The following is a 115,343-nucleotide window of genomic DNA, read 5'->3' on the forward strand; positions in this document are numbered from 1 at the left end:
GCATTGACCCCAAGCGATAGTGACTTGTATGTGAATGGTGCCTCTGTTTCCGCTCAACAACCATCACAAACCACATACACAGATAGTGTGAACGATGGCACATGGACCTTCAAGGGTTACGACGCAGACAATGCAGTCGTCAACAAGGCCAGTGTATCCTTCGTCGGTAAATGGACCTTTGAAGCTAACAAGTACCAAGCTACTTATCGCTTCGAGAGCGCAACGGCAGGTAAGCAACTTCCAGCAGGTATCACAGCCTTGACTCCAAGCGACAGTGCAACTTATGTGAACGGTGACTCTGTTTCCGCTCAACAACCATCACAAACCACATACACAGATAGTGTGAACGATGGCACTTGGACCTTCAAGGGTTACGACGCAGCTAGCGCCGTTGTCAACAAGGCTGATGTAGAGTTTGTAGGAAAATGGACCTTTGAAGCTAACAAGTATCAAGCAAGTTACCGCTTCGAGAGTGAGACAGCAGGTAAGCAACTTCCAGCAGCTATCGCAGCATTGACCCCAAGCGACAGTACAACATATGTGAATGGTGACTATGTTACCGCTCAACAACCATCACAAACCATATACACAGATAGTGTGAACGATGGCGTTTGGATCTTCAATGGTTACGACGCACCTAGCGCCGTTGTCAACAAGTCTGATGTAGAGTTTGTAGGAAAATGGGCCTTTGGAGCCAACAGGTATCTAGCTACTTACCGCTTCGAGAGTGAGACAGCAGGTAAGCAACTTCCAGCAGCCATCGCAGCATTGACCCCAAGCGATAGTGACTTGTATGTGAATGGTGCCTCTGTTTCCGCTCAACAACCATCACAAACCACATACACAGATAGTGTGAACGATGGCACATGGACCTTCAAGGGTTACGACGCAGCTAGCGCCGTTGTCAACAAGTCCAATGTATCCTTCGTCGGTAAATGGGTCTTTGAAGCTAAGCAAGCTCCTAGTCCTCAGCCAGAACCAGCACCACAACCGCAACCGCAGCCAGAACCAGCGCCACAGCCGCAGCCACAACCAGAACCAGCGCCGCAACCAAATCCAGTTCCACCAGTGAACCCAGGGGGAGAGCAGGGAGCTGATAATAACCAGGCAGATAGACATCAACCAGAACAACCAAGAAAACCTGAAGAGAATCCACCAGCTCAAAGTCCAGCAGGAGAAAAAGCAAAACAAGCTACATTGCCAAATACAGGTAGCACTGCACCGCTTTCACTCACTGGACTAATGACTAGCTCTCTTCTTGCAGGTCTAGCAGCGTTGCTTCTTGGTCGCAAGCGGAAAGATGATTAAGTACTGATTTTATCTAGGTATATCGACTTTTATAAGATTATTAAGCAGGTAGTTGACTGTTTGACAAATCTATCTGAGTCGCAAGCTTTAAGGCTGAGAGAAGACCAATTTGGTCTTCTCTTTTTGCATTTTGGATAGAAAGCAAATGTGTGATTTTTAGTATAAGAGAGGTATTTAGAGAAATTGAGAGCCTTGTGATAGGTCAGATGAGTTGGACTACTGAAAATGGTCAAAATATGGTATAAAGGTTAGATGAATAGAATCGAGGAAATTATGTCATTTACACAATTTAAATTTAAAAACTATATAGAAAAGGCTTTGGAGGAGTTGAATTTTACGACTCCTACCGAGGTTCAGGAAAAGTTGATTCCTATTGTCTTGGCAGGTCGTGACTTGGTTGGTGAATCCAAAACAGGTTCAGGGAAGACTCACACTTTCCTGTTGCCGATTTTCCAACAATTGGATGAGGAGAGCGATAGTGTACAGGCAGTTATCACAGCTCCGAGTCGTGAATTGGCAACGCAGATTTACCAAGCGGCTCGTCAGATTGCTGCCCACTCAGATGTGGAAGTTCGTGTGGTCAACTATGTCGGTGGTACGGATAAGGCTCGTCAGATTGAAAAACTTGCCAGCAACCAACCACATATCGTTATCGGAACACCAGGTCGCATCTATGACTTGGTCAAATCTGGTGATTTAGCTATTCACAAGGCCAAGATCTTTGTCGTCGATGAAGCCGATATGACCTTGGATATGGGATTCTTAGAGACAGTCGATAAGATTGCAGGGAGCCTTCCGAAAGACTTGCAGTTCATGGTCTTTTCAGCGACTATTCCACAAAAATTGTAACCGTTCTTGAAAAAATACTTGTCAAATCCTGTTATGGAAAAAATCAAGACCAAAACGATTATCTCAGACACCATTGATAACTGGTTGATTTCGACCAAGGGGCGTGATAAGAATGCTCAGATTTATGAATTGACTCAAGTCATGCAGCCTTATTTGGCAATGATCTTTGTTAACACAAAAACGCGTGCTGATGAGTTACATGCATACTTGACTGCTCAAGGATTGAAGGTAGCTAAGGTTCATGGAGATATTGCTCCTCGTGAGCGCAAGCGGATCATGAATCAGGTGAAAAATCTGGTTTTTGAGTACATTGTCGCAACGGACTTGACAGCGCGTGGGATTGACATTGAAGGTGTTAGTCATGTCATCAATGACGCCATTCCGCAAGACTTGTCCTTCTTTGTTCACCGTGTTGGACGAACTGGGCGCAACGGACTGCCTGGTACAGCTATCACCCTTTACCAGCCTAGTGATGACTCGGATATCCGTGAGTTGGAGAAATTAGGAATCAAGTTTACTCCTAAGATGGTCAAAGATGGAGAGTTTCAAGATACCTATGACCGTGATCGTCGTGCCAATCGTGAGAAGAAGCAGGAAAAACTGGATATCGAAATGATTGGCTTGGTTAAAAAGAAAAAGAAAAAAGTCAAACCAGGCTATAAGAAGAAGATTCAATGGGCGGTGGATGAAAAACGTCGGAAGACTAAGCGAGCAGAAAGTCGTGCCCGTGGACGTGCAGAACGTAAAGCTAAACGCCAAACATTTTAAAAATGAAACAGTAGGACCAAGTGGTTTTACTGTTTTTGTATAGTTCTAAATCGGGATTGTCAGAATTCATAAGTAGATGATGTTAAAAACTTAAAATTTAATCAGATCATTCTTTTAGTTTTCTGAAGTTTATAGTATACTTAAATTAAAAATAGATTGTAGGAGAAGTACAATGAAAGACTTTAAAGACTTTATTGCTGGGATTGGTGAAATAAATGTTATTGTTTATTTGATATATGTGTGTACTGGTCTCGCTCCTCTCTTTCATATATTGGTCATCGGTTCAGAATTAAGCACTGGAAAAATAGTTTTAACCATCTTAGGTATACTTTACGCTATCCTTTTAACGATTGCTAGAATTTATCGAAAGTTTTTCTGGTAAGAATCATCATGAAATATTAAAATCCCATCAGAAATTTGAACTGCACCCCAAAAGTTAGACAGAAAAAATCTAACTTTTGGGGTGTTTTATTATGAAATTGAATTATGAAGATAAAGTTCAGATTTATGAACTAAGAAAGCAAGGACAAAGCTTCAAACAGCTTTCGAAAAGATTTGGTGTGGATGTTTCTGGTCTAAAGTACATGATGAAATTTATTGACCGTTATGGCATAGATATCGTCAAGAAAGGGCTGAATCGTTATTATTCTTCAGAACTAAAACAACAAACGAATTAAAGTCAAACTAAAAGGACTTAGCCCTGTGCAATACAGAACTAAATCCTTGCAATAATTATTTGTCCAACTTTTAGGGGTCAGTACAGTTTTCCTTTTTGGTATAAAATATGTGCTTCCTATGATTAGGCAATTTTCTGAATCGAAAAATGACTAAATAGAAAGAGAGATTTCAAAGCCTTGCATCCATTCGGATTTTACTGTGATTTCGATTTTTAAAGCATCTGCTAATTGTTTGACAAGATAGAGACCCATGCCTGTTGATTTTTTCCTTGTCTCTCCTGAATCACCTGTAAATCCTTTTTCAAAGATATGAGGGAGGTCGCAAGCTTTAACTCCACACCCATTATCCCTAATAATCAGGGTTTTGCGCCCCTTGTCACTTGACATAGAAATCTTGAGTTCTGGTTTGTCAGAGCTATATTTAAGGGCGTTGGCTAGTATTTGAGACAGGATAAATCCAAAACTGCGTTGATCAGTGTAGCAGATTCCTTGTATGTTCTCTAACTTAATCGTAAAATTCTTTTCTTTGAGCAAGGGATCAAAGTTCTCCAAAAGATCTTGGATACACTCTTCTAGGTCAAGGTCTTCAAATAGAAAATCATTTTTCTCACTTTTCACCCTGTAGTAGAATAGGATCTGTGATACATTTCCTTGGATTTGATTTTTCACATAGTCCAATTTAAAAGCAGTATCCTCAGGTAGTTGGTCACTTTGATTGTCTAAAAGGAGGGAAAGAAGCGATAAAGGAAGTTTAATCTCATGCGCCCATTTTTCAACATAGTCCTCGTACTCGGCTAGTAATGAGTTGAGTTTTCCTATTTGAGCCTGCTTTTGATAAAGGGTATCTGCTATTTTTTCAATGCTTTCTTTCTCTGAGGCACTTGATAAATTCAATAATTCAAGCTCAGTATCGATCTTAGGGTTGGCTATGAAGGATTTATAAGCAGCGGATTTTTTTCTTTCTTTTCTTATAAGTAAGAATGATAGGATGAAAAAAAGCAGGACGGTGGCTAAAATATAGAGAAGGATGAGAGCTTGAAACATTCTCACATCTGAAAGCCAAAGCAGGACAGCTGTGAATAGATCAAATGCTAAGAGAACAAGTAACCAAGGCAGATAACTAGCTAGATATTTTAGGTTATGTTTCATCTGGACTTACCTCTTCTAGCTTGTAACCAATACCTCTGACGGACTTGACTTTAAGGGCAATGCCAGCCTGTTTCATCATCTTTTTCAGCCTTGCAATGTTTACTTGTAGGGCATTTTCATCGATGAACTCAGTTGTATTCCACAGTTTCATGCTTAGTTCTTCTTTTGTGACAACAGAATCAGTTGCCACTAATAAGGTTTCTAACAATTTTCCTTGATTTTGGGGGAGTAAAATCGAGTGTCCATTTATATAAAGGGTATAGGTATTTCGATCCAGTAGAAAATTATCTTTTTCAAGTAGATTTTGTCTACCTTCATAGCGTTTCAAGATATTTTCTATACGTGCCAAGAATCTTTCTTTCTTGAAAGGTTTTGTTAAGTACTCATCTGCCCCTAATTTCAGGGCGTAGATCTCATCTTTTAGTTGTTCACGGGAAGTGAGAACCAATATGGGCACAGAGCGTTTTGACTTGAGATTTTTACAAATTTGAAAACCTGTTTCTCCTGGCAAATTCAAATCTAGTATGATTAAATCCGTATCGTATTGCAATACTTGCTGGCTTGTATCTTTGAAGTCAGTCAACTTATCAACTTGATAACCCGCATTCTCTAACAAAATGACAATTTCATCTCGAATCAAGGCTTCATCTTCAATAACCAGAATATGCTTCATATCGGCTCCTCCTTTTCCTATTTTATTCTACCTTATTCATCTCTTTTGGGTTCCATTAAGGACAACAAGTACTTGTTGCTATTTTTCTTTACAATTTTTATATAGATGACTTCAAAGCCTGCTAAGAGCAGTACGATCAGCATGGCTGTGATAAATTTCTGCCCCATGACCATTCTTGCACTGGCTGGTACTATTCCTGTGAGGAGGGAGCCCACTCCAAAGCTACTACTGATAAGTGCAAGGGTTATTGGCAGACCGAAATACCAATTGATTTGCTTTTCTGAAGATTTACAAAGAGTTTCGTAGTTGGCTCCGAGATGGATCAAGGTTTGGTATCGTCTGTAGGATTGTCTTTGTCCCATCAAAAACTGAACGCCGATAATTGTATTTGCAACAACAAGGAAGATGATAGCCAGATAGATAGTGATATAGCTGGCAGAGATAATGTAAAATAATTGTCTTCCCATATTTTGTATATAGCTTTCATAGCCAAGAGAGGTTTGATTTAGCTTTTCATTCGTATCTGAGATAGCTCTCATCAAGCCTTTTTCTTTGACCAGCTCAGGAGCCAAGATACCGCTGACATAGTTCGAGTAGTGACCGTCTGTATAGTTCATAAAGGTCTCATCTGGGACTATGAGGGCTACAGAAATGGTTATTTCACGGTCCGTTACAATTGGTAAAGACTGTACTTCGCCAATCAATTTTACATCATTTCCCATGACTTTGATATGAGGATTTGCTTTCAGAACAGAGTTAACCAAGTTCTCATCAGGGAGAAAATCTTTCCCCATATACAAGTAGGCTTCCTTGCTAGTTAGTTCTAGAGGTAGCAGACCTGCAGCCCTTCTAAGCTCATTGTATTCAGAGAGTGGCAAAAGGTGGGAACTTATATATATTTGGAAATTATGGACTAAGATTTCCTTGTTCTTACTTTCTTTTTGCTCTTTCAATACCTTGATGAACTGTTCAAAGGACATTGACTTGTGTTCTTTAGGTTCGCCTACTTTGATTTGCAGAATCTTTGAAAACTGTGATGCCAGTCCAGCAGCTTCAAGCTCTTTTTTAACTGTATTTACATCAAGATTTTCATCTGTTTCCTGCTTGCTATCTCTAAATGTATAATCCAATACGTGGGTTTGATTGCCTGAATTGCCGCTTGCAATGGCCACACCTGCTCCAAAGAGGCACAAGGCAGAGAAGATTAAGAGGGAGCAGACAGCCAGTATAGTTGAGCGCTGGATAACTAATTCCTGAATCTGTCTAAAATTATAGGCATGAAGTTTTCGATTGTTTCCAAGCTTGACCAAAAAGTCTATAAATAAACGCATACCAAAGAAGAGGAGGATAGTTCCCAGAGTACCCAAGAGAACGGTGATGCCCATGGTTATGACACTCTCCCAAGCTCGTCCACTCATACCCATGTAATAGGCTGTTCCTAGAAGCAAAATTCCGAGGAAAGAAGCAAGAAGGTGAACCCCCTTGGGGAGTAGTTTCTTCATGCCAGAAGGAGAATAGGATAGCAGATCTCCGATTTCCTTATTGGCTGTTTTTGCACTTAAAAGGATAAAGACAGCTAATTTTACGGCTAGAAAACCGATGATTGTATAGAATAGAGCTGTAGTAGATAGAGAAAATTGATGTTCAATAATCCCTAGCCCAACAATTTTAGCGGTTATTAGGCTAATCAGTTCTGAAATTAAGATTGAAATTGGAAGACCTATTCCAAGAGCAAGGATACTGTTTCTCAAATCCTCGAGTAGGAGCAGCAAGAACAGTTTGCTTCTTCGCATTCCCAGTGTGAGATAGACACCAAATTCATGTTTTCTCCTTTCCATCTGCATACTGCTTGCGAAGTAGACTAGAAAAAAGAGAATAAAGAGGGTTGCTACGTAAAGAATAGGAATCATGCTAAAGAGTTTATTTACAGCGTCACTTTCTATTTGTTTTAGAAAGAGCATCACATCTTGATGGGACAAAGAAAGGATGATGTAAAAGGAGATAATAGAAAGAACCATAGAACTGAAGTACAAGCCATTATTCTTTCGATCCCTCTTGCTATTTCTTGAGACTAATTTAGAAAACATTGCCATCACCTCCAGCCAGGGCTGCCATGACCTTTAATATTCTGTGATAGAAGTCCTCTTGACTTTCTCTTGGATAGTCGCGTCGAATTTCATGGAATAGTTTTCCGTCTTGGATAAACAAGATGCGGTTGCAAAAGCTGGCTGCAACGGAGTCGTGGGTTACCATGAGAATGGTGGTTTCTTCCACTTGATTCATTTCGGATAATTTTTGCATCAAAATGGTCGCATTTTTTGAATCCAAAGCTCCTGTGGGCTCATCTGCAAATACAATCTTAGGGTCTAAAATCAAGGCACGCGCAGCAGCTACCCTTTGCCGTTGACCACCTGATAATTGAGATGGGAACTTATCCAGAAGTTCAGAAATATCCAGATATTGGGAAAGCAATTCTAACCGAACCTTGCTTTCGTTGGCATCGACCTTGTGCAAAGACAAGGGGAGTAAAATATTTTCTTTGGCTGTCAGATTGTCCAAAAGCTCAAAATTTTGAAAGAGGTAACCAATTTCCTTGCCACGATAATCAGCTAACTGACTACCTTTTAACTGACCTAAATCTTTTTCTTGCATTTGAATGGAGCCGTCAGTTGGTTTGATGATAGTAGCGAGACAGTTAAGAAGGGTTGTTTTCCCAGAACCACTGCTCCCCATAATCCCTAAGAACTCACCTTTGACAACTTGAAAAGATATACCGTTCAAGGCTTTGGTGATATTGGGCTCTTTCCCATAATGCTTTTTTAATGATTCTACTCGTAAAATTGTTTCCATGTGAAACACCTCCATCTTTTGTTACTTTCATTATAGTATGAATCAGAGGAGAATAACACTTACGGATGATGTAAGAAATCTTTATCATTAGGTTATTGGAGCTATACTTACTATATTATAGCATGGTTTCAAGGATTTAAAAAGAGGAGTTGAGAGTCGAGAAATTTTCCTAATATTGAAATTATAAAAAATAATACCACTGTATTCCATGCTACAGCAGTATTATTTTTTATTTTATAGGAAACTTTATTCCCACTCAACGGTTGCAGACTCCTTGAAAATCGCTATATAATAGGCTTTTTAAGGAGTTAGTAATTCTTTGGTGGGGTTTTTGGTGGGAATGTTATTTTGAAATTGATTGGTTCCCGTTGAAATGTACTAAGCTAGAAGATGGGAAAGAAACATTAATAATTCCGACCATTTCATTAGTGATAGCTTCATCAGCGCCATCCCATAGATGCGAGTAGTGTTTCAAGGTGATTTCAGGAGAAGAGTGTCCTAAACGTTTTGATAGAATAAGTACATCAGCATTTAATTCATTAATCAGCAGTGAGGCGTGGCTATGCCTAAGACCTTTCGCTTGGATAGGCTTTACGTGAGCAATCTTGGCGTACCTTTTAATAATCCTTGAGATTGTAGATTTTAGCATAGGTAAGCCATCGTATGAAAAGATAAAATCGTTCTCGTGTCCTAGTCCAATCTTTTTTTGAGCTTCACGCCATTTTTTTAACACATCAATAGTATCTTTATCTAAACTAATCATCCTTTTGCCGTCTTTAGTTTTCGTAAACGAATTACGAGTCCATTCTTTTTTGTTTTTAACAATAAGCATATGATGAACTCGTAGGCGTTGCTTATCAAAGTCAACATCATTCCATTGAAGGGCACAACCTTCATTTACACGTACGCCAGTCATGAAATATACCCAAATCATCACGAAGTTTAAATGTTCATATACATCTTCAATGTAAATTTGGGAAATAACAGCTTCAAATTCGCTCTTTGTCCAATATGGGACATTACTTTTCCCTTTAGGAATTGCATTAGATTGCTTAGAAATGTTTTTTTCCACATATCCCATTTGCAAAGCATAGTCCAATGATTTCCTAAACATGCCAAAGATGAGGCTAGCATATCCTTGTGAATATCCGGCACCATCCTCATCTTGACTAGTCAGTAACCATGTTCGAAACTTCTGGACTTGTTCGAGGGTAATCGAACGAAGTGTAGTGTCACCAAAACGATCACAAAGCTGCAAAAGATTTTTCTCTCGAACTGAAAATGTGCTGTGCTCAACTGTTGTTCTATAATATGGAATATAATGGTCTTCCATAAATTGCCGATATTTCATACGGTAGTTAGAATAACCTTGAGATTGATGATATTCATGTTTCAGCCGAGTTAATTCTTTATAAGCATCTGAGGCCGATTTAAATGGGTTCCCATGCTGATCTTTCCTAGATTTCTTTCGTACCCGTTTCCCAGTAACTCTATCTCGACTAAATTCGGTTTGAAGAAAATATTTTCCGTCTTTATCAGAATATACTCCAGGAAATTTTGTTTTCTGTTGATATTGTGGCATTATTCCTCCTTGTAAAGTGAAACACCCAAAATTTCTTCAACAGCACTGATTGGGACGTGCCCTAAACGTCGATTATTATAAAAGGCATAACCCTTTTGTACCATAATTAGCTTAGCTTGTCTAATAATTGAAATGGCAGTATAGGGATTGTAACCCATTTTAATTAAATCTTCTTTGTTCATTGTTTGTTTCATAATTAATAATCCTCTTGAAATTTCTAAATTTTATTGCGATAATAGAAGTAGGTAATAGATATTATTACTAGTATATTTTGAGTTTGTTTCTGACACCGACCAAAGTTTGGAAACAAGCTCTTTTTTATTTTTACTTAAAGTAACTTTCATATCCTTATCCTTTTGAAAATATTCGAATAGTAGTTGCGGTACATATTTATAAATGCACCTTGATATATCAACGTTTTTTGACATTGAAGAATATATTTGCTATTAAAATAACTGCTAAATTTTTATTCCATCTCTAAATCTTTTTAAGATTCGTTTCAACATTTTATCTTCAAGTTTTTCTTTTGTATTTTCTGTAATTGTTTCATTGAAAATTTTATTTCGTTTTTCTAAAGAGTATGTTTTTAGTGGAAAAGTTTTATAAAAAGTTGTTGAAGGGTTTCTACGAGTGCCTAAACCATATTTTTTGGATTCTTCTAGTGAATGGAACATTACTCTTATTATTTCTAGAACTAGCCAACTTGTCATTTTTCCTAATTCATGTTTTGTTCCAGTATTTGCTTCTTGGTATTGGAACCTTTTTAGGATTCTTCTTTTAGTCTCACCCTTATTTGTTTTTAAAAATCCTATTGGAAGAAATGCAATGATATCTTCATCAATTAAATCTGATACTGTGGTATTTGATAACTGATCATGAATAAATAATAAAAGTTCCGTTGTATAAAATTGTGGATTAGATTTCTTATAAATTTTCTTTAACATCTTTTCACATTTTATAGTTGCATTTATGATTATCTCTATATATCGAAAAACACCATCAGATATTAGAATCTCTAAATATTGAATAATCATTTCATCAGTTAATTGTGCTAAGTAATGGGAGTATAATTGCTCAGCTATCCTACTGCCAGTTAATTCGATTTCATATCTAAAGATCTCTAAATTCTTTAACGATGAATTTGTTTTACGGACTTGTTTGTTCTTTTTTGCTTTCTCAATTTTGTTATAAAAGATGTGTTTTTCTTTCTTATTAATCTCAATCGATACCATCGAAAACTTATCTGTATTTTTACTTGTTCTATGATTTTTTAAATCTATATTCTTTTCTTCTTCCGCAAGTGAACTTATTAATAATTGACGAGTTTGTAAAGATGGTAATTTATCAAAAGCAATTGTGAATGCTAATTCAATTTTCTTAAACCTAACAGAATTCGGATTATATTTGGTTTTAATCTTATAATCTCTTTCTAATTTATGTAATACCTCTTTTAATCTTAACTTAATCCCCTCAATGCCTGTAGTTTGAAAATTAGGAGAAGGACCGTTAAGTTGGATTGCAATATACCTCTTTCTGTAACCTACTTCTTTTAAGCTAATTGTCACTTTTCCTAAATCTACTGATTGAATTGTGATCTTAATTAATTCTCCTTGTGAGTTGTAATCTATAGATGCTGTGTCTTTAAATATTTGTTCATCAAAAACGTTAGGATCATAAGTTACTATTGGACTATGAATTGAGACTACACAGTTATCAATACCCCAATAAGCTGTGGTAACTGAGAAACAAGATTTTATAAAACTTTCGTTTTGTTTCTGTGATTCCAGTAATTCTTTCTTCCTAAGTTCTCTATCTTCCTTTTGTCTTTCCTTTTCTTCTATTTCTTCACGAGATAAGGGAGGTCTCTTGACTACTTTACCATCTCGTTTATTTCTTTTAGGTCTTCTTACCATGTATATTCCTCCTTGTTGTTAAATCTGTAATGAAGATGTACTTCTAAAATGTAATTTTCTTTAAAATTAAACCTCCTTCTTTCTTATATTGGTTAGTATGCCATAAATCATGCAAAAAACGTCCAAAAACAAAAAAAAATTGAATTTTTTTTTAAAAACAAAAAAACACTCAATTAAGAGTGCTTAAAAAACGCGTCGTAACAAGGTTTTGAAGAAAAAAGTAGGCTCTTACCTAATTTAATTTTTTTAGTTTAGAACAAGAATGTTAAGAAAGAAATCAATACTTTCAGTACGATATTTTATTGATGTGACAAGGTTTTGAAGGAAAAAGTAAGTTTTTATCTACTTTATTTATTTTTAAACAAAGTATAAATTTCTAATTATCTTTTTATATTTTCTTAAATGCTCGTAAAGCCTTATTCTATGTGCTTTCGAGTATTTTTACTGTAGGAAGATACTTCACGTTTCTTTGCATATTTCCTCATGTCTTAGCTGTCAGAAGTGGTAAATAAGTAGTAAATTCATTTGTACTACTAAGCAACAAGACGCTCCTGTTGCTTCTCTTTATTCAAGCGTTTCATTTCTGCCATTGCAGAATCGAATGTTGCATGTGCGTAATAGTTCAGCGTCATGGCTATATTAGCATGTCCCATAATGTACTGTAATGCCTTTGGATTCATTCCTGCATTTGCATAGTTGGTACAGAATGTATGTCGCAAACTATGTGGAGTGATGTGTGGCAATTTATCCTCGTTATACTTATTGTATTTCTTAACAAGACCTTTCATCATGCCGTTGTAATCACTTGCCACTTTTGGATAGTTCTTTCTATTAAGAAAGAGGAAATCACTATATCCATCAATCTCAACACGCTTATCATTCTTTCGATTCGCTAACACTCGCTTAAATGCTTGATAGGCTTCTTCAACCATAGGAACTTGACGTTCGCCACTTTTGGTCTTTGGTGTTTCAATGTAGTACCCAATTTCAGTATCTCTCAATAGCTGATGGTCTATATTGACAAGACGATTCTCAAAATCTAAATCTGGAAGTGTCAAACCACCAAACTCTGAAATACGAAGACCTGTTTTTAAGAGTATCAGAATTTCATCATAATTTTTGCTGTAGGTTTTATCAGCTTTTGCAAAGGCTAACAGTTTTTCTTCCTGTTCTTCTGTTAGTACGGTCTTAGGGACAGTATCATCATCAAGAACTGCTTTCAGTTGAAAGTCAAATGGATTCTTCCGAACACAATCATCTTGTATAGCAATATAGAATGAAGCCTTTAAAGAACGTTTGTAGTTATTGATGGTTTGATAAGCATAACCATTTTCACTCATTCTAATAGCCCATTCTTTAGCGTCTGATGGCTTAATACTGTCAATACTTCTTACACCTAACTTGTCTTTCTTCAAAATATCCATAAGATATTTGCGTCCAGTTTCAGTGTTTTTTCTAACCTTTGGTCTTTGAGCGTTCTGTTTTGCGTTAAGCTGGCAGAGTGTCATTTTCTTTCCTACAACATCAATACCATCATGAATGTCTTTCTGTAACTCTGCGATTTTCTCTCTAAGTGAGATACAATCACGCTTTCCTGCTGGTACTCGGTCTGTAGCCACAAGTTTCCACGAGTAAACAAATTGCGGTTCTCCAAATGAATCTATATATTTGTATAAGTATCTTCCGTCTTTTCGTTGGCTCTCTCCAGTCTTTAAGATTCGACCTTTATTGTCACGTCTTTTTTCTGACATGGCATTTGCTCCTTTCCTTTATGGAAAGAGCCTTGATACGACTTAATACTATTTTATCATATACAAGACCCTTTGGCGACGCTAGATTGCGTCCAATGTATCTATAATTTTTTCAAATTGTTTTCGTTTAATCTGAATACGATTGCCATTCATAATCAGCCAATTTGCATTTTTATTTTCCTCTGCCAAGCGTCGTAGCTTGTTTTCGCCAATACGAAAATATTTTGACGCTTCTTCAATGGTTAGGGTATAACGTTCCCAAATAGGAATGTCAGTCTGCTTCATAAAATCCTCCTTTCCAAATCACTTATTTGGATTTCATAAAAGTTGTTTTACCAGCAATCGAACAGCTTTAGCAAAGCTCACGGGAGTTCCACCCCTGCATGGTTCTCATGTAGCCATACTCATTGCCTGCGACGGTTTTATCACGCTCGGACTATTGACTGTATGGGAGTATCATTATCACGATAAGAATGTCGTTGCAGGCAATCCTGCTAAAGATTGCTTCTCGGATCACTAACATGAATCGCTCGCTATCTTTATAAGATAGGTCATGGCGGTTAGTTCCGTTGGCTCTTTTCTTATCGAAACGTATTCGATTACTTTTATTCAGTTTTCAAAGAACAATGGCTCGTTAGCCTATCAAAACACATTGAAAGCTCAATATGCTTTGGTGGAATAACAAACCTCCCTGTTCGGGAAGCGTGGAATGGTTTAGCACGCTTCCACGAAAGGAGAGAGGATATTACTTAATTTCAAATGACAAAATCTTTGTAATCAGTCTGGTTTCCATTCTTCCACGTAAGACTTCATCAACGACCATACTTTGATTGCCATATTCATCTTTCATAAGTCGTAGGGAACGCTTCGTTATGTACCCTCTGTAATGATGTAGAATCTGGTTAATCGCTTCGGTATCGCCATCTGTTGCCTTTACAATGAGAGGAAAGGGAATCATAGGATATTGTGTTTTCATTCTTCAAATTCCTCCATAAACTTTTTAATTAAGGCTAGTCCACTGGTTCTATGCCGATAGACAGTAGAACGGTTCAATTTCAACAGGTCTGCAATTTCTGAATCGCTCATGTCCATAAAGTAAAACAGCAGTAGAATTTCACGTTTCTTGTCTGGCAACTCACGTAATGCTTCACTCAACAAATCATTTTCAACGCCTACTGATAACCCATTGAGTGTAAAAATCTGAAAGTCAGTTGAATAGTTATCTGTTGTCGCAAACTGGCTAACAAGATAATCGCCAACATCCGAAAAGGACACCTCACGCTTTGCAATCCTTGAAAGATAAAGCATATAATTCTTTCGCTCGTCTTCCATAGCACGTTTACAGATATAGTCAAACTGATTTTCTATTGTGGTCTGAAAAGAAGATGGTTTCATGTTTCTCACCCCCTTTCTGTCTAGGAAAGGAAGTGAGCCTTGCTCGTTTATCTCCTTTCACTCTTAGTCCCAATGTGAAAGGGGGATTTGTTGCATTACTGATAAATAAACTTTGTAAAAAAGTTCTGAATAGCCAAAAAAGCATATAAACAGATTTATTTCTCTGTTTACATGCTTCTGTTATTCTATCTATATGATTTATAAAACCACATTGGTGGACGTACTTATCTATTGCAGATAGACGACTTTTTTTGACAAGAACCCAATGTAAGGAAATTTATTGTATATGATGTACTTCATGGCGACGTTGACCTCCAACAAACCGCCATTTGGAAGTAATATACAATATTTTAACAGCGTAAATAGCACTACCATATAACGGTTTTTTTTATTGGCGTTTAGTAGTGCTTTTTATTAAATATAAACCTATAAACCATATAACACGTTTTTCTATACCTGTTTTTAATTCAGTAGGAACAATAAAATGTATAGAGGTGGTCTACTATGCGTAAAAAAGAAGATAAATATGATTTTAGAGCCTTTGGTTTAGCCATTAAAGAAGCTCGATTGAAACGAGGTTTAACTCGTGAACAAGTGGGAGCATTGATTGAAATTGACCCACGGTACTTAACTAATATTGAAAATAAAGGGCAACACCCCAGCATACAAGTTCTTTATGACCTTGTATCGTTACTTCATGTTTCCGTTGATGAATTTTTCTTACCTGCTAATAACTTGGTAAAAAGCACCCGACGATTACAGATAGAGAAATACATGGATAGCTTTACAGACAAAGAACTATCCTTAATGGAATCTTTAGCCAGCGGTATCAACGAAGCAAGAAACATCGAAGACTAATTAAAAGAATCCATACATAACGGAAAGAGCCGATAAAATGAGATTGTATTAATCTCATTTTATCGGCTCTGCGTCTTTGCGTCTGGCTCTGTAATCACAGTTACTTTGAACTGCTTTATTTCAATTAAATTTTCTTGTCTGCATTTCGGACAATAGAGGGGGAATTTTTTTAATTCAGTATCTTCCCTTATCTTTAATCGTGTTTTATTTCCACATACAGGACATGTTGAGGCGGTAAGTTTGCTAGTCAAGGAGTAAAACGACGAAGATTAGCATTTACTTCCGCCCATGCGATAGCTGTCCGTGATTGACAAGTGCTAGCACGCAGACAGAACGGAGATAGCGAACCGCTGAGTGTGTCGCTCTGCTCGTAAAAGCTTAGAAACCTTTGAACGAAAGGGATAATGAAAGCCTTGATTGCAAGGCTTTTTGCTTTATGGTGGGTAAGTATCAGAGTGAGAAAATTTTTGGAATGAGTAGAAGTGATAGCTAGAAATTATCAGTTTCTATTTCCATTTACCCTGTGGGTACGTGTTTGTTTCCATTGACAAGGAGTTTGTGGGAATAGAAATGTACCCACCTTGTTTGAATCAAGTGAAGTGTAGTTGAAGGAAATCTGTTGAAAGCAATACTTCATTTTACCGAATAAGTAATAATTTAGGCAACTTCAAATCGATTAAAAAAAACTATTTTAAAGGTTAAGAGTAGACAAAAATTGTCCACTCTTTTTTGCAAACTCAATTTATCAATAAATGAAATGAGGGAATGTAAAATGAAATATTTTGAGGTTGAGTTAGAAAATCCTGATGAATTTTTAAAACTACAAACAGAAGATTTTGTGAAAGCTAATCGCTTGCTACTAAGGAAGATAATCCAGAGCGTTACAGTCTATGAAGAAAACTTCGTCATATCCTTTAAATCTGGCATCGAATTGGAAGTATGAGTCTCATTCCATAACTTTTATATTGAACATATCATCTTGTTGTGTTATACTATAAATTGATATAAACAAAGATGTAGGAGGAACCGAAACTATGACAGCCTCAATGCGTTTAAGATAAGCTGGCAATAAAAAAAGCAGAATCTATACCCGATGATAGGCTTTTTTGTTGTGCTTATTTATACGATATTGAGCATTCATTAGTTACGGTGAGGATATTGGTTATTTAACTATACCTTTATTTAACTATGTCTTTAATATGAATGTTTCCAAATTGTATGTATGCAGACCAAAAGCCACATTGTGGGGTTTGGCCTGCATTTTTTATTGCCTAGAATGCTATTCAAAATAGAAATTCAAGCAAAATAATATGCAGGAGATAATATAAATGGAAAAATACAACAATTGGAAACGAAAATTTTATGCAATATGGGCAGGGCAAGCAGTATCATTAATCACTAGTGCCATCCTGCAAATGGCGATTATTTTTTACCTTACAGAAAAAACAGGATCTGCGATGGTCTTGTCTATGGCTTCATTAGTAGGTTTTTTACCCTATGCGATTTTGGGACCTGCCATTGGTGTGCTAGTGGATCGTCATGATAGGAAGAAGATAATGATTGGTGCCGATTTAATTATCGCAGCAGCTGGTGCAGTGCTTGCTATTGTTGCATTCTGTATGGAGCTACCTGTCTGGATGATTATGATAGTATTGTTTATCCGTAGCATTGGAACAGCTTTTCATACCCCAGCACTCAATGCGGTTACACCACTTTTAGTACCAGAAGAACAGCTAACGAAATGCGCAGGCTATAGTCAGTCTTTGCAGTCTATAAGCTATATTGTTAGTCCGGCAGTTGCAGCACTCTTATACTCCGTTTGGGATTTAAATGCTATTATTGCCATCGACGTATTGGGTGCTGTGATTGCATCTATTACGGTAGCAATTGTACGTATACCTAAGCTGGGTAATCAAGTGCAAAGTTTAGAACCAAATTTCATAAGGGAGATGAAAGAAGGAGTTGTGGTTCTGAGACAAAACAAAGGATTGTTTGCCTTATTACTCTTAGGAACACTATATACTTTTGTTTATATGCCAATCAATGCACTATTTCCTTTAATAAGCATGGAACACTTTAATGGAACGCCTGTGCATATTTCTATTACGGAAATTTCCTTTGCATTTGGGATGCTAGCAGGAGGCTTATTATTAGGAAGATTAGGGGGCTTCGAAAAGCATGTATTACTAATAACAAGTTCATTTTTTATAATGGGGACCAGTTTAGCCGTTTCGGGAATACTTCCTCCAAATGGATTTGTAATATTCGTAGTTTGCTGTGCAATAATGGGGCTTTCGGTGCCATTTTATAGCGGTGTGCAAACAGCTCTTTTTCAGGAGAAAATTAAGCCTGAATATTTAGGACGTGTATTTTCTTTGATCGGAAGTATCATGTCACTTGCTATGCCAATTGGGTTAATTCTTTCTGGATTCTTTGCTGATAAAATCGGTGTAAATCATTGGTTTTTACTATCAGGTATTTTAATTATTGGCATTGCTATAGTTTGCCAAATGATAACTGAGGTTAGAAAATTAGATTTAAAATAAACAATATTGGAGGAATATTTATGTATCTTATTTTCATGTAACTCTTCCTGCTAAAATCGCAGGGTTTTCCCTGCATACAAGCAAATGAAAGCATGCGATTATAGACAGGAGGAAATGTTATGGAATTAATATTAAAAGCAAAAGACATTCGTGTGGAATTCAAAGGACGCGATGTTTTAGATATAAATGAATTAGAAGTATATGATTATGACCGTATTGGTTTAGTAGGAGCAAATGGTGCTGGAAAAAGCACTTTACTCAGGGTACTTTTAGGAGAATTAACTCCCCCAGGATGTAAAATGAATCGTCTGGGTGAACTTGCCTATATTCCCCAGTTGGACGAAGTAACTCTGCAGGAGGAAAAAGATTTTGCACTTGTAGGCAAGCTAGGTGTTGAGCAATTAAATATACAGACTATGAGCGGTGGTGAAGAAACAAGGCTTAAAATAGCACAGGCCTTATCGGCACAGGTTCATGGTATTTTAGCGGATGAACCTACGAGCCATTTAGACCGTGAAGGAATTGATTTTCTAATAGGACAGCTAAAATATTTTACAGGTGCACTGTTAGTTATTAGCCATGACCGCTATTTTCTTGATGAAATAGTAGATAAAATATGGGAACTGAAAGATGGCAAAATCACTGAGTATTGGGGAAACTATTCTGATTATCTTCGTCAGAAAGAGGAAGAACGTAAGAGCCAAGCTGCAGAATACGAACAATTTATTGCGGAACGTGCCCGATTGGAAAGGGCTGCGGAGGAAAAGCGAAAACAGGCTCGTAAAATAGAACAGAAGGCAAAAGGTTCTTCAAAGAAAAAAAGTACTGAAGACGGAGGGCGTTTAGCTCATCAAAAATCAATAGGAAGTAAGGAAAAAAAGATGTATAATGCTGCTAAAACCCTAGAGCACAGGATTGCGGCCTTAGGAAAAGTAGAAGCTCCGGAAGGCATTCGCAGAATTCGTTTCAGGCAAAGTAAAGCATTGGAGCTCCATAATCCATACCCTATAGTCGGTGCAGAAATTAATAAAGTATTTGGGGATAAGGCTCTGTTTGAAAATGCATCTTTTCAAATTCCGTTAGGAGCAAAAGTGGCGTTAACTGGTGGTAATGGAATCGGAAAAACAACTTTAATCCAAATGATCTTAAACCATGAAGAAGGAATTTCTATTTCGCCTAAGGCAAAAATAGGTTACTTTGCACAGAATGGTTACAAGTACAACAGTAATCAGAATGTTATGGAGTTTATGCAGAAGGATTGTGACTACAATATATCAGAAATTCGTTCAGTGCTAGCATCTATGGGGTTCAAACAGAACGATATTGGAAAAAGTTTATCTGTTTTAAGCGGTGGAGAAATTATAAAATTGTTGCTTGCTAAAATGCTCATGGGTAGATATAACATCCTAATAATGGATGAACCCAGTAACTTCCTTGACATACCAAGTTTAGAGGCTTTGGAAATACTAATGAAGGAGTACACCGGAACTATCGTGTTTATCACCCACGATAAACGATTACTCGAAAATGTAGCAGATGTAGTTTATGAAATTAGAGATAAGAAAATAAATCTGAAACATTAAATTTAAGGTAGTCGCTGGTCAGTATAGTCTGTTCTGGTTGGCGACTCCATTGTTAAAGAGTATAAAGACTTTAGATTTTATGAATATTAAAAATAGGAACAGTCAATTGAACTGCTCCTATTTTTCTGCTAAATATATTGTAGTTTTCTTATATGTATAATGATAGATTAGCGGATTCTCATCTACGGTACTTACTTCAAATATGAAGAAGTGATCGCGGTTATCTCTGGACTTTTCCTTATTGAGGACAAAGTAATTCTTACGTGAAGTCGCCATTGTTTTTAGGATATCATCAGTTAGGAAGGTCAATGGAATATTCATGTTAGAGTAGCGGTAGAAGTCACGTTCAAAATCTTGGTAGCTCTCGCTATAATAGTCCATTTGTAGGTGATTACGCTGAAACTCAAGCTGATTCATAGAGCACCTCCTCGACAAGTTCAATACTAATAATGTCTTTTAATTTCAAATTGATGTGACCTGTTGTAGTTTTTATCAAAATGAAATCTTTGGTCAGACTTGGTATTGTTCCAGTGTAGGAAACACGCTTGTTTTTTTCAATCACTTGAATGCGTGTGCGTAGCTGCCCGGCGTATACTTGACTGAGGAGTAATAATTTCTTCTCTAGTGATAAGTCAGACATGTACGTTACTTTGTTTGTATCATCAGAGAGTGCTGATGCATGTTCAGATAGGAAAAAGCCCATCCATTTTTGCATCTTTGTATCCTGGTACTCTCTTGCTGATTGAAATGGTAAATATGAACGGTCAATCATATCAAATCCTTTCTATGCAGAGGCAAGGGTATTTTTATCAAATTGAATCGTAAAACCTTGAATTCCCCCACCTGTGTAACATTCTTTAAAGCGATTGATTACCTCAGTATAGATTATCACAGATGAGCTTGTTGGCTTAATGCTAAATGTAAATTCCAATGGTAATCGGTTTTCAGATTTAGCATGTACTAGTCGTATCGATATTTCAGTTGTTTTGAGTTTTCTCTGACGAAGTTTTGAAGTTGCTGTTTCAACGATTCCATGTAAAAATCTTTCAAGCATTTCAATATCATTACATCCTTTGCTACGGATTTCTGAAAATTGTACTGTATTTTTTTCTTGTTTCATTTTAATCCCTCCAATCCACCCGCGGAATGACCACCGATAAGTTTACTGCGTTCAATATTTCTGGAACCTTCAGTTAGGACGGTTCCTTTTTGTATGGCTAAAAAACCAAACTGTTCTCTGACAACATCAATAGCTGTCTGAAGTCTATTATCTTTTTCAATTTGTTCTACATCATCAAAGAGTGATAGTAGAGTATAGCTTTCATCTACGAAGCCACTATAAGATACACCAATTTGTCTCACTGCACCAGAGGTGTATTTTTTCGGAATAATACAAGTACATGACTCACCATTGTTTTGGGGAGATTTGCGGGTTCAATTTTATTCTGAGCATTTATAGATTTTTTCATCTCAGTCCTAGAATAGCCAATATGAATAGAAACGACAGTAGTCAATACTAGGGCTACTGTTCCGTTCCACAGTATCATTTAAAAATCATTTTCACACCCTTTCGTCTATTAGTATAGAAGAAAGCTCTCAGCACACAATATCCACTTGTAGTTTATAATAACTATCTCCTCCTTTACACTTTAATTCAAATCTTTATTAAAAAATATTTCATCTTATTTAACAAGAAACCATATTTATATAACAACATAAAATACACTAAGTTATTTTATTGAACATATATCGTACTTTATCTATCCGACTATTTGGACGACGGGGCTGGCAAACAGGTTCACCGGTAGTAACATGGTACCCTTTTAACTCTGTTAAACAAACACTACGTCCATTTGTAAAGAAAGTTAAATCACTACGATATTCTTGAATACACCGAGCAGGGATTTCTCCACTAAGAATGACCTCATTATTTTTCAATTGAGTGTCTACGATGTTCGCACAATATTTAGGAGCATCGCTGTATGCTCGTGAAAGATATTCCTGTGGCGCATAAATTTTAAAACTAAGATATGGCTCTAACAATTCTGTTCCAGCTTTTTTTAAGACTTGTTCCAATACAATAGGAGCAAGCATCCGAAAATCTGCTGGGGTACTAACAGGGCTATAGTATAAGCCATACTTAAAACAGATTTTACAGTCCGTCACATTCCAACCATACAATCCTTGTTCACAGCCATAGCGTATCCCCTCCATAACTGCATTTTGAAACGATTGATTTAAGTATCCAAGAGAAACCGAGCTCTCATACTGTACTCCGCTCCCTAATGGAAGCTGTGCTACAGATAGACCAATGGAAGCCCAGAAAGGATTCGGTGGAACTTCGATGTGAATGGTATACTCTGCTTTTTTTAACGGTCTTTCCATATAAATGACTGTAGGCTCTTTTATTTCTATCTCCACATGATACTTTTCTTGCAGCAGAGCACAAGTCACTTCCATTTGTACTTTCCCTAAGAAAGAAAGTATGATTTCATGTGTCGCAGAATCCACATAATATCGCAGAAGCGGGTCACTGTCGGAGATTTCTAAAAGTGCATCAAGTAACATTTCCCTTTGTTGAGGTTTGCTCGGTTCAACAGTCGTTTGCAGCAGAGGGAGGGGATTTTCAATTCTCTCTCTCTGTGGCAATAGCTTTGTATCTCCAAGAACACTATTTAACTTCAAAAACTCATTCTGCAAAATAACAATTTCCCCGGAATAAGCCTTATCGATTTTACATAATTCACCATTTATTGAAGTATACATTTCTGTAATTTTTATTTTTTCCTTTTCCGATATTCTAACCGAATCTCGCAAATGCAGTACGCCACTATAAAGACGTATATATGCAAGACGCTGTCTTTTTTCCGAATACTCAATTTTGAAAACTTTTCCGCAAAGTTCAGACTGACCTCGATGTGTTGATGAATAAAATTTATTCGTAATAACTTCTATAAGGTTATCAATCCCTATATTACTTTTTGCACTTCCATGATAAAGAGGGAACAGAGAACAATTCTGAAATCTTATGCTTTCCTCTTGTTCGAGTTCCAATGCTTCTAATGATTTACCGGACATATATTTCTCTAAAAGGTCATCGTTTCCCTCTATTACCGTATCCCATTGTTCAGATTCGGTAAAGTTCGTCACACACATATTAGGATACAGTTCTACCTTCTGTTTGATTACAATTTCGGCAGAAAGTTTCTCTTTAATATCCTGATAAACCGTTGATAAATCAATTCCATTTTGGTCAATCTTATTGATAAAAAAGATTGTGGGAATCCCCATTTTCCTAAGTGCATGAAATAATATACGAGTTTGTGCTTGTACGCCATCTTTTGCAGAAATCAGTAGAATTGCCCCATCTAAAACTGATAATGAACGATATACTTCTGCTAAGAAATCCATATGTCCTGGCGTGTCTATGATGTTCACCTTCGTATTTTCCCACTGAAAAGAGGTTATTCCTGTCTGAATTGTAATTCCTCTCTGACGTTCTAAAAGCGTATTATCCGTCCTCGTTGTACCTTTGTCCACGCTTCCTAATTCTGTAATCGCTCCACTGTTATATAATAAGCTTTCTGTTAAGGTAGTTTTTCCTGCATCAACATGAGCTAAAACTCCAATATTAATAATTTTCATGTGATTTTCCTCCATTCAAAAACCCAAAAGGGCATAAAAATCCCAGTGATAAATACTTTTATCACTGGGATTTTTATGCATAACCATAGGTATACAAAGCATACAGATATTCTCTGGATACTTTAGAATCACATGATAAAGGTATTCTTAAACTGGGTACAAAAAACTAAGCCCTCCTAAAAAAGGACATCTAATTATTTGTTCCCGCTATCAAATTGACAGTTTATTTAAGAATACCTTGCCGCATATTTATTAACTCCTTTTAAATAGTCACTTAAATTATAGCACGTAAGAGCATATTTGTAAAGGAATCTCCAATTTTTTATCAAAAAGAGTACATGATTACAAAGTATCTGTAATCATGTACCAATATTTGTTATTTTACAATCTTCCAATTACTCCCGTTCTTTTCAAGTACCAAATCAAATTGAGATACCTGCGTTGCTTTGGTCTGCTGGTCGATATACTCCACTGTCAGCGATACCGTGACTTGATTATCCTTACGATTGTGAATAGGATTTACCAGTTCTTGAAAGATGTACTCTTTTCCGATTGGTTTTAATATCCCGTCATTCACATAGTAGGAAAGTTCACTGGCTGTCGCTGTAGGATAGAGCTTGAAGAACGTCGTTAAAAACTCATTGATTTCATTGGTTGTGATGGAATCAACCGTCCCCTCACTTTCAATGGCTTTTGGTTTATAACTTGATTTCTTAGGTATGTTGGTAATGGTCGGATTCTTAACCAGTACCATATTTCCAGAACCATCTACATAGACACTCACTATATAAGCAGAGTGGACGGTCTTTGTATTTTCTCCCTCTGTAATGAGCTGGTCTACACTGTAGGTTACATTAAACTCATTGTCGCCAGTTGGCTCTACCGTCCATATCTGAAATCCTCTTACAGAAGACGATACAGGAATATCTTTGCGTACTGTATCAACATTGAGAGCTTGAAGTTCATCTGTCAGATAGCCTTTTAGACTTTCCATTCGATTATCAATGGACTTATCGGATTGCTCCCATGAATAGTAGACTTTCGCAAAGTTCTCTACAAAATTTTCTACATGATGAGTATCAACGTATTCCTTTTCTATGATAGTTGTTTCGTGAATAGTATGAGTATCTATAGCTGTAAAGTGCTTGAATATCGCAAAGCTGAAACTAAGCCCTAAAAGTACCCACAAGGCAATCACAACCTTTTTATGAGGATTGACCTTATAGACACGAGGTTTCTTTTCCTTTGGTATCTGTTTTTCTTTATTCTGATTTTTTCTAAATTTCATCATTAAATCTTCCTTTCTCATTGTTTGATTCGTCCTGCTCCCACTAAATGCTGTTGCCAGTAGGGGCTTGTTAAGTCGGCATAACCGATTGGGTCGCCTGCATGAAACATACGGTTATTGCCAAGGTATATCCCAACATGAGTAATATAAGAGCCAGCGTTATAGGTAGAATGAAAGAAAACCAAATCGCCAGCTTGTGCTTCCGATAGTGGGATATGCTGGGTCACATCATATTGCTGTTGTGCGGTTCGTGGTAAGTTAATTCCAGCTTTTCCATACGTCCATTGTGTCAGTCCGCTACAATCAAAAGAAGTAGTCGGGGAAGCTCCACCGTAAACGTATCGCCAGCCCTCATATTTCAGTGCTTCGTCCATGATGGCTTGTACCGTATCATCATCAAACTCTGTTGTGACAAGATACTGCGTTACCAGTTGCACATAAAACATATTGCCATAGTTGTATCGCCAGCCCCCATTGATAGGTATGGCTATGGGATTGGGGTAAGACACTTTTTCGCCACCTGAATACTCTTTTGAGAAACTTTGAGCCAGTTCAAAGGTATATTTATTTCCACGATTAGCCACATACCCTAAGAAACCACCACCATAATTGTAGGACTGGATAACCGATTCTAAATCTACACTGAGCCTTTCGCTACTGGCTAATAATTCACTGAAATACTTCACACCTTGCTTAATGGATTCTTCTGTACTCAATGAATTAGGTGGAAGACCGAGGGATTCCGAGGACTGCATAACATCTTCCGCAGTACCGCCCGATTCCACCTGTATAATCGCAAGAAGTATGTTGACATATTCTTCAACGCCATATTCTTTGGCATATTTTTCTACCATAGGCTTATGAGCCAGCACTTCTGCGGAAACATTCACACCTCCATAATGAATATTGGAAATTCCGCTGTCCTGTTCATCTGAAAATAAAATGGCAACAAACAGAAGCAGTGAGAAGACCATCAAGAATAATCCAGAACCACCAATCACTAAAGTTTTCAACTTCATGGTTTCTTACCGACTTTCTTAATGGTGGCGGTTTTGATTGGTGGTCTACTTCTTGTATTTTGTAGTGGTACTCTTTGAACAGTAGACGGACGTTCTTTTGTGATTGGACGTTGTGAAGTTCTATCTGCTGTAGTGGTTGAAGTTGCTGGCTTTTGAACGGTTTTTTCTTGAACGGTATTGCCTTGGCGTTCCACTTTTGGACTTGAAAAATCGGACTTAACTGCTGGACGCTCTTGTTTGGCTTGTTGAGATTCCTTATATGAAGTCTGAATATTAGACTGTTTTGAGGTCTGTTCATCATGATATTGTTCTTGTCTTGTAGTCGGTCTTTCATGAACAGAAGAAGCAGGCTGTTTTTTCTGTTTGACCTGTTCCATTTCAGAGCGACGCTTCGCAATGGTTTTTCGCCTTTGTTCCTGCTGTTCCTTGCGTCCACTGGCTCTGTCCGCTTTGGTTTGAGAAATACTACTGGTTAAATCACGGACATTCTCTTTTACTTTGGATTTTCCTTGATATACTGCATATCTTGCATTGGTCGGCAAATCTTTAACCTGTTCTTTCAAACCACTAGCAGTGTCTACCATTCTGTCTTTGGTATCAGCTACTGTACCGATGGTTTGACCGATACGTTTTCCAAGTGTTGATTTTTCCTTTCCGTCTGGTCGGGAGTGATCTGCTTGTGTCCTTGCAGAACTCCCCGAACCCGACTGTCCTTTTTTACCTGTAACAATGGCAGACCCAGCCCCTAGAGTAGTCATGGAACGTCCAAGTTTCCGCTGTAGACGGTGCATGTGAGCGTGCATAAGCATACGAGGTTTTCTCATCACACGACTTCCCACACTTTGAGAATCGTTACTCTGTAGAGAAAACATACTCATTAAATCGCCCAGCTTGAAGTAGATTCCTGCAAAGGTCACAATCTGTAGAAAAGCAATCAAAAAGAACGGATAACCAGCCGATAAGGTATAGAGCATGGTTGAAATACTAAATGCTGTCGTAATAATCAATGTGATTCCAGCTCGTGTCAAAATGGTATTAAAGAGCTTTGTTATGGCTCGTTTTGACATACCATCAAATGATGGAATCATGCTTAAAATAAAGCTCACAGGCAGAAACATAGCATAGATGATAAAAAGTACCTGCGAGAAAATCATGATTCCTGTTAATAGGAATACAAATATGGAAATCCCAATATTGAAGACAAATAGGAAGAAGACTGTACCTAAACGGTTAATGGTCTTTGTAATGGTTAGATTGGTATTGCTTCTGTCTTCAATTTCTTCCGCAACAATTTTTTCTCTGTCTTCGCCATTGTTGGAATCTGGGCTGGTGGAGAGCAGGCTTTCCACACGGTCAATACCGATACTTTCAATGTCTGAACTGTTGTATTGAAGCAGTAGCCACGGTTGCTGAACCTGTATGGAAAACAGGCTATCTCTGATTAAGTCCACGCTGTCCTTGCCTTGACTATCGGAATGGGGCATGACAATCTTCGTGCCAAGTGATAAACTGGCATTACTGATGTCTGATGAAAAGTCATTGATTTTTTTAATGTAGTCGGGAGCGTAGGCAATAAAGGAAGCCGATAGGATAAACACCAGCACAAAATTCATAATGGCATGAATTGCCTTTGTGGTTTCTCTCTTTATCAGTCCCGTATAGGCAACATAAACCCCAAGAACCAAAATCAAGAGTAAGAGGAATCCAACATAGAAACCCTCTGTTGAAAATCCGTTTGCACTCACACCAGCTAAGGTCTGCATATTCTTACCAATGGAATCTGCTGTAGCGGAAATGAAGTCTAAGGAATAGGCTTCCTGTACTAAGTAACCTGTCGCATTGGAAACATACAAACTGATTGTCCAAATAAAATTGGTAATGGCATATAGTCCATACATGACCTGTTTTCCAATCCCGTCCGACCAGTTCCACGGAAGCCAGCCCCAGCTATTATCCACATAAAAATCCAGTTGATAGTTTTCAAGTGGGTATCGGCTGTATTCATTTGCCACATTGACCGTATCATCTACCAAGCCCGCAGCTTGAACCACCGTTCCCAGCATGGCTAAAAGAAAAATGGCAATCACAAGTGTGAAAGCCACTGTCATTGCCACTTTACCTAGACGTTTCAGCGTCCAGTTTGATTTTATTCTGTTTACTATTGATGGTTTCACATTTACACCTCTTTTCGCACAGGTGGTCTGGTATCAAAGGCATGGAGCAGTTCTTCAAATACAGGGTGGAACTGTATCACACCGACACGACCATATAAATCACTGATAAGGCATTGCCCGTTTTCCAAATCACGCAATCGCTTCTGATTGTTTTCGTCCTCTGGGTCTACACCAAAAAAGGCTAAGGTCTTTTTAATCTCGTTAAGGTCAGTGGAACGAAATGCAAATTTTAAGCCGAGGTTATTTTTCAGTTTTTCATCTAAGAGGTCGTCTGTATTTTGGGTCACGAAATATACCCCAGCGTTCATAGCACGACCAGCCCGAACCAGCTTCATAGATAGTGTTTTTCCTTGTGCTACCTGTAAAAAGCTCCATGCTTCGTCTAAATCTACAATCTTGAAAATGCTTCGGTCTGTATGGATAAAGTCTAAAGCAAAGGTACTAATGACAATCAGCATAGCAACGGATAAAAGCTCCATAGTGGTATATTCCTCAAAGGAAGTTTCCTTGTCGGGAAGTACCAAGTCCGCAACCTGTATAATGTTCAGTTGTTTTTCTAAGCTGATAGACTGCTCCACATAACCATTACTGAATAATAAATGTGCAAAGTCATAGTCTGTAAAACTTTCGATATGGTCGGCTATACTGGTACTTAGTGGCGTATTCTCAACCCGTAATTCCTCAATCACTTTCATCAACCCTCGTACTTCACTATTGGTTACTGCACGAATGGCTTTTCTAAGGATTGGGAAGCGTTCCCCATCACGAGAGGAAATCCCCGTAAGGAATGTCAGAATATCAATAGCCAGTGATTCAGAATCTTTGGGATTTTTCATAATCACATAAGGGTCAAGTAAGCCTTTGTTTTTCTCATCAGAAGTCAGAGTGACGATATTGATTTCATGGGAAATCTCTGGCAAGGTTTCTTTCCATCTGCCACGTTCTGCTTTTGGGTCTACAATCACTGCTTGTGCCCCATAAAGCACCGCATAATAGACGATAAGGTTATTCGCAAAGGATTTACCACCACCCAGCGAACCAACAAAAGCCGACGCTAACGCATTGGTTACTGAACCCTTAACCCCTTGACTGGCAAGAGCAGGTTTCAGATAGACATTGCGTCCAGTATCTAAGCTGTAGCCAACATAAATCCCCTCATTTTCCCCCAGCATTTGAGTAGCACCAAAACCTAAACCAGCGAGGAAATCAGAGGTCACGTATTGAATATAATCATTCATATAACGCTTGCTGGCAGGTAAAAATTCTTCATGTAAGCCGAGCATATCCCCAAATGGTCGTACCAGTTTTACGCTTAAATCGTCATAAAAATCTTTCACTTCATTACAACGACGTTTGAGTTCGTCAAGATCATTTGCTGATACCCTTACCACATAAGACAGCTTGTACATAGATTCCTTGCTTTGGTCTAAATTGGTTTCCAGCTCATTCACACTTTCCAGAGCTTCCGCCACATTGGAGCTGGTTTCATTATCACTTTGCCAAGCGTGGTTATCCAAGTCTTTCAGTTCTTTCTTTTTATTGCGGACAGTAGATAGGGCTTTACGATTCGCTACAATTTCCACATTCATTGACGTATCAATCGGGAATGTAAATTGCTGTTGCTGGTAGTAGAAGATTTCAGAGGACGGGAAGTCCAGTTCTCCGACAATGCTGTTAATGGTAAAGTAAGCTACATAGACGGTTTCATCTTCCTGCTGGATTTTCAAATATCGCTGTTTTTCTTCCACCAAACAGCGAGTAGGCTTAATCAAGTCATAGTATTTAATCAGCGTTTCATTATCCAGCTTTTTCTTTGATAGATGGTACTCATACTCTTCATAGGCAGTGCCTGTCTGTCCGTAAAGGTGTTCAATCAGATAGCCGAAGTCGTCCTTATCTAACCTGCGGATTTTGAAACGACGAGAGATTTTATTTTCTAAGAGCTTTTCCATCTTCTGAAAACGCAGGATTTCATCATTACTCATACTAACAAAATCGCCCATCAGCTTATGGTTCACATCATAGACAAAATCAGACAAAGCATTTTTTGCTTCAACGGTAAGACTTTTCATAGAAAACTCCTGATCGTTGAGAAGCAACTTAAAGCCGATAAAGAAACGGTAGTTCACTTGATTTTCGCCAATCATGGATATTAAAGCGTCTGTCTGTTGGTCGATTTTGTCATAGGCAACCGCTTTGAGCTTGCCAGTGACTTCATTTTTGGAACGCTCTTGTGCAGAACGTATGCTGGATTCTGTACTGATTTGTAAAGCATGAATTTTGCCATCACGATTTTGTGCGATAAGCTGTCTGAAAGAATCATGCACTTGTATTTTCTGTTCTGGACTTAGAAATGAGTAATTGTAAGGAACAAGCTCATAGTAAGCATAACATTCCCCGTCTTTATTCCAGACGAGATTGTTTTCAATGTATTTAATTGGATATGCCATAAAATTCACTCCTAACTGCTGTAATGGCTTCTTGTGGCTGGTTTCTGCCAAGCGTTACTTTTTTTCCTGCATAGGTCAGCTTTGGTCGCAGTGCATAAGCAATGACAGACTTCAAAAATCCATAAGGCTTTTTACCATCAAAAGTTTTTGTAGACATAAACCATGTGAAAGCCACAGGAATCCCAAAGTATTTGAGAAATGCTCCCTCTATCATGGAAAGAGGGGGCAAGTTGCCAAGTATCATCACTGCAAAGAGTGACACGACAAACCATGTCATTTGCGTAAAGGTTATGGGAAACGGAAGTCTAAAATCATTGATAGAATACAGTACCTTTTCCACAGACCAGATACTGGTATAGCTTCGTATTTTCTTCATGTAATCAATCCTTTCATAAAAAATAGGGGTAGCTGATTGAGCCACCCCGTAAAATAGAAAATCTGCCAGTAGTAATGTACCGACAGATTTAATAGACGATTTCAAAAATCCCATGATTGGTTGAGATAAACGTTCCTGAAAGGTCTAAATCCCGACCATAGGCTTGATAATCAATATAGTTTTGAAGACTAGCTGGTACTTCGCCTAAAGCACCCGTTTCTTCAATGTAGTAGCGTGCCACGTCATACATATCATCACAATCGGAATGAATGATAATATCCTCTTGATGTTCGCTTAGTTCTTCAATGCTTGAAAAATGAGTGAGCAGAGCAGATAGCTCCGATTGTAATTCTTCGGGTAATTCCGATACCATTTCCCATAGTCGATTGAGTTCGCCAATGGAAGTGTATTCGTCAACCGTAAAGGGTAACTCGTAGTCATGAATGGCGTATTCCTCATATTCATCATTCAAGCCGATTTTCTCTTTGACTTCCTCAAAGTCAATGGGAAAGGTAAACCACGCACCGACCAATTCGCCCTCATTGTATTTGCCTAAATTCGCAATATAGACTTGCATATCGTCCATATATTCACGTCCTTTCTTTGTAGAGATTCAAAAATCCCTACCGCACTTCGTTTGGTGTACCATTCCTTTGCGGAACATAAGAAAACCACTTATATTCCACAAAAGAACGGTTTTATTTAAGCACCAATAATGCGATTGAATAGCTCTAGTAAAATGTCTTTTACTCCAGCAGCGTTGAAGACTAAGCCAACCGCAATAATCGCAATAATTAAAAAGCCAATCAGTTTGCTAAACTCACGCTTGAAGCCAAGATACAAGCCAATCACAACGATTGCTAAAAGCACCAGTGATTGAGCGTTTGATAGAAACCAGTTATAAAGGTTTTGTCCAAAATTCATAAAAATGTTCTCCTCTCTATATTCAATGAATTTGTATTTGAGTTATTTTTTTGTTGTTATCACGTCCTGTTCTTTTACTGACTGTTGCTTCAAAATCTGCTTGTGTCGGTCTGTCAGTTTCGCATGGTCGAGAATGTCTTTTACAACCTGCGTCTGGTTGATTTCATCAAGTTTAATCGCAACCTTTAAGGTCGGGGCAACTTGATGAGATAGCCAGTTCAGCGTCCTTTGGAAGGAGTAAGGCTCTGGTTTTGTGGTTAGTTTTAATCGTTCACGATTGTTCCCAATAAACCAAGCCCATTCTTCATTCAGTTTCCAATCAGAACGAGGTTTGGAATCGTCTTTATCTACAAAACGGATATACCGATTGATAATTTTAAAGGCGGTATGCTCTGGATTGTCATAGACGAGTAAATCACGGACTGCATAATAGGCACGCTCATTTTTCAATCGAATCTCAAAACGGTTTTTTACTTCTGCGTCTTCAATGGGAATATCATTTTTCTTGTACTGCTCGTAGTCCTTTTCATAGATACAGAAATAAACTTCACTTTGTAATGAACCGATATAGAGGGTGTTTCCCATACATTCCTTTTCCTCTTTGCGTACCAGTTCGCCACTGCGATAGCTTTTAAAACTGCGGAAGACGGAGATACATTCTTCCTGTTGGCACTTTTCAGTGAGTACAGGGATATTTAAAATCCCTGTCTTATCGTTAATGGCAAGGTCAAGGCGTTTCATCACACCGCCAGCCACCAAAACGTCCATAAAGAACTCATACCAGCTTCTTTGTTGTGCCAGAAGATAGCTTTCAAATTGTCTGCACCCACGACCTTTCAATTCCACCAGAACTCCTTTGTCCAGTTCATGGGAGCAAAGGACGAATATGTCGCCTAAAGCATAATGCTCTGAATAAGAATAGAAACCATAGTCCTCATGAAGAAAATAGGACAGTTTCAGTTGTAAGATGTTTTCGACCACCTGCTGTACGTCTGTTGTCGGAAAGCGAATTCTTACATAATCAAACAGCATTTCAAGGGGAGCGTCGGGATTGAAGCGTTCCAGAGCTTCCCAAAGGGACTGCTGTAAATCCTCTGATGGCTTGACTTTTCCTGTTTCAATATCGCTTAGATACTGCCTTGTAATACCAGTCGCAACAGCTAAACGGTTTTGAGATAGTCCATAAGCCAAGCGTTTTTCTTTTAAATGCTGTAACCAAGTTTGTTCATTCAGTAAAAATCCCTCCAATCAAAAAGGCGTATGTCAACTTTTAAAGCCCATTTGACATACGCTGAAATTTTGTAAATCCCTTGTAACCAAAGGATTTTCTAATGTTTTTTTGACTGTTTCCTGTCGATTTGTACCCCCCTGTTAGAAATAGTGGGAAAAATTTAAAAAAAGCCCTTTAAAATAAGGCTTTTTAGATACTTTTATATCTTTTGGTAGCTCTTTTGGTAGCTAAGTAGATTTAATCAATAAAATCATTTGATATGAGATTGAGTTTATCAGTTAATTCGGTATCTGCGTTGGGGTATAAATGACTATAAATGCTAAGTGTTGTTTTGACATCAGAATGGCCTAATCGTCTTTGGATATATAGGGCATTTACATTATATTCATTAATAAGCAAAGATGCGTGGGAGTGTCTCAAACCTTTTGGTTGAATGTATTTAACACCAGCACGTTTAGAGTATTTTAAAATTTGGTCTCTAATACTACGTTTACGATATGGAACTCCGTCGGGCGACAGAATAAATGGTATTTTATCGACTTTTTCTTGTCTTTCTTTCCACTCCTTAAGAACCTTTAGAGTATTATCATCGAGTCCAATAGTACGCCGAGAGCTTTCGGTTTTTAGCTTGTTACGGCGCTCCCAATTTTCACGATTTATATACTGTAAGTTGTGATTGATTGCTAGTGTTTTCTTTTCAAAGTCCACATCCTCCCAATAAAGAGCAGTCGCCTCATTTACACGCATTCCCGTAAAATAATAAAGCCAAAGGAGTGTATAAATAAAATGCTCAAAATAACTTTCTTTATCAAGGGATTGTATTACTTTTTGAAATTCATCTTTTGTCCAAAAGTCGATATGTTTTTTTGTTATTGGAATAGGACTGATATTACTTGTAGGTATTTCATGGAAAATTAACCCATACTTTTTTGCGGTTTTCAAAACTTGATTAAGTAATGTCATTTTGTTTCTTGCGTATGAATTTGAATATTTTTCTAATAAACTATTTCTATAATTTATTACATCATAAGTTGTAATTTCTCTAGGCTTTTTCTTACCAAAATATTGAATAAATTCATCAAATATAATTTGACGTCTTCGTTCAATATCTGGACTTGTAGTAGCATAATAGTTTGGTATAAATACTTCGTCCATAAATTGTTTAAACGTCCACTGAGTGTGCTTAATTCCACCTTTTTGATGCACTTTATTTAAAGCTCTTGTTCGTGCCTCAAAGGCTTCTTTTGCGGTTTGAAAACCACGTCTGCGTTCCTGATATGGTTTACCAGTAGCTAGGTCAACTCCAGCTTTAAAATAATAAGTATATTTCCCAGTTTTATCGTCTCTAGTAACACCAGTATACCTAGTTTTTGACATGAAGTTCCTCCAATCCAAGAATTTCTGATACAACTGATACGGGAACAGTTCCGAGCCCTTTATTGTTATAGAAATCGAAACCACGTTCAACCATAATGTGTTTTGCTTGTCTTAAAATGTTATAAGCAGTCCATTTTGAGAACCCTAAGTCCATAATATCTTGTACTGTCATAGTGTGTTTATTGTTCATAAAATATCTTCTCCTTTACTAGTAAGTTCAATGAATTCACCAATTAATTGTTTTAATTCATTGTTTAATCGTGGTGTTTGTTTTTTAAGTGCATCTTGAAGCTCTAAAGAAAATGAGTTACTATCAAATGCTTTTAGGTGTTTTCTAAGCCTAGTTTTTTTGACTCTTATAGTGTTAGGTTTTAGATAGGGAAATAATTCGGGTAAAAGAGCTGGTGCATGGAGAAAGATATAAGCAAATGCTTTGCTATCATCTGGAACACTTGAGAGACTAAAAAAGCTAAAATTCTCCAATCGTTTAGAAATCTCTGAAATGGTTTCTTCATTTATAGCCTTTGTCCGAAGTTGAAACTCTAATCGCCACCAAAAAGGTTTGCTCGCTATATCTAATTTATCAGCTCTTTTATGACTTAATACCTCTATATTCTTATCATACAAACGTACTTGAACGTTGCTACCACTAGCACCCCAGTATTTACTTTCTATGTTTCCTCCTCTACCATAGAATACTTTATGACTAACTCCCCCTTTGATATGTTGTAAAAAGACTATTTCTGGCCTATTAAAGATATCAAAAGCAAGGTCTAATCGTGACAGTCTAATTTCTAATCGATTTAATCGAGCATAATTCATAATCTGCCTCCACACTTGTAACCCCTCAAATTCTTTTAGTGAGTTTGGGTTGAAGTCTAGACGTATGACTTGATAACCACCATACTCCGATAGTTGAAAGAAAATTAGATTTATACTATCTTCGTTTATCGTTTTATAAAGAGTAAAATAGTCTTCTTTTAGATTTTCTTGAATACTAAATTCCTGAATTATATTATCGAGTGATTTTCGTAATTCACGAAATATTCGTCTAAGTGATTGGTTCTCACTATCAAAGATTACTGTTAATCGGTCAATGCTGATATAAATAGATTTTTCTAGTTTTGATAAATCTACTTGACTTTGATATTCTCTTAGAGATTGAATGGTATTTTTCAACTGTAACGCCTCCTTTCTATGCTTAAAATATGCGTAATTCGTTGCTATTATTGATTTTTGCCAATGACTCGTTACTTAGGGCGTTGCCTTAAGTGTATCTGTTTGCTGGCTGTTAGAAACGCCAGCTTTTTATTAGAGATTGAGAGAACTGCGTGCTTCGGGCGCATTGCCTTCGGCTTGCGCCCTTGCTCTTGTCTCACAATCTCTAAACTAGGCGAATGGTAGAAGTAAGTAATGCCAATTTTTATGACTTTAACTGTGTAGAAGTCATAAGAACCTTAGCATAGCCATATTTCGCTTCATATAGACTTTTTATTACCATTTTGGTATAATCATATTGGTTTTAAACGAAAGCCTCAGAATGCTTTGCAGAGCTTTCTGGGGTGTTTTTTCATATTCATAAGTGGACTAATATTGCCTACAAAGTATACTTTTTACTTCTATAACCAAAATGGTTATATAACCATAATACAACCATTTTGGTTATAGGTCAATAGAAAAGCGAAAGGAATTTTAAAATGTTGAAAGACAATCTAAAAAAAGCCCGACTAGATGCAGGACTTACTCAATTAGAAGTTGCTGAAAAGTTAGGTGTAGCTCAAGCTCAATATGCCAGATGGGAAAATGGAGGGAGAAACCCAAAAGATGAAACAGTAGAAAAACTAGCTGATATTTTTGGGACATCTTTTGAAATTTTAAAAGGACGTGATGATGGCCTCGAGGATATTGTTAGTTTGTTAAAACGATATAATCTTTCTGATAAACAAAAGGAAGAAATAAAATATTTGATTGAAGAATATATGAAAAAAGATTAGCTATGTTAGGAGGAGAATATGGTTCAAGATAATGGTGGAGCGATAGCTCAAAAAGGTTTTAATTATCAAAATCATGTCATTTCACTAACAGCGATTAGGAATTATACTAAGAATAATTTTGAGATTTTTGTTGAATCTGACGATGACTTTGAAGTATTATATGATGATAATTATCATGCTTACATACAGGTGAAAGGTAAGAAGAGGATAGGTCTAAAGAGTTTATTACAAAAACATGAAGGTAAGTGTTCTATTCTTGAGAAACACTTAACCCCGGGAGATGGACATTCAAAATATAAAATTGTTGTTTTCCATTTTACAGAAAGTGAATTATCAAAAATGCAAGAGAATACTTCTGAGGAGTTGTTTGAGCATTCATTGAAATTAAGCACAGAACAAACAGATTACATTCTTGAACAACTAGATGAGAGCTTTAGCACAAAACTAACTAATTTTTCTTTAGTGAAGACAAGCTTTAAGAATGATTATTTAGAAGCAAGAACATATTTAAAAGGTGAACTGATTAATCAAGGCATCTCAGTAGATGGAAGAGACGATTTAATTTTAGATGAGTTAGATAGACTTATTAAACAGAAATCAGAATATATAATAGAAAACAAAGATGATAAAAAATTAAAAAGAATCTCAGCAATTGAACTTCAACCTATATTGCAAAAAATTTCTTCAAAGGCTTTGTTTGAAAGTGAACTAGATAAATTTCCTTTTTCATCCTATACAAAAGCAAAAATAAAAAAAGAAGAGGTAAAAATTATACAACAATATATGTATAAAAAAAGACAAGTCATAGGATTGTTGGAGAGTGATATACATAGACTTGAGACTAAAGAATTGACTGAAATTGCTGAGGAAATAAAATTTTGTGACATTTTAAAATCCTTAGAATCTGATACGAAATATGCAATCATTATCTCTGCATATTGTGATATTGTAGAAGGAGTTGCCAATGAACCAATTAATCATTAACAAAATAAGTATAGTTGACTATGAAAATAAAAAGGCCAATAGTTTTGAATTTAATGAAGGTCCTAATTTGATAATTAGTGAACAAAATGGCCAGGGGAAATCTAGCTTAGTTAAATCTATCTATTATGGACTTGGTTGTCAGTTGACCTCCTTTCCTAAAGGTTGGAAACCACAAAAATACATTATTCAACTTTATGTGCTCATTAATGGAGAATCGTATATCATTAAAAGACACAACAAAGTAATAAGTATAAAAAGTAGTGAAGCCTCGTTTATTTTTAAAAATTTTAGAGATTATTCAGAGTGGTTACAGATTAAATTAGGCATGTCTTTAAAATTAACTTCTAAAGCACAATATGAACCAAAATATGTCTATGTCGATGCTCTTATGAGTCCGTTTTATGTAGACCAAGATAAAGGTTGGAATGGAACATTGTATAAAGAAACTTTTGATGGTCTAGGTCAGTATCCGGCAAGTGTCTTCCCTAAAGATTTAATTGATTATTATTTAGGAATATCAAATGAAGAGCTAAATAATAAGAAAAGTCAAAAAGAGGATTTTAGCATCAAGAGCAGGTCGCTTTCGCAGAAAATTAGTCAAATTGAAGCGGTTTATAATTCTTATCAAGAACAAAATGAAATAGTAGAATCTTTACCTAAAGATGTTAAAGAGTTAAAAATAGAGATTGACTACTATATTAAGAAAACAAATGAAATTTCTTTGGAAATTCAAAAAGTAACAAAGGGTATAGAAAAAACGAAGCTCGAATTAGATATACATAGACAAGATAAAAATGAATTAGAACTCCTATTGCAAGATACAAGTAATCGTTTTGAAGATATTAAATATGAATGCTCATATTGTCATTCACATTTAACCAGAGAGCAATCATTAACAAGACTCGAACTAGAGGATAATAGATTAGCTATCAATTCTCTTAAGGAATCATTAGTCCAGAGAATTTCTCAGTTAGAAGAATCACTAATAGACAAACAGAGTAAATTATATGAATTAAGCGACAAAGTGGCTGCATATCAAAGAAAAATTGATGAAATAAAGGAAATAAAAGATATAGAAAACTATATTAGTCAATCTGTCTTAGTTGAATTAGGAAAACTAGCCCGTAAAGAATCAATTGCCAAAGAAATACTAGATAAAGAAATTGACCAACTAAATAACGATATTAGAGATTTGCAGAGTGAGTTAAGACATCATATCAATAGTCTTGAAGGCGATTATGAAGATTTGAAAAATAATTTATCTTCTTTACTTGAGTCCAATGGATTATCTGACAGAAGGTTTAGAGACTATAAAAAATTAAAAGGAAGTGGAACTAACTTAAATAAGGACTTGCTAGCAATATACCTAATTTATATGAATTTAATAGCAAATAACAGTGAATTTAAGATTCCATTTGCTATTGACTCTTTCGTAAAGAATGAAATTGATACAATATCACAAGAGAGAATGTTTAAAGCTATAGGTTCATATTTTTTGACATTAAAGACTCAGACTTTCTTTTCAGTAATCAGAGAAAATTTATATAAAATTGATGGAGATTATTGTAAGATTAGAGTTGAATCCCCTCTTTTAAAAGAAGATAGATATGAAGAAATATCAAGAGAAATCATTGAATTTGGCGTTTAAGATGAAAGACTTTCTTAAATTTGTGGGACTTATTGGTAGCTAAACAGTCAAATCGCACAATTTTGTTCAAAAATAACATAAAAAGAATGTTGATTTATCAGCATTCTTTTTTATTTCAAATGTATTCTCGGAATTAAAGGATGGGAACACCTGCTTTTTTCTCGTCTTTTGACCATGATGGGCATTTTGAAGAAAGTATCGTTGATGAGGGATTTGATGTAGATAAGATTGTTCAGACACAAATGATGATAGAGGCAGTAAGAGATGCACTATCAAAATTAAATGATGAAGAAAGAGAAATCATTGATAGGCTATATTTCAATGATGAAACCATTCGTTCAGTAGCTGAAACTAAAAAAATATCTTATCCAGCTCTCATAAAGAGAAGAAATAAGATATTAGACAAGCTAAGAGAATTGCTGAAAGACTTTAAATAGTATTGAGAATAAGCAGGCAGATTGGAATTTGCCTGCTTATTTTTGAAAAAATATTTTTCCTTATAAAATCCTTAAACTTGTTTTTTATACTGTTATCAGAAGAAAAAGGAGGAACAAAATATGAGCAAATATATTTTGGAAACAAATGAGCTAACAAAAGTTTTTGGAAAACAAAAAGCTGTAAATAATGTGTCATTAAAAATTGAGGAAAATTCAGTATATGGATTACTAGGACCTAATGGTGCAGGTAAATCTACGACATTAAAGATGATTACAGGTATGTTACACAAGACGTCAGGTGAAATTATGTTTGAAGGACATGAATGGAGTAGAAATGATTTATCAGATATTGGTGCTTTAATAGAGATGCCACCCTTATACGAAAATTTAAGTGCAAGAGAAAATCTAAAAGTTAGAACATTATTACTTGGATTGCCTGATGCAAGAATTGATGAAGTTTTAGAAATTGTAGATTTAAAAAATACCGGAAAAAAGAAAAGCGGTCAATTTTCTTTGGGGATGAAACAAAGATTAGGTATTGCAATTGCTTTATTAAATAATCCTAAACTATTGATACTAGATGAACCGACAAACGGATTAGACCCATTAGGAATTCAAGAATTACGAGATTTAATACGAAACTTTCCAAAAAAAGGAATAACAGTAATTCTGTCTAGTCATATTTTAGCAGAAGTGGAACAAACTGCTGAACATATAGGAATTATACATGAAGGAGAATTAAAATATCAAAACACAATTAATCATAATGAAAATTTAGAAGAACTTTTTATGAATGTTGTAAAGAATGGAAAGAGGGTGTAGCTTAATGAAAAATTATATTTTTGCAGAAAATTTGAAACACAAACATAGCTTTTTGTTGAAGATATTACTCATTGCCCCGATTATAGCTTTACTAAATGCATTTGTATTAATGCCATCATATTTTAGCATAAACGCATACAATTGGTGGTATGTGATTTTAATGCCGGCAACTTTCGCTTTAATACCTGCAATGATGCATAGAAAAGAAGAGAGAAAATTAAACTACCGAGCAATTTTTCCACTCAATATTGATTTAAAAAAGATATGGATTTCAAAAATATTAACAGCTTCAATTTATCTATGTATAACTGCTATTTTGCATATGCTAGGAGTATTTGTTTTTCAATTTTTCATTGGAGAACAATTAACAGGAAACTATGCATTCACGACATTATTATTCGCAAGTGTATTATTGGTTATAACTAACATATGGCAAGTTCCATTTTGTTTTTTCCTGGCTAAAAAGTTTGGGTTTATAGTAAGCATTGTAGTAAATGCTGTATTAGGAATTGTGTTAGGAATTTTGTTAGCTGACGGTTCTATGTGGATTTATTGCCCTTATTCTTGGGGGATTAGATTGATGGTACCCGTTATGCGTATTTTACCGAACGGTATCCCAACAGAAGTATCAAATCCAATGATTTTAAACACATCCTTACTTGTTCCTTGTATTTTGTCCATATGTTTGTTTACATTATTGACTTTCATTACTGCAAAATGGTTTTCTAAGCAAGAGGTGAAGTAATGATGAATATATTAAAATCAGAGTTTTATAAATTGAAGCATACTTGGATTCCATGGGCTCACTTTATCTTACCTGTTTTATATGCTCTAATATTTTATTGGGCAGCAACATTTACAAGTCTAAAAAATTTTTCTGATATGGATATCATACTGAATTATTTTGTGCTTTTAGGTGCTATCTTACCAATAATATTTGGTGCTATCACATCTAAGGTTGTTGACATGGAAGCAAGTGCTGGACGATTTCAAGTGATTCTATCAACTACAAAATCCAGAAGTAAGGCTTATGGTGGAAAACTTATAATGCTCTTATTGAGTTTCCTATTTTCTATAAGTTTAGCAGTTTTTATATTTGCAATGCTATTTGGTAATCAAGGGACTATGGCTTGGTTAATTGAATTATTATTAGTTTTTATAGGATGTTTATCTACATATATGATTCATTTATGGGTATCACTTATGTTAGGTGGTGGTGCATCTATTGGATTGGGATTTGTGGAAACATTGATAGCCTTACTTTCAATAACAAGTTTAGGTGAAAATATCTGGTATTTTTTACCTTGTACTTGGGCATCGAGATTATCTGCAACATATATTGTTGGAAGTGAATTGGCTGATAGCTCATATTTAATTAAAGAGTTTACCATGTGGGGCTATGTAGCAATACCTATTACAGTAGTCATTTTTACTGGCTCTTTATTATGGTTCAATAGGTGGGGTGGAAAGTCAATCAGTGAATAATAGCTCTAAATGTATTTGTAAATGGAATATGGTATAATAATAAAATATTTATAAATATGGAGGTGGTTTGGTATGGCAAGAATTCTTGCTATAGATGATGAATTAGATATGCTGACTCTAATCAAGAATATTTTAATAAAAGGAGAGCATATTGTTGATATTTACCAAACCACGGTAGATATTGATGAAAATAGTTTGGGGAAATATGACTTAATATTACTTGATGTAATGATGCCAGAGGTTGATGGAATCAGCTATTGTAAAAATATACGTAGCAAAGTGGATTGTCCGATTATCTTTTTAACTGCAAAAGCAATGGAAACGGATATAGTAGATGGCTTATTAAGTGGAGGAGATGACTATATTACCAAACCATTTGGTGTTGGTGAATTGTTAGCAAGGGTAGAAGCTCATCTGAGAAGAGAACAAAGAGAAAAACATTCGAATTTAAACTTAGGGAATATAAGATTTGATTTATCCTCCAATCAAGTATTTGTGAAGGAGGAAGAAATTCATCTGACAAAGTCTGAATATCAAATTTCGAAGCTTTTAGCAAAGAGAAAGGGACAAGTTTTTTCAAGAGAACAAATATATGAAATGATTTTTGGATTTGATGGGATTGGTGATTCTTCTGCCATATCAGAACATGTAAAAAATATTAGAGCAAAGTTCTTAAAATTTGGTGAAAATCCAATTTCTACAGTTTGGGGGATTGGTTATAAATGGAATTAATTAGAAAAGGACAGTCGCTCAAAATAGTATTTCTTAAATACTTAATGACTGTTGGAGTTGGTTTAGGATGTGCCATCGTACTAGCTTTATTAACTTTTACAGCGTTTTATAGTGTTGGTTTGATTCTTCCGGCTAACCATACAGAAAATTTATTACAAGAAAATAAATATAAAATTTTAAATAAAATAGACTTTGATGAAGCATTGATACCTAAAGGAGCTAGCTATATGTTTTTATCGCCAGATGGTGAAGTGATAAAAACTAATATGGATGAAGCTATTCAACTGAAAGCTAAGAATTTTCACAATCATGAGGGATTTTCAACTCCATATTCTTCATTTATAGAATTTAAAAGGAATGATGGATATGTATTAATCCATTATTCACTAGAGCCACACTACAATAATGATTGGATGGGAAAATATTTCCCTAGTGTAGATTTACTATTAATATTTTTATTAATCATTTTCTTTTTAATGAGTGCATTTGTGGCTACTCTAATCTGGGCAAAACGAATAACAAGGCAATTATCGCCAATGCTAGAGGCATCAGATAAAATCGCCAACCAAGAATTAGACTTTGAAATAGGAAGTTCAAATATCAAAGAATTTAATGATGTCTTAAATAGCCTTGATATAATGAAAAAAGCCTTAAGTGATTCATTAAGAGAAAATTGGATTAAAGAAGAGAATAAGAGAAGTCAGATATCGGCATTAATGCATGACTTAAAAACTCCGGTTTCTATTGTCCAAGGTAATGCTGAATTGTTAAAGGTAACTGAACTAACTGATGAACAAAAGGATTATGTAGCGTACATTTTAAAAAATTCAACACGTATATCAGATTATACAAAAGCTCTGATGGAGATGAATCAGTCAATTAAATTAAACTCGTTGAATTTACAAAAAGTAAAAGTGTCAGAAATAATCGAAAGAGTTAGTGAAATAGCGAGAGAGATTACACTAATACATGACCGTACTATATCTAAATCTATTAATTGTGAAGATTCAGATGTAATGATAGATATACAATTATTTGAAAGAGTCATTCAAAATATATTTAGTAATGCTATTCAATATTCACCAGACAAATCCAACATTGAATTACTAATAATGACTACAGATAAGATACTTTCAATATCTGTGATAGACGAAGGCCCAGGATTTTCTAATGAGGATTTAAAACGAGGAACGGAGCAATTTTACCGTGGAGATAAGAGTAGACATTCAGCTACAAACTATGGTTTAGGTTTATATAATTCTTGGAAAATAATGTTATTGCATAATGGACGCATTATATTGGAAAACAATTCAGATAAACCTGGTGCAAGAGTAATGCTAGAATTCCCATTGCTATAATTACAACAATTACTTTTTATATAGAATTTTTAAAAATTACAAATCTATTGGTAGCTTTTTGGTAGCTAAACAGACAAATTTTATAATGTTTATCAAAGTGAATATAAAAAGAATGTTGATTTGTCAGCATTCTTTTTTATTTCAAATGTATTCTCGGAATTAGATACGGGGGGTTAAGTGCTGGCGTGGCTATTGCCACACCAGCCAGCAAGATCAGTCCACACCTGCGACTTCCGCTTCGCACGTCGCCTGCGTGGACTGTCTGCTGTTGGATAACTTTTTAATTTCCTCCAAGAAATCATATCCTTTTGGTACAAGGGGAGTATAAAACTCTGATATGACACTTGTTCCTACATCAACATAGCCACGACCTTTGATTCGCTTTAAGAAGAAATCCTTTTGTACGTCACTGCCAAACATCATGCCATAGCCCATTTCAGACATACGACCTAAAGCCACTCTGAAATTAAACTGATCACGGATTCCGTCGCCTAAATATTTTGCGTCTGGACGTTGACAAGCCAGTATTAGAAAGAAGCCAGCTTGACGACCTAACATGACAATCTGTTTCAGCTTATTCATAACTGCGGTGTTTTCTTTTGTTCCCAGCATTTCCATGAAAGCGACGTATTCATCAAAGATTAAGAAGTGTGCCGGGAGACCTAAGTAAGCATAATTTTTGCCAGTCTTATAGTTCTTCATCTGCTTCATTTCCTCACTACGTTTCATCATTTCTTCATAGAATGTTTCAATGCAAGAAAGCAAGTCTTCTTTTCTATAGTAGACATTTGCCATCACAGAACCTAAGTCCGCAAGATCAGCATTTTTCGGGTCAAGAATATACAGTTTTGAATCTGTATGAAGCAAGGCTTCAATCAGTGTCAGTATAAAGTAAGTTTTACCGCCACCTGTACCACCAGCAATCAACATATGAGGGAGCTTATCATATTCCCACCATACGTTTTTCATTAAGCGAAGTTTACCATCTTTAGCTTCTACTTCATCAATAGAAATACGACTGGCTATGGTGTCATAGAGCAAAGTATATTCCACATAGGAATCCTTTAACTCTTTATCCGTCAGCTCACAGTACAAGCCACTCTCTAATTTCTTTTCCAAGTGTAAGAGTTGGTCTTGATATTTTCCCAGCGTGATTTCCACCCGTATCTGTATCAAGCCATTTTTAAGTCGATAATACATTTTAGGGAAGTAGGTTATCTTTTCCTTTGTACGACCAGCACTATCTTTAAAGAAACCCTCTGTTTTGACCTGTTCAGATTCATACCACTTGTTTTCAAGTATCATCTTTGCCAGTTTTTGACGGTGGTAAAGTTGTTTAACCGTATCATAGCGAACCCGTTTGAATACAAACGCTACCAGCAAGCAGATAAGAATTGCGACACTGAAACTGATAATTAAATAGGGAATGTCAATCTTATCTGCTTGTGATAGGTTAAAATCCTGCCAGTTGATCTGCTGGATTGTCTTCACATGAAACAGTCCGACAACCAGCAGGAAAACAGGCAGGAGTGACGCTATCGTAAAATGAAAGACTAAATCTTTACCAGATGGGCGAATCCTTTTACCACGCTGTTTCATGCGAAAAAGTCTCCTTTCTACCTAGCGACTATTTGTCTTGTGTCGGTTCTTTCTTTGCTTGTGGTTGAGCTTTGAATGAACTAGAATCCTTTGTCAGCACAATATCGTCTGCCTTGATATACCAGTCAACATCTGCTCCTTGATAGGTGGCAGTAGCAACGGTGTCCGCAATGGGATTGATAAGTTCCACCCGTGCGTTATAATCAAACTCTTTCAAAGGCACGCTGGCAGGAATACTTACTTGAATCATGCGTCCTTGTCCTTTGGATTTTAAGTCATAGGTACGTTCCTTGATTTCATCTGAAACCGACCCGTCTTCATTTTGGATTCTCACTTCACGACGTAGAGCAGAGAATTTCAATTCTCCAAAAGTCGTGTCTTTATCTAATACAATGCCATTTGCTAATCTCATCATTTTTCCTCTCTTTCTTTATTCTTTTATCATGTCGTCAGCATGTAAAAGGTAATTTGTAAAACCACGAGTGCCGATTTTGTAGCCCTCTGCGGTAATACGTGGATTGACTAACTTCACACGTTCCTCAAAGCCGAAATGTTTTTCGCCAGCTTCAGCAGGAAGCACCACCACAATATCATCTGCTCTTTGAACATCAGAATAGAGATTATAGCTTCTTGATAAGACAGTTAGCCGTCCGTTGATTCTTCGCTGAACGACTTTATCCTCGCCAGCAAATTCTAAATTGCCGAATGTTTTTTCCATGTTGGGAATCACAAATTTAAGTTCCATATTTTTACCTATCCTTTCTTTTTTATTGGCTGAATGAATGTTTGATGGTCTTAAAGAGTGGGGAACGACCTTTTGATTCTTGATTTTTTGTTTTCATAAGTTCACTTCCTTTCAAAATCGGGTAAAAAAATAGACACCTCATTTTTTGAAGTGTCTACCTATTAAATATTCAAATTTTATTGGAAGTATCTTTATATCTTCACTTTTCAAGGATAAATCGTCGTATCAAAGCTCATTCATAAGTAGTAAATTAGTAGTAAATTGAGTGGTTTTGACCTTGATAAAGTGTGATAAGTCCAGTTTTTATGCGGATAACTAGATTTTTATGCTATTTTTATCAGAAAAAAAATTTTTTTATTTTTCATTTAAATTTAGGATGTTGAGAAAAAGATCAATAATTTCAGTACGATTTTTATTTAGTTGAATTTTTTCGATTAAAAGTTGAAGATTATCATCTGAAGTTTCAGAAAGTGGTCTAAAAAAATCAGAAGGATCTATATCCATGGCAGATAAAATTTTTAGTAGAGTATCGACAGATAAGTTTCTTCTATTGTTTTCAATTAGATTAATAAAAGGTAAGCTAAGATCACTTTTTTCGGCAAGCTCTTGCTGAGTTAGCTTTTTACTTAGTCGATATTCCCTGACCAATTCTCCAATCTTCATTTACAAAATCTCCTTTTAATTATTGTATATATTTTTTGTTGATATTTATATAAACAATAGTATTCAAAATATACATTTTTATTTACAATAGTAAATAAAAATGATATAATGAGAGCGTTTGTAATATTATAAGAAGGGCTTGGATTTGGGGCAGATACGCTTCAAATTTATATGGGTAAAAATGAAATCAAGAAAAAGCAAAAAGAATAAAAAAATAACTCTTGCTTTAGCGGCAGGAGTTGCTTTAACAAGTTTTTCAACCCTATCTGTAAAAGCAGATGAACAGGTTGATGTAAAACCGACAGACAATACAGTAGCTGAAGAAAAACATGTACAAACTTCACCTACAACTTCTATCACTCAAGTCGAGGGTGTTGAGGTTTCAAACGGAACTGCTCTTGTAACTAAGACTCCAACTCAAGAAGTTGTTGGACAAGCAAAAGAAATCAAAGATCAAGCTGACCAAGCTGTTGAAACTCAAACTCCTGTTGTTGAAGAAGCTAAGAAACAAGAAGCTACAACTTCTGCGACAGAAAGCTCTGCTAAAGAAGCGCTTGAACAAGCTGAACAAAAGAAAAACGCTGCAACTCCTGAAGCAATCGAAGGAACAAAAAAAGCGATTGATGCTTCTAAGAAAGAAGTGACTACGCACACAGAAGAAATTGATTCTTTGAAAGAACAACAAAATCAAGTGCAAGGAAAGAAAAATACACAAGAAGCTGTTGTTAAAGATGCTACGGAAGCTACAAACAAGCAAGCTGAAAAGGTTGCTGGTGCAGAAAAGAAAGTTCAGAACGCTCAAGGTGTTTTGAATGGAACTAGCGCTGACAAAGTTATCAAAGAAGAAAAGGCTGCTAAGAAAGAGCTAGAAGCTAAAAAAGCTATCGTGAAAGATGCGAAGAAAGCTCTTGAACAATCACAAACTACTGATGCGACAAAAGCTCGTAAGTTGAATGAAGCAAAAGAACTTGAAGCAGAACAAAAAAATACTTTTAATCAGGCGACTGATACCCTTTCAAAAGCCGCACAAGCTCACAATCAAGCTACATCTTCATTAAATGTGGCGAAACAAGCTAAAGATAGCGCACAAACTGTTCTTGATGGGACTGGGACAAAAGCTATACTAGATGAGCGTGATAATGCGAAAGCTGACTTGATTAACAAAGAAGCGACACTTGCAGATGCTTCTAAAAAGTTGGATGATGCTAAAAAGACTGATGCTAAAAAAGCAGATGATATTACTAAATTAAAGAAGGCTGAAGAGGAAGCAGTAAATACTGTTACTTCTACCTCTAAAGTTTTGGCTGATGCAACTAAATTAGCTGAAGAAGCATCATCTCATCTGGCGATTGCTAATAAAGATAAGAATAATGCCCAAGCGGTACTTGATGGTACAGGCGCAAAAGCAGTTTTGGATGAGCGTAATGCTGCAGAAAACGATTTGACTAAAAAAGAAGAAGTTCTTACAAATGCTACTAAGGTCTTGGATGATGCTAAAAAGGCAGATTCTAAAAAAGCCAAAGAACTTGCTCAAGCTACAACTAACTTAGAACAAGCGACTGCTACGCTGAAGCAAGCAGAAAGTAACTTGTCTGACGCTCAAACTGCCACAAACCAAGCTTCTGATGACTTGAAGAAAAAGAAAAAAGCAGAAAAAACTGCTCAAGAAACTTTGGATGCTTCTAAAGGGAAAGTGGCTGGCGTTACAAATGAGCGTGACAATGCTAAGTCTGACTTAGCTAAAAAAGAAGCTAACCTTACAAGTGTTACGAAGAACTTGAATGATGCAAAAAGTGCAGATGCTAAAAAAACAGAACAACTTACTTTGTTAGACAAAGGAAAAACTCAAGCTGAGGCTGAAGAAGCTAAAACTGCAAATGCTTTGATCAAAGCCCAAGGTGGTGCAATTCAAGCTTCAACTAAACTTCAAAAAGCTACTAAAGATGAAAAAGATGCAAAAGATAATCTTGCTTCATCTGAAAATCGTTTGTCAGGTGTTACAAATGAACGTGACAACGCTAAATCTGACTTAGCAACTAAGCAAGCTAAAAAAGAGGATGCTGAACGTAAGTTGGCTGAAGCAAAAAATACAGATGCTAAAAAACGCTCTGACATCCAAGACTTGAAGACTCTAAAAAGTCAACAAGAAGATACCAAGCGAACAACTGCTCAAGAATTGTCTGACGCGACATCTGCCGCTAAAAATGCTGAAAACGCTAAAAAAGAAGCAGATAAAGCTGTTGATACGCTTGAGAAACAAATCTCTGCCATCAAGAACTTGACCATCCCTCAGTTACCACAAAATGTCATTTCAGCATACAAGACTTACTTGAATGATGATAGTGAAGCGAATAAACATGCTTTGAATAATGCTATCCAAGCTTGGTACAAGGGTGGCAAGTACGATTTTGGAAAACCACAGTTTGTTTGGAATCCAGAAACTAAGAAAAACGTCTTTACTGGCTGGGACAACAAAAACATTGTCCTTCCAATTGATGATACTCTAGTTGATTTGGATAACATCACTGAAGAACAAATTAAAGCTTTGAGCCACTACTATGTGCTTATGGCAAACAACCTCCAAGACCAAATCTGGGGAACACATAACTTTATCGTTACCAAAGAGTCTGTTCAAGGAATTAAAAACATTGCCAAAAACTATGCCAATGAAAATAAACCTTACGATGACGGACATAGCCACACAGCCCTTAATAACCACGGAGTGGATACTGTAAGATATAACGGAGAAGTATTGAACTACGCATGGATTTTAGCAACATCTCAGGACTTGGGTGGTGGGAATGTTAAAGAAACTCGCAAAGCCACTATGTCTCAGCTCTACCGTGAAGTTTACGATGCTGTTATCGACTTTATGACGAATGATATTCATGCCTATTTCGGACACATGAAAGGCATGGTTGGACGAGAAAAACCATTTATCCAAAGTGCAGTTGGTGGAAATATCAGTTACACCAAAAATAATGTTGGGCGCATCCACTTTGTCCGTTTTGCAGGAAAAGATGCTCGTTATATTATCTCACGAGACCCACAAACAGGGGAACGAACTGAAACTTATGTGGATGAATACTACCAAAACGGTATCGCAAAACCACTCCCAACTCCATTTGACACCGGCAAGATGGAAAAAGATTTGGCACAAGCTAAGAAAACTCAAGTTTCTGCTATTGCGACAAATAATAATGTTCAAAATCGCTTAGTTGCTGCTAAACGTGCAGATGAAACTGCAAAATCTAATCTTGCAACAACCACAAACCGTCTTAATACCTTGATCAACACACAAGATTTGACACCTAATGCAGAGCGTGTTCTTGATAATGCTAAGTCAGAATTAAACAAAGCTGAATTGCGTAACACAAACGCAAGCACTGCTTATGCAAATCTTACAAAAGAAATTCAGAATAAACGTGCTACTCACAAAGAAGCAGAAAAAGCCTTGTCTAAAGCAAAAATCGCAAACAAGGTTGCGCAAGAAAGTCTTGAAAAAGCAACTACTGAGCATAACAATGCAGTTGATAAACTTAACAGCATTAAAGATGCTATCAAACGTACAAAAGCAATTAAAGACTTAACTCCTGAAGCTCAAGCTAAGTTTGATACTGCAAAAGCAGAACACCAAACTGCCAAAACACGATATGAAAAAGCTGAGAAAGCTTTGGTTGACCTTAATAACGAGATCAACACAAATAGCAACAAGCTTGCACAAGCCAAATCAGAACTGAGTCAAGCTGAAAAAGCTGATAAAACTGCAAAATCTAATCTTGCACAAGCAATTTCTGCTAAGAACAATGCTTCTAAAGCCTTAGAACAAGCTAAGGATGCTCTAGCTAAAGTAAAAGCGATTAAAGACTTGACTCCTGATGCTCAAGCAAAATTTGACCAAGCAGAACAAGCCTACAATACAGCTAAAACTCGTTTAGAAAATGCAGAAACAGCCGTTAAGAACCTGAACGCTGACCTTAAAGTGAAACGCCAAGCTTTGGCAGATGCTATTCAAGCTCTGAAAGAAGCTGAGAAAACTAACGCTACTGCTCAAACTAAGAAAGCTAACGCAGAAAAAGCACACACTAAAGCAACAAGTACGCTTTCAAATATCCAAAAAGCTCTTGCTTCACTCCTTGCAATTAAGGATTTGACACCTGAAGCTCAAGCAAAATTTGACCAAGCAACATTAGAGTACAAGGCTGCTCAAACTCGCTTGGATAATGCAGAAACTGCCGTTAAGAACCTAAACTCAGGATTGCAAGAAAAACGTAAAGCTTTGGCAGATGCTATTCAAAAGCTTGAAGAATCTGAAACTCTTGCGAAAGCTACACAAGCTGACCTTGAAGTTGCAAAAGCTACTTATCAAAAAGCTGATGATGAGCTTACAGCCACTCGTAAAGTGATTGCAACACTAGAAGCAACTAAGGACTTAACTCCTGATGCTCAAGAAGCTTATGACCAAGCTCTTGAAGCTGAAGCTCTTGCAGAAAAACGTTTGTCAGATGCTAAATTGGCAGTTAAAAATCTAACTGCTGATGTGAAGACTAAACAAGAAGCTTTGGAACAAGCACAAGCTGAACTTGCGCAAGAAGAAAAAGTTCTTGAAGCACTCAAAGCAAAACAAGCCGAAGAGGAAAAAGTTCTAGCGACTATTCAAGCTCAACTAGACGACTTGAAAGCTCAAGAAAAAGCTGTTCGTGCAGAAATTGCTAAAATCGAAGACAGCATTAAAGAGTTGGAAAAACTCCTTGATAGCCTCATCCACGCTTCTGAAAACTACGAAGTCGCAAAAGAAGCTTACGAAAAAGCTCTTGAGGCTCACCGCCTAGCTCTTCAAACTCTTGAAGCAGAACAAGCTAAACTAAATGCTCTCCTCCAAAACCAATTGGATGCCAAAGCTCAGTATGAGGCTGTTCTACTTGCTTATCAGAAGGCATATAATAAACCTCAAGAATCATTGAACCATAGACATGATTCTAAGGTATCAAATATAGAACATAAACTGGTAACAGACAAACTTAGAACTGCTCTAAGTAATCCAGCTTATATCTATGTTGGAAACAAACCTAAATATGGTGTCAATACGACTTTACCAAACACAGGTTCAAGTGAAAATATGTTGATGGTAGTTCTAGGAACTATACTTAGTGGAATTGGTCTAGCAGTACCACTTAGAAGACGTGATTAACTAGGATATACTAAGTTAGAGTTCTGTTATAATAGTAAGTTATTTATAAGGGCAGAACGAATACAACATGAAATTTTTAGTATTTTAATTTCTATAAAAAAGATTTAAAATTTTTATTCAATACATTTTAGTATTTTAGGAGGAAAAAATGATGAAAAAAATTATTGTGATAGTAGCTTCTGTACTTGTAGCACTTTTAGTGGCGGGTGGAACGTTCTTTTACCTAAATCAAAAATCTGATCCAGCAAGCCAGTTCGTTGGCTCATGGTATGATAAAGAGCATGATGTTATGATAGAATTTAAAAAAGATAACAGCCTTGAATTGACTAATGATAACGATGAAACTAAAGAAGGAACATGGAAAGTAGCTGGTAAATATATCAAATTAACTATAGATGGTGCATCTAGTGCAAAAGCAGAATTGCCTGAAGAAGGTGCTAAAGAAGTGAAAAAACTTGATTTTAAGTTTGATACAGCTAAAACATTACAAAGTAAGTTTCTTATAAAAGATGGAACATTTGAAAAGCAAAAATAACTAAATAGTATTAAAAAAAGGTAGTTCAATAATTTGAACTACCTTTTTTATTTTAAGGAGAGATATACCATTATTTTTTAGAAGTGCTGATTAGTTTGCTTGTGCGATTAACTTATATGCATAGGATTTTTGAAATTCTTCTGGTCGATTGTGTCCGAGAGCGCGTGATACAATTAAACAAGCCTTTCGATCAAGGACAACACCTTTTAATTCGCCTCGTAGATAAATTTTTTCTTTTTTATCTTTGATATCTTTGGGATCTCGCGCAACAAGAAGATAAAGAAGTTTTGCGTATTCTGCACGATATTTATGAGGTTTTAAAGCAGTTGGAACTTGAAACACACGCTTTTTACCAGCTAGTTTAAATTCTTCAACAAGCCTTTCTAATTCTTCTTTGTCTCGCGTAATAATCGGAATCCATCGGTCTCGTGCTCCTTTTGATTTATGCTTTTTACCAATGATTTTAAGATAGTATCGACCATCTTCACGTTGATGTAGAGAATCACCTGTAATAGCTTTTAATTCATTTTTACGTAACCCAGTGGCAGATACGATTGAGAACCAGCGATTATTTGTTTCTTCAGACATCCTGTCGTCATTAGACTTCAAACGATTATTCTTTTTGTCGGCTCGATATCGAATATCAGTTGCAATAAAAGCGGTAGAAGGGACTCCTAAAACTTTGGCTAATGCTGCTTTATAGGTTGACTGGGTTGGAGCAGAAAGCCCTAATTTCTTACAATGTTCTAAGTATTGATTCACTAAGTCAATCCATCCCTCAGTATCGTTAGATTTATCAAGAGCTTCTAAATCTTCGGCAGTAGTTATTGAGGCAACAAAGGAAGCAAATCTGCTCCAGGAACCAGCGTAGTTATGAAGAGTTCGGTCGGTATGGATTAAATGAATGTCCTCTCCCGTTTTTTTGGATTCATTTCGCTTGATCCCCTTTCCTTTTTTAAAGCGCGTGACTAGATTAGTTAGTCCTTTTGATTGGACGAATTGTTTACGGCCTTCGAAAGTAGTTAGAGAATCTATCTGTTGTTTCTTAGCTTTCTCTTTAGCTTCTCGTCGATCAGCACGACTACGTCTCTTCTTTGCCATAGTTCTTTCCTTTCTATATGTATATTGTCTATTTTTAAAGAAGATCTTAAGAAAAATCTTAAGGTCTTTTTTATTCAAGTTGAAGTAGTGCAGTGACTTAAGCTTATATTCACTGATGTAGTATCTTCCCTTTGCTGAGGGCGCTTCTTAATTGATGGCTAAGAAGATAACCAAGTCATTTTACAACATGACAAGTTGACTCAATTCAAATAAGATGTAGAGTTCCATCTTTCAGATAAAAATCTGTTGTTTTTTCTTGTTAGTCTTTTTCAGGTTTAAATGCTCTGAATTTAGCGACTGAGCTAAGCTAGTTTTTGTATTTGATTTTTAGACTTTTGTTATTTACTTTAGTTTTTATACTTTGATTTTTTACTTTGTTATGATCAAAAAATTTTTTTAAACTGCTGTTGACATTACTTTTATTATCTATACATTTATTTTTTAGTTAATGGAATACAAAAATTGGTTCCTGTTATTTACTTTCGTTTTTTACTTTTATTCTTTACTTTGTTACGATCAAAAAATTTTTTTTAAACTGCTGTTGACATTACTTTTATTATCTATACATTTATTTTTTATTGGTAAATGAAATACAAAAATTGGTTCCTGTTATTTACTTTCGTTTTTTACTTTTATTCTTTACTTTGTTACGATCAAAAATTTTTTTTAAACTGCTATTGACATCTCTTTTATTATCTATACATTTATTTTTTTTAGTTAATGAAATACAAAACTGGTTCTTTCCTAACCCAGCTTAAACCTACTGTTTCCACGATAGCTACCTCCTTTCAAACATAAAAAAACGTAGCTATATTAGTTACGTCTCTACTCAATCAATTATCTAGATATTATTAGTATGCCATAAATTTTAAAATAAAAAAATCAGGATAAGATTTTTTTACGTTATTCACTTTTACCTAGTACTGTGTGTTTAGCGTGACTTACACATACGTTTCTGTCAACGCTAAACACACAGAAAAATTAGAATTGCAAAATAAATGAGGGATGAGAGAAAGAGGAAAAACTACAAAAAATTCAATAAGTGAAACAATATCTTTATCGTTTTTTCTTAATTATTTTTTTTATAAATTGGGATTTGTGGCATACTATAACTGTAAAAACATTTTAGGAGGAAACAACTATGTTTCTAAAATATTATTCACTCATTAACTATATTCTCTATAAAAATCGCAGAGAATTCGAAAACTCATTTGATTGCTACCCCAAAAAGACAGTGTATGAGTTCCATATCAGGGAGTCTACAGGAGGAATGAAAATTAGACAAAAAGAACATAATGCAATTCATGTTAGCCTATTTTCTAATAGTGGAAGTTATATTACACTTTACTTAAGGAATTTTACGCCAGATGATTTGGTGGCTGTGATGAACTCATTAATCAAGCAGAAGAAAGAACTTGGATATGAGCGGTTGATTTGCATGTTATCAGAGCTCAAAAATGATGAACGCTTAAGTTTATTGATGAAGTTATCCAAAATGAAATAAACATACTGGGATCAAGCAAACTGCACCCCAAAAGTTAGACAGAAAAAATCTAACTTTTGGGGTGCAGTTCAGTTCCTCTTCTTTTAAATATCCGAATCATCATTTTTATTTCAAAAAAGATAGTGATTCGGTTGATTTTTATTGCAATATATTGAAATTTGAAATTTCAAGAATCGCATTAAATCAAGGTTTTTTCGTTTCCAATGAAACGTAACGACCTACTATTAAACTTCTCTAATTACCAAGTATTACAACCTATATTTCTTTTAATATTTTAGCAAATAATTCTTCTAACTTCTCTAAGTCTCCATAGACAGTTCCGTCCATATAAAGGTTGTAAACTTCGTCATCTTGTTCCACTCGTATTTGTGCAGAATAGCCTTTTGATAGTGCTAAGGAACGAATAACTTCTCGTTGGGTTCGTCCATTTCCTTCTCGAAAGGGATGGAAATAATTGAGATTATCAAGAATTTTTGCTAAATGTTTAATGATTTCATCTTTTGAGTTGGCAGTTTGATGATAGGAATGAATGAGATGATTTATATAAGTTTCTGCAGAATTAAACGACTGTATCGACATAAAAGGATTACCACTTTTAGAGATATTCACCTTGCGATATTGTCCTGACCAGGCATAAACGTCTTGAAACAAATAGTTATGAATGGCTAAAATATTACTCATGGAATAGACTTCAATGGCTTTCAAGCGCAAGTCTGCAAGTCTTTTAGTAACGAATAAGTGTTCATTTCGGTAGGCTTCTTCAATATTTGTAACATTTTGTTTGTTGATTAATACTGTGGAATTTGGATAGGTATATTGATGATTAGGGTCAATGTACTTATAGCCTTCGTATTGATTTTTAACCAATATTCAATTCCTTTCGTCTATTGACAACATAAGTTTTTAAATCAATCACATCTTGAACAGTAGGTTCATAATTTTCAATCATTGATGATCCAATAGCATACCAGACGGTATCGAAATCTGAAAAATTATCAAAAGGAATCCCTAAAATTGTTAATTCTTCTTTATTTACATCAAGAGTCATGTCACATCTCCTTATATAATGTTACCTTTATTATACCATAAAATCGGTATTTTTACCTAAAGGGATAGAGACTATAAGATGTATTATGTTTAATGTAGATTTATGATAAAATGGTTTTATTATAAAAAGAAATAACAGAGGTATAGCATGGAGCCATATATTACAGAAGCTTTAGTAAAAGCAGGGATTGAATTGGGAACTCTAACATTTAAGGGAACAACAACACTAGTGAATAGTAAAATTCAATCATTAAAGGAAGAACGTAACGCCGATAAATTACGAAATACTTATGATGAAATTGTAAATGAGTTGGGATGATAACTAAAAATTTTTTTTTGAGAAAAAATCGCCAAAAATGTATATTATTCCCAAAAATTGAAACTATATTTATGAATTATCATTCTTTATCGAAAGTGTCTTAATAATCATTTTGTTATCCCAATTAGAAATATCAATATTCACAGTTTTATCCTGACAAACTGATTTTATTAATCTTAAAAGATTTTTTTCATTTATTTCAGAAAGGAATTTATCATAACAGTTAATTACCTCCTCATTGTCAGAAAAAATAATTGGTATTTTACCAAGGCACTTATTTAATTCATTTGCATCACCAGAATAGTCGGCTTGCAACATAAATCTATTAGCAAAGAGTTCTATCACAAAATCTCTTTTCATTATTTTTACTAAAGTTTTTCTTTGATAGTATTCTGATATAAACACTCCGATAATCCCTGACGTAATTATAGAAGTGATGACAGTATTAATAAAATCCGTATTAACAATAATATCCATTTTCAAACCCCTTTCTTTATTTAACAAATAGCGTTAATTCACTGTTATTTTAACAAATCGCCCTGAAAAAACTCAAAGTTGCTTAGAATACACAAAAGCACATTAAATAACTTTAAAAAATCTTTTTCAAAGAGTGGATGTTCCCACCGCCCATGACTAATCATATTTCTATTAGGTTCTTCTAGTGTAAAGTTGTCAGTATCATCAAAAAATCTGAATAACCAATGAAATAGACTGATATCAGAAAACGTTTTATTAACAATTTGACTATTTAATAAGTCGACAGATCTGTATCCCACAGGTATTCTTTTTTTATTTGAAAATTGTTCTGAAAATCTGTTTAATGCTCCGTCAATTGCTATCGTAGCAAGAGTATAAGAAGCGTAATAATTTTGGCTTCTATAACTTTCAATCATAGAATCTATCAAATGTTCTGAGTAATACGTTGAGTCTTTTAACTCTTGTATAAGTTCCTTATCTTCAAGATCTTCTTTTAATAGAGTTTGCCACTCTTTTATCAATTCTTCAAAATCTATAGTGCAGATTGTTCGATAGTCATCACTATAGCTATGGTAGATTACCCAACCTTCTTCAGCAAGTTTTTCAATATTTAAAGTGATTGCTTCTGCTTCTGTTTCAGAATAAGGTTCATGGTATTCCTTTAAAAATTCTTTTAAACTTTCAGTAAAATTCAAAGTGGATTTAACAAAAATATTGTGAATAGGTTCAAGTATCCGTCCAATATTATCTATTTGAGTTTTTAAAAGAATTGAACTAACTGCTGCTTCTGTATCAGATAGAATTTTAAGATATGCTTGGTTATTTAAAATAGACGTGGCTGAGTTTATTTCTGTTAGAAACGGTTTAGTGGTTTCAGCTATTTGCTTAGAAAAATTAAAACTTGATAACGCAGCTTCAGCAGCTTTATTTGCTTGTAGCATACTATTTTGAACCTCAATCAACCTTGAATGATTAAGTGTCTCATGAAAAACTCTAAGGGCTTCTGTAAGCTTTTTGTTTTGAACTGGGACTTTATCAATTGTCAATTTGTTTTTTTGAACTTCGCTATGATTGTTTTCCATAGGGCTATTTCTTTCTATATGTCATGTTTTAATTATACCACTAAGTATTCAACATTCACGAGTTTTGTAATGGTTAGAAAAGAAATATTTTCATTAAAAAAAATGTACAATTGAAAGTATTAATACTTTTTACCAAAATGTACTTTATAAATGATACTTATTGAACGCTTCTAAATCAAAAAATGTACTTTATCTTGCCTTAAAATAAAGTACATTTCGATTATAAAGTACATTTTTTAGAGAGTGTATATTACGCCTTAAACTTAGTCGTATCAAGGGTTTATCCACTGTCTCGGGAAAAGTACAAAAATTTCCAGTTTTACTTTCGGAACGAGAACAGGCAATCAGAATTGCTCAGGCATATAAAGAAGAATATGAAAAAGTACATATTGATGATAAAGATATTGAGTATTTGCACAACACTTTAGAACGGGTTATTTCTCTTCTATCTTCATTTACTAATGTTGAAGATGGGAAAGAAGATTCAATGAAACAATTGGTTGCTTTACTTAATAAAGATACTTTAAAGACTATGCAATTATTAGGATTTAATTACAAGGAGGCAATAGGAGAACCTTTAACGGAGGTTTGCTCAAATGCTATAAGAAATAAATTAGGAAGTCTATCATCTAAGAAAAACGTACGTAACAAAAAATAATTGAACCAATGGTGTGAACTTTATGGTAAAATCTAGCTCAATTCGTGTATTTTTAGGGTAAAATTCACATCATTCAACTGAAATTGATTCAAATTAGATGAAATTCTGTTTTCTGTAAATGTGGGAAAACATTGATTTTAAGCGGATATTGAAACTTATTCAAATAAAAATGTTTCCAACTAGGTCTTAAGAAAGCTTGTAAAGCATCAAATAATAGAAAAATAAAATTTAATATAAAAAAATCCCATCAGAATATTTCTGGTGGGATTTTTGGTGGGGAACCAATCAATTTTGATTTATTTTTAACCTTTTATAACAACTGAAAATGCTGTTAAATCAACCATTTCACTTCAAATCATGTTTATAAATCATTCCCACTCAACGGTTGCAGGTGGTTTACTTGTGATATCGTAGACGATACGGTTAACGTGGTCAACTTCGTTTACGATACGGACTGAGATTTTTTGGAGAACTTCCCAAGGAATCTTAGCGAAGTCAGCTGTCATTCCATCGATAGAAGTGATAGCGCGGATAGCGATTGTGTAGTCATAAGTACGGCCGTCTCCCATAACACCTACGGAACGAACGCCAGTGTTAACAGTGAAGTATTGCCAGATATCGCGGTCAAGACCAGCTTTGGCGATTTCTTCACGAAGGATAGCGTCTGATTCGCGAACGGTTTCAAGTTTTTCTTCAGTGATTTCACCCATAACACGGATTGCAAGACCTGGACCTGGGAATGGTTGACGCCATACGATGTGGTCTGGCATACCAAGTTCAGTACCGAGGGCACGAACTTCATCCTTGTAAAGAGTATTGAGAGGTTCGATGAGTTCAAACTGCATGTCTTCTGGAAGTCCACCAACGTTGTGGTGAGACTTGATAGTTTGAGCAGTATCCGTACCTGACTCGATCACGTCTGTGTAAAGTGTTCCTTGAGCTAAGAATTTTACATCTTTGAGTTTGCTTGCTTCATCATCAAAGACATAGACAAATTCATTACCGATAATCTTACGTTTTTGTTCAGGATCAGATATGCCAGCCAATTTATCAAGGAAACGTTTGGCAGCATCTGCTTTAACGATATTCAAACCAAACTTACCACCAAGCATATCCATAACTTGGTCAGCTTCCCCTTTACGGAGAAGACCGTGGTCTACAAAGATACAGATCAATTGATCACCGATAGCTTTTTGGAGAAGAACTCCAACTACAGAAGAGTCAACACCACCAGAAAGTCCGAGGAGAACACGTTTGTCTCCAACTTTTTCGCGGATTTGTTTGATTTGCATCTCGATGAAGTTATCCATAGTCCAGTCTCCTTTGGCACCACAGATATTCAAGGCAAAGTTACGAAGGATATCATAGCCATGAATGGAGTGACGAACCTCAGGGTGGAATTGGATACCATAGATTTTCTTATCAGGGTTTTCAATGGCTGCATAAGGACAGTCAGCTGATGTACCAGTACGGACAAAGTCTGCAGGAATTTCTGTAACCGCATCTCCGTGACTCATCAAGACAAGTTGCTCATCTGGAGTACCCGCAAAAAGAGCAGATTCTGTGTGAGTCAATTTTGATTGACCGTATTCACGATTTCCGGCATCTCCTGCAGGAACAACCTTCCCACCAAGCTTGTGAGTCAAGAGTTGCATACCGTAGCAGATTCCCAAAATTGGAATACCAAGTTCGAAAATTTCTGGATCAATATCAAATGATCCTTCTTCATAAACAGAGTTTGGACCACCTGAAAGTACAATCCCTACAGGATTGATAGCACGGACTTCGTCAGCCGAAATCTTGTGACTTTTTAGTTCTGAAAAGACACCAATCTCACGGATACGACGTGAGATCAGTTGGTTATACTGGCTACCGTAGTCCAGTACGATGATCTTTTCGACATCATGCAAATCAGTTGAAATGTTGCTCATCTTTTCCCTTTCTTAAAAGAAATATCTTCTTGAATATTCTATCATAAAAGGGGTAGAATTACCAACCAAACAAGTGCGGTTTGACTTTTCCCTATGAGATAGGGTACAATGGAAAAAATAAAGAAAAGAAGTGAACAAGCATGTTACCAGCTTATATGAAAATCCATGACCAAATCAAGAAAGATATTGATGACGGAAGTTGGAAAATTGGGGAAAGACTTCCAAGTGAGCGAGATTTAGCAGAAGAATTTGCCGTTAGCCGCATGACCTTACGTCAAGCAATCTCTCTTTTGGTTGAAGAAGGAGTTTTGGAACGACGCGTAGGTAGTGGGACCTTTGTTTCAAGCACACGTGTTCAGGAAAAAATGCGTGGAACAACCAGTTTCACCGAGATTGTAAAAGCTCAAGGGAAGACTCCCTCTAGTCACCTGATTTCTTATCGTCGGACAATCCCTAATGAGCAAGAAGTGGCTAAACTAGGTATCCTGCCAACTGATAATATCATTCGGATGGAACGTATTCGCTATGCTGATAAGGTTCCTGTCGTCTACGAAGTGGCGTCGATTCCTGAGAAATTTATCAAAAATTTCAAAAAAGAAGAAGTAACCAAGCATTTCTTTCAAACCTTACAAGAACATGGTTATCGGATTGGAAAATCTCATCAGACTATTTATGCCCGTCTAGCCAAAGAAAAGATAGCTCATTATTTAGAAGTTGAAAAAGGGCATGCTATTTTAGGTTTGACTCAGGTTTCTTACTTTGATGACGGAACGGCTTTTGAGTATGTAAAGAGCCAATACGTTGGAGAACGGTTTGAGTTTTATTTGGAAAATAATTAGTTTTAACATCGCTCTTGAAGTAGAACCCCATCTACTTTAAGAGTTTTTTATTTGATTAAGATTAGAAAACATTTTCCTAGTAAGAAAAATAGCAATCATACGAGTATTTTTCAAAGATTCGTGTTATAATAGTTAAGTTATATGGTCCCGATAAGGTGGTAGAAAGCATCTACCAGTTCTTTGTAACTCTATAACGAATATTTTTTAAGGGGGGACATTTTTATGTCAGAACGTAAATTATTCACGTCTGAATCGGTATCTGAGGGGCATCCAGATAAGATTGCAGACCAAATTTCAGATGCTATCTTGGATGCTATTATAGAGCAAGATCCAGAAGCACACGTTGCTGCTGAAACAGCTGTTTATACTGGTTCAGTACATGTTTTCGGTGAAATTTCAACCAATGCTTATGTCGATATTAACCGAGTGGTTCGTGATACCATTGCAGAGATTGGTTATACCAATACAGAGTACGGTTTTTCTGCGGAGACGGTAGGAGTTCACCCATCCTTGGTAGAACAATCACCAGATATCGCTCAAGGGGTTAATGAAGCCTTAGAAGTTCGTGGGAATGCGGATCAAGATCCACTTGATTTGATTGGAGCTGGAGACCAAGGTCTCATGTTTGGTTTTGCAGTTGATGAAACTGAAGAACTCATGCCATTGCCAATCTCACTCAGCCACAAGTTGGTTCGTCGTTTGGCAGAGCTACGTAAGTCTGGTGAAATTAGTTACCTTCGTCCAGACGCTAAATCTCAAGTTACTGTTGAATATGATGAAAATGACCAACCAGTGCGTGTGGACACTGTCGTTATTTCAACCCAACACGATCCAGAAGTTACTAATGAACAAATCCATGAGGATGTGATTAACAAGGTTATCAAGGAAGTGATTCCAGCTTCGTATCTTGACGATGAGACTAAATTCTTCATCAATCCAACAGGTCGTTTCGTTATCGGAGGACCTCAAGGAGACTCAGGTTTGACTGGTCGTAAAATCATCGTGGATACCTATGGTGGTTATTCACGTCACGGTGGTGGTGCCTTCTCTGGTAAGGATGCCACTAAGGTTGACCGCTCAGCATCTTATGCAGCTCGCTACATTGCTAAAAACATTGTTGCTGCAGGTCTTGCAAAGAAAGCAGAAGTGCAATTGGCTTATGCGATTGGGGTGGCTCATCCTGTATCTGTGCGTATCGATACCTTCGGTACTGGTACAGTAGCAGAAAGCAAGTTGGAACAAGCAGCGCGTCAAATCTTTGACCTTCGTCCTGCAGGAATTATCCAAATGCTAGACCTCAAACGTCCAATCTACCGTCAAACAGCGGCTTATGGACATATGGGACGTACAGATATTGATCTTCCATGGGAACGCTTGGACAAGGTAGAAGCCTTGAAAGAAGCAGTTAAGTAACATAAAAAAAGATTGGTTTAAGGACCAATCTTTTTTAGTTTAATATTCCTTATCCAGGATTTTTACAAAAGCCCAGTTTCCAATCGATTTTGTTCCGTATTCTAACATCATAAAATCTAGTAAAGTAAAGTTATTCTTTTTGTAAAAGAAGACGTTCTTATCAATGCTAGTAATTAGGCCTAAACGTTTGCAGCCTTTGGATTTCAGATAAGGTTCAACGCCTTCTTGTAGAAAAGCACTCCCGATTCCTTGATTTTGACAAGAAGCGTTTACTCCTAACATCATCAAATACCAATCAAAGTTTCCTGATTTTTTAAGTGCTGTTCAGAGCGCTCAACTAAATCAAGATATTTTAAAAGTTTTCTTGGGGTGATGTATCGGAAGAGTTTGTTGACACCATTTAATAGATAGGAAAGAATGGTAAAATCCTTCTGTTGCAAAAGGGCAACTGCCATGATTTCCCCGTCTTGTTCAGCGACTAGATAGGTCTCTCCTTTGATATAAAGTCTAGTCAGAAGGCTATCCATTAGTTCTAAGAATGCAGGATAATATTCTGGTTTCTTTAAATCATCTTTGATAAGAGTCATGAAAGGGTAGTCCATAAAGGCATCAGCCAAAACTTTCCCAATTTTTTGGTATTCATCTAGTTTGGCTTCTCTATATACTAATTCTTTCATATCATACTCCTTCATTAAATCTCTCTAACTATTATAACGAAATTTCTTTCATTTTTCGATTAAAGTGTGAAATTTTCACAAAAATGATTTAGAAATTTACACAAGAAAAAAGCATTAAAATACCCCACAGTTTTAACTGTCAGGGTAGATTAAATGATTTTGTTAGTAGATTCTATCTTGTAGGGATTGAAATCTCAATCAATTTATCAGAATAGAGGGTTTTAATATTTGCCTTATCAATAGCCTGTTGATTAATTTTACGACTGAGGAAAAATTCTTGGATTATTTCCATTTCTTTTTCACGGATTGCCCGATGTTTATTGGAAATGAGGATTTCGTAATGAAGTGGAGCCTGAGTAAAAATAACATCTGTATTTCCCGCAGAATAAACCTCTACAAGCGTTGCGTCGGTACTTTCTAGCTGACTTTTAACAAGTTGCGAGTGTGAATTTGTAGTATTGATAAGCTTCATAGGGTTTCCTCCTGTATTTCTATGTCTATTATAGCACTTTTTGGGAAATTTGGTAAAGATAGTTTAAATTTGATGTTGTTTTTTCCAAGCTTCAATCGCCCATTTGTGACTTCCACGTTTTAAGTGAGCAATCGCTTCATCGATTGGGAACCAAGCTAGGTGATTGAAGTCCTCGAGAGGTTTTTGGATTTCTTGATAAGAAGTAGCTTCATAGAGATAAGCTGGATTGTAGTAGTAGGTGTCACGATGGCTAGAATAAAAGTATTCATCCGCTTGTCCATAGTAGGTGCCAATTTCAGCAGAAAATCCTAATTCTTCAATCAACTCTCGTTTGAGAGCTTCGAAATGGTTTTCGCCTTCTTCAATTTCACCTCCTGGTAAGAACCATGCACCATTTGGAGCTTGTACGAGGATAATATTTTCATGATTTGCATCAGGTATGACTGCATAAACGCCATATCTATTTTTGTAGGTTACTCCCTCTATTTTTTCTCCAAATGTTGGATTTGTCATAGTTTTCTCCTTCGTGAGTGCGCTTTCTTTCTATCATATTAAAGAATGCTCTTACTGTCAAGCAAGAACATTCTTTTGTATTCAAGAAACTAGTCCTTCGACTCAACTGTTTCTGTTTTATTTTTTGACTTAATCATGATTTTACCTTTACTTGTCATGACTGCCTTGAGTTCTTTTTCGCTTGGATTTTCAAGGTAGTAGTCAGTAATCGCATCTTCGATATAATCCTGAATCGTACGACGTAGTGGACGTGCTCCCATTTTTGGATCGTAGCCAAGGTCTACAAGTTTTTCTTTAACCTTATCTGTAACATCTAGATGGATGTTGTTGCTTGAGAGTCGTTTATTGACATCATTCAGCATGAGGTCAACGATTTGAAGGAGATTTTCCTTGCTGAGAGCCTTGAATTCGATAATCCCATCGAAGCGGTTCATAAACTCAGGGCTAAAGAAGTTGCCGAGTTCACCGAGGACAGAGTTGGTACGCCCTTCTCTAGCTGCACCAAATCCGACGCTTGCTTCAGCTTTGCCTGTACCTGCATTTGAGGTCATGATAATGATGGCATCCTTAAAGCTAACAGTTCGACCTTGACCATCAGTTAAACGACCATCATCCAAAACTTGAAGGAACATATGCATGACATCTGGATGGGCTTTTTCAACCTCATCCAATAGGATTAGTGAGTAGGGATTGCGACGCACTTTCTCAGTCAACTGACCTGCTTCATCGTAACCAACATAGCCTGGAGGTGCGCCGACAAGTTTGGCAACACTATGTTTTTCCATGTATTCACTCATATCAAAGCGAATCATGCTATCAGCAGAACCAAACAGTTCGATAGCCAGTTGTTTAGAAAGTTCTGTTTTACCGACACCGGTAGGACCAACAAAGAGGAAGCTACCGATTGGACGGTTTGGAGTTCCAAGACCAACACGGTTACGGCGGATAGCCTTAGCAATCTTATCAACTGCATCATCTTGGCCGATAACGTGAGCCTTGAGGTCGTCTGCTAGATTGATGAGTTGAGACTGCTCTTTTTCTTTCAAATCGCCAACTGGAATATTAGTCTTTTGCTCAATAATGTGTTCAATCGTCTTTTCGCTGATAATCGGAGTATCCTGATCCGTTACTTTTGTTTTTTGCATTTCTTTATATTTAGCAATCTGGTCACGGAAGTAGGCCGCTTTCTCGAAATCTTCATCTCGAGTTGCTTGGGCCTTGAGATTTTCGGCCTCGATTAAGCGTTGGTCGATTACCTTAGGGTCAACAAAGTTTAGCGTTAAGTTCATTTTAGAACCAGCTTCATCTAAGAGGTCAATAGCCTTGTCAGGCAAGAAACGATCTTGGATGTAGCGGTTGGAAAGAGTCGCAGCGGCTTCGATAGCAGCATCTGTATATTGAACGTGGTGGTAATCTTCGTATTTTTTTTGAATACCTTTAAGAATAATAATGGTTTCTTCAACCGTTGGTTCATCAACCTTAACAGGTTGCATCCGACGCTCAAGGGCAGCGTCTTTTTCGATGATGCGGTACTCATTGAGGGTAGTAGCACCAACTAACTGAAGTTCGCCACGAGAAAGGGCAGGTTTGAGGATATTTCCGGCATCCATATTGCCGTCTCCAGCAGAACCAGCACCAACAATCTCATGAATTTCGTCGATAAAGAGGATGACATCTTTGCGCTGACGAATTTCTTCCATGAGTTTTTGCATGCGCTCTTCAAACTGTCCACGAATTCCTGTGCCTTGGACAAGACTCACGACGTCTAGGCGAATGACTTCTTTCCCTTGAAGTTTATGGGGAACGTCACCGTCAACTATTTTCTGAGCGAGGCCCTCAACAACTGCTGTCTTACCAACACCAGGCTCACCGATAAGGACGGGATTATTTTTGGTTCTACGGTTGAGAATTTCAATGACACGGATGATTTCTTCGTCACGACCGATAACAGGATCGACATTTCCACGACGGGCAATCTCAGTTATATTGATCCCGTACTCTTCCAAGAGTCCTTTTTCTTGACTAGGAGGAGGTGTTTGAGCGGGCCCGCGATTTTGGGAACCATAACCATCATTGCCGCCATAACCACCACCTGACTGAGTTGGAGGAACATTGTTATTTGAAGAAGGTCTAAAGTTGTTCAGATCGTTAAAGAAGTCTCCAAAGGGATCAAAATCACGGTTGTTTAAATCTGTAATTCCTTTAAATAAGCTATTGTTAGGATCTGTTTTGATAATTTTGTAGCAATTTTGACAAAGGTCAATTTGCTTTTGTTGTCCATTAAGATTGGTGTAAAGATGGATCGTTGAGTCATTGATTTTACAATTTTGACAGAGCATACCTCTACCTCGTTTCTTTCTTGGCTTTGACTAAAAAACAAAGGTCAAAAATAGTCAAAGTTCTTTAGTCTCATTATATCATGATTGAAGGGGAAAGCAAGTAAAAAGATTGAGTCTTAGAATTTATGAACAAAGAATTATATAGATGAAATAGAGTGATAAAAAGAAAAATCCCATTTGTCAGACAAAAAGGATTTTCCTAGGTCAAAGCAGGAGTATTCTCCAGCCTCTATAAAACGATTAGTATAAAAGTTCGTAGATTTCCATCGCAATCAAGTCGATGCTATCAAATGTATACGTTTCACGAGCTTCAACATCACGAAGTGTAAAGAGTGGTCCGTTTTCTTCGTCGTGGTTAAATGCAACCTCTGCGACAACAACTCCTTCGCGTTCAAAGTTACGTTTTAAGTTACCACCATCTTTTGTCATTGCTTCTAAGCGATTGATGATTCTAACTAAATGTGATTCCATTTTGATTCTCCTCCATTTCTTATCTTTACTATTTTACCATAAACAGACTCTACTTGACTAGAAAAAACTTAGATTTCTCACTATTTCCCTCGTCTTTGAAAATTTATTGAAATTATCAGGTGAGGAGGTTGAATTTTTATGCAAAATATGTTATTCTTATACAAGCTTTAAGTTTAAATTAAATATAGAAAGTAGAGCATCCATGAATTTTTCTTTTTTACCGAAATACCTGCCATATTTTAACTACGGTGCAATTGTTACCATTATCATTTCTATTTTAGTGGTCTTTTTAGGGACCATTCTAGGAGTGTTGTTGGCCTTTGCACAACGGTCGAAGATTAAGCCACTTGTTTGGTTTGCTAATCTTTACATCTGGGTCTTCCGTGGGACACCGATGATGGTGCAGATTATGATTGCCTTTGCGTTGATGCATATTAGTGCTCCTACTATTCAAATAGGGATTTTAGATGTTGATCTTACTCGCTTGATTCCGGGTATTTTAATTATTTCTATGAATAGTGGTGCTTATGTATCAGAAACCGTTCGTGCTGGGATTAATGCAGTGCCGAAGGGCCAATTAGAAGCAGCTTATTCACTAGGGATTCGTCCAAAAAACGCCATGCGCTATGTCATTCTCCCACAAGCTATTCGAAATATTTTACCAGCCTTGGGGAATGAGTTTATTACCATTATCAAAGATAGCTCGCTCTTGTCAGCAATCGGTGTCATGGAGTTGTGGAATGGAGCTACTACGGTGTCAACAACTACTTACTTACCGTTAACTCCACTCTTATTTGCAGCCTTTTACTACTTGATTATGACCTCTATCTTGACACTGGCATTAAAAGCTTTTGAAAATCGTATGGGACAAGGAGAGAAAAAATAATGACTGAAACACTTATAAAAATTGAAAATCTTCATAAAAGCTTTGGAAAGAATGAAGTTTTAAAAGGAATTGATCTTGAAATCAAAAAAGGAGAAGTAGTGGTCATTATCGGACCTTCTGGTAGCGGTAAGTCAACCCTCCTTCGCTCGATGAATCTCCTCGAAGAAGCTACAAAAGGAAAGGTCATCTTTGAAGGTGTAGACATTACGGATAAGAAAAATGATCTCTTTGCCATGCGTGAAAAGATGGGGATGGTTTTCCAACAATTCAATCTTTTCCCCAATATGACAGTAATGGAAAATATTACACTCTCTCCTATTAAGACTAAGGGAGAAAGTAAGGAAGTGGCTGCAAAGAGAGCTCATGAGCTCTTGGAAAAGGTTGGTTTACCAGATAAGGCAGATGCCTATCCACAAAGTTTGTCTGGTGGACAGCAACAGCGTATCGCTATCGCTCGTGGTCTAGCCATGGAACCAGATGTCTTGCTCTTTGATGAACCGACTTCTGCTTTAGATCCAGAAATGGTAGGGGAAGTACTGGCAGTTATGCAAGAACTTGCTCAATCTGGCATGACCATGGTTATCGTAACGCATGAAATGGGCTTTGCGCGTGAAGTAGCAGACCGTGTCATCTTTATGGCTGATGGTGTTGTTGTCGAAGACGGGACTCCAGAGCAAGTCTTTGAACAAACCCAAGAACAAAGAACCAAGGACTTTTTGAGTAAGGTTTTGTAAGACTAGAGTCAATTAGAAAAGCTCCAACTGGAGCTTTTTCTTATAGTTTCAGACTATAAGGGCTCTTAGGTAAGAAGTGTTAGAATGCCGAACGATTTTTTGTTATAATAGAAAATATTTGTTAGAAAAGAGAAAATACATGACACAGATGATTGATGGAAAGGCTTTAGCGGCCAAGTTACAAGGACAATTGGCTGAAAAAACGGCTAAACTAAAAGAAGAGACAGGCTTGGTGCCTGGCTTAGTTGTCATTTTAGTTGGAGAAAATCCAGCCAGCCAAGTTTACGTTCGCAACAAGGAACGTTCAGCTATTGCTGCAGGTTTCCGAAGTGAAGTCGTTCGTGTACCTGAGACCACTACTCAAGAGGAATTGTTGGATTTGATTGGCAACTACAATCAAGATCCAGCTTGGCATGGGATTTTGGTACAGCTACCATTGCCAAAACATATAAATGAAGAAGCTGTTTTATTGGCTATTGACCCTGAGAAGGATGTGGATGGTTTTCATCCGCTCAACATGGGACGCCTTTGGTCTGGTCACCCAGTTATGATTCCTTCAACTCCTGCAGGAATTATGGAAATGTTTCATGAATATGGGATTGACTTAGAAGGTAAAAATGCGGTCGTCATTGGTCGTTCAAATATTGTTGGGAAGCCTATGGCCCAGTTATTGTTAGCTAAAAATGCAACTGTAACCTTGACCCACTCTCGCACCCACAATCTAGCTCAAGTAGCTTCTAAAGCTGATATTCTAGTAGTAGCTATCGGTCGTGCCAAGTTTGTGACTGCTGATTTTGTGAAGCCTGGTGCGGTTGTCATTGATGTGGGAATGAACCGAGATGAAAATGGCAAGCTCTGTGGAGATGTTGATTACGATGCTGTTGCACCAATCGCTAGCTATATCACACCGGTCCCTGGTGGAGTTGGACCTATGACTATTACCATGCTGATGGAACAGACTTATCAGTCAGCGCTTCGTACACTAAACAAGGACTAGGAAGATGAAATTCGTATTTGATCTAGATGGGACGCTGTCTTTCGACTATATGACCATAGATGAGGAGATTAAGCAGGTTCTTTTAAAAGCTGAAGATTACGGGCATGAGGTTGTATTTGCTTCAGCTCGCTCTTATCGGGATTGTTTGGGCTTATTAGGCACTGAACTCAGTCAGCGGTTGGTCATAGGTCTGAATGGTGGTGTAGCCTATTATCTGGGGAAAGCTATCTATGAAAGAAATCTCGATGCTAGAGTTTATCAGGCACTAGTGGGTTATTGCCAGACCTATAATCTCCCTTTCTTTGTGGACGATCGCTTTGACTATAGTGGTCAGATTGTGGAAAAGATTCCATTTATCTCTAGTGTGGATCCTTTAAAGGTGGCTCGTCATCAGAAACTCGAGGATTTGGGTACTCCTATTAAGGTAGTCGTTTATATGGGAGACCATGAGGATTTACTTGATGACCTGATTGGACAGTTAGAAAGACTGGGGCAGGCTCATCTGTCTTATCATGCACATGAAAAGTGTCTTTATGTTAATCCCTTAGATACTCACAAGGCGACAACTGTTGAAAAGTTGTGTGGAGAGAACTTTATTGCTTTTGGAAATGACCAAAATGATATCGAACTGTTTAAAACGTCTCTTTATTCAGTCCAGATAGGAGATTTTGCTGGCCTTAGTCCATATGCAGATGAAACGGTTGAGCTAAAAGGAGAACCTTCTCCAGCAGTAGCAGCTAAAATCTTACAGACCTTTGCGGAATTTAAGGGAAAATAGATAGAAGGAGGTCTGAGCCTCCTTTTGTAGTATAATGAAGTGAGAGGAAAAAAACGATGAAAGAGATTAGCCTAGAACTATTAGAAAAAGTCATTGTAGAACGGTCTCGTCACAGTCATAAGGGAGACTACGGTCGTCTTCTCTTGATTGGAGGAACTTATCCCTATGGGGGAGCGATTATTATGGCTGCTTTAGCTTCCGTTAGAAGTGGCGCAGGCTTGGTGACAGTAGCAACGGACAAGGAAAATATTCCACCTCTGCATAGCCATTTGCCGGAGGCTATGGCCTTTGATCTTGATGATAAGCAATTATTGGAGCAACAGTTGAAGAAAGCAAGTGTTGTCTTGGTTGGATCTGGGCTAGTGGATGATGAGCGTGGAGAAGAGCTTCTCCATACAGTCTTTCATCATTTAGAGCAAAATCAGACCCTGATACTGGATGGTGGTGCCCTATCCATTTTAGCGAAGACTAAAATGAAATTTCCTAAAGTTCATCTAGTCTTAACTCCTCATCAAAGGGAATGGCAAGTTTTGTCAGGCTTAGATTTGACTTCCCAAGGAACCGAAGAAACAGGAAAGGCTTTGAAGAGATTTCCTTCAGGGACGATTTTAGTCCAAAAAGGTCCTGCGACTCGAATCTGGCAAGCTGGTCAAGCTGATTGTTATCAGCTGAGTGTTGGAGGCCCCTATCAGGCAACTGGGGGTATGGGAGATACTCTGGCAGGGATGGTTGCTGGCTTTGCAGGTCAATTTCCCCAAGCAAGTCTCTATGAAAGAGTGACGGTAGCGACCCATTTACATTCAGCAATAGCCCAAGAACTAGCTGAGGACAACTATGTAGTCTTGCCGACCATGATTAGTCAACAGATTCCAGCCTTCATGAAGAACATACAAAAAGACACCTGATTTTTTCAGGTGTCTTTTGATGATTAGAAGAGGCCTTTGACCTTATCTACAAGACCGTCTAGGCCTTCTGATCCTGAAACCAAAGCTTGTGCTTGGCTAAGGTACTCACCGAGTTGATCCTTGTTTTCTTCGATGAAAGATTTAGCAGCGTCGAAATCTTTTGTTTCGATTAATTCTTTAACTTTGTTAAATAAATCCATTGGGTTCATGATGTTCCTCCCTTTCTCCAATTCTATTCAATCATTTTTTTCAAATCTTGCAAGAAACTTGACTCTTCAAACAAAGTTCAGGGGTGTCAAATGGTGCAAATTTTGATATAATTTTTAGTGATGAATGTTAGAAATAATCGGTATGTCGTTGTAGATTTAGAAGCTACAAGTACCGGAAGCAAGGCAAAAATCATCCAAGTGGGAATTGTAGTCATTGAAGATGGTGAGATTGTTGAACAGTATGCTACTGATGTCAATCCTCATGAACACTTGGATTCTCATATCAAAGAATTAACGGGTTTGACTGATAAACGTTTGGCAAAGGCTCCAGAGTTTTCTCAGGTGGCTAGAGAGATTTTTGAACTAGTCAAAGACGGTATTTTTGTTGCGCACAATGTTCAGTTCGATGCTAATTTGTTGGCAGAATTCCTCTTTTTGGAAGGTTATGAATTGCGCACGCCTCGTATTGATACAGTGGAGTTGGCTCAAGTCTTTTACCCTCAACTAGAGAAGTATAATCTTGGTATTCTTTGCCAAGAGTTGGGGATTCCCTTAGAGCAAGCTCATACAGCTTTATCTGATGCCCAAGCAACTGCCGAACTCTTTCTTTGTATGAGACAAAAGATGTTCCAACTGCCAAAAGGTTTGTTGGAGCGCTTGTTGACTTTGTCAGATAGCTTATTGTACGAATCTTATCTGGTCATCGAGGAAGTTTATCAGAAACAGTCTCTCCTCGTTGAGCATGATTTGGTAGAAGTGCAGGGCTTATTCTTAAGAAAAGAAAAGCCACTTCTTTCTCCGAGAAAGTTATCTAAAGATTTCCAGACCAATATTGCCTTGTTAGGGTTAGAAGAGAGAGTTACACAAGAACGCTTTGCTCAAAAGGTTCAAGAGTTTTTACAAGGGGAAGACATATCCTTTATTCAGGCTCAAACAGGAATTGGGAAAACCTATGGTTACCTGCTACCGGCCTTGTCACTTGAGAATGAAGGGGGAATCCTGCTCAGTGTTCCTACTAAAATCCTTCAAGATCAGGTGATACAAGAGGAGGCTAAAAAACTAGAAGAGATTTTCCATATCTCTATTCATAGTCTTAAAGGTCCTCAGAATTACTTGAAGCTAGATGCCTTTCATACAGCTCTAGAGGAAGAAGAGTCCAATCGTCTGTATACACGATTCAAGATGCAACTTCTAGTTTGGTTGACAGAAACAGAGACAGGAGACTTAGACGAGATTGGTCAGCTATATCGCTACCAGCAGTTTTTACCAAACTTGGTTCATGATGGAAATCTTCACAAAGACTCTCTCTTTTGGTTGGAGGATTTTTGGAAACGAGGTCAAGAAAGGGCTCGTTCTTGTAAGTTGCTTGTGACCAATCATGCTTATCTAGTTACCCGACTTGAAGATGATCCAAGTCTCTTAGAAGGGCGTCTCTTGATTTTAGATGAAGCCCAGAAAGTCTTGTTGACATTGGAAAATCTTTCTCGTAAAACGTATTTGCTAACAGATTTGGTGGAGCAACTAGATCAAGCTCTATCTAAAGAAGGCGACATGCTTCAAAAACGTTTGCTAGAGAGTATTCGATTTGAATGTTCTTATCTAATCGATCAGTTCCTATCTGGTAAACGTAAGATGTGCCCAGCTAGTAGCATTAATAAGCTCCGACAAGATTTTTCTGAGTTGAATCTTCAAGAATTTAAAGACTATCAGAAATTTTTTATATCTGATGGAGAATTTTGGTTATCGACCTCAGATCTGTCTAGTAAAAAGGTTGAAATCACTTCTAGTCGCAATCATCGTTTGCTCTTTTCTGAGATTTTTCCAGAATCCTGTCAGCTTTTAGGGATTTCTGCAACCCTTGAAATTAGTAGTCGGGTTTCTTTACCAGAATTGTTAGGTTTTCCTCAAGCGGCCTTTTATTGCCTAGACGAACAGTTTCAAGAAAATCAGGAAATCTTCTTGGTGAAGGATTTTCCATTGGTAACAGAGATTTCAACTCGGGATTATGGGCAAGCAGTCGTGGAAGTTTTAGAAGAATTATCCTTCCTGGAAGAACCCATTTTAGTCTTATTTACCGCAAAAGATTTGTTATTACAAGTATCTGATGCCTTAAATATACCTCATCTAGCACAGTATAAACACGGTGAACCTGCCCAGTTAAAAAAACGTTTTGAAAGAGGCGAGCGTGAGCTCTTGCTCGGAGCGGGAAGTTTTTGGGAAGGTGTTGATTTTTCAAGACATCCACGAGTGATTGAAGTAGTGACTCGCTTGCCCTTCCAAAATCCAGAAGATCCCTTTACTAAAAAGATGAATCAAGAACTCCGTTTGGAAGGGAAAAATCCTTTTTATGACTACCAGCTTCCTATGGCTATTATTCGTCTCAAGCAAGCGATTGGACGAACCATGCGTCGAGTGGGGCAACGCTCTGCGGTTCTGATTTTAGACAGCCGTATGGCAAGTAAACGCTACGGCAAGCAAATCAGCAAGGCTTTGTCTCGTACTAGTCGAGTTAGAGTCATTAGCAGAGAGCAAGCTTTTATCAAAATTCAAGAATTTTTAAATAAACAATGAAATGAATACCTGAAAGAATGAAGGAGGCCTTTTATGAAACGTTCGCTCGACTCTAGGGTCGATTATAGTTTAATATTGCCAGTATTTTGTTTGTTGGTCATTGGAGTTGTAGCTATTTATATAGCAGTTAGTCATGACTACCCAAACAATGTTTGGACCATACTTGGACAACAGCTAGCTTGGATATCGCTAGGGATTATCTTTAGCTTTATAGTCATGTTTTTTAACACAAAATTTTTATGGCAGTCCACCCCTTATTTATATGGTCTTGGTCTAGCCTTAATGGTTTTGCCTTTGGTCTTCTACAACCCAAGATTAGTAGCTGCAACTGGTGCAAAAAACTGGGTTTCAATCGGTGGTTATACACTCTTTCAACCCTCCGAATTCATGAAGATATCCTATATTTTGATGCTGGCATACGTTATTGTAACCTTTACCAAGAAACATAAAGACAAGGAACGAACGATTGGTTTAGATTTTCTATTAATTTTGTGGATGATTATTTTCACGATACCTGTTATGGTTTTACTAGCCTTGCAAAGCGACCTTGGGACAGCTATGGTTTTTGTAGCAATCTTTGCAGGACTTGTTTTACTGTCTGGTGTTTCTTGGAAAATCATTCTTCCAATTTTTGTAGCAGTTGTATCTGCGATTACAGGCTTCCTAGCCATCTTTATCACAAAAGACGGGCGTGCCTTTATGCATCAGATTGGGATGCCGACTTATCAGATAAATCGTATCCTAGCCTGGCTCAATCCATTTGATTATGCTCAAACGACTACCTATCAGCAAGCACAGGGTCAAATTGCGATTGGTAGCGGTGGTATTTTTGGCCAAGGATTTAATGTGTCTAATCTCCTCATTCCAGTTCGAGAGAGTGACATGATTTTTACCGTGATTGCGGAAGATTTCGGTTTTATTGGTTCAGTTGTAGTGGTTGCACTCTATCTACTGCTTATTTATCGTATGTTAAAGATCACCTTAAAATCAAATAATCAATTTTACACCTACATTTCAACTGGATTTATTATGATGCTCTTGTTCCACATCTTTGAAAATATTGGTGCTGTAACTGGCCTCCTTCCCCTGACAGGGATTCCTTTGCCATTTATTTCACAAGGGGGGTCCGCTATTATCAGTAATCTTATCGGTGTCGGTCTGCTGTTGTCCATGAGCTACCAAACTCATTTAGCTGATGAAAAGAGTGGTCGAACAAGATTCAAACGCAAAAAAGTTGTACTGAAAAAAGTGAAATAAGGAGGTCGCTATGCCTAAAGTTGCAGTTATCCTAGCAAATGGCTTTGAAGAAATCGAAGCTTTAACAGTCGTAGATGTCTTGCGTCGCGCAAATATTACCTGCCATATGGTAGGTTTTGATGCTCAAATTACGGGTTCACATGACATTCAAGTTCAAACTGATCGTGTCTTTGATGGTGATTTGTCAGAGTATGACATGATCGTTCTACCAGGAGGAATGCCTGGTTCGGTCCACTTAAGAGACAATGAACAATTGAGCGCTGAACTTCAAAAGTTTGAGAAAATCGGAAAAAAAGTAGCAGCTATTTGTGCAGCTCCTATTGCTTTAAATCAAGCAGGTCTTCTAGAAGGAAGAAACTATACTTGCTACGATGGTGTACAAGAACAAATCTCAAATGGTCACTACCATAAAGAAACAGTAGTAGTAGATGGGAATGTCATTACTAGTCGTGGTCCAGCAACAGCTTTAGCCTTTGCTTATCACTTGGTTGAAACACTTGGTGGAGATGCCAAAGCTCTAAGAGATGGCATGCTCTACACAGACGTATTTGAAAAATAATGACAAACGGAGGAGAATCTTTCTTGTTGGAGAGGATTCTTCTCTTTTTTAATGGCAAAAAACAAGGTAAACATCGCATTTTTTATAAAAAAATGGTATAATGAAGGGTATGAAATATCACGATTACATCTGGGATTTAGGTGGAACCCTGCTTGATAATTATGAAACTTCTACAGCAGCTTTTGTAGAAATATTAGCAGAGTTCGGGATTGAGCAGGATCACGACAGTGTATACGAAGCCTTGAAGGTTTCGACTGCCTTTGCCATCGAAAAGTATGCTCCAGGTATTGAAAATTTTCTTGAGAAATATAAGGAAAATGAAGCCCGAGAGCTCGAACATCCTGTTTTATTTGATGGGATCCCTACTCTTTTAGAAAACATTTGGGACCAAGGTGGTCGTAACTTCTTGGTTTCTCATCGAAATGATCAAGTATTGGAGATTCTATCGAAAACCAAGATAGCTCCATACTTTACAGAAGTAGTGACGGCTAGTTCAGGGTTTAAACGCAAACCTGATCCTGAGTCAATGATTTATTTACGTGATAAGTATCATATTACATCAGGTCTAGTCATTGGTGACCGTGCCATTGATGTAGAAGCAGGACATGCTGCAGGCTTAGATGCCTATCTCTTTGAGGACTTTGTAGCCTTAAAACAAGCAATAGACATGTAAGAAAAAGGGGAAAAATGACAGAAGATATTAAAAACCAACAGGCACAAGATTATGATGCCAGTCAAATTCAAGTTTTGGAAGGTCTGGAAGCCGTTCGTATGCGTCCAGGGATGTATATTGGATCAACTTCCAAAGAAGGTCTTCACCATCTAGTCTGGGAAATTGTAGATAATTCTATCGATGAGGCTCTAGCAGGATTTGCTAGTCATATCGAGGTCTTTATTGAACCAGATGATTCGATTACAGTTGTCGATGATGGGCGTGGTATTCCGGTTGATATCCAAGAAAAAACAGGACGCCCTGCCGTTGAAACAGTCTTTACTGTTCTTCACGCCGGAGGGAAATTCGGCGGTGGCGGATACAAGGTGTCAGGTGGATTGCACGGTGTAGGTTCATCCGTTGTAAATGCTCTTTCAACACAGTTGGATGTTCGTGTTCATAAAAACGGTAAGATTCATTACCAAGAATACCGTCGTGGTCATGTTGTAGCGGATCTCGAGGTGATTGGAGATACAGATAAAACAGGGACAATCGTTCACTTCACTCCAGACCCAGAAATTTTTACAGAGACAACGACATTTGACTTTGATAAATTAAATAAACGGATTCAAGAGTTAGCCTTTTTGAATCGTGGTCTTCAAATTTCCATCACGGATAAACGTGAAGGATTGGAACAAACCAAGCATTATCACTATGAGGGTGGGATTGCGAGCTACGTTGAGTACATCAATGAAAACAAGGATGTTATCTTTGAAACTCCAATCTACACAGATGGTGAAATGGATGACATCACAGTAGAAGTTGCGATGCAGTACACAACGGGTTACCATGAAAATGTCATGAGTTTCGCCAACAATATTCATACCCATGAAGGTGGAACACACGAACAAGGTTTCCGTACAGCATTAACTCGTGTTATTAACGACTACGCTCGTAAAAACAAGCTTCTCAAAGACAATGAAGACAACCTTACAGGGGAAGATGTCCGTGAAGGTTTAACTGCCGTTATTTCTGTTAAACACCCAAACCCACAATTTGAAGGACAAACCAAGACTAAACTTGGAAATAGTGAAGTTGTGAAGATTACCAATCGCCTCTTTAGCGATGCATTTTCTGACTTCCTTCTGGAAAATCCACAGATTGCTAAACGCATCGTAGAAAAAGGGATTTTGGCTGCGAAAGCGCGTGTTGCTGCCAAGCGTGCGCGTGAAGTTACTCGTAAGAAGTCAGGCTTAGAAATCTCAAACCTTCCAGGAAAATTAGCAGACTGTTCATCAAACAATCCAGCTGAAACTGAACTCTTCATCGTCGAAGGAGATTCAGCGGGAGGTTCTGCAAAATCAGGACGTGATCGTGAGTTCCAAGCTATCTTACCAATTCGTGGTAAAATCCTTAACGTTGAAAAGGCAAGTATGGATAAAATCCTTGCTAACGAGGAAATTCGTAGCCTCTTTACAGCTATGGGGACTGGCTTTGGTGCAGAATTTGATGTCAGCAAGGCTCGTTACCAAAAGCTGGTTATCATGACAGATGCCGATGTCGATGGAGCCCATATTCGTACCCTCTTATTAACTCTGATTTATCGTTATATGAAACCCGTTCTAGAGGCAGGTTATGTTTATATCGCTCAACCACCAATTTACGGTGTTAAAGTCGGTAGTGAAATTAAAGAATATATTCAACCAGGCGCAGACCAAGAAATCCGCCTACAAGAAGCTTTGGCTCGCTACAGCGAAGGTCGTTCTAAACCAACCATTCAACGTTATAAAGGTCTTGGAGAGATGGATGACCACCAACTTTGGGAAACTACTATGAATCCTGAACATCGCCTCATGGCTAGAGTGTCAGTAGATGACGCTGCTGAAGCAGATAAGATTTTTGATATGCTCATGGGCGACCGCGTGGAACCTCGTCGAGAATTTATCGAAGAAAACGCTGTGTACAGTACTCTTGACGTATAAAAAAATTGGGAAATAGTTCCCAAGGCTTGAAAAATATGATATAATCATTACAATTGTGTCAAGTATAAAAGGAGTTTGATATGTCAAATAATCAGTTGATTATTACTTTGATTGGAATTGCTGTCCTGCTTCTTATTGCCTTTGCAGTAGCCATTTTGCTACGTAAACGTAATGAGAGTAGACTTGCAGCCTTAGAAGAAAGAAAAGAAGAATTATATAACCTTCCTGTTAATGATGAGGTAGAGGTTGTTAAAAATATGCATCTGATTGGTCAAAGTCAGGTTGCCTTTAGAGAATGGAATCAAAAATGGGTAGATTTGTCTCTGAACTCTTTTGCGGATATTGAGAATAACCTCTTTGAAGCTGAAGGATACAATAACTCATTCCGTTTCTTGAAAGCTAAGCACCAGATTGATCAAATTGAAAGTCAGATTGAACTTGTTGAAGAGGATATTACAGCGATTCGTAATGCCTTGTCTGATTTAGAAAAACAAGAATCAAAAAATAGCGGACGTGTTCTGCATGCCCTAGATTTATTTGAAAAACTACAAAATACGGTAGCTGAAGATTCTGAAAAATATGGTCAAGCTCTTTCGGAAATTGAAAAACAATTGGAGAACATCCAATCTGAGTTTTCTCAATTTGTAACCTTGAATTCTTCAGGGGATCCGGTTGAAGCAGCAGGCATTTTAGATAACGCTGAAAATCATATTTTGGCCTTGACACATATCGTTGAAAGAATCCCAGCGATTGTAACCAAGCTGACTACTGAATTGCCAGAACAACTTGAAGATTTAGAAGCAGGTTACCGTAAGTTATTAGATGAGAACTATCATTTTGTAGAAACAGATATCGAATCTCGTCTTCAACTTCTCTATGAAGCTTTGAAAAATAATCACGAAAATATCCGTACATTGGAGTTGGACAATGCAGAGTATGAAAATACTCAAATCCAAGAAGAAATCAATGCACTTTATGATATTTTCACACGTGAAATTAAAGCGCACAAAGCTTTTGAAAAATTGGTAGCTACCCTTCCTACGTATCTTAACCACTTGAAAGAAAATAATCAGGTCTTGGTTAAAGATATTGAACGTCTTGGGAAAAACTACCTGATTTCTGAAAGCGATGTAAATCGAGTTCGTCGTCTTCAAGCTGATATCTCGGCTTTGGATGCTACGATCGAAGAAATAACAAACGACCAAACAGAGGTTTCAGAAGCATATTCTGTATTACTAGAACGTTTGGAAAATGTCCAATCTACATTAAAAGATATTGAAGATGACCAAATCGGTGTTAGTGAGCGTCTCGTTCAGATTGAAAAAGATGACATCAATGCTCGTCAAAAAGCAAATGTCTATGTCAACCGTCTGCATACGATTAAACGCTACATGGAGAAGAGAAATCTTCCAGGAATTCCACAAAAATTCTTGAAGCTCTTCTTTGATGCAAGTCACAGTACAGAAGACTTGATGGCTGAGTTGGAACAAGCACAAGTAAATATCGAATCTGTAAATCGTATCCTTGAGATTGCGACAAATGATATGAATATGTTGGAAGAAGAAACATACAGTATTGTTCAATATGCAACACTTACGGAACAATTGCTTCAATATTCGAACCGTTACAGATCATTTGATGACCGTATTCAACAAGCTTTCCAAGAAGCTTTGAATATCTTTGAAACAGCCTTTGATTATCAAGCTTCTTTTGAAAAAATCTCTCAAGCATTAGAAGTAGCTGAACCAGGCGTGACAAATCGCTTTGTTACTTCTTATGAGAAAACAAGAGAAAGTATTCGTTTCTAATTTACAAAAGAATCCTAGATTTTTCCTAGGATTCTTTTACTTTTCTTTACCTATAGTAAATATTTTTATGCCATGTTTTCATTGAAATTATAGCTCGTATTTGATATGATAAGACTATGACAAAAAAGAGATTACCCCAGAATAAAGTAAAGAAGAAAAATAATAAAAAGCTTGGCACTCTTGTCTTGCTTTTATTTCTAACAATGATAGCACTCGGTAGTGCGATTACCTATAAAGTGTTGAACAAACAAGCCTTTGAGCAGAAAATTGAGAGCCTCAAGAAGGAAAAAGACGATGCCTACTCCCAAGGGAGTCAAAAAGAGCATTTCCGTAAAGAGAAATCAGAAATTATCACCTATTATCCACTAGTTGGAGAAAATGTTATCTCCTCTGTCAAGGATGTCATCGTAAAAGATATCACTGACAAAGTAGAAGGTAAAGAACAGTTGATTTTTTATTACTCAGAAAAAGGGGATTCCTCTTTGACTGGGGTTGAAAATCGTTTAATCAAAAAACAGGCCTATGACTTGGCAAATTCTAATGTCGTTGAATTAGAAAATACTACTTTAGACCAGCTGTATCTCAAAGAAGATGGCTCTGTCTTTACCCTGGATCAACTCTTTACAGACTCATCCACGGCCAAAGAAAAATTGCTTGAGGGAGTTAAATCAACTCTCAAAGATAAAAAAATTGAACAATCAGTTGTTGATCAAGTTTCAGCTGATTTCTCAGCTGCAGAATTGTCAAGCTGGAAGTTTACCTATAAAGATAGTCAATTAGTTCTTTATCCAGTCAAAGCAACGACTAATGTTGAAGAAATAGCGATGCCTATTTCAGATTTCTTTGATTTTATTCAGACATCCTATCTAACAGAAAAAGATGCTGAACTTTATAAAAAAGTTCAAGCAGAGAAACATAAAAAAGTTGTAGCCTTAACCTTTGATGACGGTCCCGATGGCAATACAACACCGCAAGCCTTGGATATTTTAGCTAAGTATAAAATCAAAGCGACCTTCTTTGTACAAGGAAAAAACATTGCAGGTAATGAAGCTATCCTCAAACGTATGCAGGCCGAGGGACATGAAGTTGGAAACCATAGTTGGAACCATCCTGTTTTAACACAACTTTCATTAGAAGATGCTAAAAAACAAATTACGGATACAGAATCAGCAATTACGAGTGTTCTCGGAAAGAGTTCAAAATTGATGCGTCCACCATATGGTGCGATTTCAGATGATATCCGTAATAGTCTCGATTTGAGCTTTATTATGTGGGATGTAGATAGTTTAGACTGGAAGAGTAAAAACGAAGCAGCGATTCTGACAGAAATTCAACGTCAAACAACTGATGGTTCTATCATCCTCATGCATGATATTCATCAGACGTCAGTGAATTCACTACCAAAGGTTATTGAGTATTTGCAGGGACAGGGATATAGTTTTGTGACAGTATCAGAACTACTCAATACAGGTTTAAAACCACATGGTATTTACTATTCTCGTAACCAATAGTTGGGATTAAAATCAAGTATTAGAAAAAAACAAAAAAAGATTATTTTTATCTTGACAAGTAAGGAAAAACTTGATATTATATACAAGATGAGAAAAGCAGAAGTGAGAACTTCTCGCCTTGCGACTAACGTTGTCTGGCCCCTACAGATCAAGTTTCAGAAATGAAATATAATCATGTAGTGCGGACTTGCGTTAGCAAGTCCGCTCTTGTTTTTCTCTAAACTAAAAAAAGAGGTGAAAACCATAGCAAAGCAAGACTTATTCATCAATGATGAAATTCGTGTACGCGAAGTTCGCTTAATCGGTCTTGAAGGTGAGCAATTGGGTATCAAACCACTAAGCGAAGCGCAAGCACTTGCGGATGAAGCTAATGTGGACTTGGTTCTCATTCAACCTCAAGCTAAGCCTCCTGTTGCGAAAATTATGGACTACGGCAAGTTCAAATTTGAGTATCAGAAGAAGCAAAAAGAACAACGCAAAAAACAAAGCGTTGTAACCGTGAAAGAAGTTCGTTTGAGCCCAGTTATCGACAAGGGTGACTTCGAAACGAAACTTCGCAATGCTCGCAAGTTCCTTGAAAAAGGAAACAAAGTAAAAGTATCTATTCGCTTTAAGGGTCGTATGATTACCCATAAAGAGATTGGTGCAAAAGTTTTAGCCGATTTCGCTGAAGCAACTCAAGATATTGCTATCATCGAACAACGTGCTAAAATGGATGGACGTCAAATGTTTATGCAATTGGCCCCAGCAACTGACAAGAAATAATCTGTCAGAAAGTTAAAAAAAGGAGAAAATATCATGCCAAAACAAAAAACACACCGCGCATCAGCTAAACGTTTCAAACGTACAGGTTCTGGTGGACTTAAACGTTTCCGTGCTTACACTTCTCACCGTTTCCACGGAAAAACTAAAAAACAACGTCGTCATCTTCGTAAAGCATCTATGGTGCATGCAGGAGATTTCAAACGTATCAAAGCAATGCTTACTCGCTTGAAATAATCGCGTATTTGTAAGTTAACAATTCTAGGAAATATTGGAGGAAATATAAATGGCACGTGTTAAAGGTGGCGTTGTATCACGCAAACGTCGTAAACGTATTTTAAAATTAGCAAAAGGTTACTATGGAGCTAAACACATCTTGTTCCGTACTGCAAAAGAACAAGTAATGAACTCTTACTACTATGCATACCGTGACCGTCGTCAGAAAAAACGTGACTTCCGCAAATTGTGGATCACACGTATCAATGCGGCAGCTCGTATGAACGGACTTTCATACTCACAATTGATGCATGGTTTGAAATTGGCTGAAATCGAAGTTAACCGTAAAATGCTTGCTGACTTAGCTGTTAACGATGCAGCAGCTTTCACAGCTCTTGCAGATGCAGCTAAAGCAAAACTTGGTAAATAATTACTTTTAAGACTGGAACAGGATTGTCCCAGTCTTTTTAGAAATAAAGGAGAAAGCTATGGCTTCAAAAATGCTACACACTTGCTTGCGAGTAGAAAACCTTGAAAAATCAATCGCATTCTATCAAGATGCTTTTGGTTTTAAAGAATTGCGTCGCAGAGATTTTCCAGACCATGCCTTCACGATTGTCTATCTAGGACTTGAGGGTGACGACTATGAGTTGGAATTGACTTATAACTATGATCACGGCCCTTACGTGGTAGGAGATGGTTTTGCCCATATCGCCCTTAGTACACCTGATCTTGAGGCACTCCATCAAGAACATAGCGCCAAAGGCTATGAAGTAACAGCACCTAATGGGCTTCCAGGGACTCAACCTAACTATTACTTTGTCAAAGATCCAGATGGATACAAGGTAGAAGTGATTCGCGAAAAGAAATAATCTAAAAAAATCACAGCAGAAGCTGTGGTTTTTTAGTTTATGCAAAGCAAAAGTATCTGTTTTTCTATTTTTTAAAATGGTATAATAGAAAAAGAAAAAGGAAGGTGAGAAAGAATGATTGCCCAACTGGATACAAAAACTGTCTATAGTTTCATGGAGAGTATGGTTTCAATCAAGAGATATGTCAGCCTTGGGAAAGAATATGGCTATTCATCGCTTGGAATCATGGATGAAGACAATCTCTATGGAGCCTATTATTTCATCAAAGAATGCCAAAAACAGGGGATTCAACCTTTATTAGGTCTTGAGATGACAGTTTATCATAAAGAAGAAGTGCTCAATCTACGTTTTCTAGCCCTGTCAAACCATGGATATCGCAACCTGATGAAGATATCGTCACGAAAAATGACAGGTAAAAAAGAATGGGCTGATTTCTCTTCCTACCTTGAAGATATTTGTGTCATTGTTCCTTACTATCCTGAAATTGATTCCTTGGGCTTAGGGCATGACTACTATATCGGAGTGTATCCAGATACACCTCAATTGAATGTTTCTCATCCCGTTCTCCCTCTTTATCGTGTTAACTCTTTCGAGTCTGAGGATATAGAAGCTCTCCAGATGCTTAAAGCGATTAAAGAGAACGTGACCTTGAGAGAGGTTGATGTTCAATCTCAACAGGGCCTGTTTTTACCAGCTGACCGTCTTGAACGGATTTTTCTAGAGAAGTTCCCAATGGCACTGGATAATCTTGCAAGATTGATTAAGGAAACTTCCTACGAGATTGATAGTAGTCTCAAGCTTCCACGTTTTAACCCAGAGAGACCCGCTGTTGAAGAACTTCGGGAAAGAGCTATTCAGGGATTGAAACAGAAAGGGTTATGGAATCAGGTTTATGAGGATCGTTTAGAAGAAGAGTTATCAGTGATTCATGATATGGGATTTGATGACTATTTCTTGGTTGTTTGGGATCTCTTACGTTTTGGTCGTTCTCAGGGTTATTATATGGGGATGGGACGCGGATCCGCAGTTGGAAGTTTAGTAGCCTACGCCCTAGATATCACTGGAATTGATCCTGTAGCTAAGAATCTTATCTTTGAGCGCTTCTTGAATCGTGAACGCTACACCATGCCAGATATCGATATTGATATTCCAGATATCTATCGTCCAGAGTTTATTCGCTATGTGCGTGACCGTTATGGTAGTATCCATGCTGCTCAGATTGTCACTTATTCAACCTTTGGAGCCAAGCAGGCCATCCGAGATATCTTCAAACGTTATGGCGTGCCTGAATATGAATTGACGACTATTACAAAAAAAATTGGTTCTAAAGATACTCTAACGACAGCCTATGAAGGCAATCTCGGTTTTAGACAAATCATTCAGAGTAAGATTGAGTACCAAAAGGCCTTCTCTATTGCTAAAAAGATAGAAGGCTATCCACGACAGACTTCCATCCATGCTGCTGGTGTCGTTATTAGTGACAAAAATCTGACAGACTACATTCCTCTCAAGTATGGGGAAGATATGCTCATTACTCAGTATGATGCTCATGGAGTTGAAGGAAATGGCTTGCTCAAGATGGACTTCTTGGGTCTACGAAACTTAACCTTTGCTCAAAAAATGCAAGAGCTCTTACTTGAAACTCAAGGGATTTCGCTAAGGATTGAGGATATTGACCTTGAGGATAAGGCAACCTTAGCCCTCTTTGCAGCTGGTAAGACTAAGGGGATCTTTCAGTTTGAACAGCCTGGAGCTATTCGTTTATTAAAACGAGTGAAGCCACAAAACTTTGAAGAAGTAGTGGCGACGACTTCTTTGAACCGACCAGGTGCGAGCGATTATATCGATAACTTTGTGGCTAGAAAACACGGCAAAGAAAAAGTGACAGTTCTTGATCCAGTCTTAGAAGATATCTTAGCCCCAACCTATGGCATCATGCTTTATCAAGAACAGGTGATGCAGGTAGCTCAGCGTTATGCTGGCTTTAGCCTTGGGAAAGCCGATATTTTGCGTCGTGCCATGGGGAAAAAGAATGCTGCAGAGATGCATCGGATGGAGGAGAGTTTTATCCAAGGTGCACTCGAAAAAGGGCATGGAAAAGAACAGGCTCAGGAAGTCTTTGCTGTCATGGAGAAATTTGCTGGTTATGGTTTTAACCGTTCGCATGCTTATGCTTATGCAGCTTTAGCTTTTCAGCTTGCTTATTTCAAAACACATTACCCTGTCATCTTTTATCAGGTGATGCTCAATTATGCGAGTGGAGATTATATCTTCGATGCGCTCGAAATGGGCTTTGAATTAGCTCCACTTTCTATCAATACGATTCCATTTCAAGATAAGTTAGCAGATAAGACAATTCATCTAGGTCTTAAGAACATTAAGGGAATACCTCGTGATTTTGCCTATTGGATTATAGAGAATCGTCCATTTTCTAGTGTTGAAGATTTTATCACCCGATTGCCCAAAAATTATCAAAAGGAGAGTTTATTAAATCCTTTGGTAGAAGTTGGCTTGTTTGATAGCTTTGAGAAAAATCGTCAAAAAATCTTAACCAACCTACCAACTCTATTTATCTTTGTAGAAGAGTTAGGTAGCCTCTTTGCAGATTCTAGCTATAGTTGGACAGATACAGAGGACTTTTCAAATATTGAGAAATTTCAAAAAGAGCAGGAATGGTTAGGAGTTGGAATTAGCCAACACCCATTGATATTCCTAGCAAAGAATCCTTTGTATCCAATCGTGAGTCTGTCTGAACTTTCCGAAGGTCAGACAGCTACAGTGCTTGTTGAGATACAATCCATTCGTGTGATCCGAACTAAAAAAGGTGAAAACATGGCCTTTTTGAAAGTTAGTGATAGTAAAACAAATCTGGAGGTTACTGTTTTTTCGAATCAGTATCGCCAATTTAAAAATCTCTTACACGAAGGTAGTTTCTATTATCTAAACGGGAAAGTTCAGGCTAGGGACGGACGTCTTCAATTAGTTTTGAATAATCTAAAAGAGGCAGTGAGTGAACGTTTTTGGATTCAAGTTGCTAATCATGATCACGACTCTGAAATTTATCATATTTTAGAACAATATAAGGGACAAATCCCTGTTGTCATTCGATATGAAAATGAACAAAAAAATGTTCTGTTGCCTGGTTATATGGTTACAAAAGATGCGAGCTTACAAGAATCTTTAAAACAAATTGTCATGAAAACGATTTATCGTTAAAAATCAATGAAAATAAAAGAATTTTAACTTTAAATATGGTATAATCAGTTAGAATGTTAAAAGAAAAAGGAGCAAAACCAAATGAAACGTATTGCTGTTTTGACTAGCGGTGGAGACGCCCCTGGTATGAACGCTGCCATCCGTGCAGTAGTTCGTCAAGCAATCTCAGAAGGAATGGAAGTCTTTGGTATCTATGATGGATACGCAGGGATGGTTGCCGGTGAAATCTATCCACTTGATGCTGCTTCAGTTGGAGACATCATTTCACGTGGTGGTACTTTCCTTCACTCTGCTCGTTACCCTGAGTTTGCAAAACTCGAAGGTCAACTTAAAGGGATTGAGCAATTGAAAAAACACGGGATCGAAGGTGTCGTTGTAATCGGTGGTGACGGTTCTTATCACGGAGCTATGCGCTTGACTGAGCATGGATTCCCTGCTATCGGACTTCCAGGTACAATCGATAACGATATCGTAGGTACTGACTTCACAATCGGATTTGATACTGCAGTTACTACTGCAATGGATGCAATCGATAAGATTCGTGATACATCATCAAGTCACCGTCGTACTTTCGTTGTTGAAGTAATGGGACGTAATGCTGGTGATATCGCACTTTGGGCAGGTATTGCAACAGGTGCTGATGAAATCATTATCCCTGAAGAAGGCTTCAAGATGGAAGATATCGTAGCTAGTATCAAAGCTGGTTATGAATGCGGTAAAAAACACAACATCATTGTTTTGGCTGAGGGAGTTATGTCTGCCGATGAGTTTGGTAAGAAACTCAAGGAAGCAGGAGATACTAGTGACCTTCGTGTGACTGAGCTTGGGCATATCCAACGTGGTGGTTCACCAACCGCTCGTGACCGTGTATTAGCGTCACGCATGGGAGCACACGCTGTTAAACTTCTCAAGCAAGGAATCGGTGGTGTCGCTGTTGGTATTCGTAATGAGAAAATGGTTGAAAACCCAATTCTTGGAACAGCAGAAGAAGGAGCCTTGTTCAGCCTAACAGCTGATGACAAAATCGTTGTTAACAACCCTCACAAAGCTGACCTTGAACTTGCTAGCTTGAACAAGAGCTTGTCCTAATCAACTTTAACTAATCTGGTAAAATGACCATAAAAGGTCGAATTATATAAAGGAGTCACAAAAATCATGAACAAACGTGTAAAAATCGTTGCAACTTTGGGTCCTGCGGTAGAAATCCGTGGTGGTAAAAAATTCGGTGATGACGGATACTGGGGTGAAAAACTTGACGTTGAAGCTTCAGCTAAAAACATTGCTCAATTGATTGAAGCAGGAGCTAATACTTTCCGTTTCAACTTCTCACACGGTGACCACCAAGAACAAGGTGACCGTATGGCAACTGTTAAACTTGCAGAAAAACTTGCAGGTAAAAAAGTTGGTTTCCTTCTTGATACTAAAGGACCAGAAATCCGTACTGAATTGTTCGAAGGAGAAGCTAAAGAATATTCATACAAAACTGGTGAAAAAATCCGTGTTGCAACTAAACAAGGAATCAAATCAACTCGTGAAGTGATTGCTTTGAACGTTGCTGGTGCTCTTGATATCTATGATGACGTTGAAGTTGGTCGTCAAGTATTGGTTGATGATGGTAAACTTGGTCTTCGCGTTGTAGACAAAGACGATGCAACTCGTGAATTCATCGTTGAAGTTGAAAATGATGGTGTTATCGCTAAACAAAAGGGTGTAAACATCCCTAACACTAAAATTCCTTTCCCAGCTCTTGCTGAACGTGATAACGCTGATATCCGTTTCGGTTTGGAACAAGGTATCAACTTCATCGCGATCTCATTCGTACGTACTGCTAAAGACGTGAACGAAGTTCGTGCAATCTGTGAAGAAACTGGTAACGGTCACGTTCAATTGTTCGCTAAAATCGAAAACCAACAAGGTATCGATAATTTGGACGAAATCATTGAAGCTGCTGACGGTATCATGATCGCTCGTGGTGACATGGGTATCGAAGTACCATTCGAAATGGTTCCAGTTTACCAAAAAATGATCATCACTAAAGTGAATGCTGCTGGTAAAGTTGTTATCACTGCAACAAACATGCTTGAAACAATGACTGAAAAACCACGTGCAACTCGTTCAGAAGTATCAGACGTATTTAACGCTGTTATCGACGGAACTGACGCGACTATGCTTTCAGGTGAGTCAGCAAATGGTAAATACCCACTTGAGTCTGTTCGTACAATGGCTACAATCGACAAGAACGCTCAAACTCTTCTTAACGAATACGGACGTTTGAACTCAGATTCATTTGAACGTAACTCTAAAACAGAAGTTATGGCTTCAGCAGTTAAAGACGCTACAAACTCAATGGATATTAAATTGGTTGTAACTCTTACTAAGACAGGTCACACTGCGCGTTTGATTTCTAAATACCGTCCAAATGCTGATATCTTGGCATTGACATTTGACGAATTGACAGAACGTGGATTGATGTTGAACTGGGGTGTTATTCCAATGTTGACAGAAGCTCCATCATCAACTGATGACATGTTTGAAATTGCTGAACGTAAAGCAGTTGAAGCAGGTCTTGTACAATCTGGTGACGACATCGTTATCGTTGCAGGTGTTCCACTTGGAGAAGCTGTTCGTACAAATACAATGCGTATCCGTACAGTACGTTAATCTAACATTAAAAACCTATCATATCAAGCTTTCCGGCTTGTGTGATAGGTCTTTTTTGTTTTATTAGGTCCAAAAATCTATTCGTTTAGGACAAGAAAAAAAACTCTCTGGAAAACCAGAGAGTGTGAGAGGCATCTCCATGTGAGAAACTGGTTCACACAATTTCTCAAGGTCCGCTCCTGCGTTATGACCTCCTTTGCGCAATTGTAGCTTTCGCTACATATCGACTCATCGCAGCCTTTATTTTACTATAGAGGCCAATACTTTGTCAAGAAAAAACAGTTCCTTAAATAGGAACTGATGAATGATGCTAATTGCCGGGATCGAACCGGCGACCTCATCCTTACCATGGATGCGCTCTGCCTACTGAGCTAAATCAGCTTACTTTGAGAGTATACTATAGATTTAAGTTTTTGTCAATATGCGAATTAGTAGCTTAATTCATTGGAAAAGCCCAAGTAAGAAACTTGGGCTTGTGGAGATTCGATTATTGTAATTGTTCTCTCTTTTTATCTGGATTCCAAACAAAACTTGCAACAAAGGTAAAGAGGATTGTCAAAATTCCGATTACAATTGCGAGGATCAAGGCAGGGATACGGATGAGCCACCAAAGTGGGTTTGGCTTTTTATTGTTGTGCCACTCTTTTGTTTCCTCATCCAGGCGTTGAAACTCAGATTGGATGCGGTCTGCAACCATCTCAATTCCCTCATCATTCATCTTTTTGATGTCTGAAATATCAATAGGATTTCCGAAATTCATATCGATTCGCTCGCGGCTGATGAGTCCTTTTAGAGTCATAGGACCAGTATAAGTGACTGGCATAATACGAACCTTAGCCATTTTCGCAATCAGAGCAACACCACCCTTAACATCGGTAGAATGACGACTACCACTAGGAAACATAATCAGTGAGCGATTGCTCTTTTTAAGGACATTGATTGGATATTTGATGGCAGAAGAACTTGGATTTTCACGATCGATAGGAAAGGCACCGCACATACGAATCCACCACCCAAAGATACGATTTGAAAAGAGTTCTTTTTTTGCCATAAAAACAAATTGTTTTGGTTTGGTTGCAAAAGCCATGTAGACAGGGTCCCACCAAGTACGATGAGGCGCAACAAGGATATAATTCTCATCCGTACTTGGAATTTTATCAGTATTGTGAAAGTGAGCATTTCCATTGATTGACCATAGAATCAACATAACCAACCCACGTAGATAAGTATAAAACATGGTGTCTCCTTCAGTTTTCTTTCTTTTATTATACCTTATCATACTAGGACAGGCAAATGTTTTTTTGTATAGTCTGAAAAGCTCTTTATATGAAATTAGAATTATTCAAAAAAAAATGATATGATAGAATTTATGGATAAAAATAAAATTATGGGCTTAAGCCAATCAGAAGTTAAAGATCGTCAGAAGCAGGGACTAGTCAATGATTTTAAGGCTTCCGCTAGCACGAGTACTTGGCAGATAGTGAAGAGAAATGTTTTTACTCTATTCAATGCTTTAAATTTTGCCATTGCCCTAGCGCTCGCCTTTGTTCAAGCTTGGAGCAACCTAGTTTTCTTTGCAGTTATCTGTTTTAATGCTTTTTCAGGAATTGTGACTGAGCTACGTGCGAAACATATGGTTGATAAACTCAACCTCTTGAATATAGAAAAGATTACGACAATTCGTGATGGACAAGAGATAGCTTTGGACCCCGAAGAACTTGTTTTAGACGATGTGATTCGCTTGTCAGCAGGAGATCAGATTCCAAGTGATGCCATTGTCTTAGAAGGTTTTGCCGAAGTCAACGAAGCCATGTTAACGGGTGAGAGTGACTTGGTCCAAAAGGAAGTTGAAGACCTAATGATGTCTGGTAGCTTTCTTGTCAGTGGTTCCGTCTTTGCCAAGGTCAAACATGTAGGGGCGGACAACTACGCAGCTAAGCTCATGCTTGAAGCCAAAACGGTGAAGCCAATCAACTCAAGTATCATGAAATCACTAGACCAACTAGCTGGCTTTACCGGGAAAATCATTATTCCTTTTGGAATTGCTCTCTTGCTTGAAGCCTTGGTCTTAAAAGGTTTGCCACTGAAATCTTCTGTAGTCAATTCATCTACAGCTCTTTTGGGAATGCTGCCTAAAGGAATTGCTTTACTGACTATAACTTCGCTTTTGACGGCAGTGATAAAACTAGGACTTAAAAAGGTTCTAGTACAAGAGATGTACTCTGTTGAAACCTTGGCGCGCGTGGATATGCTCTGTCTGGATAAGACAGGGACCATCACTCAAGGGAAGATGCAGCTTGAGACTGTCCTTCCTCTTACTCAAACTTACGATAAGGATGCCATTGCCAAAATACTAACTAGTTATATGGCACACAGTGGGGATAAAAATCCAACAGCTCAAGCTATCCGAACGCGTTTTGTGGGAGAGGTAGCTTATCCGATGATTTCAAGTCTTCCATTTTCAAGTGATCGAAAATGGGGAGCAATGGAGTTGGAAGGTCTAGGAACTGTTTTCCTAGGCGCACCGGAGATGTTGTTGGATGCTGAAGTTCCTGAAGCTAGAGAAGCTCTTGAACGAGGATCTCGTGTCTTGGTGTTAGCGCTCAGTCAAGAAAAACTTGACCATCACAAGCCACAAAAGCCATCTGATATTCAGGCTTTGGCTTTGCTTGAGATTCTAGATCCGATTCGAGAAGGTACTGCTGAGACGCTAGACTATCTTCGCTCTCAGGAAGTGGGATTGAAAATTATCTCTGGTGATAATCCAGTTACTGTTTCAAGCATCGCTCAAAAAGCAGGTTTTGCAGATTATCACAGCTATGTAGATTGTTCGAAAATTACCGATGAAGAATTGATAGCCATGGCTGAGGAAACAGCTATTTTCGGACGTGTTTCCCCTCATCAAAAGAAACTGATTATCCAAACTCTGAAAAAAGCAGGTCATACTACTGCAATGACAGGGGATGGTGTAAATGATATTCTAGCTCTCCGTGAGGCAGACTGTTCTATCGTGATGGCTGAAGGAGATCCAGCAACTCGTCAGATTGCAAATCTGGTCCTCTTGAATTCAGATTTCAATGATGTTCCTGAGATTCTCTTTGAAGGTCGTCGTGTTGTCAATAACATTGCCCACATTGCTCCGATTTTCTTGATCAAGACCATCTATTCCTTCTTGCTAGCAGTTATCTGTATTGCCAGTGCTTTGTTGGGACGTACGGAATGGATTTTGATTTTCCCATTCATTCCTATTCAGATTACCATGATTGACCAGTTTGTGGAAGGATTCCCACCGTTTGTTTTGACTTTTGAGAGAAATATCAAACCTGTAGAACATAACTTCCTCAGAAAATCCATGCTTCGTGCTTTACCAAGTGCCTTGATGGTAGTCTTTAGCGTTTTGTTTATTAAAATTTTTGGAACAAGTCAAGGTTGGTCTGCCATTGAAATTTCGACCATTTTGTATTATCTATTGGCATCAATTGGTTTCATGTCTGTAGTGAGAGCTTGCTTGCCATTTACCCTTTGGCGAGTTCTCCTGATTGTTTGGTCAGTTGGTGGCTTCCTTGGAACAGCTCTTTTTCCAAGAATTCAAAAACTACTGGAAATTTCAACACTTACAGCACAAACATTACCTGTCTATAGCGTTATGATGATTATCTTTATTGTGATTTTCATCCTGACAAGTCGTTATCAAATGAGAAAATAAAGAAAGACTGCAATCGATGGTTGCAGTCTTTTTTAGGTGCAAGATTGGTAGATAAAATATGGTATAATAAAGAAAAATAGAGTTTTTGAAAGTGAGAGAAGATGATTTCAAAGAGATTAGAAACGGTAGCTTCCTTTGTATCTCAAGGAGCCGTTTTGCTGGATGTGGGGAGCGACCACGCATATTTACCGATTGAATTAGTTGAAAAAGGTCACATCGAGCTTGCCATTGCAGGTGAAGTTGTAGTTGGACCCTACCAATCTGCGGTAAAAAACGTTGAAAATCACGGTTTGTCTGATAAAATCCAGGTTCGCTTAGCTAATGGCTTGGCAGCTTTCGACGAAAGTGATCAGGTCTCTGTTATCACTATTGCAGGAATGGGTGGTCGTTTGATCGCTTCGATATTAGAAGAGGGATTTGACAAACTAGCTCATGTTGAGCGTTTGATTCTCCAACCCAATAATCGTGAAGATGACTTGCGTAATTGGCTACAAGACCACGGTTTTCAAATTATCGCAGAAAGCATCCTAGAAGAAGCCGGCAAATTTTATGAGATTCTAGTAGTGGAAGCGGGACAAATGAAGTTGTCAGCAAGAGATACCCGTTTTGGTCCTTTCTTGTCCAAAGAAGTCAGTCCAGTCTTTGTTCAGAAGTGGCAAAAAGAAGCTGAGAAGTTGCAGTTTGCCCTAGGTCAAATCCCAGAAAAAAATCAAGAGGAACGTCGAGTTCTAACAGATAAAATAAAAGCTATCAAGGAGGTGCTCCATGCAAGCAAGTGAAGTGATTAAACGCTATGAAGCCTTTTGTCCCCAGGAATTTTCAATGGAAGGTGATAGTCGTGGACTGCAGATTGGAACTTTGGACAAGGACATCCAAAAAGTTATGGTTGCCCTTGATATTCGTGAAGAGACAGTGGCTGAGGCTATTGAAAAAGGAGTCGACTTAATTATCGTTAAGCACGCACCAATTTTTCGCCCTATTAAGGACTTAGTTGCTAGTCGTCCTCAAAATCAGATTTATATTGACCTCATCAAGCACGATATTGCAGTCTATGTCAGCCATACCAATATTGATATCGTTGAGAACGGCCTTAATGACTGGTTCTGTCAGATGCTAGGTATAGAGGATACAACTTATTTGCAGGAAACAGGTCCTGAAAGAGGGATTGGACGCGTTGGTAATATCCAATCTCAAACCTTTGAAGAATTTGCTAAACGTGTGAAAGAAGTCTTTGCTCTCGACAGTTTACGAATGGTCTATTATCAAGATAGTGATTTAAGAAAGCAAATTTCAAGGGTTGCTATTTGTGGGGGTAGTGGGCAATCTTTCTATCCTGATGCTTTAGCAAAAGGAGCTCATGTCTATATCACTGGTGATATTTATTACCACACAGCTCAGGACATGCTATCAGACGGCTTGTTGGCTCTGGATCCTGGACATTATATTGAGGTGCTCTTTGTTGAAAAAATTGTAGTGCTCCTGAACGAATGGAAGAAAGAAAATGCTTGGGCGCTAGAAGTTATCGCAAGTCAAGCTTCTACTAATCCATTCCATCATATCTAGATAGAAGGTAAAGAAAATGAAAAAGGTTGCCATTGTAGGGGCAGGAATTGTAGGGGCGACAGCTGCCTACTATCTCTCCAAAGAATCTGATATGGAAGTGACTGTCTTTGACCATGGACATGGGCAAGCTACCAAGGCAGCGGCAGGAATTATTAGTCCTTGGTTTTCTAAACGTCGTAATAAAGCCTGGTACAAGATGGCACGCTTGGGAGCAGACTTCTATGTGGACTTATTAGCAGACATAGAGAGATCTGGTCAAGAAGTTAATTTTTACCAGCGATCAGGGGTCTTTCTCTTGAAAAAAGATGAGTCTAAATTGGAAGAACTCTATAAGCTAGCCTTGCAACGTAGAGTTGAATCTCCCTTGATTGGGGAATTAACCATTTTAGATCAAGATGCTGTAAGTGAGCTATTTCCAGGATTACAGGGTTTTGAACGTTTACTCTATGCTTCTGGTGGAGCACGAGTAGATGGCCAACTCTTAGTAACTCGTTTACTTGAAGCCAGTCAGGTTAAGGTTATAAATAAAGAGGTTAGTTTAAGACCTCTAGCATCAGGTTATCAAATAGACAATCAAATTTTTGACAAAGTTATCTTGTCAACTGGAGCTTGGCTCGGTTACTTATTAGAGCCCTTAGGTTATGAGGTTGATGTTCGACCACAAAAAGGACAACTCCGAGATTATGAGGTTGATTTAGACATGGCAAGTTATCCAGTCGTTATGCCAGAGGGAGAGTGGGATTTGATACCATTTCCAGCTGGGAGGCTATCTCTAGGTGCTACCCATGAAAATGATATGGGGTTTGACCTGACAGTAGATGAAAATTTGCTCCAACAAATGGCAGAAAAAGCAAGTCCATTTTATCCAAGTTTAAAAGATGCAATGATTAGTGGCGAACGCGTGGGAATTCGTGCCTACACTAGTGACTTCTCTCCATTTTTCGGACAGGTTCCAAACTTATCAGGAGTCTATGCAGCAAGTGGTTTAGGTTCTTCTGGATTAACGACTGGCCCTATTATAGGCTATCATTTAGCTCAAATGCTTCAAGGGAGAAGTGGAGTATTGGATCCAGTAGATTATCCGATTGCAAAGTATGTCCAACGAAAAGAAATTTAGTAAATGTTTTACTCAATTTCACGTAATCTTTCGGGGTAGTAAATGACATCCTTTTGTAAAAATGGTAAAATAAAAAAAAATATATAGAATTGAGGAAAAATGATGCAAGAAAAGATTTTGGTAACAGGCGGTGCAGGGTTTATCGGAACTCACACTGTCATTGAACTAATCCAAGCTGGACATCAAGTTGTTGTGGTGGATAATTTGGTCAACAGTAGCCGTAAAAGCTTAGAAGTAGTGGAAAGAATTACAGGAGTTGAAATTCCTTTTTATGAAGCTGATATCCGCGATACAGATACACTTCGTGACATTTTTAAACACGAAGAGCCGACAGGTGTTATCCATTTTGCAGGTTTGAAGGCAGTTGGAGAATCAACTCGTATCCCGCTGGCATACTATGACAACAACATTGCTGGTACAGTGAGTCTTTTAAAAGCAATGGAAGAAAACAACTGTAAGAACATTATCTTCAGCTCCTCAGCAACAGTTTATGGAGATCCTCATACTGTTCCAATCCTAGAAGATTTCCCACTTTCAGCTACCAACCCTTATGGCCGTACCAAGCTTATGCTTGAAGAAATCTTGACAGATATCTATAAAGCAGATTCAGAGTGGAACGTTGTTTTGCTTCGTTACTTCAACCCAATTGGGGCGCATGAGAGTGGAGATCTGGGAGAAAATCCAAATGGTATTCCAAATAACCTTCTACCGTATGTCACACAAGTCGCAGTTGGTAAGTTAGAACAAGTTCAAGTCTTCGGTGATGACTACGATACGGAAGATGGAACAGGTGTTCGTGACTATATCCACGTCGTTGACTTAGCCAAAGGGCACGTTGCAGCCCTTAAGAAGCTTCAAAAAGGCTCAGGACTCAATGTTTATAACCTTGGTACCGGAAAAGGCTACTCTGTTCTTGAAATTATTCAAAATATGGAGAAAGCTGTCGGGCGCCCAATTCCTTACCGTATCGTCGAACGTCGCCCTGGTGATATCGCAGCTTGCTACTCAGACCCAGCAAAAGCTAAGGAAGAGCTCGGATGGGAAGCAGAACTTGGTATTACAGAAATGTGCGAAGATGCATGGCGTTGGCAAAGTAAACATCCAAATGGATTTGAAGACTAATCGATTGATCTAACAAAAAAAGAGGAAGTCATTCCTCTTTTTTAGAACTTTATATAGGGTGTCAATGAAAAAATCGATTAGTACTTTTGTGATAAAAAATATCTTAAAAGGATAGTTTATTTATTATTGAAATATTGGAACAAATAAAAGAAAAATTGTATAAAAATAGCTAGCAAAAGACTATAATTTTCTAGAAAAATATGCTAAACTAGAAGGAGTGGAAAATAGCGATTTATATTCCATTAAATGTTAAGATTCATCTATAATCAGAGCACGAGTAGGGCAATTTTTAACGGCTTCTAAAATGTCGTCCTTGCAAGTAATTTCTCGCTCTAATTGCTCAGGATCATCGTAAAAACGGACGATACCATTATCATGGTAGTCAAATAAATCTGAATAAGTTTGGCAGAGCCCACAAGCGATGCAGCGTTCAGGTATAAGTCTAATCTTCATATTTATATTTTAATAAGAAACTAAAAAAAACTCAAGGAGTAAGGTATGGAAAAGGAACCGTGGCAAGAAGATATTTATGAAAATCAAGAAGAGGAATCAAGAACAGAGCGTCGTCAACGAAACAAAAAAGGATCAGGTGTCGTTGCGAATCGTATTTTAACTGTTTTAGCTATTCTTTTCTTTGTCATTGTTGTTGGCATGGTAGTTGTCTTAGTCTACTTATCATCAGGTGGAAGCAACCGCACTTCAGCTCTGAAAGATTTTTATGATTCTTCAGCTCCAAAAGTAGAGGCAGTTACAACAGTGGCTACTACTACTCAGTCAACAGAGACAACTGAAGCAGAAACAAACCAAAAAGAGCATACAGAGGCACATACTGACTCTGAAGGAACAATCACAGTTTTACCAGGAGAAGGTGAAGCAGCAATTGCAGCTAGAGCTGGGATCTCTATTGCACAGCTAGAAGCTTTGAACCCCTCACATATGTCAACAGGTTCATGGTTTGCAAATCCTGGTGATGTCCTTAAGATAAGATAGGAGCAAATATGAAAACAATTCAGATTGCGATTGATGGTCCAGCTTCAAGTGGTAAAAGTACTGTTGCGAAAATTATCGCTAAGGATTTTGGTTATACTTATCTGGATACGGGCGCTATGTATCGCGCTGCGACTTATATGGCCTTAAAAAATCAAATAAGCCCAGAAGAACCTTCTCAACTCCTTGAATTATTGGAGCAATATCCAATTAGCTTTGGACGTGCTGAAAATGGAGAGCAGCTTGTTTTCGTTGGAGATGTTGAGGTGACAAATCCAATCCGAGAAAATGAAGTAACAAACGCTGTTTCTGCCTTTGCCGCTATTCCAGCTGTTCGAGAGAAACTGGTTGCCCTCCAGCAAGAGATTGCTAAACAAGGTGGTATTGTTATGGATGGGCGCGATATTGGTACTGTGGTCTTGCCTCAGGCTGAATTGAAGATTTTTCTAGTAGCATCTGTAGATGAGCGTGCGGAGCGTCGTTACAAGGAAAATCTTTCAAAGGGAATCGAAACTGACTTGGAAACTTTGAAAGAAGAGATTGCTGCGCGTGATTATAAAGATAGTCATCGTGAAACTTCGCCCCTTAAACAAGCTGAGGATGCAATCTATTTGGATACAACGGGTCTTTCTATTCTAGAAGTTGTTGAAAAAATCAAATCTGAAGCTCAAAAACGTTTATAAGAAACTTTAAAACGATTAACCAAGTTTGGGTTAATCGTTTTTTATCATGATTTGTCAAATAGTCTGTTTTAAGGTATAATAGTTGCTGTTAAAGAAAATTTGACATTCAAATAATCATAAATGTTTAAGGAGATAAAATGAGTCAACTACCAAATTGCCCAAAATGTAATTCAGAATATGTATATGAAGATGGCACACTTCTCGTTTGTCCAGAATGTGCTTACGAGTGGAATCCTGCTGAACAAGTTGAAGCAGAAGAAGGTATTGTTGCTATCGATGCAAATGGAAACAAACTGGCTGATGGAGATACAGTTACCTTGATTAAGGACCTTAAGGTCAAAGGGGCTCCTAAAGACCTCAAACAAGGAACTCGTGTGAAAAATATCCGTATTGTTGAAGGTGACCATAACATCGATTGTAAAATTGATGGTTTTGGTGCTATGAAGCTAAAATCAGAATTTGTGAAGAAGATTTAATGATGTTACAAAATAAAAAAATTATATTTTATAGCCGTGTTCTTCTATTTATAGCAGCCTTTCTTGGTGTTTATTTGGAGATTACCAAGCATGGCGGTTTTGGCATGTTGCTATACTATACAGTCCTTTCTAACCTTTTGGTGACACTTTTTACAGGCTATCTGTTGTTAAAGATGCGTAGTGACGATGATAGTTGGCAAAGCCCGGTTATTTTGAGACTCAAAGGTGGTGTCACCATGAGTATCATGATTACTTGTGTCATCTACCATTTTATGCTGGCACCAATCGCAACAGATTTTTACCGTTTGGAAAATTTCCTTTGCCATTATATCGTGCCCCTCTGGTTTCTAGCTGATACACTTTTCTTTGACAAGAGTCGTCAATATAAGTGGTTTGATCCTATTGTATGGACAGTCTTACCTCTGCTATATATGGGATTTGCTATCTTGAACGGTTTAGTTCTCAAAATGAATATTCCAAATTCTAAGGATAATCCCTTCCCTTATTTCTTTTTAAATGCCAATAAACATGGTTGGGGCTTCGTCTTTAGATGGGCAGCTATTATCTTTGTAGCTTATATGGTTTCAGGATATCTGTTTTATCTTGTGAAAAGCATTAAAAAATCTAAGAAATAAAAGTACCCTATATGGGTGCTTTTTTGTTTGTGATAATTGTACCCGGACAATTGAACTTTTTTTATCTTGTTATGCAGTCATTTCTACCTTACAATAAAATTGTAGCTACCAATACAACCATTAAAACTATTGAGGAAAAGAAATGACTGAAAATCGTTATGAATTAAATAAAAATTTGGCACAGATGCTCAAGGGAGGCGTTATCATGGATGTTCAAAACCCTGAACAAGCAAGAATCGCGGAGGCTGCAGGTGCAGCAGCGGTAATGGCTTTGGAGCGAATCCCGGCTGATATTCGTGCAGCGGGTGGTGTATCCCGTATGAGTGATCCAAAGATGATTAAGGAAATCCAAGAAGCTGTCAGCATCCCAGTTATGGCTAAGGTTCGAATTGGGCATTTTGTTGAAGCTCAAATTTTAGAAGCTATTGAGATTGACTATATCGATGAGAGTGAAGTGTTATCACCCGCTGACGACCGTTTCCATGTGGACAAGAAAGAATTTCAAGTTCCTTTTGTTTGTGGTGCTAAAGACCTAGGAGAGGCCTTGCGTCGTATTGCTGAAGGAGCTTCAATGATACGTACAAAAGGGGAACCTGGAACTGGAGATATTGTTCAGGCAGTTCGCCATATGCGCATGATGAATCAAGAAATTCGTCGCATTCAAAATCTCCGTGAGGACGAACTTTATGTTGCTGCCAAGGACTTACAAGTTCCTGTAGAATTAGTTCAATACGTTCACGAACATGGAAAACTACCAGTAGTCAACTTTGCAGCCGGAGGTGTGGCAACACCAGCAGATGCTGCTCTTATGATGCAGCTAGGTGCGGAAGGCGTCTTTGTTGGCTCAGGAATTTTCAAGTCAGGTGATCCTGTCAAACGGGCTGCAGCAATTGTCAAGGCAGTTACAAATTATCAAAATCCTCAAATTCTTGCTGAAATCTCAAAAGATTTGGGAGAAGCCATGGTTGGTATCAATGAGAAAGAAATCCAAATTCTCATGGCGGAGCGAGGAAAATAGATGAAAATCGGAATATTGGCCTTGCAAGGTGCCTTTGTGGAACATGCGAAAATGCTTGCTCAACTAGGAGTTGAAAGTATTGAACTGCGAAATCTAGAAGATTTTCAGAAACATCAGAGTGACTTGTCTGGTTTGATTTTTCCTGGAGGTGAGTCAACAACCATGGGAAAACTCCTACGTGATCAACAGATGCTGATTCCTCTAAGAGAGGCTATTCTCAATGGTTTACCAGTCTTTGGAACTTGTGCAGGCTTGATTTTGCTGGCCAGGGAAATCACTTCTCAGAAAGAAAGTCATCTAGCGACCATGGATATAGTGGTTGAGCGCAATGCCTACGGACGCCAACTAGGAAGTTTCTATACTGAGGCCGAATGTAAGGGAGTTGGCAAGATTCCGATGACCTTTATCCGTGGTCCGATTATCAGTAGTCTTGGAGAGGGTGTGGAAATTCTAGCAACCGTAGATAACCAAATCGTTGCAGCCCAAGAAAAAAATATGCTAGTGACCTCATTTCATCCTGAATTGACAAATGATGTTCGCTTGCACCAGTATTTTATCAATATGTGTAAAGAAAAAAGTTGAGAAAAGTTCTCAACTTTTTTATATGTAATAAACAATAGCGATGTATTGGAGAGCAGATGCTGCTAGGATAAAAAGATGCCAAATCATGTGGAAGTATGGCTTTTTCTTAGCGTAAAAACCAGCTCCAACAGTGTAACAGAGTCCACCAGATACCATGAGGCTCCAGAAGATAGGAGTTGTCCGGCTAATGATTGCTGGTAAGATAGCCACAACTAACCAACCCATGATGAGATAGAGAATGAGACTAAATTTTTCATTGACTTTCTTGGCAAAAATTTTATAGAGGATACCAAAGATGGTTGTTCCCCACTGAATGGCGATAATGAGATATCCAAACCAGTTATTCATCAGAGTCAAAACGACAGGAGTATAAGAACCTGCAATTGCAACATAAATCATGGAATGGTCAATGATTCGCAAAACATACTTATGAGTCGAACCATAAGCCATCGAATGATAAATAGTTGATGATAAGAACATGAGAAAGAGACTAATAACGAAAATCGAAACGCCAAAAGACGATAAAAATCCATGTGCTTCATAACTATAGGTGGATGAAATGGGGAGTAGGATGAGCATGATAACCGCACCCACAGCATGGGTCACGCTATTGGCGATTTCTTCTCCAAAACTGAGTTTTTTACTGAGTTTTAGGCTGGTATTCATTGGATTCCCTCCTCTTCTTTGATAAGGATTAAGTCTAGAGTTTGATGATAGAGTTTAACAGTTTGACAGCTGGTTTGGATAATAGGGTTTTCTGGATCGATTCCTTGGTTCATGTAGTCCACAAAAGCATCGTAGAGCTGGTCTGAGCTCGCTTGAGTTTGTAGAGTATTAAGTGTCTGAGCGATTTCTTGGATTGAAAAGACAGATTTGAGAGTAGTAATGGCAATTAAACGGGCAATCTGTTTGCGTTGGTATTTCTTCTTGTCAGGCTTTGTCAGGTAACCGTGTTTGACATAGTTATTGACCATGGATGCGGTCAGGCCCTTTTCTTTATCTGGAGAGATGGGGGCGCAGACTTGATTGACATAAAGCAAAACCTGATCCAGATAGAGGTCAATATTTGGAATGTCTTCCCATTTTGGGTAGGAAAAGTTAGAATTCATTTCCAACTCCTTTTATCTAGTTTTCATAACTAGATTATAAAATAATAAAAAACAAAAGTCAAGTTTCAACTGCTTGTAGAAAGCTTTAAATTATGCTATGATGAGAGAAAACAGTTAGAAATGAGGGGAAAAGATGGAGATTCGTTTAGCTTTTCCAAACGAAGTTGATGCGATTATGCAGGTGATGGAGGATGCTAAAAAGTGCTTAGCCAAGTCTGGTAGCGACCAGTGGCAAAATGGCTATCCAAATACTGACACGATTATTGACGATATTATCTCTGGGCAAGCCTATGTGGCCTTGGAAGAAGGAGAGCTCTTAGCCTATGCAGCAGTAACCAAGAGCCCAGAAAAATCTTATGAAGCTATTTATGATGGCGACTGGCAAGGAAAAGAAACAGAATACTTAGTCTTTCACCGTATTGCAGTTGCCAGTGATGTGCAAGGACAAGGAGTTGCTCAGACCTTCTTGGAAGGCTTGATTGAAGGCTTTGATTACCTAGATTTTCGTTCTGATACACATGCTCAAAACAAGGCTATGCAACATATTTTTGAGAAGCTTGGTTTTAAACAAGTTGGGAAAGTTCTAGTAGACGGGGAACGCTTGGCCTATCAGAAAATAAAATCGAATGTCTAAAAAGTATGTAAAGATGCTGTACAGTTCTCCGATTGGCACCTTATCTCTAGTAGCAGATGACCACTATCTGTTTGGGATATGGGTCGAAGAAGAGAGCGATTTTGAGAGAGAATTGTCTGAAAATGATGTAAGGGTCGTTGAAAGTCATCCCGTTTTAAATCCAATCATTTCCCATCTAGATACTTATTTTAAGGGGCAAAACCAGGATTTATCTGAATTACCCCTAGCTCCTATCGGAAGTGACTTTGAAAAAAGAGTTTGGAACTATTTGCGTGGAATTCCTTTTGGTAAGACTGTTACTTATGGACAAATAGCAAAGGACCTTCAGGTAGCTTCTGCTCAAGCAGTCGGAGGAGCCGTAGGTCGCAATCCCTGGTCTATCCTTGTGCCTTGCCACCGTGTAGTTGGTGTTGGTAATCGTCTAACAGGATATGCTTGGGGACTCGAAAAGAAGGCTTGGCTTTTGAGGCATGAAGGTGCAACATTTAAAGAGAAGAAAGAATAGAAGGAAAAGAAAATGTTAGAATTTATCGAATATCCAAAATGTACAACTTGTAAAAAAGCAAAGAAAGAGTTAAATCAACTCGGACTAGAATATAAGGATGTTCATATCGTAGAAGATACTCCAAGTGAAAAGGTCATTTTAAACTGGCTCGAAACTTCGGGATTTGAATTGAAACAATTTTTCAATACGAGTGGAATCAAATACCGTGAACTCGGATTGAAAGATAAGGTTGGAACTTTATCCAATAAAGAAGCAGCCAAACTCTTGGCTAGTGATGGTATGCTGTTGAAACGTCCGATACTAGTTGAAAATGGTGCTGTAAAACAAATTGGCTATCGTAAAACATACCAGGACTTGGATTTGAATTAGTTTTTTTCTATCTCCTTGATAGATAAAATATATAACCTCCCACTTTTAAAGTATGATAAACTAGAAGATAGATGAAGTCTGATATGCTCGTAGCAAATATTTTTAATTAGAGCATAAGTATGATAGAATGAATCATTATCTTGAGAGGATGTTTCTATGAATGTTACAACAATTTTAGCATCTGATTGGTATCAAAATTTGATGCAATATATCCCAGATGGCAAACTGTTTAGTTGGCGTTCGGTTTTTGATGGGATTCCAAGAATTCTACAGCAATTACCTACAACATTGATGTTAACAGTATTTGGTGCCTTTTTTGGAATCATGCTAGCCCTGGTCTTTGCGATTGTGAAAATCAATCGAGTTCGATTTATATACCCAGTACAAGCCTTTTTTGTTAGTTTCCTAAAAGGAACTCCAATTTTAGTTCAACTGATGTTGACCTATTACGGAATTCCATTAGCTCTGAAAGCATTGAATCAACAATGGGGAACTTCTCTAAACATTAATGCTATTCCAGCAGCAACATTTGCGATTGTGGCCTTTGCTTTTAACGAAGCAGCCTATGCCAGCGAAACTCTCCGTGCGGCAATCCTTTCTGTCAATCCAGGTGAGATTGAAGCCGCTCGTAGTCTTGGTATGACACGTGCTCAAGTTTATCGCCGAGTGATTATTCCCAATGCAGCAGTGGTTGCAACACCAACCTTGATTAACTCCTTGATTGGCTTGACCAAGGGAACCTCCCTAGCCTTTAGTGCAGGTGTTGTAGAAGTCTTTGCTCAAGCTCAGATTTTGGGTGGTGCAGACTATCGTTACTTTGAACGTTTTATCTCAGTTGCCCTTGTCTACTGGGTGGTAAATATTCTTATTGAAAATCTTGGCCGTCTTATTGAAAGAAAAATGGCTATTTCAGCGCCAGATACTATCGAAACAGATGTGAAAGGAGAGCTTCGCTAATGATTAAAATTTCAAATTTAAGCAAGTCCTTTTCAGGTCAAACTGTTTTAGATCATCTGAATTTAGATATTCAAAAAGGAGAGGTTGTTGCCTTGATTGGTTCTTCAGGAGCTGGGAAATCAACCTTTCTCCGTAGCCTCAATTATCTAGAAACTCCCGATAGCGGTAGTATTCAGATTGATGACTTTAAAGTCGATTTTTCTCAAATTACTCAAGAGGAAATCCTGACTCTTCGTCGGAAACTATCGATGGTTTTCCAACAATTCAATTTGTTTGAACGCAGAACAGCTCTTGATAATGTCAAGGAAGGTCTGGTTGTCGTTAAAAAGCTATCGGACGAGGAAGCAACTAAGATTGCAAAAGAAGAGTTGGCTAAGGTTGGGCTTTCAGATCGTGAACAGCATTATCCGCGTCACTTGTCGGGGGGACAAAAACAAAGGGTCGCAATAGCGCGTGCCTTAGCTATGAAACCGGATGTATTGCTCTTGGATGAACCGACTTCAGCACTTGACCCAGAATTGGTTGGCGAGGTAGAACGATCGATTGCCAATGCTGCAAAATCAGGTCAAACCATGATTTTAGTTAGTCATGATATGTCTTTTGTTGCTCAAGTTGCTGATAAGGTTTTATTCTTGGATAAAGGAAAGATTATTGAATCTGGAACACCGGATGAGATTATCAACCATCCGAAAGAAGAACGAACAAAAGAATTCTTTGCTAGTTACAAACGGACCTATATTTGATATAATAGAAGATAAGAAAAACTCAGTTGGCTAAGCTAACTGGGTTTGCTCTTTAAAAATAATAGAAATGAGAGAGAGCATGCTAGTTCAGCTATTTGCTTTGTATTTAGAGAGTTTGGTTTTGACCATTTTATTAGTCTTGCTTGTCTTAGGGATTTGGATTGGTTTTAGAGCCCTGTCAGGTGTCGATAAAACTGCTAAGGAGCGTCAAGCTCACCTCTATGATATGATTATGATTGGAGTTCTAACAATTCCAGTATTGTCTTTTGCAACCATGAGCATCTTGTTGGTTCTCAAGGCTTAATAGTTGTCAAATAGGATTTTATCCGTTAGAATAAGAATAGTTACAACAAGAAAGAAGGAAATAGAATGTACGATACGATTATTATCGGTGCAGGTCCTGCTGGGATGACTGCAGCCCTGTATGTGGCTCGTAGCAATCTCAAAGTTGCTTTGATTGAAGGTGGCTTTCCTGGCGGTCAGATGAATAATACCTCTGATATTGAAAACTATCCAGGTTATGCGAACATTAGTGGACCTGAGTTAGCAGAAAAGATGTTTGAACCTCTTGAAAATCTAGGTGTTGAACATCTCTATGGCTTTGTAAAGAATATTGAGAACCATGGTGATGTTAAGAAAGTAATCACAGATGATGAAGAGTTTGAAACTCGTACAGTCATCGTAGCGACTGGTTCTAAGCACCGTCTCTTGGGAGTTCCAGGTGAAGAAGAATTGAATAGTCGCGGGGTTTCTTACTGTGCGGTTTGTGATGGTGCCTTTTTCCGTGACCAAGATTTGTTGGTTGTAGGTGGAGGAGATTCGTCTGTTGAAGAAGCTATCTTCCTAACTCAGTTCGCCAAATCTGTAACCATCGTTCACCGTCGTGATGAACTTCGTGCACAAAAAGTCTTGCAAGACCGCGCCTTTGCAAATGAAAAAATCAACTTCATTTGGGATTCCGTCGTCAAAGAAATCAAGGGTGAAAATCGTGTGGAGTCGGTTGTGATTGAAAATGTTAAAACAAATCAAGTGACTGAACATGCCTTTGGAGGAGTTTTCATCTACGTTGGTTTAGATCCTGTTAGTGATTTTACAAAAGATTTGCAAATCCAAGATGCGTCAGGTTGGATTGTGACAGATGACCACATGAAGACAAGTGTTGCAGGTGTCTTTGCGGTTGGGGATGTTCGTCAGAAAGATCTTCGCCAAGTCACAACAGCAGTTGGAGATGGCGCTATTGCAGGCCAAGAAGCCTATAAATATATTACTGAACACTGTTAAAAAAGAGAGTGGGACAGAAATCGGTCATTCGTTAGAATTCGATTTCGTCGTCCCACCTCCGCAAAGTTGAGTAGGGCTGTAAAAGCTGATGAAATCAGCGTAGTAGAGCCCACTCAACCACTGCGTCTTGCTCGATAATCCAAAGACAATTGAGAGGCTAGGACTTTTGTCCCAGCCTCTTTTTTATAATCGATTACGGAAGACTTCGTACATAAGAATAGCAGCAGCAACGCTTGCATTGAGACTCTGTACATGTCCATTCATTGGAATGGTGATCATCTCGTCCACTTGTTTTTTGATGTTGCTAGAGATTCCCTTACCTTCATTTCCGATAATGAGGGCGACCTTTCCTTTGGTATTCCACTTGTGGCAAGGAGTTCCATTCATATCCGTTCCAAAAGTCCAAAAGCCTTCTTCTTTCAGCTTATCCAAGGTTTGGCTGAGATTGGTTACGCGGGCGATAGGAACGTGCTCAATCGCACCAGTGGCTGTCTTTGCAACTACGGGTGTCACACCAACAGCTCGATGTTTTGGAATAATAACACCTGAAACATTAGTTGCATCAGCTGTTCTCAAGATAGAACCTAAGTTGTGAGGATCTGTTAGTCCATCCAGAATTAAAAGTAGTGGATTTTCCTCTTGACGAGTTTTAGCAAGAATCTGCTCAAGTTCAGTATAGGCAAATTCAGAAACACGTAAAACGAATCCCTGGTGGACAGCTCCTTCAGTCATTTCAGAAAGTGATTTTTTTGAAGTCCAAGAGATAGATACTTTCTTTTCAGTAGCCAGTTCCTTGACTTTTTCTACATTCTTACCTCTTAAATCATCTTGGAGATAGAGTTTGTTTCCAGTATTTGCTAATAGTGCTTCGGTAACGGCGTGAACGCCATAGACAATATCATTTGTTTTCATGGCTCTATTATAACATAAAACCCCGTTGTCGAACGGGATTTTCTTTATTCCAAAATGAGTAAACCTTCTTTGACTGCGAAAGGATCTTTTTCATTGATACGATCGTAAAACATGACACCATTTAAGTGGTCGATTTCATGTTGAACAACGATGGAGTTGTAGCCTTTTAGCTTGATGCGATGCTTTTCGCCATCCTTGTCAAAGTAGTCGACAGTTACTCGAGCGTGGCGGATAACATAACCTGGAACGGCACGGTCAACAGACAAGCAACCTTCTCCCTCTCCCAGAGCAGCATCTTGTACTGAGTGTGAAACAATTTTAGGATTGTACATAATAGCCTGTAAGTCATAGGCTTCTTGAGGTGTTTCACCTTCCTCAGTGATATTTGGTACCAGCACGGCGATGATGCGTTTTGAGATATCGAGCTGTGGTGCTGCAAGACCAACTCCTCCACGTAGGCCTAACTTTTCGGCCATAACTGGATCTTGTGAGTGTTTTAAAAATTGCATCATTTTCTCACCAAGGATGATATCTTGATCGCTCAATGGGAAAGTTACTTCCTCAGCGACAGCTCGTAGGGTTGGATTGCCCTCGCGGATAATATCTTTCATGTCGATTAAATGTGAAGCTTTTGTAATACGTTCTATAGCAGACATTTTCTCTCCTTCCTTCCATTACAATTACATGATAACACAAAACAGTTGAGAAAGAAAGTCACAGAAGTTGCTAATAAAGGGAAATATTTATTTGTCTGTGGTATAATAAGGTAAGGAGACTTGCATCAAAAAGCAAGGAGAAAAGATATGGAAAAACGTAGTAGAAGAAAACAAAAGCAATCAGGCATACCAGTTGTCAAAGTGTCTATCCAATTTTTCAAAAATTACCGACATTGGAGTAATAAAACTTTTATTGTAGTTTTATTGATTGCTGTTGCTTTCTCGATGGCCTTGACCTTATTAGCTCAAGGGATAAAGGGAGTTCCATTGTGGAATAGTAGTGCAACTGCAGTGAGTCAAAATTCGGACTCTAAAGAGAAGAATTCTGTAACGGAACAGGAAACAAGTGCTCGAATTATGGCAAACGGTGATTTGCTCTACCATGACATTATTTACATTTCAGCAAAAAAGGCAGATGGGACCTACGATTTTCATGAAAATTTTGAATACGTAAAACCTTGGCTTAAGCAAGCGGACTTAGTTCTTGGTGATTTCGAAGGAACTGTAAATAAAGACCACTATCTTGCAGGTTATCCTTTATTTAATGCACCTGGTGAAGTTATGGATGCTATCAAAGATGCAGGCTATCAAGTGCTAGACTTGGCTCACAATCATATATTGGATTCTCAGATTGAGGGAGTAGTTTCAACGGCAGATGCTATTGAAAAGGCAGGAATGACACCAGTCGGAGTCTATACTCATGAATCCCGGGATAAGGCTCCTTTAGTTATCAAGGAAGTCAATGGTATTAAAGTTGCTATTTTGGCCTATTCCTATGGTTTTAACGGCATTGAACAAAGCATTTCTCAAGAGGATTATAATCGTTATCTTTCAGATTTAGATGAAGATAAGATGAAGGCTGAAATCGAAAGGGCTGAAAAAGAAGCAGATATCACGGTCATCATGCCTCAGATGGGAGTTGAGTATCAAATTGAGCCGACTGAGGAGCAAAAGAAACTCTATCATAAAATGATTGATTGGGGGGCTGATATTATTTTTGGAGGTCACCCTCACGTTGTTGAACCAGCTGAAACGGTTGAAAAAGACGGTGATAAAAAACTTATTATCTACTCTATGGGGAATTTCATCTCAAATCAACGGATTGAAACCATGCAGGATGTTGAAAACGCTAAATGGACGGAACGTGGAGTCCTCATGGATGTGACTATTAAGAAAAAATCAGGTAAGACGACTATTGAAACTGCCAAAGCCCATCCAAGCTGGGTTAGTCGTACTCCAAAGGGAGGCTATTCTCCAGAAGGGTATCCACTCTATCTTTACCAAACCTATATCTTGGAAGATTTTATAGAGGGAGGAAAATACCGCAGTCAGTTAGATGAGGCTACCAAGGAACGGGTAGACATAGCTTACAAAGAAATGAATGAGCATGTAGGTTTGAAGTGGTAGTTATTTGAACTACAAGGAGACATAATGGAAATTAAGATTATTGCGACAGACATGGATGGAACCTTGTTAGACCCGAGAGGTCAGCTGGATCTTCCTCGTCTAGAGAAAATTATAGATCAGTTAGACCGACGTGGCGTTCGTTTTGTCATTGCAACAGGAAATGAAATTCATCGTATGCGTCAATTACTGGGACATCTGGCAGAGAGAGTAGTTCTCGTTGTTGCTAATGGTGCTCGTATATTTGAACACAATGAATTATTGCAGGCGCAAACTTGGGATGACGATATGGTTGATAAAGCTTTAGCTCATTTCAGAGGCAGAGAATGCCAAAATCAGTTTGTTGTAACTGCTATGAATGGTGGTTTTGTCAAGGAAGGTACAGTTTTTACAGAACTTGATAAATTTATGACACCAGAGATGATTGAAAAGCTCTATCAACGAATGAACTTTGTTGATGAATTTGACTCCGGTCTCTTCGGTGGTGTTCTCAAGATGAGCATGGTAGTCGGTGAAGAGCGATTGGAATCCGTTTTACAGGAAATCAATGACTTGTTTGATGGTCGTGTTCGAGCTGTTTCTAGTGGATATGGCTGTATTGATATCTTACAAGATGGCATTCATAAGGCCTGGGGCTTAGAGGAATTGCTCAAACGTTGGAACTTAAAATCTGAACAAATCATGGCCTTTGGAGATAGTGAAAATGACATTGAAATGTTAGAAATGGCGGGAATTTCTTATGCCATGGAAAATGCAGAGGAGAGGGTCAAGGAGATTGCGACAGAAGTAGCACCAGCAAATAGTCAGGCAGGTGTTTATCAAGTTTTAGAAAACTGGCTAGAAAAAGGAGAATAACTTGGCAGTACAGCTATTAGAAAACTGGCTCTTGAAAGAGCAGGAAAAAATTCAAACCAAGTATCGTCAACTGAATCAAATCTCGGTCATTGAGCCAGATATTATCTTTATCGGAGATTCTATTGTTGAATATTATCCCTTGCAAGAATTACTAGGGACAGCAAAGACCATTGTGAATAGAGGGATTCGAGGCTATCAAACCGGACTTTTACTAGATAACCTTGATGCCCACCTCTATGGTGATGCAGTGGATCAAATTGTACTTTTGATTGGGACAAATGACATTGGGAAGGAAGTTCCAATGAGTCGAGCACTAACCAATCTCGAGAGTGTGATTCAAACTATTTCCCGTGACTATCCGCTGTCACAGATTAAGCTCGTTTCTATTCTGCCAGTACATCAAGGAGAGGAATACAAACAGACAGTTTATATTCGTACAAATGAGAAAATTAAGGAATGGAACCAAGCCTATCAAGAACTGGCTTCTGCCTACATGCAGGTAGAATATGTGTCTGTGTTTGAGAACTTACTCGATCAAGAAGGACAACTCAAATCAGACTATACAACGGATGGCCTTCATCTCAGCGTTTCTGGCTATCAGGCCCTATCAGAAAGCTTGAAAACTAGCCTTTTCTAGGCATCTATTTGCTTTTTGCTTTTTTAACCTAGATAAGGTATAATATCTTTATAGTCTTTTGGGGTCGTTACGGATTCGACAGGCATTATGAGGCATATTTTGCAACTCGTGTGGCGACGTAAACGCTCAGTTAAATATAACTGCAAAAAATAACACTTCTTACGCTCTAGCTGCCTAAAAACCAGCAGGCGTGACCCGATTCGGATTGCTCGTGTCTGATGATAGGTCTTATTATTAGCGAGATACGATCAAACTTTGTCTAGCAGTTTGGTAAGAGATTTATAGACTCGCAGTTCCTAGACTTGAGTTATGTGTCGAGGGACTGTTAAAACAATACATAACCTATGGTTGTAGACAAATATGTTAGCAGATGTTTGGACGTGGGTTCGACTCCCACCGGCTCCATTATTCTTTTGCATTCTTTTTAAAACGTTGTTAAAACAACGTTTTTTATTTTATTCTTTTGTGTTTTAAATCGCTAATCAAGTCCTGAAATTTCTTAAGTTTTTATCATATTTTGTGTTATAATGAAGGTGCATTAAGAAAATTGATGAAAAAATAAAATATTTTTCATGTAGTTTTCATTGTCTTAAGAGTTTACAGTTTATCTTATTTTTCTGTAATAGAAAACATTGAAAAAGTCGGTTTAGAAAGAGGTAGTGAGAAATGTCGTCTCATAAAAAAGTTTCACTTTCTGAGATCAATCAATCTATCGATACTCCAAATAACAATCATTTCTGGCAAAATTTAAAGGCCTTCTTGGGTCCTGGTGCCCTTGTGGCTGTAGGGTATATGGATCCAGGAAACTGGATAACTAGCGTAGTTGGGGGTGCATCCTATAAGTACAGTCTCTTATTTGTGATCTTGATTTCGTCACTCATTGCGATGCAGCTTCAGCAGATGGCAGGAAAACTGGGGATTGTCACCCAAATGGACCTAGCACAAGCAACGGCTCATCATTCACCAAAATGGCTTCGTTATAGCCTATGGGTGATTTTGGAATTGGCCTTGATGGCGACAGACTTAGCAGAAGTACTAGGTTCAGCCATTGCCCTTAATCTTCTCTTTAAGATTCCGATTATGGTAGCCATCCTATTGACAGTTTTGGATGTCTTTCTTTTATTGCTCTTAATGAAATTTGGCTTTAAGAAGATAGAAGCTATCGTGACAACGCTGATTTTAACAATATTGCTCATCTTTACTTATCTAGTAGCTTTGTCACATCCAAGTCTCCAAGGGATTGCTGAAGGTTATCTGCCAAATGCTACCTTATTTGAGAGTCCTCTGCCAGGACATGAAAGTCAATTAACCTTGGCTCTTGGGATTGTAGGTGCAACAGTGATGCCCCATAACTTGTATTTACATTCTTCCTTGTCTCAGACCCGGAAAATCAACCACAAGGATAAGAATGATGTTCGTAAAGCAGTTCGTTTTATGACCTGGGACTCGAATCTTCAACTGTCCTTGGCCTTCATCGTTAACTCCCTTCTATTGATTTTAGGGGCGGCCCTCTTTTTCGGACATGCATCTGAAATTTCTGCCTTTTCACAAATGTATAATGCCTTACAGGATTCTACAATAGCAGGTGCAATAGCCAGTTCGACCTTATCAACCTTGTTTGCTTTGGCCCTATTAGCCAGTGGTCAAAATTCGACCATTACAGGTACCTTGACAGGGCAAATCGTCATGGAAGGCTTCTTACATATGAGATTGCCTCAGTGGTTTATTCGTTTAGCAACTCGCCTCTTTGCCCTGCTACCGGTTATAATCGTTGCTGTTTTATTCGGTCATCAGGAAAAAACCTTGGATCAGTTATTGGTTTATTCACAAGTCTTTCTTTCGATTGCCTTACCATTTTCAATCTTCCCACTGATTTATCTAACTTCTAAGAAATCACTGATGGGAGAATTTACCAATGCCAAATGGAATATGATCCTCGGTTATATTGTTTCCATTATCTTAACGATTCTGAATGTGAAATTGCTATTTGATATTTTTTAATAAATTCTCCTCTAGTTTTAGAACTGACATATAAGAAAAAGATACCCAAAAAAACTTGGGTATCTTTTTTATGTAGACGGAAGACATGGGATTCGAACCCACGCACGCTTTAACACGCCTACCGCGTTTCCAACACGGCCTCTTAAGCCTCTTGAGTAATCTTCCAATACTTACTAACCTAGTCTACCATAAAGCCTTATTTCTTGCAAATATATTTGAAGTAGAATAATGATTGATAGAAAATGAAAGAAGATGACAAAAAATGCTTGATTTTAATTTTTTTATGATAGAATGAATAATGTAATCGTTAACAGGAGGTAAACTAATGCTAAAAAGTGAACGAAAACAGGTGATTTTAGAAGAATTGAAACAGCATAAAATCGTCTCTCTAGAGAAATTGGTAGGCTTGCTAGATACTTCAGAATCAACGGTTAGACGTGATTTGGATGAATTGGAATCTGAAAATAAACTTCGTCGAGTGCATGGAGGAGCAGAGTTGCCTCACTCCTTGCAAGAAGAAGAAACCATTCAAGAAAAATCTATCAAAAACCTTCAAGAGAAAAAGTTGATCGCTCAAAAAGCAGCTTCTCTCATCAAAGAAAAAGATGTTATCTTTGTGGATGCAGGAAGTACGACAGCCTTTCTCATTAAAGAATTGGAGCGAAAAGACATTACAGTGGTAACTAATTCCATTCACCATGCGGTTCAATTAGTGGATAAACAAATCCCAACAGTCATTATCGGTGGTGGAGTCAAGATGACAACTGATGCCAGTATCGGAGGAGTAGCTCTCAACCAGATTAACCAACTGCACTTTGATCGTGCCTTTATCGGAATGAATGGTGTCGATGAAGGTTACTATACGACTCCTGATATGGAGGAGGGAGCTGTCAAGCGTGCTATCTTAGAAAATGCTAAACAGACTTATATTTTGGCAGATTCGTCCAAGATTGGCCAGTCTTGCTTTGCTAAGGTCGCCCCTATAAAACGTGCTATTGTCATTACAAGCAAGGGTCACGAACTCTTGCCTGCTATCAAAGAGAAGACGGAGGTAATTGAATTATGATATATACAGTCACGCTAAATCCATCTATTGACTACATTGTCCGTCTGGATAAAGTGGAAGTAGGTAGTGTCAATCGTATGGACAGTGATGATAAATTTGCTGGTGGCAAAGGGATCAATGTTAGCCGTGTCTTGAAACGTTTGGATATTCCAAATACAGCGACGGGCTTCATTGGTGGATTTACTGGTAAATTCATCACAGACACTTTGGCTGAAGAGCAAATTGAGACACGCTTTGTCCAGGTGGCAGAAGATACGCGCATCAATG

Annotated in this window: 112 protein-coding genes, 2 tRNA genes, 1 other RNA gene, 7 pseudogenes and 1 other annotated feature (1 of these 123 running past the window's edge); of the genes and pseudogenes, 69 read left to right on the plus strand and 53 right to left on the minus strand. The window is 37.7% G+C overall.

Annotated features, from left to right (window positions below; genetic code table 11):
• The 5 genes and pseudogenes from NGI26_RS01830 to NGI26_RS09295 form a co-directional block, all read left to right on the plus strand.
• Positions 1-1,308: SHIRT domain-containing protein (locus NGI26_RS01830; RefSeq protein ID WP_251935356.1), on the plus strand; the 1,308-nt coding region annotated here is incomplete at its 5' end.
• Between the two features lie 273 nt (positions 1,309-1,581).
• A pseudogene (locus NGI26_RS01835) lies at positions 1,582-2,925 on the plus strand (DEAD/DEAH box helicase).
• Between the two features lie 172 nt (positions 2,926-3,097).
• Positions 3,098-3,307 carry a hypothetical protein gene (locus NGI26_RS01840; RefSeq protein ID WP_251935359.1) on the plus strand — a complete coding sequence of 70 codons (210 nt, stop codon included), beginning with the start codon at positions 3,098-3,100 and terminating at the stop codon, positions 3,305-3,307.
• A gap of 91 nt (positions 3,308-3,398) precedes the next feature.
• Positions 3,399-3,593 (plus strand): annotated as a pseudogene (locus NGI26_RS01845) (helix-turn-helix domain-containing protein); the annotation flags it as partial.
• Positions 3,586-3,657 (plus strand): annotated as a pseudogene (locus NGI26_RS09295) (IS3 family transposase); the annotation flags it as partial. The pseudogenes NGI26_RS01845 and NGI26_RS09295, both read left to right, overlap by 8 nt.
• Before the next feature lie 95 nt (positions 3,658-3,752).
• Here NGI26_RS09295 and NGI26_RS01850 read toward each other — a convergent pair.
• The 11 genes from NGI26_RS01850 to NGI26_RS01905 form a co-directional block, all read right to left on the minus strand.
• The gene (locus NGI26_RS01850) at positions 3,753-4,751 is read right to left on the minus strand and encodes a sensor histidine kinase (protein ID WP_004251202.1); all 999 of its coding nucleotides are present in this window, start codon (positions 4,749-4,751) and stop codon (positions 3,753-3,755) included.
• Positions 4,741-5,424, minus strand: coding sequence for a response regulator transcription factor (locus NGI26_RS01855; protein WP_251935362.1), 684 nt, complete (start codon positions 5,422-5,424; stop codon positions 4,741-4,743). The genes NGI26_RS01850 and NGI26_RS01855 overlap by 11 nt, the downstream gene beginning before the upstream one ends.
• 32 nt (positions 5,425-5,456) lie before the next feature.
• On the minus strand, positions 5,457-7,511 hold the full coding sequence (locus NGI26_RS01860; RefSeq protein ID WP_251935365.1) for an FtsX-like permease family protein: 2,055 nt from the start codon (positions 7,509-7,511) through the stop codon (positions 5,457-5,459).
• Complete coding sequence (locus tag NGI26_RS01865) at positions 7,501-8,274, minus strand: ABC transporter ATP-binding protein (RefSeq protein ID WP_093585119.1); 774 nt, start codon at positions 8,272-8,274, stop codon at positions 7,501-7,503. Before NGI26_RS01865 ends, NGI26_RS01860 begins: the two co-directional genes overlap by 11 nt.
• Before the next feature lie 343 nt (positions 8,275-8,617).
• Positions 8,618-9,856 (minus strand): tyrosine-type recombinase/integrase, encoded by a 1,239-nt coding sequence (locus NGI26_RS01870; protein WP_156676799.1) that lies wholly within the window; start codon positions 9,854-9,856, stop codon positions 8,618-8,620.
• Complete coding sequence (locus tag NGI26_RS01875) at positions 9,856-10,050, minus strand: DUF3173 domain-containing protein (protein WP_251935368.1); 195 nt, start codon at positions 10,048-10,050, stop codon at positions 9,856-9,858. Before NGI26_RS01875 ends, NGI26_RS01870 begins: the two co-directional genes overlap by 1 nt.
• 264 nt (positions 10,051-10,314) lie before the next feature.
• Positions 10,315-11,769: a hypothetical protein gene (locus tag NGI26_RS01880; protein WP_251935370.1), complete on the minus strand. Its 1,455-nt coding sequence runs from the start codon at positions 11,767-11,769 to the stop codon at positions 10,315-10,317.
• Between the two features lie 533 nt (positions 11,770-12,302).
• Complete coding sequence (locus tag NGI26_RS01885) at positions 12,303-13,520, minus strand: tyrosine-type recombinase/integrase (protein WP_251935373.1); 1,218 nt, start codon at positions 13,518-13,520, stop codon at positions 12,303-12,305.
• An 81-nt stretch (positions 13,521-13,601) separates the two neighbouring features.
• Positions 13,602-13,805 carry an excisionase gene (locus tag NGI26_RS01890; RefSeq protein ID WP_000814511.1) on the minus strand — a complete coding sequence of 68 codons (204 nt, stop codon included), beginning with the start codon at positions 13,803-13,805 and terminating at the stop codon, positions 13,602-13,604.
• Positions 13,806-14,265: 460 nt separating this feature from the next.
• Positions 14,266-14,496, minus strand: coding sequence for a helix-turn-helix domain-containing protein (locus NGI26_RS01900; RefSeq protein WP_000857133.1), 231 nt, complete (start codon positions 14,494-14,496; stop codon positions 14,266-14,268).
• Positions 14,493-14,915: a sigma-70 family RNA polymerase sigma factor gene (locus NGI26_RS01905; protein WP_000804885.1), complete on the minus strand. Its 423-nt coding sequence runs from the start codon at positions 14,913-14,915 to the stop codon at positions 14,493-14,495. The genes NGI26_RS01900 and NGI26_RS01905 overlap by 4 nt, the downstream gene beginning before the upstream one ends.
• A gap of 504 nt (positions 14,916-15,419) precedes the next feature.
• Between NGI26_RS01905 and NGI26_RS01910 the strand changes: the two genes are divergently transcribed.
• On the plus strand, positions 15,420-15,773 hold the full coding sequence (locus tag NGI26_RS01910) for a helix-turn-helix transcriptional regulator (protein WP_001227347.1): 354 nt from the start codon (positions 15,420-15,422) through the stop codon (positions 15,771-15,773).
• Between the two features lie 59 nt (positions 15,774-15,832).
• Here NGI26_RS01910 and NGI26_RS01915 read toward each other — a convergent pair whose 3' ends face one another.
• Positions 15,833-16,024 (minus strand): cysteine-rich KTR domain-containing protein, encoded by a 192-nt coding sequence (locus NGI26_RS01915; protein ID WP_001860868.1) that lies wholly within the window; start codon positions 16,022-16,024, stop codon positions 15,833-15,835.
• Positions 16,025-16,545: 521 nt separating this feature from the next.
• On the opposite strand from NGI26_RS01915, the gene NGI26_RS01920 reads away from it, so the two are divergent.
• The 3 genes from NGI26_RS01920 to msr(D) all read left to right on the plus strand — a co-directional run bounded on the left by NGI26_RS01920 (position 16,546) and on the right by msr(D) (position 19,902).
• On the plus strand, positions 16,546-16,716 hold the full coding sequence (locus tag NGI26_RS01920; RefSeq protein ID WP_000873143.1) for a hypothetical protein: 171 nt from the start codon (positions 16,546-16,548) through the stop codon (positions 16,714-16,716).
• 385 nt (positions 16,717-17,101) lie between these two features.
• Positions 17,102-18,319, plus strand: a complete 1,218-nt coding sequence (gene mef(A) / locus NGI26_RS01925; RefSeq protein WP_000417519.1) for a macrolide efflux MFS transporter Mef(A) — start codon at positions 17,102-17,104, stop codon at positions 18,317-18,319.
• Between the two features lie 119 nt (positions 18,320-18,438).
• The gene (msr(D), locus tag NGI26_RS01930) at positions 18,439-19,902 is read left to right on the plus strand and encodes an ABC-F type ribosomal protection protein Msr(D) (protein ID WP_000420313.1); all 1,464 of its coding nucleotides are present in this window, start codon (positions 18,439-18,441) and stop codon (positions 19,900-19,902) included.
• A 117-nt stretch (positions 19,903-20,019) separates the two neighbouring features.
• On the opposite strand, the gene NGI26_RS01935 is transcribed toward msr(D), so the two are convergent.
• The 17 genes and pseudogenes from NGI26_RS01935 to NGI26_RS02020 all read right to left on the minus strand — a co-directional run bounded on the left by NGI26_RS01935 (position 20,020) and on the right by NGI26_RS02020 (position 35,565).
• Positions 20,020-20,319, minus strand: coding sequence for a DUF5960 family protein (locus tag NGI26_RS01935; protein WP_001072467.1), 300 nt, complete (start codon positions 20,317-20,319; stop codon positions 20,020-20,022).
• Positions 20,306-20,674, minus strand: coding sequence for a hypothetical protein (locus tag NGI26_RS01940; RefSeq protein WP_000567222.1), 369 nt, complete (start codon positions 20,672-20,674; stop codon positions 20,306-20,308). The genes NGI26_RS01935 and NGI26_RS01940 overlap by 14 nt, the downstream gene beginning before the upstream one ends.
• A 12-nt stretch (positions 20,675-20,686) precedes the next feature.
• Complete coding sequence (locus NGI26_RS01945) at positions 20,687-21,022, minus strand: DinB/UmuC family translesion DNA polymerase (RefSeq protein ID WP_000806926.1); 336 nt, start codon at positions 21,020-21,022, stop codon at positions 20,687-20,689.
• The gene (locus NGI26_RS01950; protein ID WP_001813542.1) at positions 21,019-21,264 is read right to left on the minus strand and encodes a hypothetical protein; all 246 of its coding nucleotides are present in this window, start codon (positions 21,262-21,264) and stop codon (positions 21,019-21,021) included. The genes NGI26_RS01945 and NGI26_RS01950 overlap by 4 nt, the downstream gene beginning before the upstream one ends.
• A gap of 363 nt (positions 21,265-21,627) precedes the next feature.
• Positions 21,628-23,547: a tetracycline resistance ribosomal protection protein Tet(M) gene (tet(M), locus tag NGI26_RS01955; RefSeq protein ID WP_251935378.1), complete on the minus strand. Its 1,920-nt coding sequence runs from the start codon at positions 23,545-23,547 to the stop codon at positions 21,628-21,630.
• A 15-nt stretch (positions 23,548-23,562) separates the two neighbouring features.
• Positions 23,563-23,610, minus strand: a pseudogene (locus tag NGI26_RS09240) (hypothetical protein); the annotation flags it as partial.
• A gap of 313 nt (positions 23,611-23,923) precedes the next feature.
• A complete protein-coding gene (locus NGI26_RS01965; protein WP_001224319.1) occupies positions 23,924-24,856 on the minus strand; it encodes a conjugal transfer protein in 933 nt (310 codons plus the stop codon).
• On the minus strand, positions 24,853-25,854 hold the full coding sequence (locus NGI26_RS01970) for a bifunctional lytic transglycosylase/C40 family peptidase (protein ID WP_000769868.1): 1,002 nt from the start codon (positions 25,852-25,854) through the stop codon (positions 24,853-24,855). Before NGI26_RS01970 ends, NGI26_RS01965 begins: the two co-directional genes overlap by 4 nt.
• Positions 25,851-28,028: a CD3337/EF1877 family mobilome membrane protein gene (locus NGI26_RS01975; protein ID WP_000804748.1), complete on the minus strand. Its 2,178-nt coding sequence runs from the start codon at positions 28,026-28,028 to the stop codon at positions 25,851-25,853. The genes NGI26_RS01970 and NGI26_RS01975 overlap by 4 nt, the downstream gene beginning before the upstream one ends.
• A gap of 2 nt (positions 28,029-28,030) precedes the next feature.
• Positions 28,031-30,478 (minus strand): conjugal transfer ATPase TcpF, encoded by a 2,448-nt coding sequence (gene tcpF / locus NGI26_RS01980; protein WP_000331160.1) that lies wholly within the window; start codon positions 30,476-30,478, stop codon positions 28,031-28,033.
• Positions 30,462-30,854: a conjugal transfer protein gene (locus NGI26_RS01985; protein WP_000723888.1), complete on the minus strand. Its 393-nt coding sequence runs from the start codon at positions 30,852-30,854 to the stop codon at positions 30,462-30,464. Before NGI26_RS01985 ends, tcpF begins: the two co-directional genes overlap by 17 nt.
• Before the next feature lie 88 nt (positions 30,855-30,942).
• Positions 30,943-31,440, minus strand: coding sequence for an antirestriction protein ArdA (locus tag NGI26_RS01990; protein WP_000342539.1), 498 nt, complete (start codon positions 31,438-31,440; stop codon positions 30,943-30,945).
• Between the two features lie 116 nt (positions 31,441-31,556).
• Positions 31,557-31,778 (minus strand): hypothetical protein, encoded by a 222-nt coding sequence (locus NGI26_RS01995; RefSeq protein WP_001009056.1) that lies wholly within the window; start codon positions 31,776-31,778, stop codon positions 31,557-31,559.
• Positions 31,779-31,820: 42 nt separating this feature from the next.
• Positions 31,821-33,026 carry a MobT family relaxase gene (gene mobT / locus NGI26_RS02000; protein WP_000398284.1) on the minus strand — a complete coding sequence of 402 codons (1,206 nt, stop codon included), beginning with the start codon at positions 33,024-33,026 and terminating at the stop codon, positions 31,821-31,823.
• A 220-nt stretch (positions 33,027-33,246) separates the two neighbouring features.
• The gene (locus NGI26_RS02010; protein ID WP_061564367.1) at positions 33,247-34,386 is read right to left on the minus strand and encodes a tyrosine-type recombinase/integrase; all 1,140 of its coding nucleotides are present in this window, start codon (positions 34,384-34,386) and stop codon (positions 33,247-33,249) included.
• Complete coding sequence (locus NGI26_RS02015; protein ID WP_061564366.1) at positions 34,373-34,576, minus strand: DUF3173 domain-containing protein; 204 nt, start codon at positions 34,574-34,576, stop codon at positions 34,373-34,375. The genes NGI26_RS02010 and NGI26_RS02015 overlap by 14 nt, the downstream gene beginning before the upstream one ends.
• Complete coding sequence (locus NGI26_RS02020; RefSeq protein WP_061564365.1) at positions 34,573-35,565, minus strand: replication initiation protein; 993 nt, start codon at positions 35,563-35,565, stop codon at positions 34,573-34,575. The genes NGI26_RS02015 and NGI26_RS02020 overlap by 4 nt, the downstream gene beginning before the upstream one ends.
• A gap of 518 nt (positions 35,566-36,083) precedes the next feature.
• Here NGI26_RS02020 and NGI26_RS02025 point away from each other — a divergent pair.
• The 9 genes and pseudogenes from NGI26_RS02025 (at position 36,084) to NGI26_RS02065 (ending at position 43,846) form a co-directional block, all read left to right on the plus strand.
• Positions 36,084-36,380, plus strand: a complete 297-nt coding sequence (locus NGI26_RS02025; protein ID WP_061564364.1) for a helix-turn-helix transcriptional regulator — start codon at positions 36,084-36,086, stop codon at positions 36,378-36,380.
• Positions 36,381-36,398: 18 nt separating this feature from the next.
• Positions 36,399-37,364, plus strand: coding sequence for a dsDNA nuclease domain-containing protein (locus NGI26_RS02030; RefSeq protein ID WP_061564363.1), 966 nt, complete (start codon positions 36,399-36,401; stop codon positions 37,362-37,364).
• Positions 37,345-39,012 (plus strand): endonuclease, encoded by a 1,668-nt coding sequence (locus NGI26_RS02035; protein ID WP_195968951.1) that lies wholly within the window; start codon positions 37,345-37,347, stop codon positions 39,010-39,012. The genes NGI26_RS02030 and NGI26_RS02035 overlap by 20 nt, the downstream gene beginning before the upstream one ends.
• 155 nt (positions 39,013-39,167) lie before the next feature.
• A pseudogene (locus NGI26_RS02040) lies at positions 39,168-39,449 on the plus strand (sigma-70 RNA polymerase sigma factor region 4 domain-containing protein); the annotation flags it as partial.
• Positions 39,450-39,569: 120 nt separating this feature from the next.
• On the plus strand, positions 39,570-40,271 hold the full coding sequence (gene pcfF / locus NGI26_RS02045; RefSeq protein WP_061564361.1) for a lantibiotic protection ABC transporter ATP-binding protein PcfF: 702 nt from the start codon (positions 39,570-39,572) through the stop codon (positions 40,269-40,271).
• Positions 40,272-40,275: 4 nt separating this feature from the next.
• Positions 40,276-41,016, plus strand: coding sequence for a lantibiotic protection ABC transporter permease PcfE (gene pcfE, locus NGI26_RS02050; RefSeq protein WP_061564360.1), 741 nt, complete (start codon positions 40,276-40,278; stop codon positions 41,014-41,016).
• Positions 41,016-41,756 carry a lantibiotic protection ABC transporter permease PcfG gene (pcfG, locus tag NGI26_RS02055; protein WP_061564359.1) on the plus strand — a complete coding sequence of 247 codons (741 nt, stop codon included), beginning with the start codon at positions 41,016-41,018 and terminating at the stop codon, positions 41,754-41,756. Before pcfE ends, pcfG begins: the two co-directional genes overlap by 1 nt.
• Before the next feature lie 72 nt (positions 41,757-41,828).
• Positions 41,829-42,488 carry a response regulator transcription factor gene (locus NGI26_RS02060; RefSeq protein ID WP_251935381.1) on the plus strand — a complete coding sequence of 220 codons (660 nt, stop codon included), beginning with the start codon at positions 41,829-41,831 and terminating at the stop codon, positions 42,486-42,488.
• Positions 42,479-43,846: a sensor histidine kinase gene (locus NGI26_RS02065; protein ID WP_251935383.1), complete on the plus strand. Its 1,368-nt coding sequence runs from the start codon at positions 42,479-42,481 to the stop codon at positions 43,844-43,846. Before NGI26_RS02060 ends, NGI26_RS02065 begins: the two co-directional genes overlap by 10 nt.
• Positions 43,847-44,059: 213 nt before the next feature.
• Here the strand turns inward: NGI26_RS02065 and NGI26_RS02070 are convergent, their stop codons facing one another.
• The 4 genes from NGI26_RS02070 to NGI26_RS02085 all read right to left on the minus strand — a co-directional run bounded on the left by NGI26_RS02070 (position 44,060) and on the right by NGI26_RS02085 (position 46,853).
• On the minus strand, positions 44,060-45,445 hold the full coding sequence (locus NGI26_RS02070; protein WP_000813488.1) for an FtsK/SpoIIIE domain-containing protein: 1,386 nt from the start codon (positions 45,443-45,445) through the stop codon (positions 44,060-44,062).
• 28 nt (positions 45,446-45,473) lie between these two features.
• Positions 45,474-45,860, minus strand: coding sequence for a YdcP family protein (locus NGI26_RS02075; RefSeq protein WP_000985015.1), 387 nt, complete (start codon positions 45,858-45,860; stop codon positions 45,474-45,476).
• 15 nt (positions 45,861-45,875) lie between these two features.
• Positions 45,876-46,190, minus strand: coding sequence for a YdcP family protein (locus NGI26_RS02080; RefSeq protein WP_000420682.1), 315 nt, complete (start codon positions 46,188-46,190; stop codon positions 45,876-45,878).
• 354 nt (positions 46,191-46,544) lie between these two features.
• The gene (locus NGI26_RS02085; protein ID WP_041784046.1) at positions 46,545-46,853 is read right to left on the minus strand and encodes a helix-turn-helix domain-containing protein; all 309 of its coding nucleotides are present in this window, start codon (positions 46,851-46,853) and stop codon (positions 46,545-46,547) included.
• A 181-nt stretch (positions 46,854-47,034) separates the two neighbouring features.
• Between NGI26_RS02085 and NGI26_RS02090 the strand changes: the two genes are divergently transcribed.
• Both NGI26_RS02090 and NGI26_RS02095 read left to right on the plus strand, forming a co-directional pair.
• The gene (locus tag NGI26_RS02090; protein WP_251935385.1) at positions 47,035-52,044 is read left to right on the plus strand and encodes an SEC10/PgrA surface exclusion domain-containing protein; all 5,010 of its coding nucleotides are present in this window, start codon (positions 47,035-47,037) and stop codon (positions 52,042-52,044) included.
• 148 nt (positions 52,045-52,192) lie between these two features.
• Positions 52,193-52,579, plus strand: a complete 387-nt coding sequence (locus NGI26_RS02095) for a hypothetical protein (protein WP_251935387.1) — start codon at positions 52,193-52,195, stop codon at positions 52,577-52,579.
• Positions 52,580-52,669: 90 nt separating this feature from the next.
• Here the strand turns inward: NGI26_RS02095 and NGI26_RS02100 are convergent, their stop codons facing one another.
• Positions 52,670-53,680, minus strand: coding sequence for a site-specific integrase (locus NGI26_RS02100; protein ID WP_251935389.1), 1,011 nt, complete (start codon positions 53,678-53,680; stop codon positions 52,670-52,672).
• 1,270 nt (positions 53,681-54,950) lie between these two features.
• Here NGI26_RS02100 and NGI26_RS02105 point away from each other — a divergent pair.
• Entirely contained in the window at positions 54,951-55,184 is a 234-nt protein-coding gene (locus NGI26_RS02105; RefSeq protein WP_231069238.1) for a hypothetical protein, read from the plus strand.
• 255 nt (positions 55,185-55,439) lie between these two features.
• Here the strand turns inward: NGI26_RS02105 and NGI26_RS02110 are convergent, their stop codons facing one another.
• Together NGI26_RS02110 and NGI26_RS02115 are read right to left on the minus strand one after the other, a co-directional pair.
• Positions 55,440-56,051 (minus strand): Fic/DOC family protein, encoded by a 612-nt coding sequence (locus tag NGI26_RS02110; RefSeq protein WP_251935391.1) that lies wholly within the window; start codon positions 56,049-56,051, stop codon positions 55,440-55,442.
• Positions 56,044-56,232, minus strand: coding sequence for a hypothetical protein (locus NGI26_RS02115; protein ID WP_000171300.1), 189 nt, complete (start codon positions 56,230-56,232; stop codon positions 56,044-56,046). Before NGI26_RS02115 ends, NGI26_RS02110 begins: the two co-directional genes overlap by 8 nt.
• Positions 56,233-56,379: 147 nt before the next feature.
• On the opposite strand from NGI26_RS02115, the gene NGI26_RS02120 reads away from it, so the two are divergent.
• Entirely contained in the window at positions 56,380-56,550 is a 171-nt protein-coding gene (locus NGI26_RS02120) for a hypothetical protein (protein WP_251935394.1), read from the plus strand.
• 69 nt (positions 56,551-56,619) lie between these two features.
• Here the strand turns inward: NGI26_RS02120 and NGI26_RS02125 are convergent, their stop codons facing one another.
• Complete coding sequence (locus tag NGI26_RS02125) at positions 56,620-57,027, minus strand: DUF6680 family protein (RefSeq protein WP_075565954.1); 408 nt, start codon at positions 57,025-57,027, stop codon at positions 56,620-56,622.
• 44 nt (positions 57,028-57,071) lie between these two features.
• Positions 57,072-58,109, minus strand: coding sequence for a hypothetical protein (locus tag NGI26_RS02130; protein ID WP_251935397.1), 1,038 nt, complete (start codon positions 58,107-58,109; stop codon positions 57,072-57,074).
• Between the two features lie 319 nt (positions 58,110-58,428).
• Here NGI26_RS02130 and NGI26_RS02135 point away from each other — a divergent pair.
• Positions 58,429-58,767 (plus strand): annotated as a pseudogene (locus NGI26_RS02135) (hypothetical protein); the annotation flags it as partial.
• Between the two features lie 368 nt (positions 58,768-59,135).
• Here NGI26_RS02135 and guaA read toward each other — a convergent pair.
• Complete coding sequence (gene guaA, locus NGI26_RS02140; RefSeq protein WP_251935401.1) at positions 59,136-60,698, minus strand: glutamine-hydrolyzing GMP synthase; 1,563 nt, start codon at positions 60,696-60,698, stop codon at positions 59,136-59,138.
• Positions 60,699-60,838: 140 nt separating this feature from the next.
• Between guaA and NGI26_RS02145 the strand changes: the two genes are divergently transcribed.
• Together NGI26_RS02145 and metK are read left to right on the plus strand one after the other, a co-directional pair.
• Positions 60,839-61,537 (plus strand): GntR family transcriptional regulator, encoded by a 699-nt coding sequence (locus tag NGI26_RS02145; RefSeq protein WP_251935403.1) that lies wholly within the window; start codon positions 60,839-60,841, stop codon positions 61,535-61,537.
• Between the two features lie 222 nt (positions 61,538-61,759).
• Entirely contained in the window at positions 61,760-62,950 is a 1,191-nt protein-coding gene (gene metK / locus NGI26_RS02150; protein WP_251935405.1) for a methionine adenosyltransferase, read from the plus strand.
• A 39-nt stretch (positions 62,951-62,989) separates the two neighbouring features.
• Here the strand turns inward: metK and NGI26_RS02155 are convergent.
• From NGI26_RS02155 to NGI26_RS02175, 5 genes and pseudogenes are all read right to left on the minus strand, one after another.
• A pseudogene (locus NGI26_RS02155) lies at positions 62,990-63,627 on the minus strand (GNAT family N-acetyltransferase).
• Positions 63,628-63,799: 172 nt separating this feature from the next.
• Positions 63,800-64,099 carry a DUF1827 family protein gene (locus tag NGI26_RS02160; protein ID WP_251935408.1) on the minus strand — a complete coding sequence of 100 codons (300 nt, stop codon included), beginning with the start codon at positions 64,097-64,099 and terminating at the stop codon, positions 63,800-63,802.
• A 63-nt stretch (positions 64,100-64,162) separates the two neighbouring features.
• Positions 64,163-64,612 (minus strand): NUDIX hydrolase, encoded by a 450-nt coding sequence (locus NGI26_RS02165; RefSeq protein ID WP_251935411.1) that lies wholly within the window; start codon positions 64,610-64,612, stop codon positions 64,163-64,165.
• Positions 64,613-64,701: 89 nt separating this feature from the next.
• Positions 64,702-66,951, minus strand: a complete 2,250-nt coding sequence (locus tag NGI26_RS02170) for an ATP-dependent Clp protease ATP-binding subunit (protein ID WP_251935413.1) — start codon at positions 66,949-66,951, stop codon at positions 64,702-64,704.
• Between the two features lie 240 nt (positions 66,952-67,191).
• Positions 67,192-67,422: a DUF1797 family protein gene (locus tag NGI26_RS02175; RefSeq protein WP_004253825.1), complete on the minus strand. Its 231-nt coding sequence runs from the start codon at positions 67,420-67,422 to the stop codon at positions 67,192-67,194.
• A gap of 202 nt (positions 67,423-67,624) precedes the next feature.
• Here NGI26_RS02175 and NGI26_RS02180 point away from each other — a divergent pair, with 202 nt between their 5' ends.
• The 5 genes from NGI26_RS02180 (at position 67,625) to NGI26_RS02200 (ending at position 71,722) form a co-directional block, all read left to right on the plus strand.
• Positions 67,625-68,308: an amino acid ABC transporter permease gene (locus NGI26_RS02180; RefSeq protein WP_251935416.1), complete on the plus strand. Its 684-nt coding sequence runs from the start codon at positions 67,625-67,627 to the stop codon at positions 68,306-68,308.
• A complete protein-coding gene (locus NGI26_RS02185) occupies positions 68,308-69,042 on the plus strand; it encodes an amino acid ABC transporter ATP-binding protein (protein ID WP_251935419.1) in 735 nt (244 codons plus the stop codon). Before NGI26_RS02180 ends, NGI26_RS02185 begins: the two co-directional genes overlap by 1 nt.
• Before the next feature lie 139 nt (positions 69,043-69,181).
• Positions 69,182-70,039, plus strand: a complete 858-nt coding sequence (locus NGI26_RS02190) for a bifunctional methylenetetrahydrofolate dehydrogenase/methenyltetrahydrofolate cyclohydrolase (protein WP_286009821.1) — start codon at positions 69,182-69,184, stop codon at positions 70,037-70,039.
• Positions 70,040-70,043: 4 nt separating this feature from the next.
• Positions 70,044-70,817 (plus strand): HAD hydrolase family protein, encoded by a 774-nt coding sequence (locus NGI26_RS02195; protein WP_251935423.1) that lies wholly within the window; start codon positions 70,044-70,046, stop codon positions 70,815-70,817.
• A gap of 56 nt (positions 70,818-70,873) precedes the next feature.
• The gene (locus NGI26_RS02200; RefSeq protein ID WP_251935425.1) at positions 70,874-71,722 is read left to right on the plus strand and encodes an NAD(P)H-hydrate dehydratase; all 849 of its coding nucleotides are present in this window, start codon (positions 70,874-70,876) and stop codon (positions 71,720-71,722) included.
• Between the two features lie 23 nt (positions 71,723-71,745).
• On the opposite strand, the gene NGI26_RS02205 is transcribed toward NGI26_RS02200, so the two are convergent.
• Entirely contained in the window at positions 71,746-71,931 is a 186-nt protein-coding gene (locus NGI26_RS02205) for a hypothetical protein (RefSeq protein WP_251935427.1), read from the minus strand.
• A gap of 120 nt (positions 71,932-72,051) precedes the next feature.
• On the opposite strand from NGI26_RS02205, the gene NGI26_RS02210 reads away from it, so the two are divergent.
• The 14 genes from NGI26_RS02210 (at position 72,052) to pyk (ending at position 89,998) form a co-directional block, all read left to right on the plus strand.
• Complete coding sequence (locus NGI26_RS02210) at positions 72,052-74,502, plus strand: bifunctional DnaQ family exonuclease/ATP-dependent helicase (RefSeq protein ID WP_251935429.1); 2,451 nt, start codon at positions 72,052-72,054, stop codon at positions 74,500-74,502.
• Positions 74,503-74,535: 33 nt separating this feature from the next.
• Positions 74,536-75,759, plus strand: a complete 1,224-nt coding sequence (locus NGI26_RS02215) for an FtsW/RodA/SpoVE family cell cycle protein (protein WP_251935431.1) — start codon at positions 74,536-74,538, stop codon at positions 75,757-75,759.
• A gap of 10 nt (positions 75,760-75,769) precedes the next feature.
• Complete coding sequence (locus NGI26_RS02220) at positions 75,770-76,318, plus strand: DJ-1 family glyoxalase III (RefSeq protein WP_251935434.1); 549 nt, start codon at positions 75,770-75,772, stop codon at positions 76,316-76,318.
• 109 nt (positions 76,319-76,427) lie between these two features.
• Positions 76,428-76,991, plus strand: a complete 564-nt coding sequence (locus NGI26_RS02225; protein ID WP_286009822.1) for an HAD-IA family hydrolase — start codon at positions 76,428-76,430, stop codon at positions 76,989-76,991.
• Between the two features lie 14 nt (positions 76,992-77,005).
• The gene (gyrB, locus tag NGI26_RS02230) at positions 77,006-78,952 is read left to right on the plus strand and encodes a DNA topoisomerase (ATP-hydrolyzing) subunit B (RefSeq protein WP_251935440.1); all 1,947 of its coding nucleotides are present in this window, start codon (positions 77,006-77,008) and stop codon (positions 78,950-78,952) included.
• An 80-nt stretch (positions 78,953-79,032) separates the two neighbouring features.
• On the plus strand, positions 79,033-80,760 hold the full coding sequence (gene ezrA / locus NGI26_RS02235) for a septation ring formation regulator EzrA (protein WP_251935442.1): 1,728 nt from the start codon (positions 79,033-79,035) through the stop codon (positions 80,758-80,760).
• Between the two features lie 116 nt (positions 80,761-80,876).
• Positions 80,877-82,271 carry a peptidoglycan-N-acetylglucosamine deacetylase PgdA gene (pgdA, locus tag NGI26_RS02240; RefSeq protein WP_251935444.1) on the plus strand — a complete coding sequence of 465 codons (1,395 nt, stop codon included), beginning with the start codon at positions 80,877-80,879 and terminating at the stop codon, positions 82,269-82,271.
• A gap of 88 nt (positions 82,272-82,359) precedes the next feature.
• Positions 82,360-82,490, plus strand: a sequence feature (ribosomal protein L20 leader region).
• Between the two features lie 15 nt (positions 82,491-82,505).
• Positions 82,506-83,036, plus strand: coding sequence for a translation initiation factor IF-3 (infC, locus tag NGI26_RS02245; protein ID WP_006149857.1), 531 nt, complete (start codon positions 82,506-82,508; stop codon positions 83,034-83,036).
• 33 nt (positions 83,037-83,069) lie between these two features.
• Positions 83,070-83,270: a 50S ribosomal protein L35 gene (gene rpmI / locus NGI26_RS02250; protein WP_003003453.1), complete on the plus strand. Its 201-nt coding sequence runs from the start codon at positions 83,070-83,072 to the stop codon at positions 83,268-83,270.
• Positions 83,271-83,319: 49 nt separating this feature from the next.
• Positions 83,320-83,679, plus strand: coding sequence for a 50S ribosomal protein L20 (rplT, locus tag NGI26_RS02255; protein ID WP_000124834.1), 360 nt, complete (start codon positions 83,320-83,322; stop codon positions 83,677-83,679).
• Between the two features lie 58 nt (positions 83,680-83,737).
• Complete coding sequence (gloA, locus tag NGI26_RS02260) at positions 83,738-84,121, plus strand: lactoylglutathione lyase (RefSeq protein ID WP_251935446.1); 384 nt, start codon at positions 83,738-83,740, stop codon at positions 84,119-84,121.
• Between the two features lie 114 nt (positions 84,122-84,235).
• Entirely contained in the window at positions 84,236-87,337 is a 3,102-nt protein-coding gene (locus tag NGI26_RS02265) for a DNA polymerase III subunit alpha (protein ID WP_251935448.1), read from the plus strand.
• Between the two features lie 81 nt (positions 87,338-87,418).
• Positions 87,419-88,426, plus strand: coding sequence for a 6-phosphofructokinase (gene pfkA, locus NGI26_RS02270; protein ID WP_251935450.1), 1,008 nt, complete (start codon positions 87,419-87,421; stop codon positions 88,424-88,426).
• A gap of 66 nt (positions 88,427-88,492) precedes the next feature.
• A complete protein-coding gene (pyk, locus tag NGI26_RS02275) occupies positions 88,493-89,998 on the plus strand; it encodes a pyruvate kinase (RefSeq protein ID WP_251935452.1) in 1,506 nt (501 codons plus the stop codon).
• Positions 89,999-90,306: 308 nt separating this feature from the next.
• Here the strand turns inward: pyk and NGI26_RS02280 are convergent.
• Positions 90,307-90,379, minus strand: a tRNA-Thr gene (locus NGI26_RS02280).
• A 106-nt stretch (positions 90,380-90,485) separates the two neighbouring features.
• The gene (locus tag NGI26_RS02285) at positions 90,486-91,235 is read right to left on the minus strand and encodes a lysophospholipid acyltransferase family protein (RefSeq protein WP_286009823.1); all 750 of its coding nucleotides are present in this window, start codon (positions 91,233-91,235) and stop codon (positions 90,486-90,488) included.
• Between the two features lie 132 nt (positions 91,236-91,367).
• On the opposite strand from NGI26_RS02285, the gene NGI26_RS02290 reads away from it, so the two are divergent.
• The 5 genes from NGI26_RS02290 (at position 91,368) to galE (ending at position 97,506) form a co-directional block, all read left to right on the plus strand.
• Positions 91,368-93,704, plus strand: coding sequence for a cation-translocating P-type ATPase (locus NGI26_RS02290; RefSeq protein WP_251935456.1), 2,337 nt, complete (start codon positions 91,368-91,370; stop codon positions 93,702-93,704).
• Between the two features lie 101 nt (positions 93,705-93,805).
• Positions 93,806-94,483: a tRNA (adenine(22)-N(1))-methyltransferase gene (locus tag NGI26_RS02295; protein WP_251935458.1), complete on the plus strand. Its 678-nt coding sequence runs from the start codon at positions 93,806-93,808 to the stop codon at positions 94,481-94,483.
• Complete coding sequence (locus NGI26_RS02300) at positions 94,470-95,267, plus strand: Nif3-like dinuclear metal center hexameric protein (protein ID WP_251935460.1); 798 nt, start codon at positions 94,470-94,472, stop codon at positions 95,265-95,267. Before NGI26_RS02295 ends, NGI26_RS02300 begins: the two co-directional genes overlap by 14 nt.
• A 16-nt stretch (positions 95,268-95,283) precedes the next feature.
• Complete coding sequence (locus tag NGI26_RS02305; RefSeq protein ID WP_251935462.1) at positions 95,284-96,384, plus strand: NAD(P)/FAD-dependent oxidoreductase; 1,101 nt, start codon at positions 95,284-95,286, stop codon at positions 96,382-96,384.
• A gap of 102 nt (positions 96,385-96,486) precedes the next feature.
• Entirely contained in the window at positions 96,487-97,506 is a 1,020-nt protein-coding gene (galE, locus tag NGI26_RS02310; protein ID WP_251935464.1) for a UDP-glucose 4-epimerase GalE, read from the plus strand.
• A gap of 249 nt (positions 97,507-97,755) precedes the next feature.
• Here the strand turns inward: galE and NGI26_RS02315 are convergent, their stop codons facing one another.
• On the minus strand, positions 97,756-97,959 hold the full coding sequence (locus NGI26_RS02315) for a ferredoxin (RefSeq protein ID WP_251935466.1): 204 nt from the start codon (positions 97,957-97,959) through the stop codon (positions 97,756-97,758).
• Positions 97,960-98,004: 45 nt separating this feature from the next.
• Between NGI26_RS02315 and NGI26_RS02320 the strand changes: the two genes are divergently transcribed.
• The 6 genes from NGI26_RS02320 to pdxT all read left to right on the plus strand — a co-directional run bounded on the left by NGI26_RS02320 (position 98,005) and on the right by pdxT (position 101,887).
• Positions 98,005-98,496: an SAG1386/EF1546 family surface-associated protein gene (locus NGI26_RS02320; protein WP_251935469.1), complete on the plus strand. Its 492-nt coding sequence runs from the start codon at positions 98,005-98,007 to the stop codon at positions 98,494-98,496.
• A gap of 8 nt (positions 98,497-98,504) precedes the next feature.
• Positions 98,505-99,176 (plus strand): (d)CMP kinase, encoded by a 672-nt coding sequence (gene cmk, locus NGI26_RS02325; RefSeq protein WP_214261676.1) that lies wholly within the window; start codon positions 98,505-98,507, stop codon positions 99,174-99,176.
• A 137-nt stretch (positions 99,177-99,313) separates the two neighbouring features.
• Positions 99,314-99,652 (plus strand): zinc ribbon domain-containing protein YjdM, encoded by a 339-nt coding sequence (locus NGI26_RS02330; protein WP_214261677.1) that lies wholly within the window; start codon positions 99,314-99,316, stop codon positions 99,650-99,652.
• Between the two features lie 2 nt (positions 99,653-99,654).
• Positions 99,655-100,287 (plus strand): Pr6Pr family membrane protein, encoded by a 633-nt coding sequence (locus NGI26_RS02335; RefSeq protein ID WP_251935471.1) that lies wholly within the window; start codon positions 99,655-99,657, stop codon positions 100,285-100,287.
• A 142-nt stretch (positions 100,288-100,429) separates the two neighbouring features.
• Complete coding sequence (pdxS, locus tag NGI26_RS02340; protein ID WP_251935473.1) at positions 100,430-101,305, plus strand: pyridoxal 5'-phosphate synthase lyase subunit PdxS; 876 nt, start codon at positions 100,430-100,432, stop codon at positions 101,303-101,305.
• The gene (gene pdxT / locus NGI26_RS02345) at positions 101,306-101,887 is read left to right on the plus strand and encodes a pyridoxal 5'-phosphate synthase glutaminase subunit PdxT (protein WP_251935475.1); all 582 of its coding nucleotides are present in this window, start codon (positions 101,306-101,308) and stop codon (positions 101,885-101,887) included.
• Between the two features lie 18 nt (positions 101,888-101,905).
• Here the strand turns inward: pdxT and trhA are convergent, their stop codons facing one another.
• Positions 101,906-102,553 carry a PAQR family membrane homeostasis protein TrhA gene (gene trhA, locus NGI26_RS02350; RefSeq protein ID WP_251935477.1) on the minus strand — a complete coding sequence of 216 codons (648 nt, stop codon included), beginning with the start codon at positions 102,551-102,553 and terminating at the stop codon, positions 101,906-101,908.
• Positions 102,550-102,996, minus strand: a complete 447-nt coding sequence (locus NGI26_RS02355) for a DUF1836 domain-containing protein (protein ID WP_251935479.1) — start codon at positions 102,994-102,996, stop codon at positions 102,550-102,552. The genes trhA and NGI26_RS02355 overlap by 4 nt, the downstream gene beginning before the upstream one ends.
• A 133-nt stretch (positions 102,997-103,129) precedes the next feature.
• Between NGI26_RS02355 and NGI26_RS02360 the strand changes: the two genes are divergently transcribed.
• From NGI26_RS02360 to trxB, 7 genes are all read left to right on the plus strand, one after another.
• Positions 103,130-103,630 (plus strand): GNAT family N-acetyltransferase, encoded by a 501-nt coding sequence (locus NGI26_RS02360; protein ID WP_251935482.1) that lies wholly within the window; start codon positions 103,130-103,132, stop codon positions 103,628-103,630.
• Positions 103,623-104,135: a methylated-DNA--[protein]-cysteine S-methyltransferase gene (locus NGI26_RS02365; RefSeq protein ID WP_251935484.1), complete on the plus strand. Its 513-nt coding sequence runs from the start codon at positions 103,623-103,625 to the stop codon at positions 104,133-104,135. Before NGI26_RS02360 ends, NGI26_RS02365 begins: the two co-directional genes overlap by 8 nt.
• Before the next feature lie 12 nt (positions 104,136-104,147).
• Positions 104,148-104,504 (plus strand): Spx/MgsR family RNA polymerase-binding regulatory protein, encoded by a 357-nt coding sequence (locus NGI26_RS02370; protein ID WP_251935487.1) that lies wholly within the window; start codon positions 104,148-104,150, stop codon positions 104,502-104,504.
• 156 nt (positions 104,505-104,660) lie between these two features.
• Positions 104,661-105,461: an amino acid ABC transporter permease gene (locus NGI26_RS02375; RefSeq protein ID WP_251935491.1), complete on the plus strand. Its 801-nt coding sequence runs from the start codon at positions 104,661-104,663 to the stop codon at positions 105,459-105,461.
• Positions 105,461-106,204: an amino acid ABC transporter ATP-binding protein gene (locus NGI26_RS02380; RefSeq protein ID WP_214261685.1), complete on the plus strand. Its 744-nt coding sequence runs from the start codon at positions 105,461-105,463 to the stop codon at positions 106,202-106,204. The genes NGI26_RS02375 and NGI26_RS02380 overlap by 1 nt, the downstream gene beginning before the upstream one ends.
• Positions 106,205-106,283: 79 nt before the next feature.
• A complete protein-coding gene (locus NGI26_RS02385; protein ID WP_214261686.1) occupies positions 106,284-106,508 on the plus strand; it encodes a DUF4059 family protein in 225 nt (74 codons plus the stop codon).
• Between the two features lie 65 nt (positions 106,509-106,573).
• Positions 106,574-107,485 carry a thioredoxin-disulfide reductase gene (gene trxB, locus NGI26_RS02390; RefSeq protein ID WP_251935494.1) on the plus strand — a complete coding sequence of 304 codons (912 nt, stop codon included), beginning with the start codon at positions 106,574-106,576 and terminating at the stop codon, positions 107,483-107,485.
• A 183-nt stretch (positions 107,486-107,668) separates the two neighbouring features.
• Here trxB and rlmB read toward each other — a convergent pair whose 3' ends face one another.
• Positions 107,669-108,397, minus strand: a complete 729-nt coding sequence (rlmB, locus tag NGI26_RS02395; RefSeq protein WP_251935497.1) for a 23S rRNA (guanosine(2251)-2'-O)-methyltransferase RlmB — start codon at positions 108,395-108,397, stop codon at positions 107,669-107,671.
• A gap of 44 nt (positions 108,398-108,441) precedes the next feature.
• Entirely contained in the window at positions 108,442-109,053 is a 612-nt protein-coding gene (gene def, locus NGI26_RS02400; protein WP_251935501.1) for a peptide deformylase, read from the minus strand.
• A 147-nt stretch (positions 109,054-109,200) separates the two neighbouring features.
• Here def and NGI26_RS02405 point away from each other — a divergent pair, with 147 nt between their 5' ends.
• From NGI26_RS02405 to NGI26_RS02425, 5 genes are all read left to right on the plus strand, one after another.
• Positions 109,201-110,520 (plus strand): CapA family protein, encoded by a 1,320-nt coding sequence (locus NGI26_RS02405; RefSeq protein ID WP_251935503.1) that lies wholly within the window; start codon positions 109,201-109,203, stop codon positions 110,518-110,520.
• Positions 110,521-110,544: 24 nt separating this feature from the next.
• Positions 110,545-111,372, plus strand: a complete 828-nt coding sequence (locus tag NGI26_RS02410) for an HAD family hydrolase (RefSeq protein WP_251935508.1) — start codon at positions 110,545-110,547, stop codon at positions 111,370-111,372.
• Position 111,373: 1 nt separating this feature from the next.
• Positions 111,374-112,009, plus strand: a complete 636-nt coding sequence (locus tag NGI26_RS02415) for an SGNH/GDSL hydrolase family protein (protein WP_251935511.1) — start codon at positions 111,374-111,376, stop codon at positions 112,007-112,009.
• Between the two features lie 60 nt (positions 112,010-112,069).
• Positions 112,070-112,417, plus strand: a transfer-messenger RNA (tmRNA) gene (gene ssrA / locus NGI26_RS02420).
• Positions 112,418-112,675: 258 nt separating this feature from the next.
• Positions 112,676-114,010 (plus strand): Nramp family divalent metal transporter, encoded by a 1,335-nt coding sequence (locus NGI26_RS02425; RefSeq protein ID WP_251935514.1) that lies wholly within the window; start codon positions 112,676-112,678, stop codon positions 114,008-114,010.
• A gap of 77 nt (positions 114,011-114,087) precedes the next feature.
• Here NGI26_RS02425 and NGI26_RS02430 read toward each other — a convergent pair.
• A tRNA-Ser gene (locus tag NGI26_RS02430) sits at positions 114,088-114,175 on the minus strand.
• Between the two features lie 160 nt (positions 114,176-114,335).
• Here NGI26_RS02430 and NGI26_RS02435 point away from each other — a divergent pair.
• Positions 114,336-115,076, plus strand: a complete 741-nt coding sequence (locus tag NGI26_RS02435; RefSeq protein WP_251935517.1) for a DeoR/GlpR family DNA-binding transcription regulator — start codon at positions 114,336-114,338, stop codon at positions 115,074-115,076.
• Positions 115,073-115,343, plus strand: partial view of a 1-phosphofructokinase gene (gene pfkB, locus NGI26_RS02440; protein ID WP_251935520.1) — the beginning only. 659 nt of this gene lie beyond the right edge of the window; only the first 271 of its 930 coding nucleotides appear in the window; its start codon is at positions 115,073-115,075; its stop codon lies beyond the right edge, outside the window. Before NGI26_RS02435 ends, pfkB begins: the two co-directional genes overlap by 4 nt.

Origin of the sequence: Streptococcus sp. Marseille-Q0941, assembly GCF_943736975.1 — a bacterium.
Classification (GTDB): Bacteria; Bacillota; Bacilli; order Lactobacillales; family Streptococcaceae; genus Streptococcus.

Bases quoted from the DNA above. Each gene is read 5' to 3' on its own strand.
- NGI26_RS01840 (WP_251935359.1), top strand. From the start codon at position 3,098: ATGAAAGACTTTAAAGACTTTATTGCTGGGATTGGTGAAATAAATGTT.
- NGI26_RS01850 (WP_004251202.1), bottom strand. From the start codon at position 4,751: ATGAAACATAACCTAAAATATCTAGCTAGTTATCTGCCTTGGTTACTT.
- NGI26_RS01855 (WP_251935362.1), bottom strand. From the start codon at position 5,424: ATGAAGCATATTCTGGTTATTGAAGATGAAGCCTTGATTCGAGATGAA.
- NGI26_RS01860 (WP_251935365.1), bottom strand. From the start codon at position 7,511: ATGTTTTCTAAATTAGTCTCAAGAAATAGCAAGAGGGATCGAAAGAAT.
- NGI26_RS01865 (WP_093585119.1), bottom strand. From the start codon at position 8,274: ATGGAAACAATTTTACGAGTAGAATCATTAAAAAAGCATTATGGGAAA.
- NGI26_RS01870 (WP_156676799.1), bottom strand. From the start codon at position 9,856: ATGCCACAATATCAACAGAAAACAAAATTTCCTGGAGTATATTCTGAT.
- NGI26_RS01875 (WP_251935368.1), bottom strand. From the start codon at position 10,050: ATGAAACAAACAATGAACAAAGAAGATTTAATTAAAATGGGTTACAAT.
- NGI26_RS01880 (WP_251935370.1), bottom strand. From the start codon at position 11,769: ATGGTAAGAAGACCTAAAAGAAATAAACGAGATGGTAAAGTAGTCAAG.
- NGI26_RS01885 (WP_251935373.1), bottom strand. From the start codon at position 13,520: ATGTCAGAAAAAAGACGTGACAATAAAGGTCGAATCTTAAAGACTGGA.
- NGI26_RS01890 (WP_000814511.1), bottom strand. From the start codon at position 13,805: ATGAAGCAGACTGACATTCCTATTTGGGAACGTTATACCCTAACCATT.
- NGI26_RS01900 (WP_000857133.1), bottom strand. From the start codon at position 14,496: ATGAAAACACAATATCCTATGATTCCCTTTCCTCTCATTGTAAAGGCA.
- NGI26_RS01905 (WP_000804885.1), bottom strand. From the start codon at position 14,915: ATGAAACCATCTTCTTTTCAGACCACAATAGAAAATCAGTTTGACTAT.
- NGI26_RS01910 (WP_001227347.1), top strand. From the start codon at position 15,420: ATGCGTAAAAAAGAAGATAAATATGATTTTAGAGCCTTTGGTTTAGCC.
- NGI26_RS01920 (WP_000873143.1), top strand. From the start codon at position 16,546: ATGAAATATTTTGAGGTTGAGTTAGAAAATCCTGATGAATTTTTAAAA.
- NGI26_RS01935 (WP_001072467.1), bottom strand. From the start codon at position 20,319: ATGAATCAGCTTGAGTTTCAGCGTAATCACCTACAAATGGACTATTAT.
- NGI26_RS01940 (WP_000567222.1), bottom strand. From the start codon at position 20,674: ATGATTGACCGTTCATATTTACCATTTCAATCAGCAAGAGAGTACCAG.
- NGI26_RS01945 (WP_000806926.1), bottom strand. From the start codon at position 21,022: ATGAAACAAGAAAAAAATACAGTACAATTTTCAGAAATCCGTAGCAAA.
- NGI26_RS01965 (WP_001224319.1), bottom strand. From the start codon at position 24,856: ATGAGAAAGGAAGATTTAATGATGAAATTTAGAAAAAATCAGAATAAA.
- NGI26_RS01970 (WP_000769868.1), bottom strand. From the start codon at position 25,854: ATGAAGTTGAAAACTTTAGTGATTGGTGGTTCTGGATTATTCTTGATG.
- tcpF (WP_000331160.1), bottom strand. From the start codon at position 30,478: ATGGCATATCCAATTAAATACATTGAAAACAATCTCGTCTGGAATAAA.
- NGI26_RS01985 (WP_000723888.1), bottom strand. From the start codon at position 30,854: ATGAAGAAAATACGAAGCTATACCAGTATCTGGTCTGTGGAAAAGGTA.
- NGI26_RS01990 (WP_000342539.1), bottom strand. From the start codon at position 31,440: ATGGACGATATGCAAGTCTATATTGCGAATTTAGGCAAATACAATGAG.
- NGI26_RS01995 (WP_001009056.1), bottom strand. From the start codon at position 31,778: ATGAATTTTGGACAAAACCTTTATAACTGGTTTCTATCAAACGCTCAA.
- NGI26_RS02010 (WP_061564367.1), bottom strand. From the start codon at position 34,386: ATGTCAAAAACTAGGTATACTGGTGTTACTAGAGACGATAAAACTGGG.
- NGI26_RS02015 (WP_061564366.1), bottom strand. From the start codon at position 34,576: ATGAACAATAAACACACTATGACAGTACAAGATATTATGGACTTAGGG.
- NGI26_RS02025 (WP_061564364.1), top strand. From the start codon at position 36,084: ATGTTGAAAGACAATCTAAAAAAAGCCCGACTAGATGCAGGACTTACT.
- NGI26_RS02030 (WP_061564363.1), top strand. From the start codon at position 36,399: ATGGTTCAAGATAATGGTGGAGCGATAGCTCAAAAAGGTTTTAATTAT.
- NGI26_RS02035 (WP_195968951.1), top strand. From the start codon at position 37,345: ATGAACCAATTAATCATTAACAAAATAAGTATAGTTGACTATGAAAAT.
- pcfF (WP_061564361.1), top strand. From the start codon at position 39,570: ATGAGCAAATATATTTTGGAAACAAATGAGCTAACAAAAGTTTTTGGA.
- pcfE (WP_061564360.1), top strand. From the start codon at position 40,276: ATGAAAAATTATATTTTTGCAGAAAATTTGAAACACAAACATAGCTTT.
- pcfG (WP_061564359.1), top strand. From the start codon at position 41,016: ATGATGAATATATTAAAATCAGAGTTTTATAAATTGAAGCATACTTGG.
- NGI26_RS02060 (WP_251935381.1), top strand. From the start codon at position 41,829: ATGGCAAGAATTCTTGCTATAGATGATGAATTAGATATGCTGACTCTA.
- NGI26_RS02065 (WP_251935383.1), top strand. From the start codon at position 42,479: ATGGAATTAATTAGAAAAGGACAGTCGCTCAAAATAGTATTTCTTAAA.
- NGI26_RS02070 (WP_000813488.1), bottom strand. From the start codon at position 45,445: ATGAAACAGCGTGGTAAAAGGATTCGCCCATCTGGTAAAGATTTAGTC.
- NGI26_RS02075 (WP_000985015.1), bottom strand. From the start codon at position 45,860: ATGATGAGATTAGCAAATGGCATTGTATTAGATAAAGACACGACTTTT.
- NGI26_RS02080 (WP_000420682.1), bottom strand. From the start codon at position 46,190: ATGGAACTTAAATTTGTGATTCCCAACATGGAAAAAACATTCGGCAAT.
- NGI26_RS02085 (WP_041784046.1), bottom strand. From the start codon at position 46,853: ATGAAGATTGGAGAATTGGTCAGGGAATATCGACTAAGTAAAAAGCTA.
- NGI26_RS02090 (WP_251935385.1), top strand. From the start codon at position 47,035: ATGAAATCAAGAAAAAGCAAAAAGAATAAAAAAATAACTCTTGCTTTA.
- NGI26_RS02095 (WP_251935387.1), top strand. From the start codon at position 52,193: ATGATGAAAAAAATTATTGTGATAGTAGCTTCTGTACTTGTAGCACTT.
- NGI26_RS02100 (WP_251935389.1), bottom strand. From the start codon at position 53,680: ATGGCAAAGAAGAGACGTAGTCGTGCTGATCGACGAGAAGCTAAAGAG.
- NGI26_RS02105 (WP_231069238.1), top strand. From the start codon at position 54,951: ATGAAAATTAGACAAAAAGAACATAATGCAATTCATGTTAGCCTATTT.
- NGI26_RS02115 (WP_000171300.1), bottom strand. From the start codon at position 56,232: ATGACTCTTGATGTAAATAAAGAAGAATTAACAATTTTAGGGATTCCT.
- NGI26_RS02120 (WP_251935394.1), top strand. From the start codon at position 56,380: ATGGAGCCATATATTACAGAAGCTTTAGTAAAAGCAGGGATTGAATTG.
- NGI26_RS02125 (WP_075565954.1), bottom strand. From the start codon at position 57,027: ATGGATATTATTGTTAATACGGATTTTATTAATACTGTCATCACTTCT.
- NGI26_RS02130 (WP_251935397.1), bottom strand. From the start codon at position 58,109: ATGGAAAACAATCATAGCGAAGTTCAAAAAAACAAATTGACAATTGAT.
- guaA (WP_251935401.1), bottom strand. From the start codon at position 60,698: ATGAGCAACATTTCAACTGATTTGCATGATGTCGAAAAGATCATCGTA.
- NGI26_RS02145 (WP_251935403.1), top strand. From the start codon at position 60,839: ATGTTACCAGCTTATATGAAAATCCATGACCAAATCAAGAAAGATATT.
- metK (WP_251935405.1), top strand. From the start codon at position 61,760: ATGTCAGAACGTAAATTATTCACGTCTGAATCGGTATCTGAGGGGCAT.
- NGI26_RS02160 (WP_251935408.1), bottom strand. From the start codon at position 64,099: ATGAAGCTTATCAATACTACAAATTCACACTCGCAACTTGTTAAAAGT.
- NGI26_RS02165 (WP_251935411.1), bottom strand. From the start codon at position 64,612: ATGACAAATCCAACATTTGGAGAAAAAATAGAGGGAGTAACCTACAAA.
- NGI26_RS02170 (WP_251935413.1), bottom strand. From the start codon at position 66,951: ATGCTCTGTCAAAATTGTAAAATCAATGACTCAACGATCCATCTTTAC.
- NGI26_RS02175 (WP_004253825.1), bottom strand. From the start codon at position 67,422: ATGGAATCACATTTAGTTAGAATCATCAATCGCTTAGAAGCAATGACA.
- NGI26_RS02180 (WP_251935416.1), top strand. From the start codon at position 67,625: ATGAATTTTTCTTTTTTACCGAAATACCTGCCATATTTTAACTACGGT.
- NGI26_RS02185 (WP_251935419.1), top strand. From the start codon at position 68,308: ATGACTGAAACACTTATAAAAATTGAAAATCTTCATAAAAGCTTTGGA.
- NGI26_RS02190 (WP_286009821.1), top strand. From the start codon at position 69,182: ATGACACAGATGATTGATGGAAAGGCTTTAGCGGCCAAGTTACAAGGA.
- NGI26_RS02195 (WP_251935423.1), top strand. From the start codon at position 70,044: ATGAAATTCGTATTTGATCTAGATGGGACGCTGTCTTTCGACTATATG.
- NGI26_RS02200 (WP_251935425.1), top strand. From the start codon at position 70,874: ATGAAAGAGATTAGCCTAGAACTATTAGAAAAAGTCATTGTAGAACGG.
- NGI26_RS02205 (WP_251935427.1), bottom strand. From the start codon at position 71,931: ATGAACCCAATGGATTTATTTAACAAAGTTAAAGAATTAATCGAAACA.
- NGI26_RS02210 (WP_251935429.1), top strand. From the start codon at position 72,052: ATGAATGTTAGAAATAATCGGTATGTCGTTGTAGATTTAGAAGCTACA.
- NGI26_RS02215 (WP_251935431.1), top strand. From the start codon at position 74,536: ATGAAACGTTCGCTCGACTCTAGGGTCGATTATAGTTTAATATTGCCA.
- NGI26_RS02220 (WP_251935434.1), top strand. From the start codon at position 75,770: ATGCCTAAAGTTGCAGTTATCCTAGCAAATGGCTTTGAAGAAATCGAA.
- NGI26_RS02225 (WP_286009822.1), top strand. From the start codon at position 76,428: ATGAAATATCACGATTACATCTGGGATTTAGGTGGAACCCTGCTTGAT.
- gyrB (WP_251935440.1), top strand. From the start codon at position 77,006: ATGACAGAAGATATTAAAAACCAACAGGCACAAGATTATGATGCCAGT.
- ezrA (WP_251935442.1), top strand. From the start codon at position 79,033: ATGTCAAATAATCAGTTGATTATTACTTTGATTGGAATTGCTGTCCTG.
- pgdA (WP_251935444.1), top strand. From the start codon at position 80,877: ATGACAAAAAAGAGATTACCCCAGAATAAAGTAAAGAAGAAAAATAAT.
- rpmI (WP_003003453.1), top strand. From the start codon at position 83,070: ATGCCAAAACAAAAAACACACCGCGCATCAGCTAAACGTTTCAAACGT.
- rplT (WP_000124834.1), top strand. From the start codon at position 83,320: ATGGCACGTGTTAAAGGTGGCGTTGTATCACGCAAACGTCGTAAACGT.
- gloA (WP_251935446.1), top strand. From the start codon at position 83,738: ATGGCTTCAAAAATGCTACACACTTGCTTGCGAGTAGAAAACCTTGAA.
- NGI26_RS02265 (WP_251935448.1), top strand. From the start codon at position 84,236: ATGATTGCCCAACTGGATACAAAAACTGTCTATAGTTTCATGGAGAGT.
- pfkA (WP_251935450.1), top strand. From the start codon at position 87,419: ATGAAACGTATTGCTGTTTTGACTAGCGGTGGAGACGCCCCTGGTATG.
- pyk (WP_251935452.1), top strand. From the start codon at position 88,493: ATGAACAAACGTGTAAAAATCGTTGCAACTTTGGGTCCTGCGGTAGAA.
- NGI26_RS02285 (WP_286009823.1), bottom strand. From the start codon at position 91,235: ATGTTTTATACTTATCTACGTGGGTTGGTTATGTTGATTCTATGGTCA.
- NGI26_RS02290 (WP_251935456.1), top strand. From the start codon at position 91,368: ATGGATAAAAATAAAATTATGGGCTTAAGCCAATCAGAAGTTAAAGAT.
- NGI26_RS02295 (WP_251935458.1), top strand. From the start codon at position 93,806: ATGATTTCAAAGAGATTAGAAACGGTAGCTTCCTTTGTATCTCAAGGA.
- NGI26_RS02300 (WP_251935460.1), top strand. From the start codon at position 94,470: ATGCAAGCAAGTGAAGTGATTAAACGCTATGAAGCCTTTTGTCCCCAG.
- NGI26_RS02305 (WP_251935462.1), top strand. From the start codon at position 95,284: ATGAAAAAGGTTGCCATTGTAGGGGCAGGAATTGTAGGGGCGACAGCT.
- galE (WP_251935464.1), top strand. From the start codon at position 96,487: ATGCAAGAAAAGATTTTGGTAACAGGCGGTGCAGGGTTTATCGGAACT.
- NGI26_RS02315 (WP_251935466.1), bottom strand. From the start codon at position 97,959: ATGAAGATTAGACTTATACCTGAACGCTGCATCGCTTGTGGGCTCTGC.
- NGI26_RS02320 (WP_251935469.1), top strand. From the start codon at position 98,005: ATGGAAAAGGAACCGTGGCAAGAAGATATTTATGAAAATCAAGAAGAG.
- cmk (WP_214261676.1), top strand. From the start codon at position 98,505: ATGAAAACAATTCAGATTGCGATTGATGGTCCAGCTTCAAGTGGTAAA.
- NGI26_RS02330 (WP_214261677.1), top strand. From the start codon at position 99,314: ATGAGTCAACTACCAAATTGCCCAAAATGTAATTCAGAATATGTATAT.
- NGI26_RS02335 (WP_251935471.1), top strand. From the start codon at position 99,655: ATGTTACAAAATAAAAAAATTATATTTTATAGCCGTGTTCTTCTATTT.
- pdxS (WP_251935473.1), top strand. From the start codon at position 100,430: ATGACTGAAAATCGTTATGAATTAAATAAAAATTTGGCACAGATGCTC.
- pdxT (WP_251935475.1), top strand. From the start codon at position 101,306: ATGAAAATCGGAATATTGGCCTTGCAAGGTGCCTTTGTGGAACATGCG.
- trhA (WP_251935477.1), bottom strand. From the start codon at position 102,553: ATGAATACCAGCCTAAAACTCAGTAAAAAACTCAGTTTTGGAGAAGAA.
- NGI26_RS02355 (WP_251935479.1), bottom strand. From the start codon at position 102,996: ATGAATTCTAACTTTTCCTACCCAAAATGGGAAGACATTCCAAATATT.
- NGI26_RS02360 (WP_251935482.1), top strand. From the start codon at position 103,130: ATGGAGATTCGTTTAGCTTTTCCAAACGAAGTTGATGCGATTATGCAG.
- NGI26_RS02365 (WP_251935484.1), top strand. From the start codon at position 103,623: ATGTCTAAAAAGTATGTAAAGATGCTGTACAGTTCTCCGATTGGCACC.
- NGI26_RS02370 (WP_251935487.1), top strand. From the start codon at position 104,148: ATGTTAGAATTTATCGAATATCCAAAATGTACAACTTGTAAAAAAGCA.
- NGI26_RS02375 (WP_251935491.1), top strand. From the start codon at position 104,661: ATGAATGTTACAACAATTTTAGCATCTGATTGGTATCAAAATTTGATG.
- NGI26_RS02380 (WP_214261685.1), top strand. From the start codon at position 105,461: ATGATTAAAATTTCAAATTTAAGCAAGTCCTTTTCAGGTCAAACTGTT.
- NGI26_RS02385 (WP_214261686.1), top strand. From the start codon at position 106,284: ATGCTAGTTCAGCTATTTGCTTTGTATTTAGAGAGTTTGGTTTTGACC.
- trxB (WP_251935494.1), top strand. From the start codon at position 106,574: ATGTACGATACGATTATTATCGGTGCAGGTCCTGCTGGGATGACTGCA.
- rlmB (WP_251935497.1), bottom strand. From the start codon at position 108,397: ATGAAAACAAATGATATTGTCTATGGCGTTCACGCCGTTACCGAAGCA.
- def (WP_251935501.1), bottom strand. From the start codon at position 109,053: ATGTCTGCTATAGAACGTATTACAAAAGCTTCACATTTAATCGACATG.
- NGI26_RS02405 (WP_251935503.1), top strand. From the start codon at position 109,201: ATGGAAAAACGTAGTAGAAGAAAACAAAAGCAATCAGGCATACCAGTT.
- NGI26_RS02410 (WP_251935508.1), top strand. From the start codon at position 110,545: ATGGAAATTAAGATTATTGCGACAGACATGGATGGAACCTTGTTAGAC.
- NGI26_RS02425 (WP_251935514.1), top strand. From the start codon at position 112,676: ATGTCGTCTCATAAAAAAGTTTCACTTTCTGAGATCAATCAATCTATC.
- NGI26_RS02435 (WP_251935517.1), top strand. From the start codon at position 114,336: ATGCTAAAAAGTGAACGAAAACAGGTGATTTTAGAAGAATTGAAACAG.